Source organism: Stenotrophomonas sp. C-A (assembly GCF_054030835.1).
This window is the reverse complement of the sequence record NZ_CM132916.1, coordinates 3603500-3716065: the sequence shown is the minus strand read 5'-3', so window position 1 is coordinate 3716065 and position 112566 is coordinate 3603500. Positions and strand designations below refer to the sequence as shown.

Sequence of the window (112566 nt, the reverse complement as noted above, 5' to 3'; positions counted from 1 at the left end):
AGATCTACAAGACCAAGGATGCCGAAGGCTGCTACCGCGGTGGCCCGGCGTACTACATCGAAAAGGCCATGGGCCTGAAGTGGTACGCGCTGGCCTTCGCCATCGCCACGATCATCGCCGCCGGCTTCCTGATGCCGGGCGTGCAGGCCAATGCCATCGCCGACAGCATCATCAACGCCTGCCGTGGCACCGCGCTGTGCGGTCCGCTGGATGGCCAGGCCTTCGGCATGGAGTCGGTGCAGGCGCTGAAGCTGGGCATCGGCATCGTGGTGGCGCTGCTGCTGGGCGTGGTGATCTTCGGTGGCGTCAAGCGCATCGCCAACTTCGCCGAAGTGGTGGTGCCGTTCATGGCCGCCGGCTTCATCCTGATGGCCATCGTCATCATGATCATCAACTACGACCGCGTGCCGGAAATGTTCGGCATCATCTTCAAGAGCGCCTTCGGCACCCACGCCGCGTTCGGCGCGATGATGGGCCTGGCAGTGGAGTGGGGCATCAAGCGCGGCATCTACGCCAACGAAGCCGGCCAGGGCTCGGGCCCGCACGCTGCAGCCGCCTCGGAAGTCTCGCACCCGGCCAAGCAGGGCTACGTGCAGGCCTTCGCCATCTACTTCGACACCATGATGGTGTGCACCGCCACCGCGTTCCTGATCCTGGCCAGCGGCACCTACAATGTGTACTCGCCGGTGCCCGGCGCCGCGCCGATCTTCCAGGGCCTGGCCGGCATCCCGGAAGGCGCAGGCTACGCGCAGGCCGGCGTTGAAGCCGTGCTGCCGGGCTGGGGCTCGGCGTTCGTGTCCATCGCCATCTTCTTCTTCGCCTTCACCACCATCATGGCGTACTACTACATGGCCGAGACCAACCTCAGCTATGTGAACCACAACAAGAAGCGCCCGCTGACCGTGCTGCTGCTGCGCCTGGGCATCATCGGCATGGTGGTGTTCGGCGCGTTCCACAATGCCACCCTGGCCTGGGCGCTGGGTGACATCGGCGTGGGCCTGATGGCCTGGCTGAACATCATTGCCATCCTCATCATCCAGAAGCCGGCCATGCTGGCCCTGCGTGATTACGAACGACAGAAGAAGCTCGGCCTCGATCCGATCTTCGACCCCGATGCCCTGGGCATCAAGAACGCCGATTTCTGGCGTCAACGCAAGCTGGAGTTGTCCCGTAGTGAATGATCCCTGGAAGAACGCCCGCCGCCCGTCGTCGCGACCGCCGCGGGCCACCCCGCTGCCACCGCGTGAGGGCGGCACCCCGCCACCGCCGGGGCGTGGCAATGACGAGCTGCGCCTGTATGGCTGGAACGCCGTGCAGGCCCTGTTCGCCAAGCGCCCGCAGGCGCTGCGCAAGCTGTACCTGGTGGACGCGCTGATTCCGCGCATGCAGCCGGTGCTGAAGTGGTGCGTGGCCAACCGCGTGGGCTATCGCGTGGTGGAGGAGGGCGACCTCAACAAGCTGGCCGCTACCACGCACCACGAAGGCCTGGTGGCCGACGTGCTGCGCGCGCCGGTCGTGCCGCTGGCACAGTGGTTGGCCGATCTGGGCGAAGGCCCGGCGCTGGCGTTGTGGCTGGATGGCGTCGGCAACCCGCACAACTTCGGCGCGATCCTGCGCTCGGCCGCGCACTTCGGGGTCAAGGCGCTGCTGCTGCCGGCCGGCAGCACGCTGGCGCTGTCCGGCGCTGCCGCACGCGTGGCCGAAGGCGGTGCGGAATCGGTGCAGCTGGTGCAGCTGCCGGAGACTGCTCAGGCGATGGCGCAGCTGCGTGCGGCCGGCTTCGGGCTGGCCGCGACCCTGGTGGAGGGCGGTGATGACGTGTTTCGCGCGTCCCTGCCGGACAGGCTGGTGTATGTGATGGGCGCCGAAGGCGAAGGCATGGACCGCAACCTGGCAGGGCAGTGCGATCTGCAGGTCTCCATTCCCGGCAGCGGTGCGGTGGAGAGCCTCAACGTGGCCTCGGCCACGGCGGTATTGCTGGCGCAGTGGGCCAGCCGCCGCAGCTGAGTGGCGCCCGGTGGGTGCGAACCTTGGTTCGCACCGCTCCTGCTGCTGCGCTCGCCGGGCATGGCCCGGCGCTACCGCATCATTCGTTCGGCGGCGTGGTCGCCTTGGCTTCGCTGCCGAAGTTGCCATCAGCCTCCGCCGCCAGGTACGCGAACACGGTATACGCGGCCACGTTCTGCGCCAGTGCCTTCGGGTCGATCTTGTCCAGCGTGTCGTCGGCGGTGTGGTGCAGGTGGAAGTAGTCCGAGCCATCCTGCGCCAGCCACGCCCACGCACCGCCCTTGGCGGCCAGCGGGCCGACGTCCGGGCCCGGGCCACCCTTGTCGGCCTGGTACTCGATGCCCAGCGGCTTCATCACTTCGGCAATCTGCCTGGTCGCTTCGCGCGAGCCTTCCGGGTTCGGCGAACCGGTATTGAAGGCGTAGATGCGGCCTGCGCCGAAGTCGCTCTCGGCAGCCAGCTGGTGCAGGGCCACGTCCTTTGCATGTGCTTCGGCGTAGGCCTTGCCGCCGTACAGACCCTGTTCTTCGTTGGCGAACGCGATCACGCGGATGGTGCGCTTCGGTGCCTGCTTCAGCAGGCCGATCAGGTGACCAGCAGCCATGGTGATGCCCACGCCTGCGCCGTCATCGACCGCGCCGGTGCCCAGGTCCCACGAATCCAGGTGACCACCGATCACCACCACTTCCTTCGGCAGGCTGCGGCCGGTGATCTCGCCGATCACGTTGTACGAGGTGGCAGTGCCATCCCAGCCGCAGTCCAGCGCCACCTTCACCGTGGTACTGCCACGGGCCAGCAGGCGGGCCAGCTGGTCGGCATCGGGCACCGACAGCGCCGCCGACGGCACCGGGGTCAGGCCCTCATCGAAACGGGTGATGCCGGTATGTGGCACGCGGTGCGAGTCGGTACCGGCCGAGCGCATCAGGAAGCCCACCGCGCCCTTGCGGATCGCCTCGGACGGGCCCTTGCTGCGGATCGCGCCGCCACGGCCGTAGTCGCGGCCATCGCGGAACGGCAGCATCTGGTAATCGACGAAGGCGATCTTGCCCTTCAGCGAACCGGCCGGTGCGGCCTGCAGCGCGGCCAGGTCGGCGAAGCGCACCACTTCGGCTTCCACGGTGCCGCCCGGGCTGCCGCCCAGTGCGGTGATCTGCAGCGGCTGCGGGTTCTTGCCGGTCACGGCGGCGTGTTCGCTGCGGCGCTCCCACTTCGGGAAGGTCACCGGCTCCTTCCAGACTTTGTCGAAACCGAGGGCCTTGAACTTGGCCTCGGCCCAGGCCACGGCACGGGCGTCAGCCTCGCTGCCGGCAATGCGCGGGCCGATTTCGGTGGTGAGCGATTCGACCACCTTCCAGCCGGTGTCGTCGGCCAGCGCCTGGTCGCGCAGCTGCGCAGCGGTGGCCAGCGACGCCGGGGGCAGGGTGGTGGTGTGCGGCGCCGCGAAGGCCGGGGCGGCCAGCAGGGCGAGGGAGGATGCGATGGCAAGGACGCGGCGACGCATGGACAGCTCCGGGAAGGGACCAAGCCTTGGAGCTTAACAGTCGTTCAGCCCGGCGCATGGGCGGGAGGTCATGGCTGGCGCGAACGCTGTTTTCCGCCATGACGGGCAAAGCGAAAGCCCCGCCGGGGCGGGGCTTTCGCCTGCTTCTGTAGAGCCGAGCCAATGCTCGGCTGCCTTTTGCAGATCAGCCGAGCGTGGGCTCGGCTCTACAGGTGGGAGGGGCGCCCGTAGGCGCCCGATACCTTATTTCTTCAGGCTGTCGCGGATCTCGCGCAGCAGCACCACTTCTTCCGCCGGTGCGGCCGGTGCAGCTTCCTTCTTGCGCGACAGGCGGTTGATCACCTTGATCACCAGGAAGATGGCGAAGGCCACGATCACGAACTGGATCAGCGTATTGATGAAGTCGCCGTAGCCGATCACCACCGCCGGAATCTCCTTGCCGTCCGGCCCGATGCGGGCCGGCGACAGCGTCCACGCCAGCTGCGAGAAATCCACCTTGCCGATCAGCATGCCCAGCGGCGGCATGATGATCTTCTCGACCAGCGCCGTCACGATCTTGCCGAAGGCCGCGCCGATCACCACGCCGACGGCGAGGTCGATGACGTTGCCGCGCATCGCGAATTCCTTGAACTCGGTGAGCATTCCCATTGTTGTTTTTCTCCGGTGGGGGAAGTGGACAGCGCGCAGGGTAGCGCAGGTGATGTCAGCCGGCGATCACGCCGTGGCGCTCGGCCACGTTTTCCAGGCGGGCACTGAAGCGGTCGCCGGGCTTCAGTGCGGCCACCCCGGACGGGGTGCCCATGAACACCAGGTCGCCGGCACGCAGCTGCCACAGCTTGGACAGCTCGTGCAGGATCTCCGGCACCTTCCAGATCATCTGGTCCAGCAGCGCCTGCTGGCGCACCTCGCCGTTGACCTCCAGCGACAGGTTCAGCGCGGCCAGGTCGCCCACTTCCTCGGCGTGGACGATTTCGCTGATCGGCGCGGAAGCATCGAAGCCCTTGGCCGCGTCCCACGGGTGGCCCTTGTCCTTGGCGGCGGCCTGCAGGTCGCGGCGGGTCAGGTCCAGGCCCACGGCGTAGCCGTAGACCAGTGCATCGGCATCGGCCACGGCCAGCTCACCGGCAGGGGCATCGCGGCCGATCGCCACCACCAGTTCCACTTCGTGGTGCAGGTTGGCAGTCGCCGGCGGGTAGGGGATGGCATCGTCGTGGCCGACCACGATCGCATCGGCCGGCTTGCTGAAGAACATCGGGCGGCCGCGGTCATCGGCCGCCGGCACCGCTGCGCCCATTTCGCGGGCGTGGTCGGCGAAGTTGCGGCCGACGCAGTAGATGCGGTGCACGGGGAAACTGCCGCCACCGGCTACCGGCACACGCGGCAGGGCTACGGCAGGGATCACATCGGAGACATCGGACATGCGGGCATCCAGGAAGGGCGTGCCCGCAGTCTAGAACGCATGGCGCCCGCCGTCAGCGGGCGCGGATGGCGCAGGTCAGCGCGAGACCGGCAACACCGGCTTGCGCACCACGCGGTACTCGCCCTCGACCACGGTCGGGTCGACCGGACGCGCGGCGCCCGGCTTGCGCGAGGCCAGCAGCTTCCACGCCAGGCCGACCATGATCATCGCCGCACCAACAAACACGCCGATGAACACCATCGCGGCCAGGATCGCCAGGCCAAGCAGGCCCACGGCAACGCGCACTAGCGGGTGGCGCGGCTTGCGCGGCGCGAACAGGGTGCGGAACTGGTTGAAGGCGGATGCGCGATTGAACATGGCGGCTCGATAGGCTGGGATCAGCGAAAACAGAGTATCGGGACGCGCCACTGTCATTGAGTGAAAAACTCGTTAAATATAGCCTGTGCTTATTACGGATCAATGACTTGTGTTCATGTCGCAGCCAGTCACCTGAGTGGGCATGCGACAATGCGGGTTTACTGTCCGAGCCTTCGCCATGACTGCCGCTGCTGCCCTGATCGCCCTTGATGCCATTGCCGATGGCGCGTTTGCCGAGGTCGAAGCGGTGGTCGATGGCGATGCCGAGTCGCTGGTGCTGTACCGCGACGGCGCGCAGGTGCGTGCGTTCCTGAACATCTGCCCGCACGCCGGCCGACGCCTGGACTGGGCCCCGGGCCAGTTCCTGAAGAGCCGCGAAGGCCACCTGGTCTGCGCCGCGCATGGCGCCTCGTTCGCGCTGGACAGCGGCGACTGCATCGCCGGTCCCTGCAAGGGCGACCGCCTGCGCGCAGTGCCGGTGGACGTGCGCGACGGGCAGGTTTACCTGGTTTGATGTATCGGTGTGCGGACCAACGGTCCGCACCCACCAAGCCAACAGTCCGCACCCAACAGATCAACAGGTATCCAGATCCATCCACGCATGGCGTGGATCTACTGCAGATTGCAGCGATCTGTCGAAGGCGGGGTGGGGCCGGTTGCGGGGGCGTGAGCCGCATGGATGCGGCGACCGAGCTTACAGGGACGTACTTGCAGCGTCCCCCGCCACCGGACCCACCCCGCCATCCCACGGAATGCAGGCTGTTGCCGTTGCCGTTGCCGTTGCCGTTGCTACTGCGGGTGCAGGGCGCAGCCCTGCCAACAAACCCAACCCTCAGAACATCAGGTTGATCATCAACACCACCACGCAGGTGTAGATCAGCGACAACGGTCCGCCGACCCGCCACATCTCGCGCGGGGTGTAATTGGCCGGGCCGGTGATCATCGAGATCACCGGGTTGGACGCCGTCATCAGGTTGTTGGACGCCGACAGCGCCACGATCAGCGCGAACGCCGTCGGGTTGCCACCCGCCGCCAGTGCCAGGTTCACCGCAATGGGCACCATCACGATGGTCGCGCCCACATGGCTGATCACCAGCGAGAACGCCGTGGTCAGCAGCGCCAGCGCCACCTCCAGCACCCACACCGGGATGCCGGTCGGCAGCTTGTCGATGGTATGGCCGGCCACCCATGCCGCCGCACCACTGGAATCCATCGCCCAGCCGAGTGGAATCAGCCCGGCCATCATGAACACCGTCTTCCAGTTGATCGAGGCATAGGCCTCGTCCATGCGCAGCACACCGGTCAGCAGCATGCCGGCCACGCCGGTCATCAGCGTCAGCGCCACCGGCAGCTTGCTGGTCAGCGCGATCAGGATGGTCAGCGCGAAGATCGCCATCGCGATCTTGAACTTGTGCGGGCGCTGCTCGCCGGTCGGGTAGTCGGTCACCACCACGAAGTCACGGCTGCGCGCGGCCTGCGCCAGGTCGGTCCAGATGCTGTGGAAGACCAGCATGTCGCCGGCGCGCAGCTGCACGTCGCGCACGTCCTCGCGGATCACCTGCTTGTCGCGGTTGATCGCCAGCAGGCTGATGCCGCGCTCCTTGCGCAGGCGCAGGTCGGCCGCGCTCTTGCCGATCACGTTCGAGGTGGGGGGCACCACCGCTTCGGAAATGCCGGCACGGCTGGGATTGAACAGGTCGCCCAGGTGCTTCAGGCGCGAAGACATGCGCAGGAACTGGTTCTGCGCGAAATCGTGGATCTGCTCGCGCGGGCCCATCGCACCGAGCACGCTGCCGACCCAGATGCGCATTTCCGCCGGCGGCGCCAGGCGGGTGTCGTTGCCGGTTTTCAGGGCCAGCAGCAGCGGGGCATCGTGCAGGTTCTCGGCCTCGCCCAGGGTCATGCCCACCAGCGGGCTTTCCGCGCTGACCACCAGCTCGAACACATCGCCTTCGATGCCGTAGGTCTTGGCGAAGTAGCTCTCGGTGCGTGCGGGCGTGACCCCGTCGTTGACCAGGTTCTCTTCCTCGATCAGCTTGCGGTCGCCGTAGTAGCGGAAATACAGCAGCGAGGCGATCAGCAGGGCCACGCCGATCGGCAGCGGTGCGAACATGCGCAGCGGCTCGATGGTGGCCAGGCCGGAGGGCAGGTTGTTGTTGGCCGAGGCCAGCAGATCGTTCAGCAGGATCAGCGGCGAGTTGCCGACCATGGTCAGCGCGCCGCCCATCACGATCGCCGCCGAGATCGGCAGCAGCAGGCGCTGCAGGGTCAGGCCGGTGCGTGCTGCCAGTCGCGAGGCGACCGGCAGGTACAGCGCCATCACCGACGGGTTCTGCATGAAGGACGAGTTCAGGCCGGCGATGGCCGTGGTCATCATCAGCAAGCGCTGCTCGACGCCATGGCCGCGCCGCAGCAGCCAGGCCGCCAGCCGGTTCAGCGCCCCGGTGCGGTCCAGGCCCGCACCGAGGATGGTGGTGGCGATGATGCTCATCACCGCGTTACCGGAGAAACCGCCGAAGATCTCTTCCGGCGCGATCAGGCCGGTGACACCCAGCACCACCAGCACCACCAGCGCGACCACGTCGGCGCGGATGCGCTCGAACAGGAACATCGCCATCGTGAAGCCGACCAGCCCGAGCACGAGCTTCATGTCGTTGGTCAGCGTCAGCGCGGTATCCATGTGGGGCGCGGCGTCCTCAGGCGATCGTCAGGTGCGGTCGTACAGCAGGTCCCAGACGCCGTGGCCGAGCTTCTGGCCGCGGGTCTCGAAGTGGGTCTGCGGGCGCCAGTCCGGGCGCGGCACGCTGCCACGCGGGCCGGCGCGGTTGACCAGGCCGGCGGTGGCATCGAGCACGTCCCACATCTGCTCGGCGTAGTCTTCCCAGTCGGTGGCGCAGTGCAGGCGGCCACCCGGGCGCAGCTTGCGTACCAGCAGCTCGGCGAACGCCGGCTGCAGCAGGCGGCGCTTGTTGTGGCGCTTCTTGTGCCACGGGTCCGGGAAGTAGATGCGCACTTCATCGAGCGCGCCATCGGCGATCTCGTTCTGCAGCACTTCCACCGCATCGTGGTGGTACAGGCGCACGTGGTCGGCGTTGTCGTCGGCCAGCGCGTTCAGCAGGCGACCCACGCCGGGTGCGTGCACTTCGATGCCGATGTAGTCGCGCGACGGGTCGTGCTGGGCAGCAAAGCGCAGCGCGGCACCGTTGCCGAAGCCGATTTCCAGCACCTTGTGCGCCGGGCGCCCGAAGGTGGCGTCCAGGTCACGCGGCTGGCCGTTGTAATCGATGCCGAAGCGCGGCCAGCGTTCGTCGAACGCGCGCTGCTGGGCGGGGGTGAAGCGGCCCTGGCGCAACACGAAGCTGCGCACCTCGCGGCGGCCTTCGCTTACGGTGAAGGGCTTGGGCGGAGCCTTGGAGCCGGCGCTGTCGAAAGGATTGGTCATCAGCCGATCAGCCCATCCACCGGAGAGGAGGCGCTGGCGTAGCGCTTGCGCGGGATGCGCCCGGCCAGGAAGGCCTCGCGGCCGGCCTCGACCGCCTTGCGCATCGCACTGGCCATCAGCACCGGGCTGCGTGCACCGGCAATGGCGGTGTTCATCAGCACGCCGTCGCAGCCCAGCTCCATCGCGATTGCCGCGTCCGACGCGGTGCCCACGCCGGCGTCGACGATGATCGGCACCTTGGCGTCTTCGATGATCTGCAGCAGGTTGTACTTGTTCTGGATGCCCAGGCCCGAACCGATCGGTGCGGCCAGCGGCATCACCGCAGCGCAGCCGATCTCTTCCAGGCGCTTGGCCAGGATCGGGTCGTCGGAGGTGTAGACCATCACCTCGAAGCCGTCCTTGACCAGCTGTTCGGCGGCCTTGAGGGTCTGCATCACGTCCGGGTACAGGGTCTTCTGGTCGCCCAGCACTTCCAGCTTGGTCAGGTTGTGGCCGTCCAGCAGCTCACGCGCCAGCCGGCAGGTACGCACCGCGTCTTCGGCGGTGTAGCAGCCGGCGGTGTTGGGCAGGATGGTGTAGCGCTCCGGCGGCAGCACGTCGAGCAGGTTGGGCTCGCCCGGGTTCTGCCCGATGTTGGTGCGGCGGATGGCCACGGTGACGATCTGGGCGCCTGCAGCCTCGGTGGCCAGGCGGGTTTCTTCCAGATCCTTGAACTTGCCGGTGCCGGTGAGCAGCCGCGAGCCATAGGTCTTGCCGGCGATCACCAGCGAATCGGGGGAGACATGAACGTTCATGGCGCGATTATCGCCTATCCGCCTGAAGATGGGATCACGCAATGGCGTGCCGGCCGCTGGCCGGCAAACCCGCACAGGTCTCAGCCCCCGCCCAGCGCGTGCACGATCTCCACGATGTCGCCTTCGGCCAGGACGTGCTCGCCATGGCGGCTGCGGCTGACGATCTCGCCGTTGACCTCCACCGCCACCCGGCGCTGCAGCAGCTGCTCGGCCTCGAGCAGGTCGTGGAGGGTCGCCGAGGCGGGCAGGGTGCGGGGTTCGCCGTTGAGCTGGATGTTCATCCCTGCATTGTCGCTGATAGCCCGTCGGGATCGGAACGTTTGCAATTTGAACCGGGCGCCAGCTCCAGCACAGCGGGTTCCGGCGTGATCAGGCGACAATCCATGCGGCGGCGCAGCGTGAGCAAACCGCGGCGCGGTGAAACCATTCACCGTGCGCCGGCGTACGTGCGCCGGATCCTCAACGATATCCCCACAGGAGTTTCTTACATGTTGCTCAGCAAACGCCCGATCCGCTCCCTGATGGCGGCCGCGATCGCGCTGGCCGCGCTTCCGGCCATGGCAGGCGAAAGTCCGTATTCCAAGGCGGTGTTCTTCGGCGACAGCCTCACCGACGCCGGCTATTTCCGCCCGCTGCTGCCTGAGGCCACCCAGGGGCTCTCCGGCCAGTTCACCACCAACCCGGGCTGGGTGTGGTCGCAGCAGGTCGCCAACTACTACGGCCTCAACAAGGACCCCAACGGCAACGGCCAGAACGGCGACAACTACGCTGTCGGCGGTGCCCGCGTGTCGGTCGAAGGCGGTGGTGCCCTCGGCGCGATCCCGTCGCTGAAGTCGCAGGCGGCCCGTTACCTGGCCGCAAACGGCGGCAAGGCTGATCGTAATGCCCTGTACACCGTCTGGGGCGGCGCCAACGACCTGTTCGCCGCGGCCGGTGCTGCCGGCGCGGGCGCGTCGCCGGCCCAGGTGCAGGGCATCATCGGCGCGGCGGCCACCGACCAGATCGCGCTGGTCGGCGCCCTGAAGCAGGCCGGCGCCCAGTACGTGCTGGTGCCGAACCTGCCGGACGTGGGCATCACCCCGCAGTTCCGCGGCCCCAACGCGGCAGCCGCCACCGCCATGTCGGTGGGCTACAACAAGGCGCTGTACGGCGGCCTGAAGCAGGCAGGCATCGAGTTCATTCCGCTCGATACCTTCAGCATCCTGCGTGAAGTGACCGCCAACCCGGGCATGTACGGCTTCACCAACGTCACCGGCACCGCCTGCAAGATCAACCCGGCCAACACCACGGGCAGCATCATCGGCTGCAACCCGACGACCTACGTCAGCCCCGATGCGTACCAGACCTATCTGTTCGCCGATGGCGTGCATCCCACCGTGACCGGTCACCAGCTGCTGGGCCAGTACGCCGTCTCGGTGCTGGAGGCTCCGCGCCTGCAGCAGGTGCTGAGCCACTCGGCACAGACGGTCGGCCGTTCGCGTGCCGACCAGGTCAGCAACCACCTGGGCGCTCGTCCGGCCGATGGCCTGTCGTGGTGGGGTGGCGTGCGCGGTGACATGCAGCGCTATGACCACGCCGACCTGTACGACGGCGTGGCGCCGGCCGGACTGTTCGGTGTCGACTGGGCACGTAACGGCGTGGTGGTCGGCGGCTTCGCCGGCTTCGGCCGCATGAGTGCCGACTTCGGCAACAGCCGTGGCGACTTCACCCAGAAGGACACCACCGCCGGCCTGTTCGCTGCCTGGTATGGCGACCGCGTCTGGGTCAACGGCCAGGTCAGCTACACCTGGTTGTCGTATGACGTGAACCGCAAGGTCCAGCTGGGCCCGGCCACCCGTGAGCATGGTGGTTCGCCGGATGGCAGCAACCTGACCGCTGCACTGAATGCCGGTTACGAGTTCGGCACCGAAGGTGGCTTCCGCCACGGCCCGATCGCTTCGGTGATCTGGCAGAAGGTGAAGATCGACGGCTACACCGAAAGCGCCACCGCCGGCACCATGGCCACTGCGCTGGGTTACGACCGCCAGAACGTCGACTCGACCGTCGGCCGCGTCGGCTGGCAGGCCCGCTTCGATGGCGGTACCGTCAAGCCCTACGTGCAGGTGACCTACGACCACGAGTTCGAGGACACCAAGCAGGCCAGCGCCTGGCTGCAGACCCTGCCGGAACTGGGCAGCTACCGCGTGCCGGGCCTGGACTTCGACAAGAACTACGCCACCGCTGTTCTGGGTGCGCGCATGGACCTGTTCGGCCTGCAGGGCAATGTTGGCCTGAGCACCACGGCCGCGCAGAAGCGCGCCCGTGACGCGACGATCTTCGCCACCGTGGGTGGCAGCTTCTGATGAATGCAACATCCCGGGCACCGCAAGGTGCCTGGGATGCCTGCACGGCAGCGCCGGGCCGTGCCCGGCGGGTGCGGCGGCCACCATTGCGCAACACCGGCCGCTCCGCATAGACTTTCACCCGCAATGCGGGCGTAGCTCAATGGTAGAGCTGTAGCTTCCCAAGCTACTGACGAGGGTTCGATTCCCTTCGCCCGCTCCATGTCTCCCAAAGGTTTGCGGAGATTTGGTTGCTCCGCAATATGCGAGCCGCTCCGCAAATTGATCTTCTGCTTAGGGCTCATCATCCAGCAGGCGCTGTGCCTTTCGGGCGTTTTCGGCATCTGCCGCCTGGAACCAAACCAGCGTGTTGACGTAGCCGGATTTGCTGGCCGATGGCGGAGCGTCAGAAAAGCCATGCACTGCGCATTTCTCTTCTGATGCGGTTCCCCGCACGTCGCCGGCGCGGAAAATCTTCGCAACTGTAGGCCACTGCTCTGCCTCGATCAGTAGCGTGTTGATTCGAGAAAACTCGAGTCTGATAGTTTGGAAACTGTGCATCATCATGCTGCTGATCTCGCGATTGGTTGATGCGACCAATTTCGCTTGATTTGCAGGCAAAATCACCATAATGCTCCCGTAACGCTTTATTCAGCGTACATCGAACGCTCTCCTGTCGAGTCGGGGTTGCTTTCGAGCCTCTCTTCTTTCGCACGTAGATCTCGGTCGTGGTGACCGACGAATGCCCGAGCTGGGCCTGCGCCTCGCGAATGTCCGTTGCCGAATCTGCCTTGTCCGTACCCGCCTTTGCGCGGAGATCGCGGAACTGGAACTCCCCCTTTGCAATACCCGCCGCTTCCCTGGCCTTGTCGAACCGGTAGCGCAACGCTGCCCGGCCGAGGGCCAAGCCGTCATCGTGCACACCGGCGAGCTGGCATTCGCGTCCTGGGCAAAGCCCCTTCGCATTGTAGGCGTGACGACTGCTCCGTTCGGAGCGGCCGAGGGTGCCTATATGCAGGTCCCGGCTGGTAGGCGCTACGCGGTGATCTCGTCTCGTTCGTGTCAGCGGATTGAGCGTGGCGTGGGCTTTCGCCTGACCGGGCCGCAGGGGGATGCGACCGGTGGGGGGAGTTCCGGGCGCTTCTACTATGCCGGCGCTGCCGCCTTAATCCCGCAGTCCGACAATGCGACACAGTTCAGTGCATCCGGCCACTTCGTGTTGATCGACGTGACTGGGCATTGAACGGCCGCGCCACGGCGGATGAACGAAGGCGGCCTAGAAAGGCCGCCCATTTATTCAGATAGTCGCAGGCACTTCAGTCTTCGTTTGTAGGGCGACCAACAGGCTTAGGTCCACCGACGCTGACGCTACCAGTGCGGCCGCCGCTGCCGTAGCTGCCGCCGCCTACGTCGGCGCCGCCACCATTGCCTACGCCCTGACCCGCTCCATAGCCAGCACCTGAGCCGATGCCGCCACCATTTCCACCTGACGTCGGAGGAGTGGTACTGGTCTGGGTTTCATATTTGACTCCTATGTATCCGTCTCCGCCCAGGGTAACTTGATATCCAACACAAGCACTTCCGTTGCACATTGTTATGATGTCTCCGGGGGCAATTGCGAGATTTTCCAAGACAACAAGTCTGTTGAAGCTCGCTATTGCGAGAGTAAGTTCATTTGAAGTCTGAGGGTCGATTCTAGGGTAGCCAAGCATGCAGTTGTTGCAAGGATAGGTTCCGATGCTTCTCGTTCCTTGAACTTGTGCATGCACATAAACCGTTACTGCTAGCAAAAAGACCAGCAGGATTGCTGCTGTATGCCTTATCTTCATTTCCTGCTCCTCTGTGCCAGCGTAGCGGCCACTTGATTGGCCTTCCTTAGATCAGACGGAGACATGGACTGCGCCATGATGTCCAATATTTGGTCGTTTCCACCAATGGGGGTCAGCTGCCCTGCAGCTTTTCTGTAGGCGTAGGCAAGGACTGGGTCCTTCGGCGTAATGATTCCGCGCTCATACGCAGTTCCTAGAGTGAAGAGCCCATCCGGATTGCCGGTGTCAGCAACACTTTTGATGTACCGATATGAGTCTTCATTGAACTGCTTAACTTTTTCGGCCGATACTGTTTGTTCTTGCTGATCACCAACGATGACGTCCTGATAGTTGTAATAGGCTAGCCGCGCGTAGGTGTCGCCCCCTTCCGCCGCCTCCTTGAGCCACCGGGACGTTTCCTTTAGTGCGTCGCCTGGAATGCCCTCACACTGCTTGAGCTTCTCTTCAGTGGAAGCAAGAGAGCGCAATTGCTGATCTGCCAAGAATTGTTCTTGTGTCTTTCCGCTGGCTTTGAGGATGTCTGGAGAGACTTGGCTATCAGAGTAGTCAATGGGCCTCTCTGGTTGCATTGCAACGCGGCATTCGTTGAGTACCAAGAACAGCTGTCGTTTTGCTTCCAGATCTCCAGCTTCTGCTCTATTGCGAAGGGACGGATACAGGTCTTGCACGGGAACATCTGGTAAGCGCTGTGCAGATTGGAGGTCGGCATCGACTGCTGTCGATTTTGGAGTGAGACTTCGAATCTCTGCCGATGTCGCGGGTGCTTCATTCGCCGATGCATCGCTAACTTGCTGAACATCATTATTTTTATTGGAGCATGAGGTGACCATGCCGGCGATGAGTGCGAACTTTGACAGGCGTACGCACTGGTAGATAAAGCTGTACTTTGGGGAGGGATGTGGCATCGGGTTCTCCATACGCGCCAGTGGGTAGATGGGCAAGCATGCCATCCCGACCATCGCAGCACTCAATCAGTTCCCGCAATAGGTAGACATCCAGCTCGCTTGTAGGGAATTATCCACAGTCGCCAAGTCTTGCTTCGCCGCGCGGCACAGAGTCGACTATGACTCGACTCTGCCCGAACGATTCAGGCAGGTCGCTGCCGCGTTCGCAGGATCTGCGACGGTCGGTCGTATCCTTCCGGCCATGCTTCCCTCGCACGGCTACCAAGGCTTCCGCGCAGCACCGCCACCCTCTGGCTAGGTTCAGATGGGAGACGGCTGGGTGCTGTGGTGGAGTGGACGACAGATTGCCCAGGTCACGCCGGCCAAGGACCGTGGGGGGGGGCGTGTGCACCTCGACGCCTGGAAGATGTGGCAGACCAAGGGCGAGCGCGCCGCCAGCATCGCCCAGGGCAAGCGCTACGCCGAACGATGGTGTGCGGCCAGGCTTTACCACGAGTTGCGCCTGCGTGCGACCGTGGTCCGGTTGCTGGCCAGCACGGCGAGCGAGCCGCTAGAACCGCTGCCCGGCTTGCCGCCAACCCGCGAGCAGCAGCAACAGGCCCGGCGCTTGGCCGAGGCTGGGGCGAAGGAGATCGAGCGAATCAAGGAAGCGTTGGAACCGCGCAAGCCGCCGGCAGAGACGAAGCCCCGCCCGAGGGACGCCCGCAAGGCGTGGGTGAGGGCAGGGCTGCAAGAGATAAGCAGGGGTGTTTGATGCCGCCAGTCTGCTCCGCAATCAAAGAAAACCCCGTGTTTCCATCGGGATAAAGTCCTCTATCAAGGAGTCGATTACGGAGCGAAAAGTGAACATAAAGCATTGAATCTATGGCATTCCTACGGAGCTTCCCAAGCTACTGACGTGGGTTCGATTCCCATCGCCCGCTCCATGTCTCCAGGGTATTCACCCCAGGCAGGCGCGGCGCACTCGTTGAACCACACCCAGGTCGAGCGTGTGGCAGCCGCGCCGGACTCTCTTTCCCCAGTGTTGGGCTGTGGCTCCTCCGAACCACAGCCCGAGTGGCTTATGCGCCCGCTTGCGCAGCCGCGTCCTTGGCCGCGGCAGTTACAGAGCTCCCGAAACCGGTATAGGTCGATCCGTTGCAGTGCAGGTATGCGCGGAAGACGACGCCATTCAACTCGGCGTTGTCAAAATAGCAGTGCGTACCGGTCTTGGATGATTTCTTCACAAGCCGCATTGCCATCGCGTTTGAATCGTCGACGCTGGAGCCAAGGCCGGCAACGCTCCAGGATTGGCCCGGGCGAGTGCAGCTGTAGGGATACTTATAGCCATGTGCCGACCCATAGTAGTAGTCGACATTGCACCGCGCCTGCGTCGCCGCCAGGGTGATGGCCAGCTCAAGCAGGTTCTGTCCCGCAGTGGTGGTCGTCATGCCATAGGCGGAAATCGGAGTGGAACTGCACTCTCCTTTGATGCCCACACCCGGTGCCGGGATGCTGACATAGGGATCGCGTGCGAAAACACTGCATACCGGGCCTTCCTCTGCGACGGCCAGGAAGCCATTGGTGTTGGCCGTCGCAGCATCGATATTGCTGCCAACGCCCGCGACCGTACCATTCTTGCCGCAGCGCCGGATCACCACGCCTCCGCCGTTCGGCAGCATGTCCATGCCGGGGTCGCAGATGCCCGGCCCGATCGATGCTGCTGCGGCTCTGGCGTAGTCACTTTCTGCGTTTGCGGCCATCGGGGCCTGGGTGGAAAGCAGTGCAAGCATCAGCGGAAAAGAAATCGCAGCCATTCAAAACCTCGAATCCATGAGTGAGCAGTGACGCTAGCAGAGGCGCCATTCTGGAAAACTGGAATTCGACCAATCCGCCACTGCTGCAGGCCAGTGATTCGATTCAGAATGCCCACGTCTGTGAAAATGTGCGGTAGTTCGCGCTGCGTCTCCGGCTGCGCGGCTGCTGCGGCGGGCTCCTGCAACCTCCGCTGTCTGCCGGGCCCGTCGGGCCGCAGGGTTCAGTTGGTGCTGGGCTTGGGGATGCTAAAAGATCGTTAACCGTTGACCCATCGTCCGCTGCCCGGAGCGCGAATGATCCCCGCACTTTTGCCCCTCAGGCGTTGCTTTGATTTTTCAGGGCGATCCAACCGGAAAGAGTTCTGGTCGTACTCCCTGTCTGCTGCGCTTGTGGTGGCAGCGAGCTACACCTTGATGGACGGCGGATACTGGCTGACGGGCACCGTGCTGCTAGATGGGGAGGCCTTCGAGCCGTTCCGGACGCTGGGGTGGGGCATGACGGTCTGCGCGGTCATCGTCCTCCTTCCGCCGATGCTGGCCCTGGCCGTTCGACGACTGCATGACATCGACGAGTCTGGCTGGTACGTCGTGATCGCCTTCATCCCGTTGGGCGTATTCGTCCTCTTCCCGGTCATGCTGCTGCCGGGCAACGAGGAAGAGAATCGATTCGGCGGCATTTCCGGTCTGCCGGGCGCCTGACTCAGCGCCGGGCGAAGTCCACCAGGTCGGAAGGGTAGTGCGGGCAGGTGCGCAGCGCGTCATCGTCGCCGCCATACAGCACCACCAGCGCTGCTACCTCAAGCGCCCAGTAGCCCCAGGCATTCGGTCCGGTCAGGCGTCGGGTCCGCTTCTGGGCTTTGGGCGACAGCAGGAAGAAGTCGCGGTACTGCACCTGCAGGTAGCCGGCCAGCAGTGAAGGGTCGAACGCTTCACCGTCGCGCAATGGCGCGAACAGCTCGGCGAACGGGCGCGGATGGAATATCGCATCGCTGGCTTCGGCAAGGCCGAGTGCCGGTGCGCTGAGGTAGTCCAGCACGCGGTCGGTTTCGAAGCAGAGCACCTGCTCCACCAGCGCCGGAAGACGATCCTGCGCATCCAGCAGCACGCCCAGTGACAACAGCTGCAGGGCGTATTCGTAGTGCTGCGTTGTACGCGGTTGCAGCGGTGCGGCCAGCGCGATGTCGTGGCCTTGCTGTTGCAGGCTGTCCCGGGCTACCGCCAGCAAACGTGCGTGTTCCAGCCACAGATCTGTCAAGTCGGCATGCATCTGCTGCAATGCCGTGGGGGCGAAGCCGCGGTCGGTGCCTTTCAGCAGCAGGTTGCTGCCGGTCTGGGCAACCGCTTCCCAGCCGTAGGCATGTTCCAGTGCCGCATGCCCCTGCAGCGGTTCCTCCGCAGGTTCACCGCCATTGCGCGCATGACGTGCAAGCAGGGCCATGCCCGCGTTCCAGTCTGCCTGCCAGTCCGGCAGGCGAAACATGCGGCGCGGTACTCCCGGATCCTTGGCCAGTGCTCTCCACCGCGGTAGTACGTCCAGCAGCAGATTCCGGCGCTTCACGGCAGTCATTGGTTCCATCATCAGGAAAGTCTAGCGGCAATGCCGGTTCGAACCCCATTGCCTGGCACCGCGTTGAAGGTTTGAATGGTGCGCAATCGCAGCCACCATGCCCGCATGACCGTTGATCGAATCGCTCTCCGCCGTTTCACCCAGTGGCTGCCGTTCCTGGTCCTGGTCGCCATCTGCGTGGCCTGGTGGTCGCCGCTGGGCGTGGTTGTCGCCCTGGCCGCGTGCCTTGCAGTGGGCGGCGTGCTGCAGCGCTTCGATCTGGTCGGCGATGCCGTAGGCGGCGCACTGCTGCGCTCGCGGGCGACGCTGCCCTTTGCCACCCGGCCGCCCACGCATGATGTCCTGTTGGATTGGGGTGAGCTGGGCATGGGAGGGCCGGCCTACAGCACCCAGATGCTGCGCGATGGCGCCATTGTCGAGGGCGTATCCACCGGAGGCAGCCACGATGCCAGTGGCGAGTGGCAGAGGCTGGCGGGAAGCGCGCTGCGTGTGGCCAGTGGCTACATTGATCGCAGCGAGGCCGTGATCGTCTACGACGAAGCGGACAAGAGCGTGATGCACCTGCTGGCGATTGTTCCCAGCCTGTTCTGGCAGGAGCTGCACGAGCGCCGGCAGCTTGGCGGGGATGCCGAAGCCGCGATGTGGTTGCGGGATCTTCCCTGTCGAACGACCACGCTGCGCCCCTGCCGGGGTCTATGGCTGGAACCGGAGCATCCGGCGCTGGCCGCCGGGCTGCCGCAGGCATTGCGGCATGTCCTGCCGGATGCCCGGGTGCTGCAGGCCATCCCGCTGCTTCCCGACGATCTGCGCCTGACCGCGCATCCGACCCTGTTCGCGCGCATCTGCCCGTATGCACTCTGTCTTGATGGCGGGCCCAGTGACCGTCACGCCTGCGATCTGGAGACGGTGATCACCAGCCCGTCCGGACGATGCGTGGTGGTGGCGGGCAGCGTGCTTGATGGGGATCTGCGTCCCATCGAGGGCGTATGGCTCGTCCACTGGCAGGGGCGTTGGCAGGCCATCGGCCGCCGTGCGATGGGCGGCAGCGGCAAGGCCCGCAGTGGGGCCTGGATCGATGTGATCGAGGCTGGCGATGACGGTACGCTTCGCTGCGACGCCTATGAGGAACACTGGACGTTCGACGCGATCACACGCATCCCCACCCCACACACGGCACTCGCCCTTCCTGTGGAATGGCGGGAAACCGCACTGGCCGTGCGTGTCCGCGATGGGCACTTCTCGTTGCGCCTGCCCCGCGCGGATCAGCGGACGTCAGTCACAGGTTAGACAGCGTCGAATCGAACAAGGAGGTTCCGGCATGCGTTGTGGATGCATGCCGGGAAGGCGCTGGAAAAGCTCAGGAAATGGGCTGCGGTCAGTACCGAGTGCGGATGGCTCATGCGCCTGCCGCCTGCACCCGCTGCGCATACTCCTCGGTAAACAGCCCGGACAACGCCCGGCGCTGCTCTGCATCGATCGCGCGCGAGGCGTTGGCGGTGTAGTCGAAATGCACCATCACGCAGCGCCCGGTGGCCACCAGGGCCTCGAACTGGAACGCCTGCTGCACGATCGACAGCGAGGAGCGGCCGATGTTCTCGATGCGGGTCTCGATGCGCACTTCGTGCCCGGCCTGTATCTGCTGCAGGAAGTCGATCTCGAAGCGACGCAGGATCAGCGTCAGGTCGCGCATGCTGGCCTCGCGGCTGAAATGCCGGAAGATCTCCTGGCGGCCTTCCTCGAACCAGACGGGCAGGGCGGTGTTGGTGACGTGGCCGAGTACATCCACTTCGGAGAAGCGCGGAAGGATCGTCAGCGGCATGAAGTCTCCGGGGCGTAGTGGGTGGAGTCTCCGGCGACGGTGCGGCCATCGCCGGAGACGGTGCGGCGGCTACCGGCCGTCAGTCAGAGTAGAAGCCGTTGCCGAGGGTGCCGGGCAGGCCGGGTTCCGGCCATGGCATCAGTGACGTGCAGGCGTCATACAGCGTGCAGAAGTCCTGCCGCAGTTGCGCAGGCACCCAGCTGCCGTAGGAAACGTCGGTCGAGTCGCCCTGGCAGGCGTAGGAAACATCGATCCAGCGGCTGTTGGCGTGTGAGGCAACGCCCTGGTGCTGTGTCTTGCCTGTGCAGTAGCGCAGGCCCTGGCCGATCAGCGTGTTGTTGGCATCGAAGTAGAGCCGGGAGACTGCATGGGTCGGTGCAGCCTGTACGTCTGCGGCGCCTCCCACCAGGCCAAACAGCAACAACAGCGGAATTCCCATTCGCATCTGTGGTTCTCCTTGGGTTGTGTAAACCGGCCGTGTCCTGTCCTTTAGCCGGCGAAAGGCATCTTCGCACAGCCCTGGCAGGCACGCAGATGCGATGGCCTGCAGGGCATCATCCACCCGCCACACGCCCGCGCTATGCTGCGCGCCTGCCGTCCGATCCTGCCGCGATGAAGCTCGCCATCCTGTCCCGCAACAGCTCCCTGTACTCCACCCGCCGGCTGGTCGAGGCGGCCCGCGCGCGCGGCCACACCGTACGCATCCTCGACCCGCTGCGCTGCTACATGCGCATTGCCGCCGATGGTTTTTCGATGCACTACAAGGGCCGGCCGATGACCGGCGTGGACATGGTCATCCCGCGCATCGGTGCCTCCATTACCCGCTATGGCACCGCCGTGCTGCGCCAGTTCGAGCTGATGGGGGCGCGTACGCCCAACCCCTCCGACGCGATCCTGCGTTCGCGCGACAAGCTGCGTGCGCACCAGCTGCTGGCCGCCAAGGGCATCGACATGCCAGTCACCGTGTTCGGCGACAACCCGGATGACACCGTCGACCTGCTGTCCATGCTCGGCCCGCCGCCACACGTGGTGAAGCTCAACGAAGGCACCCAGGGACGGGGGGTGATCCTCACCGAGAAGGCCAGTGCATCGCGTGGCATCGTCGAGGCCCTGCGGGGCCTGTACGCCAACTTCCTGATGCAGGAGTTCATCGGCGAAGCCAAGGGTGCCGACCTTCGCTGCTTCGTGGTCGGTGACCAGGTGGTGGCGTCGATGCAGCGGCAGGCGCCGGAAGGGGACTTCCGCTCCAACCTGCATGCCGGCGGCACCGCGGTGGCGGCCAAGGCCAGCCGCGCCGAACAGCAGGTGGCGGTGCGCTCGGCCAAGGCGCTGGGCCTGTCGGTCTGTGGCGTGGACCTGATCCGCTCCGCGCGCGGCCCGCTGGTGCTGGAGGTCAACTCCACGCCAGGGCTGGAGGGCATCGAAGCCGCCTGCGGGGTGGATGTGGCCACGCGCATCATCGAGCACGTCGAGAAGCTCAAAAAACCATGATCAATCAATGGCTTGAAATTCTCATGGGCAAATGAGGCCGGCTTTAACATGCCTTTAATCGGCGCCGGCGTAGCCTTCAGCGAACCGCAGCTCTGCCTCTCAGCAGGATCGGTATCGGGATACGACTTCAGACCCAGGCGGGGCACCGCCTGGGTCTTTTTTATGCCTGCCGCAGGTCCCTTGTGGAGGCAACGTGACGGCCGTAGAGTGGCGCCCATCGTTCCTGGATGGATCCGGAGGCTGGCGATGTACCGCATCACGATGATCGCGTTGTTGCTGGGGCTGTCTGGTGCTGTCTCCGCCAAGCCGGAGAAGACCGCCATACAGATGGACGGGCAGGCACCGGTGGCCGAGCAGGTCCGGCGGGTTGAAAAGGCCCTCGATGACGGCGAATACAGCGAGATTTCCGCTGACGACCGTGCCCAGGTGCAGCAGGCACTGGCGCGCATCACCCAGCGCATGGGTGACCACCGCACGCTTCAGGAGCTCCCGCCGCAGGTCCAGGCGGAGGTCTTCAACGACCAGGAGCGGATCAACACGGTTCTTGTCCGCGCCCATGAAGACAGCCGCCAGATCTGCCAGCACACCCGCACCACCGGCAGCAACATGCCTAAAAGCCGCTGCCTGACCGTGGCCGAGCGCCGCCGGATCGAGGAGAAGGGCAAGGCCCTGCTCAACGACCAGCGCACCTTCAACAACTTCAACCCCGCCACCAACCACTAGGCCGTCCGATGCCCCTGCGCATGGCACTTGCTGGCGTGAAGGTGGTGCGAATACAGTCAGCACTCAACTCAAACAAGGATTCGTTTGTCATGAAGTCCCTACTGATGTCGGCGGTCCTGATCTCGGGCCTGACCCTGGCCACCGCCGCGTCTGCATCGAACCAGGCCGGTGAGGTCTTTATCCCCGGCAAGCCGCTGCAGCAGCAGATCGAGCGCATCGAAATCGAACTCAACGATGGCGAGACCTACAGCGAACTGAAGCAGACCGACCGCAGCCGCGTGCGCGAGGCGCTGGTACGCATGCGTACGGCTGTCGAGCAGCACCCTGACCGCGATTCCATGCCTGAACAGGTACGAACCGATGTCTTCAACGACCAGCAGATCGTGAACACGGTTTTGACACAGGCACGTGAAGATAGTCGTCTAATATGCCAACGTGAAAAGGCCACGGGTTCGAACCGGGCCACGACGCAGTGCACTACCGTTGCCGAGCGCGCCCGGCGGAAGGACAAGGCACAGCGTGATATGGGCCAGGCCCAGCGCATCGGCAAATTCGTAAATTAGAGGTGACAGTGAGAATCCTGGTAATCGAAGACAACAGCGACATTGCGGCCAACCTGGGCGACTACCTGGAGGACCGGGGCCACACCGTGGACTTCGCGGCTGACGGGGTTACCGGTCTGCACCTGGCCGTGGTGCACGAGTTCGACGCGATCGTGCTGGATCTCAATCTGCCAGGCATGGACGGCATCGAGGTCTGCCGCAAGTTGCGCAATGAAGCGCGCAAGCAGACCCCGGTGCTGATGCTCACCGCCCGCGACTCGCTGGACAACAAGCTGGCCGGCTTCGATTCCGGCGCGGACGACTACCTGATCAAGCCGTTCGCGCTGCAGGAAGTGGAAGTGCGTCTGAACGCCCTGTCGCGACGCGGCAAGGGCGTGCAGACCCGCGTGCTGGAAACCGGCGATCTGGAATACAACCTGGATACGCTGGAAGTGCGCCGCCAGGGCAAGCTGCTGCAGCTCAACCCGACCGCACTGAAGATCCTGCAGGCGCTGATGGAAGCGGCCCCGGCCGTGGTGACCCGGCAGGAACTGGAAACCCGTGTGTGGGGCGAAGAACTGCCTGATTCGGATTCCCTGCGCGTGCACATCCATGGCCTGCGCGCGGTGGTCGACAAGCCGTTTGAAGTGCCGCTGATCCAGACCCGCCATGGCATCGGATACCGCATCGCCACCCCGGAAGCCTGATTCGGTGGCAACCAAGGGGGAGCGCCGGCGCACGCCTTATCGGCGGCGCCTGCGCAGCCGCATCATCGTTTCGTTCGTGTTGTTGGGCTTCTGCCTGACGACACTGTTCGCGTTCGCCACCAACTGGGCCCGCCTGCGCGTGGAAAACCAGCTGGTGGAAGAGCTGATGAACCGCAACATCGACGAGTATGCGCGCCGCTATTACGAGCACCCCGGGCATAACCCGGACGCGCCGGTGCTGCAGATCAGGGCCTATGCCTATTCCAAGGACAAGTTCGACCGGGTGCGCGAAGAACGCGCGCAGTGGGCGGGCTTCTCCGATGGCATCCACAGCGTCAGTGGCGATGAGCACGGCGAGCCGTACTCCTACAAGCTGGCCGTGCGCAAGACGCCCGACGCCTGGTTCTTCCTTGCCTATGACATGACCGACAGCGTGCGCGGCGGCAAGCAGCTCAACCGCGCGCTGGTGCTGTCGGTGCTGGTGTTCAGCGTGCTGTCGCTGGTGCTGGGCTGGTGGTCGGCCTCGAAGGTGATGAAGCCGGTGTCGGATCTGGCCGCGCGGCTGCGTGCCTATCGTGGCGGCACCAGCGATCCCGAACCGCTCGCGCCACGCTTCCCCGACGACGAAGTGGGGCAGCTGGCCCAGGCGCTGGACGACTATTCCTCGCGGCTGACTGAAGTGGTGCAGCGCGACCGTGAATTCAATGCAGACGTCAGCCATGAGCTGCGCACGCCGCTGGCGGTGATCCGTGGCGCCACCGAGCTGCTGCTGACCCGGCCCGGCCTGGACGAGAAGGTGCTGCAGCGCCTGCAGCGCATCCAGCGTGCCGAACAGCAGTGCAGCGACCTGATCGGCGCGCTGCTGCTGCTGTCGCGCAACGAGCGCGGGCAGGGCACCAGCAACGTCGCCCGCGTGGCCGAGCAGCTGCTGGACGCGCATCGTGCGCAGCTGGGTGGCAAGCCGCTGGAGCTGCTGCTGGAAGGCGAGCGCAACCTGGTGATCGATGCGCCCGAGGCGGCGCTGTCGGTGGCACTGGGCAACCTGATCGGCAATGCCGTGAAGTACTCGCAGGACGGCGAGGTACGCGTGTTCGTCGGCACCAATTCGGTGTCGGTAACCGACAGTGGCCCGGGCCTGAGCGAGGAAGACGCGGCCAAGCTGTTCCAGCGTGGCTACCGCGGCACCCATGCCGGCCATTCGCAGGGCGGCGGCATCGGCCTGTCGATCGTCAGCCGCCTGTGCGATCTGTACGGCTGGCAGGTGAGCGTGCGCCCCGGTGGCCAGCGTGGTGTGATCGCCACCCTGACGTTCTCGCCGAAGCCGTTGTAAGGGCCCGTGCTTTGGTGGGTGCCGACCTTGGTCGGCACGAACCCTGCCGACCTTTGCGCTCTGTGTCGCTTGTGCCACCGAATCCCCCTCCCGCGACGATAGGGCCTCAGGCCCAACACGACACAACCGTGATCGCTGCCGCGCCCCGCGCGTGTCCCAGCGCACGCATTGGCAAGCCCATGCCGCACTTGGGAATTTCCTTACAGATCGCCGCGTGCGGCGATGGCCTGATGACCTGGCCGGGGCAGGTGCCTTGGCCGGGATTGGCGTCCTGAAAAAAACCAACATTCAGCAAACTTCCGGCTGGCGTCGGCCTGTCGTGGAAAATGCACGGCGTGCCTTGTTTCGGCGGGCGGTGCGTGGGGATTCGCCAGAATCCGCTGGAGTCTTTTTGCTGATTGTTGGGTCTCCGGTACGCCAACCCGCACCGTCCGCCACCTTGCATCTGCAGGTGGCCTGCCGACTGCGAGGAGCTCCACCATGTCCACCCGCCCGCTGTTCCCCCAGCTGCACGCCCTGATCGGCGATGCGGCCAACCTGCTGCCTGCCGACGTCGCCGAGCGTGTCGAAGTTCTGCTGGATGACCCCAAGGACCTGCTGCCCGCCCTGCTGGCGCGCATGGATGGCCGCGACGCTGCCGACGGCCAGCCGCTGGACGTGCAGGGGGCCAGCCCGGCGCAGGCAGCCACGATGGCAGGCCTCAGCCGCACGCTTGCCGGTCTGAATACCCTGATCCAGCTGCTGCACGCCGCCGAACTCGCGCGAGAGCAGGGCGGTGTGCACCAGCAACTCAATCCCGATGTGGTCGACGGCCTGCTGCTAGGCGCGCGCGAACTCGCCCGCTACGCCCGCCTGCAGCTGGAGTAGATCCACGCCACGCGTGGATGCAGAGCGTTTTGTAGAGCCGAGCCGATGCTCGGCTTGATGGTCGCAGCCGAGCATCGGCTCGGCTCCACAGCAGATCCCCAGATCCACGCCATGCGTGGATACGCTTCGGTAGTGCCGGCCGCTGGCCGGCAACCCGGCCTCAACCCCCGGCCAACCCCAGATACCGCGCATGCAGCTGTTCCACCTGCACCTGCAGGTCCTCCGGCTGTCCATCATTGACCACCACGTCATCGGCCAGCGCCAACCGCTGCGCGCGGCTGGCCTGGGCAGCAATCATCCGGTCGGCCAGCGCGGCATCAATGCCATCGCGCCGCATCAGCCGGGCGTGCTGCACGGCTTCGGGCGCATCCACCAGCAACACCCGGTCCAGCCATGGGTAGGCCTTCCGCCCACCCACCTCGGTCAGCAGCGGAATCGCGGCAATCGCATAGGGGCTCTCAGCCTGCTCGCACTGCTGCTGCATCAGCAGGCGGATAGCTGGGTGGGTAATGGCTTCCAGCGCCGTCCGCTCGGCCGGGTCGGCGAACACGTGAGCGCGCAGGCGGGCCCGGTCCAGGCTGCCGTCGGCCAGCAGTATGTCGGCGCCGAAGCGCTCGGCAATGCGGGCCAGGGCGGGGCTGCCGGCGGCTACTACGGCGCGTGCGGCCAGATCGGCGTCGGCCACCACGATCCCCAGCGCCTCGAAGCGCCGGGTAACTTCGCTCTTGCCGGAGGCTATGCCCCCGGTCAGGCCAACCACATAGCGGCTCATGGGGACTCCCCTCAGCGCAGCCCGCTCATCACCAGGTACTGCTCCACCAGTGGCGCACCCCACATGAAGTAGAGCCAGCCGGCGATGGCCAGGTACGGCCCGAACGGGATGGGCGTCGCCCGGTCACGACCGCGGCTGTACAGCCAGATCGAGCCGATGATGGCGCCCAGCACCGACGACAACAGGATGATCGGCAGGATGCCCTTCAGCCCGCACCAGGCGCCCAGCGCCGCCAGCAGCTTGAAGTCGCCGTGGCCCATGCCTTCCTTGCCGGTCAGCTGCTTGAACAGCCACCAGACCGTCCACAGCGACAGGTAACCCACCGCCGCACCCACCAGGGCGGGCTTGGCCGGCATGTACAGGTTGTCGATGCTGCCTATCAGCCCCAGCCACATCAGCGGCAGGGTGAGCTGGTCGGGCAGCAGCTGCGTGCGCAGGTCGATACCGGACAAAGCGATCAGGAAGCAGGTCAGCACGATGGCACCGAAGCCCTGCCAGCCGAAGCCGAACTGCCAGACGCAGGCCAGCACCAGTACCGAGGTCAGGGCCTCCACCAGCGGGTACTGCAGCGAGATCGGCGCCTTGCAGTGGCGGCATTTGCCACCCTGGATGATCCAGCTGAACAGCGGGATGTTCTCGTACCAGCTCAGCTTGTGCTTGCAGTGCGGGCAGTGCGACGGCTCCACCACGATCCCCGGTGGCGGGGGCTCATAGAAGTCCGGTTCCTCCAGGACTTCGCGCGCATCGCGCTTCCACTGCCACTCCAGCCGCTTGGGCAGGCGCAGGATGACCACGTTCAGGAAACTGCCCAGCAGCAGTCCCAGGGCGGCCGCGGCGGGGTAGCCGAGGCCGGGGTGCTGGTCGAGAAATGCCATTGATACCTTTAGCCGACGACGGCGCCGAGTTTGAAGATGGGCAGGTACATCGCGATGACCAAGCCACCGACAATGGTACCAATGAACACCATGATCATCGGTTCCAGCAGGCTGCTCAAGGCATCCACGGCATTGTTCACTTCCTGCTCGTAGTATTCAGCCACCTTGAACAGCATGGCGTCCAGGGCGCCCGCCTCTTCGCCGATGCCGGTCATCTGGATGACCATGTGCGGGAACAGGTTCAACTGCTTCATGGCCATGTTGACCGGATAGCCCACCGAGACGTCGTCGCGCATCCGCAGGACGGCTTCGCCATAGACCTTGTTGCCGGTGGCGCCAGCCACGATGCCCAGCGCCTCCACCAGCGGCACGCCGGCCTTGAAGGTCACCGCTGTGGTCCGGGCGAAACGGGCAATCGAGCTGTTATGCATGATCTGGCCGATCACCGGCACCTTCAGCACCAGCCGGTCGACCGTATGCTGCATCTTCTCCGAGCGCCGGTAGGTCATGGCGATGGCCACCACCGATCCGATCATGACGATGGCTATCAGCCACCACCACGACACCATGAACCGGGACAGGTTGACCACCATCTGGGTGAAGGCCGGCAGGTCGGCACCGAAGCTCTTGAAGACTTCCTCGAACTGCGGCACCACCCAGACCAGCAGAATGGTGCTGACCAGGAAGGCCACCACCAGCACCATGGCCGGGTAGAACAGGGCCTTCTTGATCTTGCCCTTCAGTGCTTCGATGTTCTCCTTGTAGGAGGCGATCGTGTCCAGCACCGTTTCCAGCACACCGGCGCTTTCACCGGCGCGCACCAGGTTGCGGTAGAGTTCGTCGAACTGCACCGGATGCCGACTGATCGCTTCATGTAGCGAAGAGCCGCCCTCGATGTCAGCCCGGATCCCATCCACCATCTTCTTCATGCGCGGGTTCTTGTGCCCGCTGCCGATGATCTCCAGCGCCGAGACGATCGGCACGCCGGATTTCATCATCGTGGCCATCTGCCGGCTGAAGAACGCGATGTCCTTAGCGCCCACGGGCTTGCCGGCCGCGCCGAACAGTGGCTTCGGCTTCGGCTTGACCTGGCCGGGATTGATCCCCTGCTTGCGTAGTTCAGCGCGCAGCAGATTGGCGTTCTTCGCCAACTGCTCGCCCTTCATCTTGATACCCCGCTTGTCGGTCCCCTCCCAGACAAACGGCTGCAGCTCCATGGTGCTACGCGCCACGGGCTCTTTCTTGATCGCACTGCGACTGACAGACATGTTGGCTCCCCAAGGCCCGCCATCCCCAGGCGGGCATCCTGACCGGCGATGGTAGCCGGTTCAGGGCCATCCGGGGAGCCTGCGGACGTGACGCCGCGCAGGGTTTTCGACCTGACGAGACGAAAGGTGACGTACCGCGTCACATTGCCGCGTCCATCGCAGATTCGCTTCTGGGGGGTTCCCATCCGCGAAATTGCTGCCATCATTGGCGCGGGGAAATCGGGGAGACGCTGCCATGGGAGATTGGCACGTAACCTGCGTTGATCCACCCGCGGGGAAGGGCAGACTGCTCATCCGGTCATCTGGCCGGCCGGCAGCCGCCCCCGACATCAACTACCACTTATCTTGGGGATGTACCACCATGAAGAACCAGAAGGGCTTCACCCTGATCGAACTGATGATCGTCGTCGCGATCATCGCCATCCTGGCTGCCATTGCGCTGCCGGCATACTCGAACTACACCAAGAAGGCCAAGGTCTCGGAAGTGATCCTTGCGGCTTCTTCGCTGCGTACCGATATCTCGGAGTACGTGGCAAGCAACAACAAGCTGCCGGACAACAAGTGGCAGCCGGACTTCCAGCCGACCAAGTACGTCAAGACCTTGGCATGGGATGGCACCTCGATTATTGCCACCGCTCAGAATATTGGTGACACCAACATCGACACCAAGAACATTACTCTGACTCCGGACGCAACCAATGTGAAGAACGGCGTGATCCCGGAATGGACCTGCGAAGGTTCGATCGACACCAAGTTCCGCCCGGGTTCCTGCCAGGGCAAGCCGGCGAAGGAGTAAAACGTTCTAAACAAGCACGTTGGAGTTGCAAGGACGGGGGGCGAAAGCCCCCCGTTTCTGTTTGGGTGCATCCTTCGGTCACTGCAGAGCTATCGACGCTGATTCTCCGCCGATATCGAGTTGTACCCACAGGGCTTGCATGGTGTAGCCCGATAGTGTCTTGTTCACGGTTGAATTATGCGGCTGGGGAGCTCGCAATGAACCGCATCACCAACGGTCACGGTCCGTGGCTGCTTCTGATCTTTGTTCTTTCTGGGTTCGCCGGGCTGATCTACCAGTCCATCTGGACGCAGTACCTGGGGTTGTTCCTTGGGCATTCCTCGCATGCGCAGTCTCTGGTGCTGATCCTGTTCATGGGCGGCATGGCGTTGGGCGCGTGGCTGGTCAGCCGGCGCAGCGCGTTGCTCCGGCGGCCGTTGATGGCCTATGCCGTCATCGAACTGGTGATCGGTGTGCTCGGCATAGGCTTCGACGGGCTGTTCCAGGGCGTGACTGGTTGGGCATACACCCACCTCATGCCCGGCATGGAAGGGTCGTCCTCCACGGCGCTGCGCTGGGTGCTAGCGACCGCGTTGGTGTTGCCGCAATGCGTCCTGTTAGGGGCGACCTTTCCGCTGATGAGCGCCGGCTACATACGCCTGCAGCCGATGGCACAGGGCGAGGTACTTGCTGGACTGTACTTCTCCAACAGCCTGGGCGCGGCGGCCGGTGCTCTGGCGGCGACCTACCTGCTGCTGCCGGTCGTAGGTCTGCCTGGCACCGTGCTCAGTGCGGGCCTGCTCAACATCGTCGTAGCCATCGTGGTCTATCCCTTGACTCGCGACGCCAGTGCCCCGGCCGTGATTTCCAGTCCGTCGCTCGCGCCGACGTCCGACGGGCCCCGCCGCAGTGCGGTGCCGGTGCTGTTGGTGCTTCTGGTGGCCGCCGGTACAGGTGCATCGTCGTTCGTCTATGAGATCACCTGGGTGCGCATGCTGTCGCTGGCACTGGGCACCACGCTGCATTCCTTCGAACTGATGCTGGCGGCCTTCATCCTCGGTATCGCCTTTGGTGGGCTGTGGCTGCGCCGCCGTGCCGACCGCATGCAATCACCGCTGCGGGTGGCCGGCTGGGTGCAGGTCTGGATGGGGCTGGCCGCGCTGGCCTCGATGTTCGTGTACGCCCAGGCCTTTGACTGGGTGGGCTGGTTGATGCGGGTCATCGTGCGCAGCGCCGACGGATACGTGCTGTACAACCTGGCCAGTGCGGTAATTGCCGGGCTGGTGATGTTCCCGGCCGCGTTCTTCGCTGGCATGACGCTTCCGCTGCTGACGCTAGCGCTGCTGCGCAGCAGCCACGGCGAGCGCTCGATCGGCCAAGCCTATGCCTCCAACACGCTGGGCGCGATAGTGGGTGTGCTGGCGGCCATCCACCTGTTGATGCCCCTGTTGGGCTTGAAGTACGCCTTGCTGGTGGCCGCGCTGGTGGATATCACGCTTGGCTGGGTGCTGCTGCAGCGCGTGCGAGCGCCGCATGAGGGCGGGCTGCGTTCGCCGGCATGGCAGGCTGGTGCCTTGGGCATCGCCGGCATGATCGCGGCGGTGCTGCTGGTGCGGTTCGACCCACTGGTACTCAATTCCTCCGTCTACCGCCATGGCAACGTGCGCTTGGCCGATACCGCGCGAATGCTGTTCTCCCGCGATGGGCAGACCGCCACCGTGGCGGTCTACGAGAATCCGCACGCGGGCGGCCAGATGCGTGCCATTGCCACCAACGGCAAGGTGGACGCGGCCATGTCGGTGTCGATGCAGCAGGCGCCGACCAGCGACGAGTCGACCATGATCCTGCTGGCGGCACTGCCGCTGGCACTGCGCGAGGACTACCAGCGCGTCGGCGTGATCGGCTTCGGTTCCGGGCTCAGCACGCACACGCTGCTGGGCGATGGTCGCGTTGGTCGGGTGGACACGGTGGAGATCGAACCGGCCATGGTCGAGGGCGCACGCCTGTTTGGTAAGCGTGTCGAACGTGCCTTTAAGGACTCGCGTTCGCATGTGGTGATCGACGACGCGAAGTCCTATTTCGCTGCGAGCCCACGCAAGTACGATCTGATCATTTCCGAACCCTCCAACCCGTGGGTAGGCGGCACGGCGGCGCTGTTCAGCGATGAGTTCTATGCGTTCGTGCCGCAGCAGCTCAACGAAGGTGGCGTGTTCGTGCAGTGGCTGCAGATGTATGAGATCACGCCCGAGCTGGTCAGTTCGGTGCTGGCAGGCATGTTGGAGCAGTTCTCCGATGCGCGCGCCTACCTGGCCAACCGCGGCGACCTGATCCTCGTGGCAACGCCGAAGGGCAAGTTGCCGCCGATGAACGACAGCCTGTTCCAGCAACCTGCACTACGTGCAGAGCTTGCGCGCATCGGCGTGCATTCGCTGGCGGACTTGCAGGGCACGCTGTCGATGGACGACGCTGCGCTGAGAGCCTTCGTGCCGTTGTATCCGGCCGCGCGCAATTCCGACTACTTCCCTACGCTGAGGCTGAAGGCACCCGTGGCGCGCTTCCAGCGCGCGTTCACCCGTGACTTCCAGGAAGTGATGGTGGCGCCTTGGGCGGTCGTGGCTCGGGCCGATGACACGCGTGTGGGTGGCGAAGCGCAGGATCGCGCCCAGCCCGCATCGAGCCGCGATGACAAGCGTCCTGCCGCGCGGGCGCTGGCCGCTTTCCTGCAAGGCAATGCCGGACCGTCGCAGGATGTCAGTGCCGCTGACTGGCTGCGTGCCCAAGCGCTGCGTGGGCTTGCAGCTCGCTGCGAGCTGGACAAGGCGCCGCTGGAAAGTACTCAGTTGTTGTTCGCGCTGTTCAGTGATACCTCGCCGTTCCTGGCGGCCGAGCAACGTGCGGCGCTGTGGTCACAGCGAGCGTGGATGGACTGCTCGCCGCAGGATGCGACCGTGTCTGCCAGCCTGGCGCTGGTCGCTGCGGCGGCCACCGACGATCACCACACCGTACTAACGGAAGGACGTCGATTGTTGCAGGGCGAGCATGGTCCGGCTCTGCTGGCCGATGCCGGCTCGGGCTATTATCTGTTCGGTGCAATGCAACATGCCGCACGGTCGCTGGGGGATACCGCAGCGTCGCGGCAGCTGACGGACCAGTACTGGCAGGCGCTTGCGCCTGACGCTCGAAGGAACGGGCCACTGCGCCTGCTGAGCTACCTGGCCTCCACCGGCCCGGTTCCGGCTGCAACCGCTGATTCCCAGCCGTCAGGGCAAAAGTGATACGAGGAAGACCATGAGCGTTGTTTCCCCTCCCAACCTCGTCGGCATCACCGGCCTGGCCCGCCGTCTGGTCCAGGACGGTGCCCTGGATGAGGCCTCTGCCCGCGACGCCATGGCCAAGGCCACGGCGGCCCGTCAGCCGCTGCCGACGTGGTTCGCGCAGAACAAGCTGGTCAGTGCTTCGCAGCTCGCTGCCGCCAATGCGGTCGAGTTCGGCATGCCCCTGTTCGACGTGTCCACCTTCGATGCCAGCCAGAACGCGATGAGCCTGGTCAGCGAAGAGCTGCTGCGCAAACACAGCGTGCTGCCGCTGTTCAAACGCGGCGGCAAGCTGTTCGTGGGCACTAGCAACCCGACCCATGCGCTGGATGAGATCAAGTTCCACACCAATCTGGTGGTGGAGCCGATCCTGGTCGATGAAGACCAGATCCGCCGCACGTTGGAGCAATGGCACGCCAGCCATGACACCATCGGCGACGCGCTGAGCGGCGACGACGATGGCATGGCCAACCTTGACGTTGGCCTGGGTGACGAAGACAACGCGGGCGGCGACTCCGGCATCGACGCCAAGGGTGACGACACCCCGGTGGTGAAGTTCGTCAACAAGGTGCTGGTCGATGCCATCCGCAAGGGCGCATCAGACATCCACTTCGAGCCCTACGAAGACGATTACCGCGTGCGCCTGCGCATCGACGGCCTGCTGAAGATGGTGGCGCGCGCGCCTGTGAAGTTGAACCAGCGCATTGCCGCGCGTTTGAAGGTGATGGCGCAGCTGGACATCGCCGAGAAGCGCGTGCCGCAGGACGGACGCATCAAGCTCAACCTGTCCAAGACCAAGCAGATCGACTTCCGCGTAAGCACGCTGCCGACCCTGTTCGGTGAAAAAGTGGTGCTGCGTATCCTCGATGGCAGCGCGGCCAAGCTGGGCATCGACAAGCTGGGCTACGAACCGGACCAGCAGAAGCTGTTCCACGACGCCATCCACAAGCCGTACGGCATGGTGCTGGTGACCGGCCCGACCGGTTCGGGCAAGACCGTGTCGCTGTATACCGCGCTGGGCATCCTCAACGACGAGACGCGCAACATCTCCACCGCCGAAGACCCGGTGGAAATCCGCTTGCCCGGCGTCAACCAGGTGCAGCAGAACAACAAGCGCGGCATGACCTTCGCCGCGGCACTGCGCTCGTTCCTGCGACAGGATCCGGACATCATCATGGTCGGCGAAATCCGCGACCTGGAGACGGCCGAGATTGCGATCAAGGCGGCGCAGACCGGCCACATGGTGCTGTCCACGCTGCATACCAACGATGCGCCGCAGACCATCGCGCGCCTGATGAACATGGGTATCGCCCCGTACAACATCACCAGCTCGGTGACGCTGGTGATCGCGCAGCGCCTGGCACGCCGGTTGTGCGGCAACTGCAAGCGCCCGGCCAACCTGCCGGATCATGCGCTGCTGGCCGAGGGTTTCACCCAGGCGCAGCTGGACGCGGGCATCCAGTTGTACGAGGCGGTGGGCTGCGATGAGTGCACCGAGGGCTACAAGGGCCGAACCGGCATCTACCAGGTGATGCCGATGACCGATGAGATCGCCACCATCGTGCTGGCCGGTGGCAACGCGCTGCAGATTGCCGAGGCGGCGCAGCAGATCGGGGTGAATGACCTGCGGCAGTCGGCGTTGAAGAAGGCGGCCGCGGGTGTGACCAGCCTGGCCGAGATCAATCGCGTTACCAAGGATTGATGTAGAGCCGAGCCTATGCTCGGCTGATGGCCCGAAGAGCAGCCGAGCGTGGGCTCGGCTCTACAGTAGATCCACGCCATGCGTGGATGATCGGCCACGGATCCCATAATAGTTCCACGCCATGCGTGGATGGCGCGGTCCCGACCACCGCGCAGCCGAGCATGGGCTCAGCTCTACTCCATTCCCAGCTTCTTCAGCTTGTAGCGCAGCGCGCGGAAGGTGATGCCCAGCTGCGCGGCGGTCCGGGTCTTGTTCCAGCGGTTCTCTTCCAGCGCGCGCTGGATGGCGCTGCGTTCCAGCTGCTCGATGTATGAGGGCAGGGCGGCGCTGCCGGGTTGCAGGTCGGCCACGGCTTCGGCGGGCGCGGCACTGCCCGGCGCACGCGGGGCGTGCTGGGGCAGGCGCAGGTCGTCGGCACCGATGCGGTCTTCTTCGGCCAGTGCCAGCGCGCGTTCCAGAATGTTCTCCAGCTCGCGCACATTGCCCGGGAACGCATAGTGGGCCAGCGCCTCCAGCGCCGACGGCGCCAGCAGCGGGGTGGCACGGCCGTGGCTGCGGGCCAGCCGCGCCAGTACGGCGGCGGCCAGTTCCGGCAGGTCCTGGCGGCGCTCGCGCAGCGGCGGCACCTTCAGTTCGATCACGTTGATGCGGTAATACAGGTCGTGGCGGAAGCGCCCGTCCTCGACCAGTTCTGCCAGGTCACGGTGCGTGGCCGAGAGAATGCGCACGTCCACTGGTTCTTCGGTGGGGGCACCCACCGCACGCACCGACTTCTCCTGGATCGCGCGCAGCAGCTTGACCTGCATCTGCAGCGGCAGCTCGGCCACTTCGTCCAGGAACAGGGTGCCGCCGTGCGCCGCCTGGAACAGGCCGGGCTTGTCGGCATGCGCGCCGCTGAAGCTGCCTTTGCGGTGGCCGAAGAACTCGCTCTCCATCAGCTCGCCGGGAATGGCGCCGCAGTTGACCGGCACGAACGGGCCGGCGGCACGCGCGCCCTGGGCGTGGATGGTGCGAGCGACCAGTTCCTTGCCAACCCCGGATTCACCGAGGATGTAGACCGGCGCCTGGCTGCGCGCGACCTTGCCGATGGTGGTGCGCAACACGTCCATGGCCGGCGAAGCGCCCAGCAGGCGTGCAGCCTGTTCGGTGGCGGGGCCGGGCGCAGGGCGTTCGGTGTTGTTGAGTTCCAGCGCGTGCTTGACCAGGCCACGCAGCACCGAGATGTCCACCGGCTTGCTGACGAAGTCGAAGGCGCCGGCTTTCAGCGCTTCCACGGCCAGGTCCATGCTGCCGAACGCAGTGATCATCGCCACCGGCGTGCGCGGGTAGTGCTGGGCGATCTCGCTGACCAGCTCGATGCCGTTGCCATCCGGTAGGCGCATGTCGGTGATGCACAGGTCGTACGGATTGCTGGCCAGCAGCTCGCGTGCTTCGGCCAGGTTGGCGGCGGTACTGATGCGCAGCCCCATGCGGCCGAGGGTCAGTACCAGCAGTTCGCGGATGTCGCGTTCATCGTCGACGACGAGGGCGCTGCGGGTTTCGTTCATGGGCGTGAAAGATAAACGAGGGGGCTGGAAGCGACAAATGTTTGACGCACAGATTTGGAATCAGGTGGGCAACAGCGTGTGCGGGCCGGGCAGCACCAGGCGGAAGCAGGAGCCACCGGCGGGCACCGGGATGTAGTCGAGCCGTGCTTGGTTGGCGCGGCACAACTCGCGGGCGATATACAGGCCCAGCCCGGTGCCGTGCTCGGAGGTGGTGAAGAACGGACGGAACAACTGCGCGGCCACGCTCTCGGGAATGCCGGGGCCGCGGTCCATCACGTCGATCACCGCGCTGCGCTCGTGCTGCGCCACGCGCAGGCGCACGCGCGCCGGCTGCTGGCCGATGCGGCCGTACTTCAGTGCGTTGTGCACCAGCACGGTCAGCACCTGGTAGAGGTGCTTGGTATCGACCTGCGCCATCACCGCCGTGTCGCTGATGATCGGTTCGATGCTGTCGGTTTCCAGCGTCTGGCCCTGCTTGTACTCCAGCACGAAGCGGCGCACGAAGGCGACCAGGTCGACGTTCTCGGGCGTGGCGCGTTCGCGCCGTGCCAGCCCCAGCACGCTCTCGACGATGCCGTTGGTGCGCTGGCATTGCTGGCGGATGATCTGCAGCAGGCGGCGGTCGCTTTCGTTGAAACCGGTGCCTTCTTCCAGCAGCTGCACGGCGTAGTTGATTGCCGCCAGCGGATTGCGGATCTCGTGGGCGAGGCTGGCCGAGAAGCGGCCCATCGCCGACAGGGTGAGCGATTCGGCGCGCCGCGAGACCACGCTGGAAACGTCCAGGAACACCAGGGCCAGCTCGCTGCCGGCCAGCAGGCGGGCGAAGCGTGGTTGCACTTCCGGCTGGTCGGGGTTGAGCTGCAGCGGCAGTTCGTCCTGCGCCCAGCCGTTGCGCCAGCGCTGCAGGCGGCGCGCCAGTTCCGGCGCGGCACTGGCCAGATCCAGGCGTCCTGTCTCACCGATGCCGTCGTTGTCGCCGAGCAGCATCGAGGCCGCTTCATTGGCCAGGGTGATGCGGTTGTCGGCGTCCACCACCAGCACGCCGGTGCGCATGCGGCGGATGATCAGTTCGTTGATCTGGAACAGGTTGGCCACTTCGTCGCCGCGCTGGTTGGCCAGCTGCTGGTTGCGGCGCGCGCGGTTGCCCACCTGGTAGCTGATGAAGGCCAGCGCCAGGTAGCTGGTGGCGAACATGGCCAGCTCGGCCAGCGTGCGGGTGGGGTCGCCGCCTTCGAGCACCTTCCAGAGGTATTCGGTACCGGTGGCCAGGCTGGCAACGATCGCCAGGCCCAAGCCCCAGCTCAATGGCAGCAGGGTGGCGGCAGCGGCGATGTTGAACAGCAGCGACATCGAGATGCCGGCGCTGGCACCGGGCAGGGCATGCGCCAGCAGGGTGGCGGCGATGATGTCCACCAGCACGCTGCTGACCACGATCGGGCGCAGCCAGCGTTCGTTGCGGCCGATCGCCAGGGCCAGCAGCGACAGCAGCAGATAGATGGCCGCGACGGTATCGGCCAGGCGCGGGTGATGGGCCTCGCCGACCATGCCGGACAGGGGGCTGTAGAGCAGGCCGGCGATGACCGCGGCGATCAGCACCCGGTACAGCGCGAAGAAGTACAGCTCACGCCGCGGAATCGATTCGATGCGGTCGATCAATGAAGCACTGGGTGACACGCCGGAACTCCCCTTCTGGCTGCCTGGGTCTGGAATCTGCGGCGGCCCTGCCTGGCATCCCCTGAAGCCGGGCGGGTACGTCGCTTCTCTGTGGCCTGCGGTGGAAGCAGCCGGGCAGGCCCGACACTACACACCTTGGTTGACCAGTATAGGGCCCCCGGCAGGACGCCGCCGGAGCCGCCCGGATCGCGCATTTGGCCCGCCGTGGATACCGGTGGCCAACGGCGGCCCGGGCGCAACTGCCTGAATGACGGTGGAAATCTGGCCGGGTCTGGCGTTTTGTACAGACTTCTTTGCGCCCCGGCGCTCGCTCGGCCACAATAGTGGGCCCGCCGCGGTCCATGCCGGCGCCCCGCCGGGGCCCTGAGGAATTGCGTGCGGTCGTTCCTATTCCCACGGTGACGCATGAATTTCCACGAATACCAGTCAAAACAACTGCTTGCCGAGTACGGCATCCCGGTCCCGGCCGGCAAGGTCGCTGCGACCCCGGACGAAGCGGTTGCCGCTGCCAACTCCCTGGGCCAGGGCCCCTGGATGGTGAAGGCGCAGATCCACGCTGGCGGCCGCGGCAAGGCTGGCGGCGTCAAGTTCTGCAAGACCACCGACGACGTGAAGGCCGCTGCGGCCAAGATGCTCGGCACCAAGATGGCCACCTACCAGACCGCTGGCGTTGAACTGCCGGTCAACCTGGTGCTGGTGACCACCGCCGGCGAGATCGTCAAGGAACTGTACCTGTCGGTGCTGGTCGACCGTGGCACCAAGACCATCACCTACATCGCCTCTTCGGAAGGCGGCGTGGAAATCGAGCAGGTCGCTGCTGAAACCCCGGAGCTGATCCACTCGCTGAACGTCGACTTCGTCGAAGGCGTGCAGGGCTACCACGGCCGTGATTTCGGCTTCAAGCTGGGCCTGACCGCCAAGCAGGCCGGCCAGTTCGCCAGCATCATGGTGAACCTGTACCGCCTGTTCAACGAAAAGGACCTGGCCCTGGTTGAAATCAACCCGCTGGCCATCCTGGACGACGGCAACCTGTACGCGCTGGACGGCAAGTTCGACAGCGACGACAACGCCGCGTTCCGCCAGAAGGCCCTGGTCGCCATGCGCGACAAGACCCAGGAAGATCCGACCGAAGTGATCGCTTCGGAGCTGGACATCAACTACGTCACCATGGACGGCAACATCGGCTGCATGGTGAACGGCGCCGGCCTGGCCATGGCCACCATGGACGTCATCAAGCTCAACGGCGGCGAGCCGGCGAACTTCCTGGACGTGGGCGGCGGTGCCAACAAGCAGCGCGTCATCGAAGCGTTCAAGCTGATCCTGTCCTCGGACAAGGTTGAAGGCATCTTCGTCAACATCTTCGGCGGCATCGTCCGCTGCGACATGATTGCCGAAGGCATCATCGCCGCCGTGAAGGAAGTGGGCGTCAAGGTTCCGGTCGTGGTGCGCCTGGAAGGCACCAACGTGGAAGAAGGCAAGCAGCTGCTGCGTGACAGCGGCATGGCCATCATCCCGGCTGACAACATCAACGATGGCGCCAAGAAGATCGTTGAAGCTGTCAAGAACGCTGCCTGATTCGACACCAAGGAATTCCCATGTCTGTTTTGATTAACAAGAACACCAAGGTGATCGTGCAGGGCTTCACCGGCCAGCAGGGCACCTTCCACGCCACTCAGATGATCGAGTACGGCACCCAGGTTGTTGGCGGCGTGACCCCGGGCAAGGGTGGCACCACCCATATCGACCTGCCGGTCTTCAACACCGTTGCCGACGCCGTGCAGAGCACCGGCGCCAACGCTTCGGTCATCTACGTGCCGCCGCCGTACGCGGCCGACGCGATCCTGGAAGCCGCTGCTGCCGGCATCAAGGTCATCGTCTGCATCACCGAAGGCATCCCGGTGCTGGACATGCTGCGCGTCAAGAACGTGCTGACCCGTTCGCATCCGGACACCGTGCTGATCGGGCCGAACTGCCCGGGCGTCATCACCCCGGGTGAGTGCAAGATCGGCATCATGCCGGGCCACATCCACCAGCCGGGCAAGATCGGCATCGTGTCGCGTTCGGGCACCCTGACCTATGAAGCGGTCAAGCAGACCACCGAAGTCGGCCTGGGCCAGTCCACCTGCATCGGCATCGGTGGTGACCCGATCAACGGCCTGAACTTCGTCGACTGCCTGAAGCTGTTCAATGAAGACCCGCAGACCGAAGGCATCATCATGGTTGGCGAAATCGGCGGTGACGCCGAAGAAGCCGGCGCCGAGTACATCAAGAACCACGTGAAGAAGCCGGTCGTCGGTTTCATCGCCGGTGCGTCGGCTCCGGCCGGCAAGCGCATGGGCCACGCCGGTGCGATCGCCTCGGGCGGCAAGGGCACTGCCGAAGGCAAGTTTGCTGCAATGGAAGCTGCTGGCGTCGTCACTGTGCGTTCGCCGGGCGACCTGGGTGCGGCCATCGCCAAGCTGGTGAAATAAGATCGACTGCCTCTGGCAGCCGATTCTGTAGAGCCGAGCCCACGCTCGGCTTGCTTTGGAAAAGCCGCCCTCGGGCGGCTTTTCTGCGTCTGGCGGCCGCCTGGTCGGCCCATCCACGCACGGCGTGGATCTACTGAGCCAGGGCTGTCCACGCAGTGAGCGCGCCCGGCGCGCGCATGGCACAGCGCTACAATGGCGGCATTGCAACCACAGGCTGGATTCCCAATGGCTTCGATCCGCATCGCGATGGCGCAGTTCGACTTCCCGGTCGGCGATGTCGCCGGCAACACCGAGCGCATCATCGAGATGATCGGCCAGGCGCGCGACGAGTACGGCGCCGAGCTGGTGATGTTCCCCGAGCTGGCGGTGAGCGGTTACCCGCCGGAGGACCTGCTGCTGCGCCCGGGCTTCCTGTACGAGTGCGAGCAGGCGATGACCCGCATCGCTGCCGCCTGCCGTGGCATCACCGCCGTGGTTGGCTGGCCGCAGGCGGCCGGCGCGGTGGTCTACAACGCCGCCAGCGTGCTGCGCGATGGCCTGGTCGAACAGACCTACCGCAAGCGTGAACTGCCCAACTACGCGGTGTTCGACGAGCGCCGCTACTTCGATGTCGATCCGGATGGCGGCAGCTGCGTGTTCGAGGTCAACGGTGTGCCGGTCGGCCTGCTGATCTGCGAGGACCTGTGGTTCGCCGAGCCGTTGGCCGACACCGTGCGCGCCGGCGCGCAGCTGGTGGTGGTGCCGAATGCGTCGCCGTACGAGCGCGGCAAGCATGCCCAGCGCGATGCGGTGCTGGCCGCGCGCACCCGTGAGAGCGGGGCGGCGATCGCCTACCTCAATGTGGTCGGTGGCCAGGACGCGCTGGTGTTCGATGGCGCCTCGGTTGTGGCCGATGGCGACGGTACCGTGCACCCGGCCGCCGCCGCCTTCGTCGACCAGTGGCTGGTGGTGGAGTACGACGGTGAAACCCGCCGCTTCATGCCGCACGTGTGGATGGACGATGGCGACGAGAGCATGGACGCGCTGGCCTGGCGTGCCGTGACCCGTGGCATCCAGGACTACTGCCGCAAGAACGGCTTCAAGAAGGTGTGGCTGGGCCTGTCCGGTGGCATCGATTCGGCACTGGTGCTGGCCATGGCCGTGGACGCGATGGGCGCCGAGAACGTCACCGCCGTGCGGTTGCCGTCGCGCTATACCGCAGGCCTGTCCAATGACCTGGCGGCCGAGCAGTGCCAGGCACTGGGCGTGAAGCTGGAGGCGGTGTCGATCGAGCCGGCGTTCAAGGGCCTGATGGAATCGCTGGCGCCGATGTTCGAGGGCACCACGCCGGACGTGACCGAAGAGAATCTGCAGTCGCGCAGCCGTGGCGTGATCCTGATGGCGCTGGCCAACAAGTTCGGCGGCCTGCTGCTGACCACCGGCAACAAGAGCGAGTACGCGGTCGGTTACGCCACCATCTACGGCGACATGTGCGGTGGCTATGCGCCGTTGAAGGACCTCTACAAGACCGAGGTGTTCGGGCTGTCGAAGTGGCGCAATACCGTGGGCGGTGCACCGGTGATCCCGCCGGCGGTGATCAGCCGCCCGCCGTCGGCCGAGCTGCGCGAGAACCAGTTGGACCAGGATTCGCTGCCGGCCTATGACGTGCTGGATGGCATCCTGTACCGCTACATCGACCAGGAGCAGTCGCGCACGGAGATCGTAGCGGCCGGTTACGACGCGACCGTGGTCGACCGCGTGCTGCGCCTGGTGCGCATCAGCGAGTGGAAGCGGCATCAGGCCGCGCCCGGGCCGAAGGTCTCGCGCCGGGCGTTCGGCCGTGAGCGTCGTTACCCGATCAGCAACGGCTACAAGGGCTGAGGTCCGATCCAGCAGACGACAGGGAGTGCCGGCCGATGGCCGGCAACCCGTTGGCCCTCTCCGGTGGGTGCGGACCCTGGTCCGCACGATGGTCGAAGATCATCCACGCATGGCGTGGATCTACCGGGCTTCGTCGAGCAGCTGTTCGAGGCCGGAGGTTTCCGCAGCTTCGTTGAAGTGGCCGTCCTCAAGCCGTGCACGCACAAATGCCAGGCCATCCGCCGCCGCCGCATCCAGCGTGCCGCGGTGGTCGACCGGGTAGCGGCGGAACGCGACCGGCTCGCCTCGCAGGGCCAGGCCTGCGGCGTACAGCAGCGTGGTCAGATAGGGCACATCGCGGTCCGCGCTGCCATGGCCCAGCATCAGTGGTTGGCTGAAGCCGCGGCGCGGTACGCCGAGATAGTCGTACAACACCGCCCAGATGCCCGGCACGCTGGTCAGCGCTGCAGTGAACATGCTGCCGGTATCCGCACCGTCCAGGGTGGCGGCCAGTTCGCCCAGGCACTGCTCACGTGCCACTGCCACGCGGGCGCGGCCGGTGTCGCTGAGGACGCGGTCGATCTGCGGCGCGACCTGCAGCAGGCCGTCGAGCAGATACGCGTGATACGCGTTGACTGCACCGGGATTGGCGGTGCGGTTTTCGGGCTTCATCACCAGCGCGGTCAGCTCGACGGCGGTGGGCGTACCGGTGGTGAAGCTGCCGCGGTAGTGCAACGCCGGCCCGCCATAGGTAGGGGCGATGTGGCCTGCCGTGAGCGCGGCGGCGCCACCCTGCGAATGGCCGACCGAGACCCAGCGCGGCGACAGCGCTGCGTTGCCCAGGTACTGGCGGCTGGCTTTGACGAGGTCGATGGCGTTGCGCGCGGCAGTGCGCACATGCAGATAGGCATGGTCACCTGGACTGCCGAGGCCCTGGTAGTCCGCGGCGACCACCGCATAGCCCTGAGCCAGGAACTGATCGAGGAAGCGCCCGTCGCGTTCGGGTTGGTAGGGGCCGGACACCGAGGGCGCACAGCGATCCGCAATGCCCTGGGTGCCATGTGCCCAGGACACCACCGGCCAGCCGCCTGCAGGAGCCGCGCCGGCGGGCAGGTAAAGCAGGCCGGTGCCTTCGGCCAGCTGGCCGCGATGATCCGGGGTGCGGTAGTGCAGCTTGTAGGCCTGCGCGGCCTTGGACGGCACCCATGACGCGCGATAGGGGGCAGCAGACAGCAGATCGCCCGGTGCAACCGGTGCGGCGGCCAGGGGGGGCGAGGACAGCGCCAGCAGGGCGGTGGCGAGGAGGCCGGCGAGGGGCCGGAAACGGCGGGGCAGTGGGGTCATGGGGCGCTCCTTGACGGCCGGGATGGCCGTTGCGCCGCAGTGTGGAGGGCCTTGCCCGCGCCGATTGGGACCGGCGTCGCATCCGCCGGGGATTCGTAGAATTCCTAGGTGCCGGCCCCGGTGCGGGTAGGCTGATGAGGAGGGCAGTCCAGCATGGCTCGACGCTACAAAAGAAGAAGGGCCCCTTGCGGGGCCCTCTCTTATTTCTTTTCCAGTCGCGCGTTGCGCTGGCCGGTGCTGGCGGACTTTTCGCCGGCGAACGGGTTCAGCTTGCGGATCATCCACGGGTACTTCGGCCACTTGCCTTCCAGCCACGGGTGGTCCGGCTGGTTCAGCTGCAGGACGCGGCGGGCGTCGTCGGCCAGGGTCTTGTTGCCCAGGTGGGTGTAGGAATCGGCCAGGACGGCGACGGCGTCGTACTGGAACGCGCTCTGCGGGTAGGTTTCCAGCAGGTAGTTGGCGCGGCCGGCGGCCGAGACCCAGGCGCCGCGGCGCATGTAGTACAGGGCGTTGTCGAGCTCGTGCTGGGCGAACACGTCACGCAGCTCCAGCATGCGCTGGCGCGCATCGGCGGCATAGCGGCTGTTCGGGTAGCGGTCCACCACGATGTTGAAGTCCGAATACGCCTGGTGCGGCGTGGACAGATCGCGGCGGCTGGCATCCAGCGACCATACGCGACGCAGGAAAACCGTACTGCGGTTGGAGTTGGCCAGGCCGCGCAGGTAGTACAGGTACGCGATGTTGCGATGGGTCGGGTAGGTACGGATGAAGCGGTCGATGCTGGACACCGCGTCATCGTGCTTGCCGGCCTTGTACTGGGCGTAGGCGGTCTCGATCATCGCCTGCTCGGTGTACGGACCGTACGGATACTGGGCCACCAGGCGGCGGAAGCTGGCTTCGGCGCCGCTCCAGTTGCCACCCTGCATCAGCTTGTGGCTCTTCTCGTACAACTGTTCGACCGGCGTCCCTTCATCGGGGCGATCACCCTTCTTGGCACCACGGTGGCAGCCGGTGGCGGCGATGACCAGCACCAGCAGCAGGGCGGTGAGGCGGACGGGCGCGGAGAGCATGGCGGAGCGTCGGATCATGGGGTCGAGGCGGGACGCGGCTGGAATACGAAGGGTCGATGATAGCCTAGTGTCCTGTCCAGCGACTGAAACCGGCCGCCGGGACCCCAAAATTTCAAAGAATGCCCCCTGCCATGTCTGAACAACCCTCTGAATCGGCCCGCCAGGCCATCGTCCCCGACACCGCTGCCGGCCGCCGTTTCGACGCCGTCGTGGCCGAACTGTTCCCCGAATACTCGCGGTCGCGCCTGACCGAGTGGATCAAGGCCGGTGAGGTCCTGCTGGACGGCGCCCAGGTGCGCCCGCGCGATCCGCTGCGCGGCGGCGAGGTGGTGACCCTCAACGTGGTGCTGGAAACCCAGACCGACGCGCAGCCGGAGGACATTCCGCTGGACGTGCTGTTCGAGGACGAGCACCTGCTGGTGATCAACAAGCCGGTGGGCCTGGTGGTGCACCCGGGCGCCGGCAACCACAGCGGCACCCTGGTCAACGCCCTGCTGTTCCGCGACCCGTCAGTGGCGGTACTGCCGCGCGCGGGCATCGTGCACCGCCTGGACAAGGACACCAGCGGCGTGATGGTGGTGGCCAAGACCCTGGAAGCGCAGACCGCGCTGGTCGAGCAGTTGGCCGCACGCGACGTGCACCGCCAGTACCTGGCCATCGTGATGGGCGCGCTGGTGGCCGGCGGTACCGCTGATGCCCCGATCGACCGCCACCCGCGCGACCGCCTGAAGATGGCCGTGCGCGAGGACGGCAAGGAAGCGATTACCCATTACCGCCTGCGCGAGCGCTTCCGTGCGCATACCGCGCTGGAGTGCCGCCTGGAAACCGGCCGTACCCACCAGATCCGCGTGCACATGGCGCATGTGCGCCATCCGATCATTGGCGACCCGTTGTACGGCGGTGCATTGAAGCTGCCCAAGGGCGCCAGCGACGAGCTGGTGGCCGCGCTGCGCGGCTTCAAGCGCCAGGCCCTGCACGCCGAGACGCTGGAGTTCACGCACCCGATCACCGGTGAGCCGGTGCGCAACACCGCGCCGGTGCCGGACGACATGCTGCACCTGATGAAGGTGCTGCGCGAAGACAGCGAAGCCTTCGCCGCGCGCGAGCGGGACCGCTGGTGATGGCTGCCGCGCTGCCCTTGCTGCAGGCGGACTGGCCGGCGCCTCCGGGCATCCATGCGCTGACCACGCGCCGGCACGGTGCGGGCATTTCGCCGGCGCCGTTCGCGCAGTTCAACCTGGGCAACCGGCACGCGGCCGATGGTGATACCCCCGCCAACGTGGAGCACAACCGCCAGCTGCTGCAGCAGGGGTTGGCGCTGCCGTCGGCCCCGCACTGGCTGCGCCAGGTGCACAGCAGCACCGTGCTGCGCTTCAGCGCGCCGCCGGTGCCCGGCGCCAGCGAACCGGTGGCCGATGCCGCGGTGACCTCGGTGCCGGGCGTGGTGCTGGCGATCCTGACCGCCGACTGCCTGCCGGTGGTGTTCGCCGCCGCCGATGGCAGTGAGGTGGGCGCGGCCCACGCAGGCTGGCGTGGCCTGGCCGACGGCATGCTGGAGGCCACGGTGGCCGCCATGCAGACGCCGCCGGCGCAGCTGCGGGCCTGGCTGGGCCCGGCCGCCGGACCGGCCGACTACGAGATCGGCGAGGAGGTCTACCACGCCTTCGTCGGCCATGATCCGGCCGCCGAAGCGGCGTTCGTGGCGACGCGCTCCGGTCACTGGAAGGTGGACCTGTTCGCGCTGGCCCGCCAGCGCCTGCAGGCGGCGGGCATGGACCCGGCGCAGGTGCATGGCGGCACGGTGTCGACCATGGCCGATCCGGACCTGTATTCGCACCGGCGTGACCGTCGTACCGGGCGTATGGCGACGCTGGCCTGGATCGCGCCCTGACTCCGCCGCTGTTCGCGCGCGTGCTGGGGCCGGCCTTTGCCACCCTGGCCGCGCCGGTGCAGGCGCTGCATGCCGCACCACTGCCGTGCCGCTACGTGGGGCAGGCACGGATCGAGCGGGGACGGCACTGGCTGGTGCCGCTGCTGGCTGCGTTGGCGCGGTTGCCAAAGGACGGAGACGCGCTGCCGACCGAAGTGGCGTTCAGAGCACACGGGCAGGGCGAGCAGTGGGCGCGGCGTTTTGGCCGCGGGCCGATGGTGTCGCGGCTGTGGGCGCATGAGGGATACCTGCGCGAGCAGTTGGGCGCGGTGCGCTTCGAATTTGATCTGCAGGCCCGCGAGGGTGGCATCGACTGGCCGGTGCGGCGGGTCTGGGCGTTCGGGCTGCTGCCGCTGCCGAGGCGCTGGTTTGGTGGCGTGCGTTGCCGCGAAGCCTGGCAGGGTGAGCGTTACACTTTCCTGGTCGATGTGACGCTGCCCTGGGTGGGAGCCCTGATCCGCTATGAAGGCTGGCTCGAACCGCAGTGAGGTTTCCACCGAGACCGGCAGCGCGGTGATCGTATTCGATGGCGTATGCGCGCTGTGCAACCGCTGGGTGCGCTTCCTGCTGCGCTTCGACCGCAGGGGGCGCTATCGCTTTGCGGCGATGCAGGGCGCGCAGGGCAGCGCGATGCTGCGCGCGCATGGGCTGGACCCGCAGGACCCGATGTCGTTCCTGCTGCTGGACGCGCAGGGCGCCTGGACCGATACCGATGCGATCCTGCGCGTGCTGGCGGGGCTGGGCGGCGCCTGGCGTTTGAGCGGCGTGCTGCGGGCAGTGCCGCGCGGCTGGCGTGATGCCGCGTATCGCGCGCTGGCGCGCAACCGTTACCGCTGGTTCGGGCGGCATGACGCCTGTTACCTGCCCGCACCGGAGCAGGCCGCGCGGTTCCTGGATTGAAGAAAAAAGGGGACGGAGGGGATTAAGTCGTTTGTGCACAAACGACTTAATCCCCTCCGTCCCCTTTTTCCCTCAGCCTTCCAGCGCGTCCAGATAGCTGCGGCGCCAGTGGTTGATGTCGTAGGTGCGCAGGTGATCCATCATCGCGTGCCAGCGCTCCTTGCGCCTGCTCAGCGACATCGTCGCTGCCGTGGCGATGGCGTCGGCCACGCCGTCCAGATCATGTGGGTTCACCAGCAGCGCCTGCTTCAGTTCGTCTGCGGCGCCAGCCAGCAGTGACAGCACCAGCACGCCCGGATCTTCCGGGTCCTGCGAGGCCACGTATTCCTTGGCCACCAGGTTCATGCCATCGCGCAGCGGCGTGACCAGGCCGACCGCCGCCGCCCGGTAGAAGCCGGTGAGGGTGGCGTGCGTGAAGTTCTGGTTGACGTAGCGCAGCGGCGTCCAGTCGGGTTCGGCGTGGCCACCGTTGATGTGGCCGGCGATCTGTTCCAGCTGGCTGCGCAGCTGCCGGTACTCGGTGACGTCGCCGCGCGAGACCGGCGCGATCTGCAGGTAGGTCAGCGAGCCGCGCTGGTCGGGGTGGCGCTCAAGATAGCGCTCGAAGCCGAGGAAGCGCTCGGGCAGGCCCTTGGAGTAATCCAGGCGATCCACGCCGATCGCCAGCTGGCGATCACGCAGGCTGTTGCGCAGGTTCTTTACCGCGGCCTTGGTGGCGGCGGTGCCGGCCTGCCGTGCGATCAGCTCGGTGTCGATGCCGATCGGGAAAGCCGCCGCACGGAAGCGGCGCCCGCCCGGCGCTTCCAACTCACCGTTGTCGAGTACGCGACCGCCACCGAACAGGCGCAGGTAAGTCTGGAAGCGATCGGCGTCGCGTTGGGTCTGGAAGCCGACCAGATCGTAGGCGTACAGCGCGGAGAACAGCCGCAGGTGGTCGGGCATCGCCTGCAGCAGGTCGGCCGACGGCATCGGGATATGCAGGAAGAAGCCGATGCGGCAGCCGATTCCACGCTCGCGCAGCAGTGCGCCGAGCGGGATCAGGTGGTAATCGTGGATCCAGACGATGTCGTCCTCGCGCAGCAGTGGCGCCAGCTTGTCAGCGAACAGCGCGTTGACCTTATGGTAGGTCTCGCGCGTGCCACGGTCGTAGTCGACCAGATCAAGACGGAAATGCAGCAGCGGCCACAAGGTGCGGTTGGCAAAGCCGTTGTAGTAGCCGTCCACCTCGCGCTTGCTCAGGTCGAGGGTGACGAATTCGATGTCACCGTCCTTCTGCGTGTGCAGCGTGCCGCTGCCATCACGCACGCTCTTGCCACTCCAGCCGAACCACATGCCGCCGCGTTCCTTCAGCGCGGCCAGCAGGCCCACCGCCAGGCCACCGGCACGGTTCTCGCCCGGCACCGCCACGCGGTTTGAAACCACCACCAGACGGCTCACGATGCCTCCTGCCAGGACCGCGACAGGCGCATCGCGGCGGTGATCAGGCCGACGTGCGAATAGGTCTGCGGGAAATTGCCCCAGGCCTCGCCGCTGTCGAAGGCCAGATCCTCCGACAGCAGGCCCAGGTGGTTGCGCTGCTTCAGCAGCAGCTCGAACATCTCGCGTGCTTCGTCCATGCGCCCGATCGCCGCCAGCGCATCGATGTACCAGAAGGTGCAGATGGTGAAGCTGGTTTCCGGCTCGCCGAAGTCATCCGGCGCGACATAGCGGTACAGCGAATTGCCATGCTTGAGGTCGCGGCCGATGGCGTCGACGGTGGCAATGAAGCGCGCATCCAGCGCGTCGATAAAGCCGATGTCGGCCAGCAGCAGCAGCGAGGCATCCAGCCGGTGGCCACCAAAGGTATCGGTGAAGTGGCCCAGCTCCTCGTTCCAGGATTCGGCCATGATGCGGGCGTGGATGGTGTCGGCGCGCTCGCGCCAGTAGCGTGCGCGGTCATCGCGCTTCAGGCGCACGGCGATCTTGCACAGGCGGTCGCACGCCGCCCAGCACATCGCGCTGGTGTAGGTGTGCACTTCGGTGCGGCCGCGGAACTCCCACAGGCCCGCATCGGGTACGTCGTGCAGGGCGAACGCCTGTTCGCCCAAGGGTTCCAGGCGGGCGAAGGTGTGCGCATCACCCGGGTCCTGCAGGCGCCGGTCGAAGAACAGCTGCGTGGAGGCCAGCACCACGCTGCCGTAGACATCGTGCTGGCGCTGCACCCAGGCCAGATTGCCGCGGCGCACCGGTCCCATGCCGCGGTAGCCGGACAGGCTGGGTACTTCGTCCTCGTCCAGCTTGGCCTCGAAGCCGATGCCATACAGCGGCTGCAGCGTGCCGTCGGTGGTGGCCAGGTTGAAGATGTAGCCGAGGAACTGTTCCATCGTGCGCGTTGCGCCGAGGCGATTCAGTGTGCGCACCACGAACGCGGCATCACGCAGCCAGCAATAACGGTAGTCCCAGTTGCGCACGCTGCCGGGGGCTTCCGGAATGGAGGTGGTCATCGCCGCGATGATCGCGCCGCTGTCTTCGTACTGGCACAGCTTCAGGGTGATCGCACTGCGGATCACCGCATCCTGCCATTCCAGCGGAATGGACAGGTAACGCACCCATTCACGCCAGTAGTCGCGGGTGCGCTGGAAGGCTTCCTGCACATAGCCACTGATCGAGCGGTTGAGCGATTCATCCACGCCCAGGATCAGGTGGATGGGATGGTTGAGTACGAACGGCAGGCCGTCGCGCACGAAGCGCACCGGCACGTCGGTGGTCAGACGCAGCACATGCTCGGGCAGGATCCAGCGCACGTGGTTGCTGCCCCAGGTGGACTCCGGCACGCGCGCGCCCCAGTCGGCCAGCGGGCGTGCGCGTACGGTGATGCGCGGGCTGCCGGCCAGCGGACGCACCTGGCGGATCAGGCTGACCGGGCGGTAGAAACGGTCGTTCTGGCGCCAGCGCGGGGCGAAATCGAGGATTTCCAGTTCGCCACCGTGCGCGTCGCGCAGGACGGTGCGCAGGATCGCTGTGTTGGTCAGGTATTCCTGCTCGCTGCTGGCGAAGTCCTCCAGCTCGATGGCGAAGTCGCCACCGGTCTGCTGGTTGGGACCGAGCAGGGCACAGAAGGTGGGGTCGCCGTCGAAGGTGGGCAGGCAGCTCCAGACAACGCGGGCACGTTTGTCGACCAGGGCGCCGAAGCTGCCGTTGCCGACCACGCCCAGATCAAGATCGGGTTGGGTCATCACGCGGTACATCTCGGTTGCGGCCGTGGGGTGGCCGGGTCAATAGGCATTCTCACGCAGCCAGGCGTGCACGCTGCGTATGTCGGGCAGCGCGAACACCGCCTTGCTGGGTTCCCGCTCGCCCACCAGCACGCTCCAGCCATGCTGGACGTTGGCGGCGTCGAAGCCGAATTCATCGGTGAGGTCATCACCGATGAACACCGGCAGGCGGCCGCGGAACGGCAGGTACTGCATCATCCGGCGCACGGCACGGCCCTTGTCGGTGCCGACGGGCACGAACTCGACCACATGGTCGCCAGGTTGCAAGCGGTAGCTGGCACGACCACGCACGTGGCGGTCGGCGAAGGCGCGGACATCGCTGGCGGCATGCGGTGCGCCGCGCCAGTGCAGGGCCAGCCCGACGCCCTTGTCTTCCACCAGCACGCCGGGATGCCCGTGGGCAAAGCGCATCGCCTGCTGGTGCAGTGCGTGCAGCCATTCGGCGGTGTCGTCGTCGTGTTCGTCGCGCAGCACACGACCATCCTGGCCACGCAGCTCATGGCCGTGCAGGCCGGCGGCAGGCAGTTGCAGGGGAGCGAACAGTTGATCCAGCTGTTCAAGCGGGCGACCACTGACCAGTGCCACGGCACCTTCCAGGCGGTCGCTGATGCGGCCGATGGCTTCACGCACATCTGGCAGCAGCTGCACGGCATCCGGGCGTGCAGCGAATTCGATCAGGGTGCCATCTACATCAAGGAACAACGCGCAGGCATCGTCCAGCAATGGAGGTGGCGGACGCAGGGGGAGCGGTTCAGCCATGACGCCCAGCTTGCCAGCGTGGGCGTGTACGTGGGGTCGAGGGCAGGCTACGGCCTTGCTGCGGTGGGTGCCGACCGTTGGTCGGCACAAAGGGGCAGCCTGCATTGAACCCAGGCAGTGCGGACCAACGGTCCGCACCCACCGAGAGCGATCACTTCCGGTGGGTGCCGGCCGTTGGTCGGCACAAAGGGCAGCCTGCATTGAACCCAGGCAGTGCGGACCAACGGTCCGCACCCACCGAGAGCGATCACTTCCGGTGGGTGCGGACCGTTGGTCCGCACAAAGGGTCAGCCTGCATTGAACCCAGGCAGTGCGGACCAACGGTCCGCACCCACCGAGAGCGATCACTTCCGGTGGGTGCCGACCGTTGGTCGGCACAAAGGGTCAGCCTGCATTGAACCCAGACAGTGCGGACCAACGGTCCGCACCCACCGAGAGCGATCACTTCCGATGGGTGCCAACCGTTGGTTGGCACAAAGGGGCAGCCTGCATTGAACCTAGGCAGTGCGGACCAACGGTCCGCACCCACCCAAGGCAATTACACCCAGAGCAATCAGAAGGTATAGCGGACGCGGCCGTAGTAGTACGCACCGTTGCTGCCGATCGGCGACAGTACGTCGTACGGCAGGTTGCCGAAGTAGTGGATATCGCTGTTGGATCGATCCGGGTAGTTGTCGGTCAGGTTCTGGCCGCCGATGGCCACGCTCCACTGCGGGGTGATGCGGTACTCGACCTCGGCATCCAGCTGCCACTCGGCCTGGTAGGTCTGGCGCGGGATGTAGCCGTCACCGAAGTTGAACACGCGGGTGGCGCTGCCGTAGCGGTTCACGCGGCTGCTCAGCGACCAGTGGTCGTTGCTCCAGGCTGCCGAGAAACTACCGCGCGTGCGCGGCGTGGCGTCGGTGAGCGTGTTGGTCTCTTCGATGCCGAACAGCACGTAGTCCGGGTTCAGTGCCCGCAGCTGCGCGGGCGTGGCCAGCACGTTCTTCAGCGTGGTCTTGGTGTAGGCGTAGGTGCCGGTCAGCAGCAGCTGGCCATCGCCCAGCGACTGGCGCCAGTTGCTCACCAGTTCGGCGCCGCGGGTGCGGGTGTCGGCGGCGTTGACGAAGAAGCTGGCGCTCTGCAGGCCACTGACGCCGTAGTTGGCGGCCACATAGTCGGTCAGTGCGTCGCCAGTGATGCTCTCCGACAGCGCGATGCGGTCGTCGATGTCGATCTGGAAGAAGTCCAGCGACAGGTCGAAGTGCTCACCGATGCGGCTGGTGAAGCCCAGCGAGGTGTTGATCGATTTTTCCGGCTTCAGGTCCTGCGCACCCAGGCCGCGCGCGATCGGATTGTTGACCGACAACAGGCGGCCCTGCACCAGCTGGCCGCCAGCGTTGTAGCCGGTGGAAGTGGATTCGTAGCCGATCTGCGCCAGCGACGGCGCACGGAAGTTGTTGGAGATGGCGCCACGCAACGCGAACGCCGGGGTGAATTCGTAGCGCAGGCCGAGCTTGCCGGTCAGTTCACCGCCGAAATCGTCGTTGTGCTCGTAGCGCGCGGCCAGATCGGTAGAGAACTTCTCGCCGAACTGGCTGGACAGGCTGGCATAGGCGCTGGCGACATCGCGCGACAGGCGCGCCGCATCCTGCGGGGTCAGGCCGCCACCGGCCTGCGAACCGGTCGGGCGGTCGGTGTACGGGCCGGCCGCATAGCTGGCCGGGTCGCCGGGACGGGTCTGGTAGCGCTCATGGCGCGCTTCCACGCCCAGTCCCAGGGTGTGGCTGATGCTCTCGCTCTGGGTGAACACGCGACTCAGATCGAGGTTGCCCACGGTCTGCGCGTATTCGTAGTCAGCGGTCTTGAAACGGGTCGGGCTGGTCGGGCCCAGGGAGGCGTTGAGCGAATCACGCAGGCGGTAGGTGAAGTCGTTCTGCCCGTAATCCAGGCTGCCGTCGTAGCTCCATTCGCCCCACTGCCCACGCACGCCGGCCACGGCCTGCACGTCGCGGTTCTCGCCTTCGGAGATCGGCCGGTAGCCGTTCGGATAGATATCCTTCCAGTTGGCATCGCCATCGGGGTAGCGGAAGTAGTTCGCGCCTTCGGTATCGCGCTGGTTGAAGGTACCGAATGCGTAGAACGTCGAGGTCTGGCCCACCGGGATCTCGGTGTTCAGCCACAGATTGATGTCCTTGCTCTTGCCATCGCCCAGCACGTAGTTGCGCTTGCCCTGCAGCGCCAGGTTGCCCGGGGTCTGGTCCCACGGCGGAATCTGGTCGAAGCCGGCGCGGTTGGTGCCGTTGCGGTGCTTGTATTCCAGGCCGACGCGCAGGAAGCCACCGTCTTCGCCCAGCGAGGTGCCGACCTTGGCGCTGATGTTGCCGGTCTGGCCGTCGGTGAGGGTGCGTCCGATCGGCTTGAGGTCGGTGTGGTTGGCACCGTAGCTGGCCTCGATCTCGCCACCGTCGCCGCCGTTGTCGAGGATTACGTTGATCACACCGGCCACCGCATCCGAGCCGTACAGCGCGCCGGCACCATCACGCAGCACTTCGATGCGCTTGATCGCACTGACCGGAATCGAGTTGAAGTCGACCGGGGTGGTGCCCTTGCCGATCTTGCTGTCGGTGTTGACCAGCGCGGTGTGGTGGCGGCGCTTGCCGTTCACCAGCACCAGCACCTGGTCCGGCGACAGGCCGCGCAGCTGCGCGGCGCGCACGTGGTCGGCGCCGCCGGAGTTGGACTGGCGCGGGAAGTTGAACGATGGCAGCAGCGCCTGCAGCGCGCTGCCCAGCTCACCGTTGACCACGCCGGCCTTGCGGATGTCATCGGCGGTGAGCACGTCTACTGGCGAGGTGGATTCGAGCACGGTGCGGTCGGCGGCACGGGTGCCGGTGACGATCACCGTGTCCAGGTTGGTGGCGTCCTGGGCCAGGGCCGGGAGGGCGGCGGAGGAAAGCGCGAGGGCGATGGCGAGGCCGAGCGGCGACGCGGGCAGGCGGACGGACATGGGGACTCCAGCAACAACGACGGCGGGGAAGGGGGAGATAGTTTCACTTACATCCATCCGGATGAAGCGATATATTATCTTCGCGTGATGACCGGTGCCGATGCAAGCCCCTGCCGGTCCGGCATGAGCTGATGCCCGGTTGGCATCAGCACGCCGGGCCAGTGGCGCTGTACGCTGCCGGCTCGCCTTGTCCCCCTTCCCCGGAGCTGTACCGATGAAACACCTTGGCCTCGTCTTCGCCGTGCTGCTGGCCACCAGCGGCTGTGCCAGCCTCTCTTCGCAGGCGCCCAGTGCCTATGCCACGGCCACTACCGCCGAACTGAAGGGCGATGCCGCACGCCCGTCCGATGGCCACGGCTGGGTACGCAGCGAGCTGTATTTCGGCGTGGGCGAGGAGCAGGGCGCGGGCAACCGTCCGCAGGCGGACACCATCAGCGAGGCGCAGTGGCGCACGTTCCTGGACAAGGAAGTGACCCCGCGCTTCCCGGATGGACTGACCGTATTCGATGCCTATGGCCAGTGGCTGTTCCGCGGCGATGCCTCGCCCAACCGCCTGCGCACCAAGGTGCTGGTGGTGCTGCATGAGGACACCCCGCGGCGTCGCGCCGATATCGAAGCGATCCGCCTGGCGTGGAAGCAGCAGACCCAGCATCAATCGGTGCTGTGGTCGCGGCAGCCGGTCGAGGTATCGTTCTGAGTTGAAGGCACCACCGCGGTGCCGCAGGGACCGATGATGAAACACAGGGAATGCGTGCTGGGCCTGGTGCTGGCGGGATTGCTGGCACCGTCGGCGCAGGCCAGTGGCGACGACGTCGAAACACTGCGGTTCCAGGTGGCCGCGCACGTGCAGGCGCACGCCGATCCCCAGCAGGATGGCAGCATCGCCGTGCAGCTGTCGCCGTCGGGAAAGCGCCAGACGCTGGCGGGCGCGGCCGATGCCGACGGCAATTCGCGCTGGGGTCTGGAGGACGTCGATTTCGATGGCTACCCGGAACTGGTCGCACGCGCCTCGGTGGGCATGGTCAATGAAGCGGTGACGGTGTACCGCTTCGATCCGGCCAGTGCTTCGTATCGCGTGCTGCAGGCCGACACCCACGGCAAGGACAGTTGTGGTGACCTGATGGGGCTGAGCGTGGAGGTTGCCACCCGCACCCTCACCAGCAGTTGCCGCAGCGGGCCGATGTGGTACGCCGACCAGTACCAGTACCGGTTCGCGGGTGCGAAGCTCTACCTGTACCGCGCCGAGAGCGTGTTGATGCTGGGCGATACATTGAACGCCGCGCTGCAGTGGGAACAGACCGACGAGCAGGGCCCGTTGGCGGTCTGGCGCACCTATGACCCCGCCGGTCGTGTGCTGGAGAGCGCCATTGCCGATGGCCTGGGTGCACCACCGGATGGGCCGTTGCGTGGTCAGCAGGCCACCGTGGTACCTGCGCGCCTGTTCCTGTTCGACCGGCCCGGTGCGTCCAGCACCAAGCGTTACCTCGTGCAGGGCGACCGCGTGGAAATGCTGGATGAACAGGACGGCTGGGTGAAGCTGCGCTACCGCAACCCGAAGCACGTCGCGGTGGAAGGCTGGATCAACGTCAACGACTGAAAAAGGGGACGGAGGGAATTAAGTCGTTTGTGGCACACACAACTTAATTCCCTCCGTCCCCTTTTTTTGCGGAGGCATCACTTCTACGGGTCTAGCCTCGGACGTTCCCCCGTTCGAGGATGTATCCGATGAGCAAGCGCGTGGCCGAAATCGTGGTGGACGCCCTGCAGCAGGCCGGTGTCCGCCGTTGCTACGGCATCGTGGGCGATACGCTCAACCATGTGACCGATGCGATGCATGGTAGTGACATTGCCTGGGTGCACGTGCGGCATGAGGAAGTAGCAGCCTTTGCCGCCGGCGCCGATTCGCTGGTCAGCGGCGAACTTACCGCCTGCGCCGGCTCCTGCGGCCCCGGCAGCCTGCATTTCATCAACGGCGTGTTCGAGAGCAACCGCAACCGCGCGCCGATGGTGCTGATCGCCAGCCAGGTGGTGACCAGCGAGCTGGGCATGGAATTCCCGCAGGAAGTGGACTTCAAGGCGGTCTACGCCAGTTGTTCGGTGTTCTGCGAGCAGGTGCACAGCGCCGAACAAGCGCGACGCGTGGTCACCCTGGCCTGCCAGGCCGCGATCAGCCGCCGTGGCGTGGCGGTGGTGATCCTGCCAGCCGACATCAGCCAGGCCGAGGTGAAGCACGATGTGCCGTTCTCGGTGCACTACACGCAGCCGGTGCTGCGCCCTTCCGACGCCGAACTGCAGCGCATCGCCGAGCTGCTGGGGCAGGGCAAGCGCATTGGTGTCTACGCGGGTGCCGGTTGCCAGGGCGCACACGCGCAGCTGCTGGAGCTGGCCCGGCGCCTGCAGGCGCCGGTCGCGCACACCTCGCGCGCCAAGGATTTCGTTGAGCCGGATAACCCGTACAACATGGGCATGACCGGTATCTTCGGCATCGAGTCCGGCTTCCACACGCTGATGGAATGCGACACGCTGCTGCTGCTCGGCGCCGATTTCGCCTGGGGCCAGTTCTACCCCGACAAGGCCACGATCATCCAGGTCGACCGCGATGGCAGCCACCTCGGCCGCCGCCACCCGGTGAACCTGGGTGTGGTGGGCGATATCGCGCCGACGCTGGATGCGCTGCTGCCGATGCTGCCGCCGCGCGAGGACAGCAGTTTCCTGGACGAATGCATCGAGCGTCGCGACAAGGCGCTGAAGAAGCGCGAACAGGAAGAACAGCCGGGTGAAGGCGAGCTGATCCACCCGCAGCACTTGACCGCGTTGCTGTCGAAGCATGCCAGTGACGATGCGCTGTTCACCGCCGACGGCGGCTCGCCGATGGTCTGGGTGCTGCGGCATATCCGGGTGAATGGCCGCCGCCGCACGCTGACCAGCTTGCTGCACGGCACGATGGCCAACGCGATGCCGCAGGCGCTGGGCCTGCAGAAGGCGTTCCCAGGCCGCCAGGTGATATCGCTGTCCGGCGACGGAGGCCTGGCAATGCTGCTGGGCGACCTGCTGACGGCAGTGCAGGAAAACCTGCCGATCAAGGTGGTGGTGTACAACAACAGCTCGCTGAACTTCGTCGAGCTGGAGCAGAAGGTGGAAGGGCTTCTGGACAACTACACCGATCTGAAGAACCCGGATTTCGGCCGCCTTGCCGAAGTGATTGGTTTCCACGGACGCACCGTGACCCGCAGCGAGGATCTGGAGGAAGCGGTGCAGGACTTCCTGTCGCAGCGTGGCCCGGCATTGCTGGACGTGCATACCAGCCGCGCCGAACTGGTGATGCCGCCGCAGATCGAGGCCAAGCAGGTGGCCGGAACGGCGCTGTATGCGGCCAAGGCGGTGTTGAACGGCCGCTTCGACGACGTGAAGCATCTGCTGGTGGACAACTTCCTGAAGAAGTAGGGGGGGGGGGGGGCGATGCAGGGCTGCGCCCTGCACCCGCCGACACCACGGCAACCGCCGAAGCAAGGTCAAAAGCAGGTTTGCCGTGGGTCGGCGGGGTGGGGCCGGTTGCGGGGGACGCTGCAAGTACGTCCATGTAAGCTCGGTCGCCGCATCCATGCGGCTCACGCCCCGTAACCGGACCCACCCCGCCTTCGACAGCTTCCTGCAATCTGCCGGAACGGGATATTGCACTGGTGGATGTCTACCTTGGTCGACACGGTGGATCCACGCCATGCGTGGATGAACGAAAGAATGATCGGAATGATCTTCTGTAGAGCCGAGCCATGCTCGGCTGAGAGGCTTCGCGTACAGCAGCCGAGCATGGGCTCGGCTCTACAAAGAGAGCCTGCCTTTGCTTTTGATCTTTTGATTCTTTTCCGTGGCTGGCACGCGCAGGAAACTGTCAGGGGCCGGGCGGGTAGGCTGCGCAGGGGCGTGAGCCGCATGGATGCGGCGACCGAGCTTACAGGGACGTACTTGCAGCGACCCCTGCGCAGCCTACCCGCCCGGCCCACCCCCTGAGGTCCGCTGTCCGCGACCAACCCAGCCACGAGGGGCCCCGCCGTTGGCTGGAACCCATCATTCCACCGCGGAATTGGCGCCCGGGCCCCGCTGGGCCTACCATCGGCGGTCCCCACCCCCACCACCCCTTCCATGTCCGCTCCCGCTTCCGCCGCACCGCGTCGCTGGTTCGTCTCCGGCGACTTCAACGGCTTCTTCGGCCTGGTCGTCGACAACCTCTCCATCCTCGGCTTCATCGCCATGGCCCTGGTCGGGATCTTCCAGTTCCCCGCCGACGTGGTGTTCGGCCGCATGTTCCCCGGCACGGCCTTCGGCGTGCTGGTCGGCAACCTGCTGTACACCCTGATGGCGCGCCGGCTGGCCGCACGTACCGGCCGCGACGATGTCACCGCCATGCCGCTGGGCCTGGATGCGCCGACCAGCATCGGCATGGCGCTGCTGGTGCTCGGCCCGGCCTTCCTCGCCTTCAAGCAGCAGGGCATGGACCCGCACGCGGCGGGCATCGCCACCTGGCAGCTGGGCATGGCCGCGCTGGTCATCATGGGCGTGCTCAAGTTCGTGCTGTCGTTCTTTGGCGAAGCGGTCACCCGCGCGCTGCCCCGTGCGGCGCTGCTGGGCTCCATTGCCGGCATCGCGCTGGTGCTGATGGGCCTGCTGCCGCTGCTGGAAACGCTACGCTCGCCGCTGGTCGGCTTCACCACGCTGGGCCTGCTGCTGTATGTGCTGATCGCCAAGGGCAAGTTGCCGGTGCGTGGCCCCGGCGTGCTGCTGGCCTTCGTGTTCGGCACCATTCTTTATTACGGCCTCGGCCTGGCCGGGTTGGGCGCGCCGGGCTTCCACGTGCCGGAATGGGTGCCGCCGCAGGTGGTGCTGCCGCTGCCGACGCTGGGCTTCCTCGACGGCCTGCCCACCGCGATGACCTACCTGCCGCTGCTGCTGCCGTTCGGCCTGCTGATGGTGGTCGGTGGCATCAACGTCTCTGAAAGCGCACGCGCGGCCGGCGATGACTACCGCACCCGCGACATCCTGCTGGTGGAAGCGGTGGCGACGCTGGTGGCCGGTGTCTGTGGCGGCGTTGCGCAGACCACGCCGTACATCGGCCAGCCGGCCTACAAGCACATGGGTGCGCGCAGCGGCTACACACTGCTGACCGGCCTGTTCGTCGGCATCGGCGGCATGCTCGGCATCATTTCCGGGCTGGTGCAGTGGCTGCCGCTGGCGGTGCTGGCACCGATCATCGTCTACGTGGCCATCGACATCACCACCCAGGCCTTCCAGGCCACGCCACGTCACCACACCGGTGCGATGGTGTTTGGTTTCCTGCCGTCGGTGGCCTACCTGCTGGCGATCAAGGCGCCGGGCTGGATCGCACCGGACCAGCTGCCGCAGCTGCTGACCAAGCTTGATGGCCATGGCCTCCCGGAACTGGCGGTGATCTTCACCCTTGGCAACGGCTTCATCATCACCTCGATGCTGTGGATTTCCGCCGTGGCAGCGATGGTCGATGGCCGCCTGCGTCGCGCCTGCGGCTTCCTGCTGGTGGCGGCGGTACTGACCCTGTTCGGCCTGACCCACTCGGTGGACCCGCGCGGCGGCATCTATCTGCCGTGGGATCTGGAAGGCCTGGCGCGCATCATCAGCTGGCAGTTCGCGGGCGCCTATGTGGCACTGGCGGTGCTGCTGGGGTTGTTGTCGCTGCAGAAGCAGGCGGTGAAGCCGCTGGGTGACGGCACCGATCATTGACCGGGGACGCTGGGCATGGCCCGGCGCTACCGATCTCTTTCCGCCTCGGGATGTTGTAGAGCCGAGCCTGCGCTCGGCTGCTCTGAGCCGAGCATGGCTCGGCTCTACAACAGGACTTGCAGGCGGCGGTATCAGCGCGCTCCATCCAGCTCGGGGTAGTGGCGGAAGATGCCTTGGGTGTTGAACGCCAGCCGCCGCTCCGAGCGCAGGTAGGCGGCGATGTTCGGCCGCTTCGCCACCCGCTCCTGCAGTGCACGCAGCAGGGGTAGGGTGGGGCCGAGTGCCTGCATGCGGCACGGGAACATGTAGTCCAGCCCGCTCAGCAGCTGGAACAGCGACAGATCCACATAGGAATGCTCGCGCAGCGCATGACGGCCACCGTTGGCGGCCAGCACCTGCTCGAAGTAGCCGAGGAACTTCGGCAACCGTTCGCCGCGCAGCGAGGTCGCACGTGCCTTGGCCTCGGTCTTCTGCTCTTCGTAGTACTTCGATGCAGCGATCGGATGGTGGGTGTCGTGCACCTCGGCGACCAGATCAGCGATGGTCAGCTGCAACTGCAGTGCCTGCATCCGCCGCGAGGCCGCTTGTGGCACCAGGTCCAGCGTCGGGCCGAGAAAATCCAGGATGGCCGCGACCTGCGCGATGACCTGGCGGCCCGCCTTCAGGAACGGCGGCGCGAAGGGCTGCGCACCTTCACTGCTGCCATCGAGAAACGGCTGCATCACTGCATCGCCGTGCACCCGCGCCATGTCGATGTAGTCGGCGCCGGCATCTTCAAGCGCCAGGCGCACGAACTCGCCACGGCCCTGGATGCCGGTCCAGTAATACAGCGCGTACTGCATGGCAGTGCCTCCACAGAACAAGACCCACAGCGTCGCGCGGGGCGTGCAAAGCAGGCGTGAGCGCGGCTCTGCTGCAGGCCCGAACCCGAACGGCAGCGGAACAGGTGGGGAACCCGTTGCAATCGGTGGGGTCACACCTTCTCCATGCGTGTGAAACGAGGTGCTGCATCATGCAGAGTGGAAAGGCGGTATGGCCCTGGGTGCTGGGTGTGGTGGTGATCGGTGGCGCGGGCGGTTGGTTGTTCCGCGATCAGCTGAAGAGCCTGGCAGACGGTGTCTCGGTGCCGGTGCAATCCTCCCCCGCCAGTACCGGCGCACCACCACAACCGCAGGCGGCCGCGGAACCCGCGCCAGCGCCACCGCCGATCAAGCATCCGCTGGATACTGAGGCCGCAGCTGATCCGGCGCTGCCGAAGCTGGCTGACAGCGATACCGCCGCCTGGGGGGCGTTGAGCCAGCTGTTCCAGGGCGAGGGACCGCTGACCTTACTGCTGCGCGATCACCTGATCCAGCGCCTGGTCACCCAGGTCGACAACCTGGACAAGCCCAGTGTGCCGCCCACTGCGCTGGCCGCACGGCCGCTGCCGGGCAGTCTGCAGGTCGAGCCCGCTGAGGGCGGCGAACGCATCGCCGCCAGCAACGCGGCTCGCTATGCGCCCTATGTGCAGGCATTCACCACGCTGGACCCGGCGGCGACGGCGACCGCCTACAAGCGCTTCTATCCGCTGATCCAGCAGGCCTATGCCGACCTTGGCCGGCCGGAGGGCTATTTCAACGACCGCCTGGTCGCGGTGATCGACCACCTGCTGGAGACCCCGGAACCGGCGCGGCCGGTGGCGGTGGTGCGTGATGAACGGGGCCGCTACCGCTTTGTCGATTCCGATCTGCAGTCGCGTTCAGTGGGGCAGAAGGCACTGCTGCGCATGGATGCCACGCAGGAGCGTGCGGTGAAACAGCAACTGCGCGCGATCCGAAGTTCAATCACACGTGGCTGAAGGCTGCAGCGGCAGATGTCATCGCCACCGTGATACGGTCGGCGTCGGGTAGACAGGAGTAACCTCGATGCATCGAATGTGGTTGGGAGTGAGTGCGTTGGTTGCCACGGCAGTGGCTTCGGCTGCCGCCGTGGAGATGCCGGACGGCGAACTGAGCGATCCCTATCGCTACACCCGCAGCGTGCGCCTCGCGGAACTGGGAAGGCTGCAGGCGCTGGGCAAGGCCCAGGGGGCAAAGGGACTGCTTGGCCAGGCGGGCTTCTACCGGGTGCGTGGTGAGCTGGAACGCTCCAGCAAAGCCGCCCAGCAATGCCTGCAGGCCGTGGCCAGTGAACCGGCCGACAGCGTGAAGGGGGTTGAGTACCTGTGCTCGGCCACCCTGGCCGGAAATCTGCTGCTGCAGGGCGATATCGCCGGATGGGCAACGCAGATGCTGCAGGTCCGCACGCTGCTGGAGCGCGATATCCGGCCGTTGTTGAAACGCCAGGTGGGCGACATCCATCTTGCCGGCATCAGTGAGCCGCATTTCGAGCGCTTCACCGCCTGGCCGCGCAATGCGCTGGCAGTGCCGGCGCCAGCCAGCGATGTCAGCGTTCCCCTGCAGATGAACAACGAACTGCCGACGCTCGCCCTGAAGGTCCGTACCGCCACCGGCGAACGCGAGGTGCGCGTGCATCTGGACAGCGGTGCGGCGCATTCGCGCATCGGGCGCACACTGGCGGCCGAACTCGGGCTGGCGCTGACCGAAGGTTTCATGGTGGCCGATGGCAAGCCCGGGCAGTTGTACGCGCTGGCGGCGCCGGCCGATCTCGAGATCGGCGGTCTGCCGGTGCGCGGCGTGTCCTTCGCAGTGCTGGGCCAGGACGACCTGCCACGCATCGGCCTGGACGTGCTGCGCGCGCTGGGCCGGGTGCGCATCAACAAGGATGCGCTGCTGATTCAGGCCACTGCCACCCCGGTGCCGTGCACGCGGCGGATGGCCACGCTGTCGACGCTGTGGGGGGATGCATATGACGTCCGTTATCCGATCCGCGCCGGCAAGCAGAACGTGCTGGTCAAGGTGGATACCGGCTTCAATGGCGCCTTCCAGGCCCGTGGAACGCTGCCGGCAGCGCCGCCCGCGTCTGCGATCCGGCGCAAGAACGTGATCACCACTGCGGGCAGCGAAGACATCCAGTACGTAGAGGCGACCACGCCGGTGATGATCGGCGAGGAAGTGCTGAACCTGCCGGTGGACATCGGCCTGACACCGGGGCCTGACCCCCTGTTCAACCCGGACTGGCGGGTGGGTTTCGCCGCGACCCAGCGCTACAGCCTGTACATGGACGTTGCCGGCACCTATGGCTGCCCGGTTGCCATTGCTGCCGCGCCGCCGCTGCTGCCACCGAAACCGGCTGCAGCGCCGCCTGCCGGCGGCTGATCGCAGCTACAGGGTCCGCAGGAACGCCTCGATGTCCTGCAGGTCCTGGCGGCTGAGCCCGCGCGGCCGCAGCAGTGGATCAGGCGCAGGAAAGGGCGCCGCATCGGCCGGAGGCGAGGCCGGTGCACGCGGGCGCGCGCCGCCGACGTTGTAGAACACCAGTACGCCGGACAGTGTCGGGATCATGCCGTTGTGCATGTACGGTGCAGTAGCGGCAACGCCGCGTAGCGAGGGCGTGCGGAAGCGCCCACTGTCGGCGGGATCGCCGGTCACTTCGTAACGCCCCAGATCCTGCCGCGCGCGCCCATGAAAATGCAGGCCCAGGTTGTGGAAGCCGTTGTCGGTGAGCGCCGCCCCGCTGTGGCAGTTCATGCAACCGGCTTGCGTGCGGAACAGGTGCAGGCCACGCAGCTGGGCATCGTCCAGCGCACGCGCATTGCCACGCAGAAAACGATCAAAGCGGCTGTCGCGAGGAGACAGGCTGCGCTCGAAGGCGGCAATGGCCTGGCCCAGCTGCGCGGCATCGATGCGTGGCTGCGCGAACACCTCGTTGAACGCATGGCGGTAGGACGCATCGCCGCGCAGGCGACGCACGGCGCCCCGCGTGGTGAAGCCCATTTCGATGGGGTCGGCGATGGGATGCAGCGCCTGCGCCTCCAGCGTGGCCGCGCGTCCATCCCAGAACAGCGGTGCCACGTGCGCGCTGGTGGCCACGCTGGGCGCATTGCGGCGGCCGGGCTGGCGATCATGACCGAAGGACAGGCGACGACCGTCGGCCCAGCCCAGGTCCGGATCGTGGCAGCTGGCACAGGCCAGTTGTCGCGATTTCGAAAGAACCGGATCGAAGAACAGCCGCCGTCCCAGTGCCACCTTGGCTGGCGTGGAAGAATTGTCCGGTGGATCTAGGGGCGACGGCAGTGGGGCCAGTTCCTTCCACGCCACGCCGGGTTCGACCTCCGGCGCGGGCCAGCGCGTACTGGGGCTGCTGTAGAGCGCACGCAGGCAGGCGCCATCCCAGCGTTCCGCCTTGCCCGGAGCAGGCGCGCAGACTGGCTGGGAAGGACGTGGCTGTGCAGCGCTGGCCAGTACTGCGCTGACCAGCACTGCAATCCAGCCAAGCCTGCGGCGGCGCGCGGGCCTCAGAAGCGATATCCCACTTCGAGCCAGAACGAGCGTCCCATTTCGTAGTACGGCGTGCGGCTGACGCTGCTGGATACGCCATTCACCGCGCGCCGATCCAGCACGTTGAACACATCCACGTTGGCGAACACCGTGCCCATTGTCGACAAGGGCTGCTCCCAGCCAATGCGCATGTCCCAGATCAACGAAGGGGCAAACCGCCGTCTTTCCCAGACCGCAACACTCTGGCCGTCATGGACATCCTTCAGTCCGGTGTCCCGTATCGCGCGATAGCCGGCCCGGTAGCGCAGCGTATTGCCCCAGGTCAGCCGAGCTGCCGGGATATGCGTGGTCGTGGCCAGTCGCGCGGTCCATGGGCGAGTGAAGTTGTCTGCCGGACGATCGCGGTAGCGGATGTAGCTGCCGTCGTAACGGATGATCGGATTCTCGTAGTACGCGGTGCTGAAGTCGTCCTCGTAGTCGGGCGCAGAAGAGCGGCTTTCGGTCCAGTCCAGCGCCAGCAGGCCCGTGGTGCTGGTTGCTCCGAACTGCAGGCGGCGCAGGGGGCGCACGGTGAGGCTGATGATCTGCGTCTCGCTGCGGCCGTCGTTGCTCCAGGTTTCGTAGTGGGTGGCCAGTGAAGGGTCATCCGCGCGTTCGTCCTGTACCCGGCTGCTGGAACGCACGACCTGGTCACGCCCCTTGCGGCTGACGACCTTGCCGAGGAACTCCCAGCCCTTCCATTGCTGCTTGACGCCCAGCGTCAGCTCATCGTCGTAGGCGATTCTCAGGCGATCGAAATGCAGGCCGTTGGCGGTCTGCGTGCCTGCGGTCCACTCGCTGTCGAGGGTGGGGCGGCGCTGGTTCCTGTATTGCAGCCGATCAAGGCCATCGCGCAGCCGCCACGTGGCCGCGTTGCGGCCGTAATAACGGTTGGCACCCGCGATCAGCTGGGTGTCGCCGGCGGCGTCGAGATCCAGTGACATCGCCAGGCGCGGTGCGACCGTGGTGTGCCGCATGTAGCTGTCATGGTCGATGCGCAGGCCGGGGCGCAACGACAGGCGCCCCGCGCGGATGTTGTCTTCGGCGTAGGCGCTCCAGCTGTCGATCTGGAAGTCTAGCCGGCCGCGCGTGTAATAGGTGCGGTTGGTGAAGAACTGTCCGGGCCAGTTGCTGGTGTTGGTGCGGCCGGTGCGGGTCAGGCCCATCCAGCAGGTCTGAGTGTCGGTGATGCCGGCCTTGTTGGTACAGCTGGTGGTGCGCGCCGGCGAGACATAGATGTAGGTGTCGTCCAGGCGCTCGTAGTCGACATCCTGGTGCTGGTACTGGACGCCTGCCGCGAAACGATGCTCCATGCCCAGCCAGCGCTGCGGTGCCAGTATCAGATCGGCACGGTACTGGAGCGTCTTCTGTGCCTGGTCAATATCGCCGAATTCACCTTCCAGCGAGCTGCCAGCGGTTCCCCAGTCCTTGCCCTCGGCCCAGTGCCAGCTCATGTAGTCCGCAGACTGTGGATGGCGGGACTGCTCGGTAGAACTCCAGCCCACCTGCTGGGTCAGATTGCCCCATTGCGGCGACCACGTCGCCTTGAGCATCGCCTGGCGGCCACCGCCAATGATGTCGATGCCGGCACCGGGGACGTTGGAGCGGAAGTAGTGGGATTCCTCCGGCGCACGGGTAAAGCTTGCCTCGATGTCGAGGGTGTCGCTCGCTTCCCAGACCGCCTTGACGAACAGATTGTCGATGCTGCGCCGCTGGATCTGTTTCTCCGGATGCGCGTCGTCGACCAGGTGCGACTGCAGGTTGTAGGTGGGAATGGTCGAGCGCTTGCGGGTGAAACTGGCCAGGACGCCGATGCGGTCGGTCAGATAGCCTTCCAGATCAGCGCGCGTGGTTGTCTTCTTGAATTCCGGCTGCCCGTCGTTCGCGCCGGACGCCTTCTGGTAGCTGTCTGCGACGGTGGAGTCCAGGTGGTAGCGTGTCCACGAAGATCGCGAGGACTGGGTGGACAGGCGGCCGCTGAAGGCGCGCGATGGTCGTCGGGTGCTGGCTTCGACCACGCCGCCGTTGAATCCACCATAGGCGGCCGAAACGTTGCTGTCATGCACGGTGATGCCTTCCAGCAGGCTGCTGTCCAGTGCCAGCGCCTGCGAGCCGCCTGGAACGGAGAACAGCCGGTATACCTCCGGATCCGCACCCGGGTCGATGTCGTTGTTGAAATTCATGCCATCGACGATGAACGCGTTCTGATAGAACTTCGCACCATTGATGCTGATTTCCGCAGGACGGATTTCGCCGGGGCTGAAGCTGCCCTGGTCGGCATTGTCGAACTGCACGGCGGGATGGATGCGCAGCAGCCGGGTGATGTCACCGTTGCCGGCGGCCTGCGCCGCGACGTAGCTGCGGTCCAGTTGCAGGCTGCCTCCGAAGGTCGAACCGGTGTCCTGCCCCGGCACGTGCAGGGTACTGGTGCGTCGTGCGCCTGCCGACACCTGCGCACGCTGCAAGGTGTAGCTGCCATCGGCGCGCCGCACCGCGCGCAGCCCGCTGCCGTGCAGCAGTGCGTCGAACCCTGCGTCCACGTCCAGCCCTATGGTAATCGATGGAGCCTGGCGGCCACGGGTCAGCGCGGGGTCGAAGGACAGGGCCACGCCATGCTCGGCGGCGAACGCGCCCAGTGCACTGCCCAGCGAGACGGTGCTGCGCTGGACGTGCAGGGATTCATCGGGCGGTGATTGAGCCAGCGCGGGTGTGGCGGCGAGCGCGGAGGCGAGGAGGCTCAGTCGAAGCCGGGGCAGGTTCACGGTCATGGGGAGGAAAGTGAGGGGTTCATACCCTCTGCCACGCGACGCTCGGAAAAGTGTCAGCCGCGATGTCCCGCAGCCGACACGTGGATCCATAGCCCCTGCTCGATCCGCAGCTCATGGGTGGCGGCAAGCATCGACAGGCTGCGTTGTAGGTCGTCCAGCGGGAATGCGCCGGACACCGGCAGGCCGGCGACGCGCGGATCCACGCGCAGCCAGCGGTGCTGATAGCGCCCCAGCTCCTGCAAAACCTGCTGCAGCGGCATTGCATCGGCGACCAGCATGCCCCGGACCCACGCGTCAGCGCCGGGTAACGCAGGTACGGGCAGTGGCAGCCGGGTCAGGTTCCAGCACAGCTGCTGCCCGGCGTCGACCTCGCGCTGTTGACCCGGTATGGAGATCCGCACCGCGCCGTGCTGGACCACCAGCAGGGCATCGTCCCCGAACAGGCGCACGCAGAAACGGGTGCCAAGTGCCTGCAGCGTGCCGTAGGGGGTCGTAACCCGGAACGGCCTCGCCGGGCGTTGTGGATCAGCGGCTGTCTCCACCAGCATCTGCCCATGCCGCAGCCGCAGAAGGCGCGCATGCGTATCGAATGCGACGTCGACCGCAGTGCCGGTATCCAGCTGCAGTACGCTGCCATCGTCCAGCACCCGCTGTGATCGTTCGCCCACGGCGGTACGGACGCTGGCATCCCACGCCGCGTCGTCCCACAACCGCCATGCCAGCCAACCACCGAGTGGAGCCACCAGCAGTGCGGCAACGCTGCGCAGCACGGCGCGCCGGCCGGCAGACGCAGGCCGCTGCAACGTGCGTTGGGCCAGCGGCGCAGGCACATGGGAGGTCAATGCCAGCAAGCGTTCCGCACGCTGCCACGCGCGGGCATGCTCGGGGTCGGCATCGTGCCAGCGCTGCCACCGCGCGCGCTGCGTTGCGTTGCCGTCTTCGTGCAGGCGCATCAGCCAGTCGGCTGCCTGTTCCAGTACACGGGGCGGAAGTGCCGGTTCGGCGGTGGTCTCAGCCGGCATGCGCAAGGCAGCCCAGCAATGCCCGTTTCATGTGCCGCTTCACCGTGGACAGCGACAGCCCCAGCTGTTCGCTGATGGCTTCATAGCGGAGCCCATCGAACTGCGCCAGCAGGAACACCCGGCGCGCCATTGCGGGTAACCCGTCCAGCATCGCATCGATCTGTTGCAGGGCCTCACGTACCAGGGCCTGTTCTTCCAGCGAGGGCAACACCGGCTCTGGGAACTGCGCCAGGTATTCCAGGTAGGCGCGCTCCAGCGCCTGGCGGCGGAACCAGTTGGCGGCCAGCCCACGCGCCACGGTGGTCAGGAACGCACGCGGCTCACGCAGCGCAGCGAGATCGCGTCCCTGCAGCAGCCGCGCGAAGGTGTCCTGGGTGAGATCGTCGGCCACATCGCGATTGCCCACGCGCCCGCTCAGCCAGCCGTGCAGCCAGACGCGATGATCGCGGTACAGCATGCCCAGTTGTTCGTGGTGGAGGCCCATGAAAGGGGATGTGCGGCCTTGATCGAAATGAGAATGATTCGCAAGTATCGCATCCGCGATGTCCGGATTCCAGTGCCAGGCGCGCAGTGGCTTGCGCAGGATCAACGCGGCGGCAACATGCGTTCCGGCATGCTGGCCCCAGGCTGACTGGCCTCGGGGTGCAGTCGCAGTCACCCTTGAAACGGGGTGGGGCAACCGCATCTTTCCAGCATCGCCGGCGCGGGCCGGCTCTGATGACCGATGAGGATTCGCAATGCGGATGGACAAGCTCACCTCGCGTTTCCAGCAGGCGCTGGCAGACGCACAGTCGCTGGCCGTGGGCCGCGACAACAGCATCATCGAACCGGTTCACCTGTTCAGCGCGCTGCTGGACCAGCAGGGTGGCAGCACGCGCCCGTTGCTGGCCCAGGCCGGGGTGAACGTGCCGGTGCTGCGCGAGCGCCTGACCGAGGCGCTGGATGCGCTACCCAAGGTGTCCGGCCAGGCCGGCAACGTTTCGATGGGCAATGACCTCGGCCGCCTGCTCAATCACACTGACAAGCTGGCCCAGCAGAACGGCGATGCCTTCATTGCCAGCGAGTGGTTCGTGCTGGCCGCGCTGGAAGACAACGGCACGCTGGGCATGGCGCTGCGCGCCGCCGGTGCCGACAAGACCCGCCTGCAGGCTGCCATCGACAAGCTTCGCGGCGGCGAGAACGTGCAGTCGGAAAATGCCGAGGAACAGCGGCAGGCGCTGGAGAAGTACACCATCGACCTGACCGCGCGTGCCGAGAGCGGCAAGCTTGATCCGGTGATCGGCCGTGACGAGGAGATCCGTCGCACCATCCAGGTGCTGCAGCGCCGGACCAAGAACAATCCGGTGCTGATCGGCGAACCCGGCGTGGGCAAGACCGCGATCGTGGAAGGCCTGGCCCAGCGCATCATCAACGACGAAGTGCCCGAGGGCCTGCGCGGCAAGCGCGTGCTGTCGCTGGACATGGGCGCGCTGATTGCCGGCGCCAAGTTCCGTGGTGAATTCGAGGAGCGCCTGAAGGGCGTGCTCAACGACCTGGCCAAGAGCGAAGGGCAGATCATCCTGTTCATCGATGAGCTGCACACCATGGTCGGCGCCGGCAAGGCCGACGGTGCGATGGATGCCGGCAACATGCTCAAGCCTGCACTGGCACGCGGCGAGCTGCACTGCGTGGGTGCCACTACGCTGGATGAGTACCGCAAGTACATCGAAAAGGACGCCGCGCTGGAGCGCCGCTTCCAGAAGGTGTTCGTGGGCGAACCGTCGGTGGAGGACACCATCGCCATCCTGCGCGGGCTGAAGGAAAAGTACGCGGTGCACCACGGCGTGGAAATCACCGACCCGGCCATCGTCGCGGCGGCCACGTTGTCCAACCGCTACATCACTGACCGCCAGCTGCCGGACAAGGCCATCGATCTGATGGACGAGGCCGCCTCGCGCCTGCGCATGGAGATCGACTCCAAGCCGGAGGAACTGGACCGCCTGGAACGCCGGGTGATCCAGCTGAAGATCCAGCGCGAGATGCTGAAGAAGGAAAAGGACGAGGCCTCGCGGCAGCGCCTGGCCGATCTGGAGAACGACATCGATGCGCTGGAGCGCGAGTTCTCCGACCTCAATGAAATCTGGAAGTCGGAGAAGGCGGCGCTGCAGGGTGCAACCAAGATCAAGGAGCAGGTCGAGCAGGCCAAGCTGGAGCTGGAATCCGCGCAGCGCCGCCAGGATTTCGCGCGCATGAGCGAGATCCAGTACGGCCTGCTGCCGCAGCTGGAGAAGCAGTTGGCCGCCGCCCAGGAAGCCGAGCACAAGGACTTCAAGCTGGTGCAGGACCGGGTCACCGACGAGGAGATCGCCGAGGTCGTCTCGCGCTGGACCGGCATTCCGGTCAACAAGATGCTCGAAGGCGAGCGCGACAAGCTGCTGCGCATGGAAGAAGTGCTGCATAACCGCGTGGTCGGCCAGGAGGAAGCGATCAAGGTCGTCTCCGATGCCGTGCGCCGTTCGCGTGCGGGCTTGTCCGATCCGAATCGTCCGGCCGGCTCGTTCCTGTTCCTCGGCCCAACCGGTGTCGGCAAGACCGAGCTATGCAAGTCGCTGGCCGAGTTCCTGTTCGACAGCGCCGACGCGATGATCCGCATCGACATGAGCGAGTTCATGGAGAAGCACAGCGTCGCCCGCCTGATCGGTGCGCCCCCGGGCTACGTTGGCTACGAGGAAGGCGGCTACCTGACCGAGGCCGTGCGTCGCCGCCCGTATTCGCTGATCCTGCTGGACGAAGTGGAAAAGGCGCATCCGGATGTGTTCAACATCCTGCTGCAGGTGCTGGACGATGGCCGCCTGACCGATGGCCAGGGCCGCACCGTGGACTTCCGCAACACCGTCATCGTGATGACCTCGAACCTGGGCTCGCACCAGATCCAGGACATGAGCACCGACGACAGCCCGGAGGCCTACACGCAGATGAAGGCGGCGGTGATGGGCGTGGTGCAGGCGCACTTCCGCCCGGAATTCATCAACCGCCTGGACGACATCGTGGTGTTCCACCCCCTGGACAAGCAGCAGATCAAGCAGATCGCGCGCATCCAGATGCGTGGCCTGGAAAAGCGCCTGGCTGAGCGTGGCTTGAAGCTGCTGGTGTCCGATGCAGCGTTCGACCTGCTCGGCAACGTCGGTTTCGATCCGGTGTATGGCGCGCGTCCGTTGAAGCGGGCAATCCAGGCACAGCTGGAAAATCCGCTGGCGCAGAAGATCCTCTCCGGTGCCTTCGTCAACGGCGACACCATCGAAGTCGGCAACGACGGCGGCCATCTGGTGTTCGCCAAGGCCTGAATCGCCACGGGGCGCTGCCTGACCGCAGCGCTCCGTTTCCTGCGAAGTACGCCGGGCCATGCCCGGCGCTCACTCAGAAGCGGTGCGTATAGCCGCTCATCAAGCCGAACTGGTTCGCCTTCTGCACGATCGGGCTGTCGGCGGCATCGCCAAGCAGGCGCGTGCCTTCGGCCGAGATGTACCAGTTGCCGTTGCGGCCCACGCGGTGGCTCCACTTCAGGCCGAGACCGGCGCTGACCAGGCCGGCCTTCGGCTTGTGCTCGGCAAAGCCGGTGCGCGCGGCCTGTTCCGGACTGACGCCGTACCAGGTCTGCATGTAACCGCGGTTGCCGTAGTCGGTGGAGACGCTGCCGCTGACCACGCCACCGGCCAGGTCGAACAGCGGCAGGGTCAGGTTCAAGTGCACCTGCTGGGTGGCCAGGCCGTTCTCGGCCTTGTCCTCATCCTTGCGGGTGAACTGCCAGGAACCGCTCAGCACGGCTTCGCCCAGCGTATAACCAGCCGAGACGCCGACCAGGGGACGGGCATCGATATCGCCCATGCCGCGCAGGAAGTCCGAACCACCGAGCAGGGAGTCCTTTTCCTTGCGGATGCCGCTGGCGCCGACGTAGGCACTCACGCGCGTGTGCTCGCCGATGGACGTGCCCCAGCCGATGCCACTGGTGCCCAGAAACCAGCCCCCCGGCGAGGTGACATCGAAGGACAGCGAAGGCGTCGCACGATACTCCTCGCTGCCGCTGTAGCGAGGCGTCACGCCACCGCCAGCGGCGAGCTCGAAGGTCCAGTGGTCATCCTTGGCGTGGGCGATCGGGGCCGCGAACAGCGGCGACAGGGCCAGGCAGAGCAGGGCGGGGGAACGGCGAAGCTGGGACATGGAAACTCTCGACAATGGGAGGAAAGCAGCACGCGCATCCGGCGTGTGCTGCAGGGTTGCCAGCGTGGCGATATGCCGGCGACCGATCCGTCCGCAGTTGTGCGGGAGTTGTAATCAACTGTAATGGCGCCCGTGGGCGTTCAGCTGGCAGCCAGCGGCCAGTGCATTTCCAGGCGCGCGCCGCCCAGCGTGGCGCGGCTGATGCGCAGCTCGCCACCGTGGCGGGCGGCGATGCGGCTGACAATGGCCAGGCCTAGTCCGAAGCCGCCGGTGTCGCGGCTGCGGCTGTCGTCCAGGCGGGTGAATGGACGCATCACCTTCTCGCGATCGGCTTCGGCGATGCCGGGGCCGTCGTCATCCACACGCAGGCAGGCGCGGCCGCCGACGCCGACCAGCGAGACTTCCACCTGCGAATGCGTGTGGCGCAGCGCATTGCCGACCAGATTGCTCAGTGCCAGTTGCAGCAGGCGCGGCTCGGCATCCACCCGTGGCAACGCACTGGGTTGCACGCGCAGGACCACGCCGCCGCGTTCGGCATCACGGCGTGCATCGGCCAGGCAGGCCTGCAGCCAGTCGTTGGCTTCGATGCGCTGTAGCGGTTCGCCTTCGCTGGGATGTTCCAGGCGCTCATAGGCCAGTAGTTCGCTGACCAGCCGGTTGAGTTCGGCCAGGTCGCCGTGCAGGCCCTGTGCCAGCCGTTCGCGGCGCTCGCGGTCATCGCTGTCCTGCATCAGGTCCAGGCCGAAGGCCACGCGCGCGATCGGTGTGCGCAGCTCATGCGAGATCGCATGGGTCAGGTCGCGCTGGCGCTGCACCAGTTCGGCTACGCGCGCCGCCATGCGGTTGGAATGGTCGACGATGACCCGGATCTGCGAGCGTGGTGAAACCTGTGCGCGTGCCTGCAGATCACCGGCGCCGATGCGGTCGGCGTGCAGGCGCAACGCTTCGAGGTCGCGCCAGAGCAGGCGCACCCAGGCATACAGGCTGGCGCCCACCAGCAACAGGATGCTGAGATAGACGGCGATGGTCATGTACGTCGTCATCTGCACCGCGCCAGGCAGGCGCAGGTGCATCCAACGGCCGTCGAGGCCCTCGATCGGCAGCAGGACCTGCTGGTACTGATCGCGCATGATGAAGCCATCGGCCTGCACGGCTGCCTGTTCCTGCGGGTCGAGCGCGGGGGGACTGTCGAGCAGGGTGAGGGCAATGCCGTAGTGGGGCTGCCACTGCTGCAGGCGCTCACGCTGCTGCCCGGCGTCCAGCCCGGTCAGGCCAGTGCGCAGGGCGTACACCTGTCCGCGCACCTGCTGGACGAAGACGCGATCCTGCATGGGCGTGTAGATGCCGTCCAAGATGCGGTTGAAGAAGAACACCGACACCAGGAAGCAGGCACCAGTGACAAACCACAGCCACAGGAACAGCCGCTTCATGCGGTCCAGGCCGACGGATTGAACTGGTAGCCACGGCCCCACACGGTCTTGATCCGTCGCGGTTCGCGCGCGTCATCGCCCAGCTTGCGGCGCAGCTTGCCGATGCTGACATCGACACTGCGGTCCAGGCCGTCGAAGCCGATGCCGCGCACCGCCTGCAGGATCTGGTCGCGCGACAGGATCTGCCCCGGCTGGCTGGCCAGCAGCCACAGGATCTCGAATTCGGTGGTGCCCATGTCTACCGGCTGGCCATGCAGATGCACCTCGCGCTGCATGCGGTCGATCAGCAGTTCGCCGTGCATCAGGCGGCAGGGCGTGCCGGTGTTGCTGCCGCCATGGCGGCGCCGCAGCAGGGCACGCAGGCGGGCCAGCAGCAGGCGCGGTTCGATCGGCTTGTGCACGTAATCGTCGGCGCCGGATTCCAGGCCCAGTACCTGCTCGATGTCGTCCTCGCACGCGGTCAGCATCAGGATCGGCACATCGGAGAAGCTGCGGATCTGCCTGCACACGTCGATGCCGCCGAGGCCGGGCAGCATCAGGTCCAGCACCACCAGTTCCGGCGCGTGCTGGCGGCAGGCCGCGCCGGCCAGGTCGCCACGGGCGACGTGCTGCACGGCAAAGCCATGCTCGTGCAGGTAGTCGCTGACCAGTTCGGCCAGGCGGCGATCGTCTTCCACCAGCAGGACCGGTGTCGGCGTGCCGTTGGCGGTGGGTGTCCAAGGGGATGGCTGCATGCGCGTAGGGCCTCCGTGCCCGGACAGGAGCGCCCGGCGGCGAAGCCTAGCAACGGCCCATGACGGCTGCCTGAATCGCGGCCAACCTGATAACCGGCGGTACTGGCGTCATCGCCAGCGGCTCTCAGTGCCACGCCGTGCCTGGCCTATCGTGGCGGTTTCCCCGGATGGAGCCTGGCGCAATGAGCGACCCGCAGTGGCAACTGGAAACCCTGGCCGTGCACGGCGGCTACCGTCCCGACCCGACCACCCGCGCGGTGGCGGTGCCGATCTACCAGACGGTGGCGTATGCCTTCGATGACACCCAGCACGGCGCCGACCTGTTCGACCTGAAGGTGCCCGGCAACATCTACACCCGCATCATGAACCCCACTACCGACGTGCTGGAGCAGCGCCTGGCCGCGCTGGAAGGTGGCATCGGCGCGCTGGCACTGGCCTCGGGGCAGGCCGCGATCACCTACGCAATCCAGACCATCGCCGAGGCCGGTGACAACATCGTCGCCTCCAGCGCGCTGTATGGCGGCAGCCTCAACCTGCTGGCCCACACGCTGCCGCAGTACGGCATCCAGGCGCGCTTCGCCGACCCGGCCGATCCAGCGGCGTTTGCCGACCTGATCGACGAACGCACCAAGGCGGTGTTCGTCGAATCGATCGGCAATCCGCGCGGTAATGTCACCGACATCGCCGCCATCGCCGAAGTCGCTCACGCGGCTGGCGTGCCGCTGATCGTCGACAACACCGTAGCCACCCCGTTCCTGCTGCGCCCGTTCGAGCACGGCGCCGACATCGTGGTGCATTCGCTGACCAAGTACCTGGGCGGCCACGGCACCAGCCTCGGCGGCGCGATCATCGATTCCGGCCGCTTCGACTGGGCCGCGCAGCCGAAGCGCTTCGCCCGCCTCAACCAACCCGATCCGAGCTACCACGGCGTGGTCTATACCGAAGCCCTGGGACCGGCTGCCTACATCGGCCGCGCGCGCGTGGTGCCACTGCGCAATACCGGCGCGGCGCTGTCACCGTTCAACGCGTTCCTCATCCTGCAGGGCATCGAGACGCTGGCACTGCGCATGGAGCGCATCAACGCCAACGCACTGGCCGTCGCGCAGTTCCTGAAGGCGCACGCCAAGGTCGCCTGGGTACGCTATGCCGGGTTGGCCGACGACCCCGAGCATGCCGCCGCGCAGCGCTACCTCGGTGGCCACGGCTCGGGCGTACTGACCTTCGGCCTGCCCGGCGGCCGTGAAGCCGGCGCGCGCTTCCTTGATGCGCTGAAGCTGTTCACCCGCCTGGTCAACCTGGGCGATGCGAAGTCACTGGCCACCCATCCGGCCTCGACCACCCATCGCCAGCTGGATGCCGCCGAACTGGCCAAGGCCGGCGTCAGCGAGGACACCGTGCGGCTGTCGATCGGCATCGAGCACATCGGCGACCTGCGTGCCGACCTGGAACAGGCCCTGGCCGGCGCCTGATAGCCACGCGCTTGGTCGTCATCGCTACAGGCGATCACCACCGGCACCGCGATGCGCTACGGTGGAACTGCCTCTCCAAGGCATGGCAACGTGGCGATCCAGATCCCCGGTCGATGCGGGTCGACCGGGGATTTTTTTGTGCAGCGGTGTCGACCAAGGTCGACACCCACCAACAGCAGCGGCGAACTGTCGAAGGCGGGGTGGGTCCGGTTGCAGGGGCGTGAGCGCCATGGGCCCGAGGCATGCCTCGGGCGGGTTGGGCAGGACGCCCAACTCCGGTCTTGCCGTGTGCGCAGGACAGCGCACACGAGCAAGGCGCGACCGAGCCTCCATGGACGGATTCACGGCGTCCCCTGCAACCGGACCCACCCCGCCATCCCACGGATAGTCAGCTTTTGCCTTTGCCTTTGCTGTTGCCTTGGCAGGTGCAGGGCTGCAAGCCCTGCCGCACCCACACTCCTCACACCACCGGAATGCTGTGCTGCCCAAGATTCCGGTACGGCGGCGTGGACATGATCATCTCCGCCAGCGAGTACGCCAGCTCACGTTCGGCCATCACCGTGCCATCGGCACCGTGTTCCAGCAGATGCTTCACTTCCGCATCGCTGTGCGCGCGCGCCAGCAGGGTCAGGTCCGGGTTGATCGCCCGCAGCTTGGCCAGTGCCTCACCGGCTTCCAGCGGCTGTGGAATTGCCAGCACCGCAATCTTCGCGCGCTCCGGATGGGCCTCGGCCAGCACCCGGTCGGCAGCGGCGCTGCCGCGGATCGCCGCCAGGCCCTTGGCGTGCGCCTGCTCGACGTGTTCCTTGTTGTCATCGATCACCAGCACCGGCACGCCACGGTCGCGCAGCACCTGGGCCAGTTCGCTGCCCACGCGGCCATAACCAATCACGATGGCGTGGTCATGCAGGTCACGCGAGGGACCGGTGGCCTCTTCGGGCTCGGCGGCCTGGGGCGACTGTTCCTGCTTGGCCTGCCAACGGTCGAGCAGGCCGAACACCAGCGGGTTGAGCATGATCGACACCAGCGCACCGGCCAGTACCAGCGACTGGCCTTCCTTGGGCAGGATCTGCAGTGCCACGCCGAGGCCGGCGATGATGAAGGCGAACTCACCGATCTGCGCCAGGCTGGCCGAGATGGTCAACGCGGTGCTGGTCGGATGCCCGAACGCGCGCACGATGAAGAACGCAGCGGCCGACTTGCCGAACATGATGATCAGCACCGTGGCCAGCACCTGCCACGGGTGCTGGACGAGGATGTTGGGGTCGAACAGCATGCCGACCGAAACAAAGAACAGCACCGCGAACGCATCGCGCAGTGGCAGCGAATCGTGCGCGGCCTTGTGGCTCAGCTCCGATTCGTTGAGCAGCATGCCGGCGAAGAACGCGCCCAGCGCGAACGAGACACCGAACAGCATCGCCGAACCGAACGCGACGCCCAGCGCGATCGCCAGCACCGACAGGGTGAACAACTCGCGCGAACCGGTACCTGCGATGCGTTCCAGGATCCACGGAATGACCCGGCGGCCGACCACCAGCATCACCGCCACGAACAGGCCCAGCTGCACGAAGGTCCAGCCGATGTCGGCCAGCACGCTGCCCAGCGAATGCGATTCCTTGGCCGCGTCGGGACCGAACACACCGGCCATCACCGGCATCATCACCAGTGCCAGCACACAGGCCAGGTCTTCCACGATCAGCCAGCCGACCGCGATCTTGCCGCGCATGGTCTCCAGCAGGCGGCGTTCTTCCATCGCCCGCAGCAGCACCACGGTACTGGCGGTGGCCAGCGAGAAACCGAAGATGACGCCATGCAGGGCAGGCCAGCCCATCAGCGAGGCCACGCCCCAGCCGAGCAGGGTGGCCACCGCGATCTGGCCGATGGCACCGGGGATGGCGATGGCCTTGACCGCCATCAGGTCCTTCAGCGAGAAGTGCAGGCCGACGCCGAACATCAGCAGCATCACGCCCAGCTCGGCCAGCTGGTTGGCCAGCGCCTGGTCGGCGACGAAGCCGGGGGTGAACGGGCCTACACAGATGCCAGCAACCAGGTAACCGACCAGAGGGGACAAGCGGAGCTTGTTGGCCAGCGCGCCGAAGATGAAGGCGAGCCCCAGGCCAACGGCAACGATGTTGATCAGGTCGGTGTCATGGTGCATCGGCACTCGCAGGAAATCGGGGGGATGCCCCGATTTTCACCTAATGCGCCAGATGCGGCAAACCTTAAATGCAAATGGGGTCAGATCCCTTTTCCTGCAGGAAAAGGGATCTACCCCACCCGCGCCACGGAATGCCGGCCAGCGGCCGGCACTACCGCTTACCAGGTGTACTTGATGCGCCCATACACATACGCGCCGTTGAAGCCGAACGGCGAGTAGTTGCTGTACGGCAGCATGCCGAAGGTGGAGTTCTGCAGGTCTTCGGTGCGGTCCGGGTACTTGTCCAGCAGGTTGTCGGCACCCACGGTGAGGGTCCAGTTGCTGCTCGGCTTGTAGCTGGCCGAAGCATCCACCACCCAGGCGTCGCCGTAGGTCTGGTCGCGCAGCGCGGTGGCCGAGTTGCGCACGGTGAACTTGCCGTAGCGGGTCGCCGCCAGGCCCAGTTCCCAGTGGTCCGAACGCCAGGTGCCGCTCAGGATCGCCTTGTCGCGCGGGTAGCTGTCCTCGATGCGGCCGATCTCATCGCGGCCGATCAGCGACTGGGTCAGGCCCAGCGTGCCGAACACCGCCGGGGTGCCGCCGACGCGGCGCACTTCGGTGTCGTTGTAGCTGTAGGCGGCGGTCAGCTCCAGGCTGCTGGCGCTGAACGGCACGGTGTAGCTGGAGACGAAGTCGACGCCGCGGGTGCGCGTATCCAGGCCGTTGGTGAAGTACGAGAACGCGGTCACCTGCGGCAGGCCGAGGGTGCCCAGCAGCGCGCTGGTGGCGGCGTTGGTGGTGATGCTGGACGACAGCGCGATGCGGTCATCAATGTCGATCTGGTACGCATCGACGGTGATGTACAGGCGGTCCACCGGCTGCAGCACCAGGCCCAGGCTGTAGGAGGTGGAGGTCTCGGCCTTCAGCGGCGAGGCGCCCAGCGCCTGCGCGGCCGGGCTGGTGGTCGGGAAGGTGCCACGCTCGACGAACACGCCATTGAGGAACTGGCTGGTCACCGCCTGGTAGCCCTGCTGCGCCAGCGACGGTGCACGGAACCCGCTGGAGGCGGTTGCCCGCAGCGCGACCTTGTCGGTGAACGCGTAGCGCGCCGACAGCTTGCCGGAGAAGCGGTCGCCGAAGTCCGAGTAATCCTCGTAGCGCCCGGTGATGCCGGCCGAGAACTTCTCGGTCAGGTCCGCTTCCAGGCCGGCGTAGACCGCGTAGTTGTGGCGATCGGCATGCACTTCATTGGTCGGGGTGAAGCCACCGAAGCCCTGCGCGCCGCTGCCGGTGTACGAGTTCAGTTCGCCTGGCTTCTGGTCCCACTTCTCCTTGCGGTACTCACCACCGAAGGACAGCGTGACCGGGTAGGCCAGGCCCCAGTCCAGCGACTTGGTCAGGTCGGCGTTGAAGATGTCCTGCTGGTACTTCAGCGTGCCGTCGTAGAACGAGCGCGGGCTGGTCGCGCCGAGGCTGTAGTTGATGCTGTTGCGGGTGTGGAAGTCCAGGGTGTTCTCGCCGTGGTTCAGGCTCAGGTCCCAGGTCCAGCCGTTGTCGGTGTTGCCCTTGACCCCGGCCACCAGCGAGCGGTCCTTGGAGTACTGGTTGATCTCCGGCACGAAGCCGTCCGGGTAGGTCTGCGCCAGCAGCGCGCTCTGCCCGTTGTGGTTGCGCGAACGGTAGAACGCGAACGAGGTGATGTCGCGGTTGCTCAGCAGCGCGCTGGCGTAGCCGGTCACGTGGTCGCTGAAGTCGAAGCTGGCGTTGGCCGATGCCGCGGTCGCATCCACGCGCGGGTCGCCGACGATGAAGGTCTTCTGGCCGATGCTCGGGAAGTTGCCGGTGTTCGGTGTGGTGCCGCGGTACGGGCCGGCGCGGTTGCTTTCGTCCTGCTGGCTGATCTGGCCGGCCACGTGCACGCGGCCACGGCCGTTGCCGAACTCGACGCCGGTATCGCCGGAGAGCTGGTACTTGTTGCCGTCACCGGCCGAGTACTGGCCGTAGTCCACCGCCAGGCTGCCGCCACTGCCGCTGCCCTTGAGCACGATGTTGATGACGCCGGCGATGGCGTCCGAGCCGTATTGCGCCGACGCACCGTCGCGCAGCACTTCCACGCGCTCGATGGCGGCGATCGGGATTGCATTGATGTCCACCGCCGACGAGCCACGGCCGATGCTGCCGTTGACGTTGATCATCGCCGAGGTGTGGCGGCGCTTGCCGTTGACCAGCACCAGCACCTGGTCGGGTGACAGGCCGCGCAGCTGCGCCGGGCGCACGCCGCTGGTGCCATCGGTCAGGGCCGGGCGCGGGAAGTTCAGCGAGGGCAGGGCGCGCGACAGCGCGGTGGCCAGCTCGCTGGTGCCGGTGGACTGCAGGGCTTCGGGGGTGATGATGTCGATCGGCGACTGCGATTCGGCGACGGTGCGGTCGGCCACGCGGGTGCCGGTGACGATCACCGTATCCAGGGTGTTGGCGGCGGTGCCGGCCTGCTGGGCAGCGGCAACGAACGGAGAGCCACCGAGTGCGACAGCGACGGCGGCGGCGATCAGGCTGGTCTTGCGGGTCATCGGGATGGGGCTCCGGTTGGCGGGGGCGGCACCGGAATCGACATCACGGGGGTGAGCGGACGGCGGTTGTTGCGGTGCGCAAATCAGGAATTAACGGGAAATTAAGCGCCTGTCAAATGCCGGTCATCGGAAAAAACGTTGCAGCAGCAACCATTTAGCCCGAATTGGCACTGGCGGGGGAGGGAGCCCGGGACGCGCGCGGCGAGGACGTGGGAGAGAGGAACGCCGGCCGCCGCGCATCCCGGGGCGCGTCAAGTATTCGTTAACGCTAGAATTGCGTCGCAGGAACAGTGCTCACCAGCACATTCCATCTTGTTATATGGACGCCTCCCCCGATGATTTCCCTTCGTAATTTCGCCTTGCGCCGCGGCGAGCGGCTGCTGTTGTCCAATGTCGACCTGACGCTGCACGCCGGTTATCGGGTGGGTGTGGTCGGCCGCAACGGTGCTGGCAAGTCCAGCCTGTTCGCGGCGGTGAAGGGCGAGCTGGAGGCGGACAAGGGCGACGTCGACCTGCCCGGCAAGGTGCGCATCGCCAGCGTTGCCCAGGAGACCCCGTCGCTGCCCGACCCGGCGCTGAGCTTCGTGCTCGGCGGCGACATCGAGGTGGCCGCGGTGCTGGCCGCCGAGGCCGAGGCCACCGCCCGTGAAGACTGGGAAGCGGTGGCCGAAGCCCACACGAAGATGGCCGAGCTCAATGCCTACGATGCCGAAGCGCGCGCCGGCAAGCTGCTGCACGGCCTCGGCTTCCCGGCCGAGACCCACCACCGCGCGGTGTCCTCGTTCTCCGGTGGCTGGCGCGTGCGCCTGAACCTGGCACGCGCGCTGATGATGCCCAGTGACCTGCTGCTGCTGGACGAACCGACCAACCACCTGGATCTGGACGCGGTGTATTGGCTGGAGCAGTGGCTGCTGAAGTACCCGGGCACCCTGCTGCTGATCTCGCATGACCGCGAGTTCCTCGACAACGTGGCCACCCACACCCTGCACCTGCACGGTGGCGGCGCCAAGCTCTACCCGGGCGGCTACACCGACTTCGAGCGCCAGCGCGCCGAACAGCTGCGCCAGCAGCAGATCGCGCACGAGAAGGAACAGGCCGAGCGCGCCCACCTGCAGAGCTTCATCGACCGCTTCAAGGCGCAGGCCAGCAAGGCCGCGCAGGCGCAGAGCCGCATGAAGCGCCTGGCCAAGCTGGCCGGTACCGAAGCGGTGCGTGCCGAGCGCGAGTTCCGCATCGAATTCGCGCCGCCGGCCAAGCTGCCGTTCTCGCTGATCCGCCTGAACCACGTCGAGGCCGGCTACGGCAAGGACGCGGTGATCCTGCACAACGTCGGCTTCGGCCTGGAAGCGGGCCAGCGCATCGGCCTGCTCGGCCCGAACGGCGCCGGCAAGACCACGCTGGTGAAGACCCTGGTGGGCGAACTGGCACCGATCGTCGGCGAGCGCATGGCGCATCCGGATCTGAAGATCGGCTACTTCGCCCAGCACACGGTGGAGTCGCTGCACGAAGGCCAGTCGCCGATGGAACACTTCCGCGAAATCGCCCCGGATGCGCCGAACCAGTCGTTCCGCGATTTCCTTGGCAAGTGGAATTTCCCGGGCGACCGCGCGTTCGAGCCGGTCGATGGTTTCTCCGGTGGCGAGCGTGCGCGCCTGGCGCTGGCGCTGATCGCCTGGCAGCAGCCGAACGTGCTGCTGCTGGACGAACCGACCAACCACCTTGACCTGGAAATGCGCGAAGCGCTGGCCGAAGCACTGGCCACCTTCGAAGGCGCGATCGTGATGGTCTCGCACGACCGCCACCTGATCGGCCTGGTCTGCGATACCTATTGGCGCGTGGCTGATGGCGTGGTCGAGCCGTTCGACGGCGATCTGGATGCCTACGCCGCGTGGCTGCGTACCCGCCCGCAGGCACAGGGCACCAAGGCCCGCATGGAGCAGGTGGAAGAGCCGGTGGTGGTCAAGACCGCGCCGGTGGCGCAGGTGGTGCAGAAAAAGCCGGTGAACCCGCACAAGCTGGCCGCCGCCGAGGCCAAGGTGGCCGAGCTGGAAGGCGCAGTGGCCGAGCTGGACCGCCAGCTGGCCGACCCGGCCAACTACGTCGATGCCACCCGCATGGCGGTGATCGGCCGCGACCGCGAAACCGCCGCCGCGCAGCTTGAAAAGGCCGAAGCGGCCTGGATGGAACTGCTGGAGTCCTGACCGGCAACCGAAAAAGGGGACGGAGGGGATTAAGTCGTTTGTGGCACAAACGACTTAATCCCCTCCGTCCCCTTTTTCATCCCTGCGCCTGCAGCCATTCGCGGAATCGCTTCGCCGGTTCACGCTCGGCGCGCGAGCGCAATCGCGTCAGCCAGTAGCGCCCCAGCTCCAGCGTAGTGCTGAACGGCTGCAGCAGGCGGCCCTCGGCAAGTTCCTGCTCGAACATGCGCAGCGGCAGCAGCGCCACGCCGGCGCCGCCGACCGCGGCCATCGCCACCGTCAACGACGAATCAAACACCGGCCCGCGGGCTTCCACGCCACTCACTCCTGCCGCCTTCAACCAGCGCGGCCATTCGTCGCTGCGGTAGGAGCGCAGCAGCGACAGCGTGCCCAGGTCGCGCGGCTGTTTCAGCCGCCGCGCCAGTGCCGGCGCGCACAGCGGTGCGAAGGGCGCATCGAGGATCGCCGTACAGGCTTGACCCTGCCAGTCGCCATCACCAAACCGGATGGCCAGGTCCAGGCCTTCGCCGGCCAGGTCGATACGGTTGTTGTGGGTCTGCAGGCGCAGCTCGATGTCCGGATGCGCGGCCTCGAACGCGGCCAGCCGTGGCAGCAGCCAGCCGGTGGCGAAGGTGCCGACCACGCCCAGCGTCAGCACTTCACGGGCCGGCCCGCCGGTATAGCGCGCAATGCTGGCGGAGATGCGCTCGAACGATTCGTTGAGCACCGGATACAGCGCCGCGCCTTCGTCGGTGAGCGCCACGCCGCGAGGCAGTCGGTGGAACAGGCGGATGCCGAGCCGGTCCTCCAGCCCACGGATCTGGTGGCTCAGCGCGGCCTGGCTGACACACAGCTCCAGTGCGGCACGGGTGAAGTTCTGGTGGCGGGCGGCGGCCTCGAAGGCGCGCAGCGCGTTCAGCGGCAGGGTGGGGTGCAGCATCGTCGAGTCGTGAGCCTGGATGATGGCTGATCCTAACGCCTGGGCAGGGAAGGCCGCTAATCGCAGGAATTGATGCAATAGACATCAATAAATCTAATGGCTGGTGCTGAATTTTCGCGCTGGTCGTCCTGGCCGTGGGTTCCAATAATCGAACGGTCCCCAGGAGAACCCTCGCATGCTCGCCCGTCGCCGATTCCTGCAGTTCAGTGGTGCCGCTGTTGCTTCCTCGCTTGCCCTGCCGCTGCTGGCACGTGCTGCGGGCAAGACCACCGCGAACGCACCCACCGATGCCGCCATCACCGCCGCCAGTGATTTCGCCGCGCTGGAAAAGGCCTGCGCCGGACGCCTCGGCGTGACCCTGCTGGACACCGCCAGCGGTCGCCGCGTCGGCCATCGCCAGGACGAGCGCTTCCCGATGTGCAGCACCTTCAAGAGCATGCTGGCCGCGACCATGCTCAGCCAGGCCGAGCGCGCACCCGCGCTGCTCGATCGGCGCGTACCGGTGCGCGAGGCCGACCTGCTCTCGCACGCACCGGTCACCCGCCGTCATGCCGGCAAGGACATGACCGTGCGCGACCTGTGCCGGGCCACGATCATCACCAGCGACAACACCGCCGCCAACCTGTTGTTCGGCGTGGTCGGTGGCCCGCCGGCGGTGACCGCGTTCCTGCGCGCCAGCGGTGATGCGGTCAGCCGCAGCGACCGGCTGGAGCCGGAAATGAACAGCTTCGCCGAAGGCGACCCGCGCGACACCACCACACCGGCGGCGATGGCTGGTTCGCTGCAGCGTGTGGTGCTGGGGAAAGTGCTGCAGCCGGCATCGCGGCAGCAGCTGGCCGACTGGCTGATCGACAACGAGACCGGCGACGCCTGCCTGCGCGCGGGCCTCGGCAAGCGCTGGCGCGTTGGCGACAAGACCGGCAGCAATGGCGAGGACGCGCGCAACGACATCGCCGTGTTGTGGCCGCGCGCGGGCGGCGCACCGTGGGTGCTGACCGCCTATCTGCAGGCCGGTGCGATCAGCAATGAGCAGCGCGCCCTGGTGCTGGCCCAGGTGGGCCGGATCGCCGATCGACTGATTGGATGAGGTAACCGGGGTCATTCAAACGTGGCTTGCCGGATCGGTTCGGCGCGCGCATCCTGCGCGCGTTCGAACCCCACGGAAGACCCCGATGAGCCATGAGTTGATCTACCTGCTGCTGATCTTCGCGCTGCTGGTGATCCCGCGCGCGCTGCAGCGCTTCAGCCTGCCCGCACCGCTGACCTGCCTGCTGTTCGGCATCATCGGCATGCTCTGGCTGGGCGACCAGGCCCACGATGCGGTGATCGGCCTGCTGGCCACGCTGGGGATTTCCTCGCTGTTCCTGTTCGCCGGCCTGGAAGTGGACCTGCAGGCGCTGCGCCGTGGCATGTGGCCGCTGCTGGCGCATCTGGTGATCCGTACCGGCACGCTGTTCGGCGTAGGCTGGCTGGCCTGGCGCTACGCGGGATTGCCCTGGCAGGCTGCCGGCCTGCTGGCCCTGGCGCTGCTGACGCCCTCTACCGGTTTCATCATGGATTCGCTGTCGCGGCTGGGCCTGAGCGAGGACGAGCGGTTCTGGGTGACCAGCAAGGCCATCGCCGGCGAACTGCTGGCGCTGGCGGCGTTGTTCATCGTGCTGCAGGCAGGTGATCCGGGGCATATGGCGCTGCCCAGCCTGGCCCTGCTGGCGATGATGGTCGGCCTGCCGCTGCTGTTCATCGGCCTGGGCCGTTGGGTGGCGCCGCACGCGCCGGGCTCGGAATTTTCGCTGCTGGTGATGGTGGGCATGGTCGCGGCCTACATCACCTACCTGCTGGGCGTGTACTACCTGGTCGGCGCGTTCATCGCCGGCCTGGTCGCGCGCCTGCTGCACCAGCGGATGCCGCTGCTGGCCTCGCACGAGAACCTGCACGCGCTGCGCCTGTTCGCCTCGTTCTTCGTGCCGTTCTACTTCTTCAACGCCGGCACCAAGGTGCCCGCCGAAGCGCTCAGCTTCGAGGCGCTGGGGCTGGGTATCGTGATCACCCTGGTGGTGCTGCCGCTGCGCATCGGCGTGGTCTGGCTGCAGCGCCGGGTGATGTTCGGCGAGAGCTTCCGCAGCAGCCTGCGGGTCTCGCTGGCGTTGGCTCCGACCCTCATCTTCACCCTGGTGCTGGCGGCGATCATGCGCGAGCGCTTCCAGATTCCGGCGGTGCTGTTCGGTGCGCTGCTGCTCTACGCGGCGCTGACCACGCTGCTGCCGTCGCTGGTGTTCCGTACCCCGTTCGATGTCGATCCGGTCGAGCAGGAACCTGCGGGTGAAGGCGAAGCCGCGCCGGTGGCAGCCACAGAAACACTGCCGGCGGCATCTGCCCTCGATCGCTGAGCGGATGCTGCGCGTGCGGTTTGCGCACTTCGGCCATGGCCGTTAGGGTTGGGGTATGAAACTGCCTGCCGCCGTCACCGCTTCCGTCCTCCTGCTCAGCCTTGCTGCCTGTACGCAGCGCTCCGACACGGTCGCCCATGATCTGGCGACCGCACCGGCCGATGCCTTCATGGCCGCCATCGCCGCGCATTGCGGCCAGGCATACGCCGGCAAGGTGGTGGAGGACACGCCGGCACCGACCGGCAAGGATCCGTTCGCCGGGCAGCGCCTGGTGATGCATGTGCGCGGCTGTGCCGACCCGGCACATGAGCTGCGCATCCCGTTCCACGTGGGGGATGACCACTCGCGCACCTGGGTGCTGACCCGCACGCCGAACGGGCTGCGCCTGAAGCACGACCATCGCCACGAAGACGGCAGCCCCGACGCGATCACCCTGTACGGTGGCGACAGCACGCCGCCGGGCACCGCCGAGCGCCAGCAGTTCCCGGCCGATGCCGATTCGGTGGCGATGTTCCGCCGCGCCGACATGCTGGCCTCCACGCACAACACCTGGGCGATGGAAATCGATCCCGACCAGACGTTCGTCTACGAGCTGACCCGCCCGGAGGGCCGCCGCTTCCGCGTGCAGTTCGATCTGAGCAAGCCGGTCGACCTGCCGCCTGCACCGTGGGGTGACGACAAAGCACCCGCGCCGTGATCCCGGGGTCGGATCCCTCCTGCGGAGGGTTCTGACCCCGACCCTGCAGTCACCGCGTGCCGAAACGCGCCCGGCAGCCGTTGCTCACCCACACCTGGCCACGTGAGTAGCCCCAGCTGCGGCCTTCCTGGCAGGCACTGCCGGACAGCTGCTGCTGCAGTACCGGGCGGCCCTGGCGCTCATCCCAGTCGCAGGTCTGCGAGCGATTGTTGTTGCTGCTGCAGGTCACCGTGTAATTGCTGTTTCCGCCGCCCCAGCCACCGCCGCCACCGCCCCAGCCACGGGCTTCGGCGAATTCGGCACGGCAACCGCCACTGACCCAGACCGCGCCATTGCGCACGCCCCAGGTACGCCCTTCGTTGCAGGGGCTGCCAGACAGCTGGCGGACCAGGCGGGCATTGCGCCAGCCGACCGGGCAGCTGCGCTCACGGTTGTTCTGGCTCTCGCAGCGGATGGTCTCGCCGGGTCGGCCGTTGTTGCCGCCCCAGCCACCGCCATTACCGCCGCCCCAGCCACCGCGGGCCTCGACGAACTCCGCGCGGCAGCCGTTGGTGACCCAGATGCTGCCGTTACGGCTGCCCCAGGTTCGTCCTTCATCACAGTCCGAGCCGGACAGCTGGCGCACCAGCTGCGCATTGCGCCAGCCGGTGTTGCAGACCCGTTCGCGGTTGTTCTGGCTTTCACAGCGGACCACGCCGCTCTGCGCATGTGCGGAAGGGGCGGGCAGGGCAAGGGTACCCAGGGCACCCAGGCTGAGGGTTACGGCCAGGCTGGCCAGGGACAGCGGTTTCATGGCGGCATCCCATACGGTGGCAGGTGCCCGACTATAGGGAGGGGGCCGATCAAGCCAGTGTGACTGGCCGGATTTGCCCCGGCCGGGGCCTCGGCCGCAGAATACGAGGCTTTCCGGCCCCCATCCGGTGCCGGCGTTCTCCAGCGGAGCTTCCCCCCATGCGTACCCACTTCTGCGGCCTGGTCGATGAGACCCTGATTGGCCAGACTGTCACCCTCGCCGGCTGGACCGACGTGGCCCGTAACCAGGGCGGCGTCTGCTTCATCGATCTCCGGGATCATGAAGGCATCGTGCAGGTGACCGTGGAAGTCGACAACGCCGACGTGTTTGCCGTGGCCGCGTCGCTGGGCTACGAGGACGTGCTGCAGGTGGAAGGCGTGGTGCGTGCCCGCCACGCCGTGAACGACAAGATGCGCACCGGCAAGGTGGAAGTGATCGCCACTGCCATCACCGTGCTGAACAAGGCCGCGCCGCTGCCGTTCCACGCCCATGAGAACCCGGGCGAAGAAACCCGCCTGAAGTACCGCTACCTGGACCTGCGCCGCCCGGAAATGCAGCGCATGCAGCGCACCCGCATCAAGCTGGTGCAGGCCCTGCGCCGCCACCTGGACGAAAAGGGCTTCCAGGACATCGAAACGCCGATCCTGACCAAGGCCACCCCGGAAGGCGCACGCGACTTCCTGGTGCCGGCGCGCATGCACCCGGGCGAGTTCTACGCCCTGCCGCAGAGCCCGCAGCTGTTCAAGCAGATCCTGATGGTGGCCGGCTTCGACCGCTACTACCAGATCGCGCGCTGCTTCCGCGACGAGGCCCTGCGCGCCGACCGCCAGCTGGAATTCACCCAGCTGGACATGGAATTCGCCTTCGTCCGCGAGCAGGACGTGCAGGACTTCGTCGAGTCGATGATCCGCGCGATCTTCAAGGAAGTGGTCGACGTCGATCTGGCCGCTACCTTCCCGCGCATGACCTGGGCCGAGGCGATGCGTCGCTACGGTTCGGACAAGCCGGACCTGCGCATCGCGCTGGAACTGGTGGACGTGGCTGAACTGGTCAAGGACAGCGAGTTCGCCGTGTTCACCGGCCCGGCCAACGATGCCGAGGGTCGCGTTGCCGCGCTGCGCATCCCGGGCGGTGCATCGCTCAGCCGCAAGCAGATCGACGAGTACGCCGCGCATGCCGCCAAGTACGGCGCCAAGGGCCTGGCTTACATCAAGATCGCCGACAACGGCGAAGTCAGCTCGCCGATCCAGAAGTTCTTCAGCGAAGCCTCCTTCGCCGCGTTGGTCGCGCACGTCGGCGCAGGCAACGGCGACATCGTGTTCTTCGGTGCCGGTGGCTACAACAAGGTCTCCGACTTCATGGGCGCGCTGCGCCTGAAGGCCGGCAAGGACTTCGGCCTGGTCGCCGACGGCTGGGCACCGCTGTGGGTCACCGACTTCCCGATGTTCGAGTGGGACGAGGAAGAACAGCGCTACGTCGCCCTGCATCACCCCTTCACCGCACCGGCCGTGGACGACATCGCCGACCTGCGCGCCAATGCCCGTACCGCCGTCTCGCGCGGCTACGACATGGTGCTCAACGGCAATGAAATCGGCGGTGGTTCGATCCGTATCCACCGTCCGGACATGCAGAGCGCGGTGTTCGAGCTGCTCGGCATCGGCGCCGAAGAAGCCCGCGCCAAGTTCGGCTTCCTGCTCGACGCGCTGAACTACGGCGCGCCGCCGCACGGTGGCATCGCCTTCGGCATCGACCGCATCGCCGCGCTGATGGCCGGCACCGAGTCGATCCGCGACGTCATCCCGTTCCCGAAGACCACCGGTGCACAGGATCTGATGACCGACGCGCCGTCGCCGATCGTCGACGCGCAGCTGGCCGAAGTGCACATCCAGGTTCGCCCCAAGACCAACTGATCAGGAGATCCAGGCAATGACCGAGTTCGCGTTTTCGCTGGAGTGGGAAAAGCTGGGCAATGAAGGCGCCGAGGCCAATCTGGTCACCGAGCGTGCACGCGTGTTCGGGGGTTGGCTGGTTCGTGTGGGTACCAACCCGGCGGCGATGGCCCTGACCTTCGTCGCCGACGGCGAAGGCCGTTGGGACGGTGAAGACTTCGGCGTCGAGGATTACGAGGACGACGAAGAGGAAGAGTACGACGAGGACGAGGAAGGCGAGGAAGAAGAGGACGAGGACGAAGAGGAATACGAGGAAGAGGACGAGGAAGAAGAAGCGGAATCGCCTGAAAAGGCTTGACCCGCCCTTCGCACTGACGTCAACTTCCTGCATGTATTCGATCCGCCGCGCCACTGTGGACGACGCGCCGACCCTGTCGGCGCTGGCTGCCCGCACGTTCACCGAAACCTTTGGCCATCTGTATCCGCCGCAGGACCTGCAGGCCTTCCTCGAGGAGGCCTACACGGTCGAGCGCCAGCGCGTGATCCTGGCCCACCCGGATTACGCGGTGTGGCTGCTGGAGCTGGACGGGGAGGCGGTCGGCCATGCCGCCGCCGGCCCCTGTGGCCTGCCGCATCCCGAGGTGAAACCCGGTGACGGCGAACTCAAGCGCCTGTACCTGATCAAGACCCAGCAGAGCTGTGGCTGGGGCAGCCGCCTGCTGGAAACCGCGCTGGCCTGGCTGGAGCACGAAGGCCCGCGCACGCTGTGGCTGGGCGTGTGGTCGGAGAACTTCGGCGCACAGCGTTTCTACGCCCGCTATGGATTCGAGAAGGCGGGCGAATATCTGTTCCCGGTCGGCGACACCCACGATCTTGAATTCATCCTGCGCCGCACACCGCGCGCAGCCTGACGTTCACCGCCGCTTGCTGCGCGCGCGTGTTCAATCACCGTACGTTCCCGCCCCGCTGACCGCCAGGCTGTTTGCATGACTCCCCCCGTATTGCTGCTGCATGGCATCTGGAATGCCCGTGCCTGGGTCGGGCCGCTGGCCTGGCGCCTGCGCGCACGTGGTTTCCAGGTGCACGCGTTCGGCTATTCCTCGGTATTCGGTGGTCCCGACGTGGCCGTGCCGCAGCTGCTGGAGCGGCTGGCCGATGCCGGCCCGTTGTCGCTGGTCGGCCACAGCCTGGGGGGATTGCTGGCGCTGGAGGCCCTGCGCCGCCAGCCGCAGCTGGATGTGCAGCGCGTGGTCTGCCTGGGCTCGCCGCTGCGCGGCAGTGGCACTGCGCGTTCGCTGTCCGAGCACGGCTGGGGCCTGGCGTTGGGGCGCAGCAGCGACCTGCTGCTGGATGGCCTGCCGGACTGGCAGGGCAGGGCTGAGGTTGGCCTGATCGCCGGTTCGGTGCCGCATGGGCTGGGCAGCCTGCTGGGCGCCATCGACGATGCCTCCGACGGCACCGTGGCCCTGGCCGAGACCCGCCTGCCGGGGCTGGCCGACCATTGCGTGGTACGCACCAGCCACAGCGGCCTGGTGGTGTCGCCCGATGCCGCGCGGCAGACCGCGCATTTCCTGCGCCACGGCCAGTTCGACCACAGCCGCGACGCCGCCGCCGCGTAATTTGGTGGGGGCGACCGGCCTGCCTTGGTGGGTGCGAACCGTTGGTTCGCACGCTCTTCGCCGGGCCATGCCCGGCGGCATCCCTCCGCCCTAGACACGGTTGCCGCCCCCGATCAGGTAGAATCCGCGCCTTGATCCTGAAGCAGCCAGACGGTAGCACCCATGGGTAGAGGCCCCTCCATCGAAGCCCGCAAGAACGCGTCCGACGCGAAGCGTGGCAAGATTTTCACCAAGATCATCCGCGAGATCGGCGTTGCCGCGCGCGGCGGTGGAGGCGACCCCAACAACAACCCGCGCCTGCGCGCGGCCATGGACAAGGGCCTGGCCGTGAACATGTCCAAGGACGTGATCGAGCGCGCCATCAAGAAGGCCACCGGTGAACTGGAAGGCGTCGATTACGAGGAAATCCGCTACGAGGGCTATGCCCCGGGCGGCGTGGCCGTGATCGTCGACTGCCTGACCGACAACCGCGTGCGTACCGTGGCCGATGTCCGCCATGCGTTCAGCAAGTGCGGCGGCAACATGGGCACCGAGGGCTCGGTGGCCTTCATGTTCAAGCGCCTGGGCGTGCTGCATTTCGCCGCCGGTGCCGATGAAGAAGCGATCACCGAGGTCGCCATCGAGGCCGGCGCCGACGACATCGTGGTCTACCCGGAAGACGGCGCGATCGACGTGGTCACCAGCCCTGACGCGTTCAACGCGGTCAAGGACGCGATGGCCGCCGCCGGCCATGTCGCCGACCACGCCGAAATCACCTTCCGCGCGGACAATGACATCAAGGTCGAGGGCGAGGTCGCCCTGCAGGTCAAGAAGCTGCTGGACATGCTTGAAGACCTGGACGACGTGCAGGACGTGTACTCCAACGCCGAACTCGGCGCCGACGCCTACGCCTGAGCCGTCCACGACGGCCTGGGCGCGGGCCGTTGAACGGTCACCGCGGACAGTCATGAGCCCATACGCCTGCCAGCGCTTCCCGTTCTGCCCCGCCAGGAGTGCAGCATGACCCGCATCCTCGGCATCGACCCCGGTTCGCAGCGGACCGGGGTCGGCATCATTGATGTCGACGCCACCGGCAAGGTCAGCCACGTGCATCACCAGCCGCTGGTGCTGCTGGGCGCCGACGACTTCCCGCAGCGCATGAAGCTACTGGTGCTGGGCCTGGCTGACCTGTGCCGCGAGTACCAGCCGCAGGAAGTGGCCATCGAACGCGTGTTCATGGCCCGCAACCCCGATTCGGCACTGAAGCTGGGCCAGGCCCGTGGCGCGGCGATTTCCGCCGTGGTGCTGCGCGACCTGCCGGTGCATGAATATGCCGCCAGCGAGATCAAGCTGGCGGTGGTCGGGCGTGGTGGCGCCGAAAAGCAACAGGTTCAACACATGGTCGGGCTCATGCTCAACCTGAAAACCAAGCTGCAGGCCGACGCGGCCGACGCGTTGGCGGTGGCGATCACCCATGCCCACGTAAGGGCGACGGCCAACCGCCTGGGGCTCAGTGCCCGCCAGGCGTGGGGCCGCAAATGAGGAGCTGCACGCAATGATCGGTCGACTGCGCGGCATCGTCGCCTACAAGGCGCCGCCGTGGCTGGTGGTGGACGTGAACGGAGTGGGCTACGAGCTGGAGGCGCCGATGAGCACCTTCTACGACCTGCCCGAGCTCGGCCGCGAGGTCACCCTGTACACCCATTACTCGCAGAAGGAAGACAGCGTTTCGCTGTACGGCTTCCTGCGCGAGGGCGAGCGGCGCCTGTTCCGCGACGTGCAGAAGGTCAGTGGCATCGGCGCGAAGATCGCGCTGGCCGTGCTGTCCGGCGTCACCGTCGAGGAGTTCGCGCGCATGGTCCAGGCCGGTGACATCACCGCGCTGACCCGCATTCCGGGCATCGGCAAGAAGACCGCCGAGCGCATGGTGCTGGAGCTGCGTGACCGCGCCGCCCAGTTCGGTGCAGGCGGCGCGCTGCCCACTGGCAGTGGCCCGGCCCCGGCCGACCCGCTGTCCGATGCCACCGTGGCCCTGCAGCAGCTGGGCTACAAGCCGGCCGAAGCGGCGCGCATGGCCCGCGATGCCTTCAATGAAGGTGACGAAGTGGCCACCGTGATCCGCAAGGCGCTGCAGTCGGCGCTGCGCTGACCTGCCTTTCTTTCCCCCAACCCACCGCCTGAGCTTCGCCAGGAGTCCCATGTCCAGCAGTCAAACCCCGCACGCAGCCGCCCCAGGCGGCCATGGTCACGCCCCTCCAGCCGGAGGCCTGGCGCTGATCATTGGTGCGATCGGCGTGGTCTTCGGCGATATCGGTACCAGTCCGCTGTACACCCTGAAGGAGGCGTTCTCGCCGCACTACGGGCTCAACAGTGACCATGACACCGTACTGGGCGTGCTGTCGCTGGCGTTCTGGGCGCTGAACATCGTGGTCACGCTGAAGTACGTGACCATCATCATGCGCGCTGACAACGATGGCGAAGGCGGCATCATGGCGCTGATGGCGCTGACCCAGCGCACGCTGCGCAATGGTTCGCGCTCGGCCTACGTGGTGGGCATTCTCGGCATTTTCGGTGCCTCGCTGTTCTTCGGCGATGGCGTGATCACGCCAGCGATATCGGTGCTGGGTGCGGTGGAAGGCCTGGAGGTGGCCGCGCCCGGCCTGCATGCCTTCATCGTGCCGATCACCGTGGTAGTGCTGCTGGCGGTGTTCGCCGCGCAGCGCTTTGGCACCGAGAAGATCGGCAAGGCCTTCGGCCCCATCACGTCGGTCTGGTTCATCTCGCTGGCGGCGATCGGCATCTACAACATCGTCGACGCGCCGGAAGTGCTGAAGGCCTTCAACCCGTGGTGGGCGATCCGCTTCTTCATGGAACACAGCTGGCACGGCATCTTCATCCTCGGCGCGGTGGTGCTGGCGGTGACCGGTGGCGAGGCGCTGTACGCCGACATGGGCCACTTCGGTGCCAAGCCCATCCGCCACGCCTGGTACTTCTTCGTGCTGCCGTGCCTGGTGCTGAACTATCTGGGGCAGGGCGCACTGGTGCTCAACCACCCCGAGGCGCTGAAGAATCCGTTCTTCGAGGCGGTGCCGCCGTGGGCGCTGTATCCGATGATCATCCTGGCCACCATGGCCGCGGTGATCGCCTCGCAGTCGGTCATCACCGGTGCGTTCTCGGTTTCGCGCCAGGCCATGCAGCTGGGCTACATCCCGCGCATGCGCATCAAGCACACCTCGCACGACACCATCGGCCAGATCTACATCCCGGGCATCAACTGGGGCATCGCGGTGATGGTGATCGGCCTGGTGCTGGCCTTCCGCAGCTCGTCCAACCTGGCCGTGGCCTACGGCATCTCGGTGTCGGCCACCATGCTGATCGACACCCTGTTGCTGGCCCTGGTGGCACGCTCGCTGTGGCCGAAGGCCCGCAAGTGGATCCTGCCGCTGTGCGTGGTGTTCTTCATCATCGACCTCGGTTTCGTCATCGCCAACGGCGCCAAGCTGCTGCAGGGCGCCTGGTTCCCGGTGGTGCTGGGCATCTTCCTGTTCACCATGATGCGTACCTGGCGCCGTGGCCGCGAGCTCCTGCGCGATGAGATCCGCAAGGACGGCATCCGCCTGGATACCTTCCTGCCGGGCCTGATGCTGGCACCGCCGGTACGCGTGCCAGGCACTGCGGTATTCCTCACCGCCGACCCGACCGTGGCCCCGCATGCGCTGATGCACAACCTCAAGCACAACAAGGTGCTGCACGAGCGCAACGTGTTCCTGCACGTGGAAACCCTGCCGATTCCGTATGCGATGGAAGGGCAGCGGCTGAAGATCGAATCGGTAGGCGACGAGTTCTATCGCGTCTACGTGCGCTTCGGTTTCATGGAGACGCCGGACGTACCGCTGGCGCTGATGCGCTCGTGCGACCACGGTGGCATCTACTTCGACCCGATGGACACCACCTTCTTCGCCAGCCGCGAGACCATCGTCGCCACCGCCAACCGCGGCATGCCGATCTGGCGCGACAAGCTGTTCGCGCTGATGCACAGGAATGCTGCTCCCGCGACAGGCTTCTTCCGGATTCCGGGCAATCGTTTGGTGGAGCTGGGCGCGCAGGTGGAGATTTAATCTCCACCGTCGATTCATCCAGAGATCCATCCACGCATGGCGTGGATCTACCGTGTCGACCAAGGTCGACACCCACCAAGAGCAGGCAGAGCCGGCCATGCCATTCCGGCAGATTGCGGAGATCTGTCGAAGGCGGGGTGGGTCCGGTTGAGGGGGTGTGAGCGGCATGGATGCCGCGACCAAGCCCCCATGGATGGGTTTACGGCGTCCCCCGCAACCGGACCCACCCCGCCAATCCCCAGGAAGACCGCTTCGGCTGTTGCTCTGGATGTTGACGTTGCCTCTGCGGGTGCCGGGCGCAGCCCGGCCGAAACCCGTACTTTTGCCGCATAATCAGCACATGACCGACGACCGCATCATCGGCGCCGGCGCCACCCGCGAGGATGACGCCGCCGACGCCAGCATCCGCCCCAAGCGCCTTGCCGACTACCTCGGCCAGGTGCCGGTGCGCGAGCAGATGGAAATCTACATCCAGGCGGCCAAGGGGCGTGGCGACGCGCTCGACCACGTGTTGATCTTCGGGCCGCCCGGCCTGGGCAAGACCACCCTCAGTCATGTCATCGCCAACGAACTGGGCGTGGCCCTGCGCGTGACCTCCGGCCCGGTGATCGAGAAGGCCGGCGATCTTGCCGCGCTGCTGACCAACCTGCAGCCGCACGACGTGCTGTTCATCGACGAGATCCATCGCCTGTCGCCGGTGGTCGAGGAAGTGCTGTACCCGGCGATGGAAGACTTCCAGATCGACATCATGATCGGCGAGGGCCCCGCTGCCCGCTCGATCAAGATCGACCTGCCGCCGTTCACCCTGATCGGCGCGACCACCCGTGCAGGCCTGCTGACCGCGCCGCTGCGCGACCGCTTCGGCATCGTCCAGCGCCTGGAGTTCTACAGCGTCGAGGAACTGACCCGTATCGTGCGCCGCTCCGCCAGCATCCTCGGCATCGACTGCACCGCCGATGGGGCAGGGGAGATCGCGCGCCGCGCGCGTGGTACCCCGCGTATCGCCAACCGCCTGCTGCGACGCGTGCGCGACTATGCGCAGGTCAAGGCCGGTGGCCACATCGACGAGCCCGTGGCCCAGGCCGCGATGAAGATGCTCAAGGTCGACCCGGAAGGCTTCGACGAGCTCGACCGGCGCCTGCTCAAGACCATGGTCGACTACTTCGACGGCGGCCCGGTCGGCATCGAATCGCTGGCCGCAGCGCTGTCCGAAGAGCGCGGCACGCTGGAAGACGTGGTCGAGCCCTACCTGATCCAGCAGGGCTTCCTGGTGCGCACCGCGCGCGGCCGCATGGCCACCCACAAGGCCTACCGGCACATGGGCCTGAAGCCGAAGAACCCGCCGCAGGACCTGTTCGCCGAGGTTCCCGATGTCGGTTGAGCCGCGATTCAGTTGGCCGACACGCATTTACTGGGAAGATACCGATGCCGGTGGCGTGGTCTACCACGCCCGGTACGTGGCCTTCATGGAACGGGCCCGGACCGAATGGATGCGCGCGCTGGGCTACGGCCAGGAGCGCATGCGCATCGAGCACGGCATGATCTTCGCGGTGCGCTCGATGCAGATGGATTTCATCAGGCCGGCACGGCTGGATGACACCCTGCAGGTGAGCGCCCGCCTGGTCCAGCTGAAGAAGGCCAGCATGGTCTTCGACCAGCAGATCCTGCGCGACGGCGAGCTGCTGCTGTCGGCGCAGGTCCGCATCGCCGCACTGGAAGCGGCCAGTTTCCGCCCGCGTGGCATGGACGAGGCCGTCCTTGCCGTGCTGCAACCCCACCTCCACCCCGAATCCGAACACTGAGGAACAACGGATGATCGCAACGCTCCTGGCCCTGCAGGCCACGGTCACCGAGGCACTGCCGGCCGACGTCAGCAACGCCGCGACACAGACCCTTGCCCAGGCCACCACCGGCGGCGGCATCAACTACCTCGAACTGATGGCCAAGGCCAGCCTGCCGGTGAAGATCATCGTGCTGCTGCTGCTGGTCGGCTCGTTCGTCAGCTGGGTGATCATTTTCCGCAAGGCCCGCGTGTTCAAGCAGGCCACCCGCGAAGCCGACGAGTTCGAGAACCGCTTCTGGTCCGGCGCCGACCTGGGCAAGCTGTACAGCTCGGCCACCGACCGCAGCCGCAATGTCGGCGGCCTGGAAGCCATCTTCGAAGCCGGTTTCCGCGAATACACCCGCCTGCGCGACAAGCGCCGCCTGGATGGCCGTGCGCAGCTGGAAGGCGCGCAGCGTGCCATGCGCACCACCTACACCCGCGAAGTGGACCAGCTCGAGCGCAACCTGGAACTGCTGGCCAACATCGGCTCGACCGCCCCGTACGTGGGCCTGGTCGGTACCGTGTTCGGCATCATGGTGACCATGCACGACATGATCAGCAGCGGTGCGCAGGCCGGCATCGCCGCCGTCGCGCCAGGCATCTCCGAAGCCCTGTTCGCCACCGCCATCGGCCTGTTCGTGGCGATTCCGGCAGTGTGGGCCTACAACCGCTTCACCACCCGCGTAGAGCGCATGTCGGTGCGGTTCGAGACCTTCGCCGAAGAGTTCAGCTCCATCCTGCAGCGCCAGAGCGCTGGCGACGAGTAAGCGCCTGACCCGGGAGTCCAAGCCATGTCCGCTGCCATCGGTCGCCGCAAGCGCCGCAAGCTGAAATCGGAAATCAACGTCGTTCCCTACATCGACGTCATGCTGGTGCTGCTGATCATTTTCATGGTCACCGCGCCGCTGCTCACGCTGAGCTTCGACGTCGACCTGCCGCAGTCCAACGCCAAGGCGCTGGAGAGCAAGCAGGACCCGGTGATCGTCTCGGTGCGCCAGGACGGCCAGCTCAGCCTGAAGCTGCCCGACGCCAAGGAACCGACCGCCGTGTCGGCCGAGGAACTGGAAGGCCGCCTGGCCGGCATCGCCGCCCAGGACAAGGGCGTGCGCGTGATCGTCGCCGCCGACCGCGCCGTGGCCTATGAAAAGGTCATTGCTGCGATGGATGTGATCAAGCGCGCCAAGGTAGACAAGGTAGGCCTGGCCACCGATGCACGCTGACGCCCTGCCACCTCCACAGCAGCGCGAACCCGGCTGGGGCCTGCCCCTGGCGCTGGCGTTGCTGGTGCACCTGCTGGTCGCGCTGGTCTTCATCGTGGCCTGGTTCTGGTCGCCCGAGCGCAACACCGACGCCGCCGCCGGTGATCCGTCGGTCGAGGCCAGCCTGGCGCTGTCCGCGTCGGAGGCCTCCGCCGCGCGCCAGGCCCTGCGCCAGTCGGAGAAGCTGGAAGACCTGCCGCCGCCGGTGGCCGAGCCGATCCCGGTGCCGGAAGACACCATTCCGCCGCCGCAGCCGATTCCCGAGCCGCGCCCGCAGGACGCCCCCACGCCGCAGCAGCAACAGGCGCAGGAGCGCGTCGCGCAGCCGGACACCAAGGACCAGGAAGCGGTGAGCGCACTGGCCATCTCGCAGGAGAAGGCCAAGCAGGAGCAGGAAGCCAAGCGTCGCCAGGAGCAGATCGACCTGACCGAACGCAAGCGCCAGGAAGAAGCGGAGCAGAAGCTGCGCCTGGCCAAGCAGCAGGAAGCGGACGAGAAGAAGAAGCTGGCCGAGCAGGAGCGCGTGGCCGCTGACAAGGCCGAGGCCGAGAAGCAGAAGAAGATCGCCGAGATCCGTGCCCGCCGCGAGCAGGCCGAGAAGGAAGCCAAGCTGGCCGAGCAGAAGCTGCGCCAGGTGGCCGCCGCGCGCAATGCAGCCGGCAGTGCCGCTGCCGGTTCCAGCGGTGTGTCCCAGTCGGCCGCCGGTGGTGGTGGCAACAGCGACGATCTTTCGGCCAAGTACGCAGCCGCGATCCAGGCCAAGGTGCTGTCGCAGTGGGTGCGCCCGGATACGGTGCCGCTGGGCCAGCGCTGCCAGATCACCATCACCCAGATTCCGGGCGGCACGGTGATGCAGGCCAAGGTCAGCCCGAACTGCCCGTACGACGAGGCCGGCAAGCGTTCGATCGAGGCCGCCGTGCTCAACGCGCAGCCGCTGCCATACCGCGGCTTCGAGTCGGTATTCGCGCGCACGCTCAACTTCACCTTTACCGCCCAGGATCGCTGAGGCGGGCAGGGCAGGGTGGCTCCCGGGCCACCTGCGCCCACGGATGTCGCGCTCGCCTCTGGCAGGTCCGGTTTCGGCCGGGCAGGCTGTGGGCTGCTGTCGAACACCGTCCTACAGGGCGGCGTGACCGGGGCAGGCGAGTGCGATGTTAGCCACGACGTTAACGGTGCGTGAGAGGACGGGCTGGAACTGACCCGGAATTCACGTACCCTTGGTTCATGATTGCGAAGCGGTTCACTTCCGCTTTGTTATCCCTCGTTCCGGTTTCCCCCTATTGAGCGCTCCATGAAAAAGATGCCTCGCTGGCTTGCCGTGTTTGCGGCCCTGTTGCTGCCCTTTGCTGCCGTCGCGCAGCAGAAGGGGCTGGATATCGACATCATCGGCGGCAATGCCTCCGCGCTGCCGATCACCATCGTGCCGATGCCCTACCAGGGTTCGGCGGCTGCACCGCAGACCGACGTCGCTGGCGTGGTCCGTGCCGACCTGGAGCGCTCGGGCCAGTTCCGCACGCTGCCCGAAGCGCAGATCGTCGAGAAGCCCGTGCGTGGCGGCGACATCCAGTTCGCCACCTGGCGCGCGCTGAAGCAGAACTACATCGTGGTCGGCCGCGTGCTCGACGCTGGTGCCGGTGCCTACCGCGTCGAGTACGAACTGTTCGACGTGCCCAAGGGCGAGCGCCTGCTGGGCCTGGCGATGACCGCCCGTGGCAATGCCATGCGTGATGTCGCCCACCAGATGGCCGACGCCATCTACGAGAAGATCACCGGTGTGCGCGGCGCCTTCTGGACCCGCATCGCCTACGTGACCGCCAGCGGCAAGGGCGACGCCATGCGCTATGCGCTGATGGTGGCCGACTCCGATGGCTACAACCCGCAGACCATCGTGCGTTCGGCCGAGCCGCTGCTGTCGCCGTCGTGGAGCCCGGATGGCAGCAAGCTGGCCTACGTCAGCTTCGAGCGTGGCAATTCGGCCATCTACATCCAGAACATCGGCACCGGTGCGCGTGAGCTGGTCACCAGCTTCCGCGGCATCAACAGCGCCCCGGCGTTCTCCCCGGACGGCCGCAAGCTTGCCCTGACCCTGTCGCGTTCGGGCAATCCGGAAATCTACGTGATGGACCTGGGCAGCAAGCAGCTGACCCAGCTGACCAACCACTTCGCCATCGATACCGAGCCGACCTGGGCGCCGGACGGCAGCGCGGTGTACTTCACCTCCGACCGCGGCGGCCGTCCGCAGGTCTACAAGGTCGGTGCGGGCGGCGGCAGCGCCGAGCGCGTGACCTTCCAGGGCAACTACAACGCCAAGCCCTCGGTGTCCTACGATGGCAAGAAGATCGCCGTCGCCCAGGGCTCGGGCAACAGCTACAAGATCGCGATGATGGACAGCTCGCTGGGTTCGCCCCGCTGGAGCACGCTGTCCCCGGGCTCGCTGGATGAATCGCCCAGCTTTGCGCCCAACGCAAGCATGGTGCTGTACGCCGCCCGCGAAGGCGGCCGTGGTGTGTTGTATGCCGTTTCGGCCGATGCGCGGGTTCGCCAGCGCCTGGTCCTGGCCGATGGTGATGTGCGCGAACCGGCATGGTCCCCATACCGTACCCAGCGCTAAAAGAGTGTTAATATTTTCGCTGTCTTGAACCCCTCATCGGCCTAGGAGCCACAAAGGTATCGCCATGAACAAGTCCACCCGTGTTCTGCTTGTTTCCCTGCTGTCTGTGGCCGTCCTGGCCGGTTGCTCGAAGAAGGTGAAGGAAGAGCCGGCAGCCCCGGTTGACACCGGCACCTCGACCACCACCCCGACCGGTCCGTCGACCTCCGGCCTGTACGGCCCGGGCGACCTGGACACCGACGCTTGCCTGCGCCAGCGCGTTGTCTACTTCGACCTGGACAAGGAAGACGTGAAGCCGGAATTCCAGGCCATCATGGCTTGCCACGCCAAGTACCTGCGTGACCGTCCGTCCTCGCGCATCACCCTGCAGGGCCACACCGACGAGCGCGGTTCGCGCGCGTACAACCAGGCCCTGGGTGAGCGTCGTGGCAACGGCGTCAACTCGGCCCTGCAGGCCAACGGTGGCTCGGCTTCGCAGCTGACCGTCGTGTCCTACGGTGAAGAGCGTCCGGTCTGCACCGAGTCGAACGAGTCCTGCTGGTCGCAGAACCGTCGCGTCGAAATCGTCTACACCGCGCAGTAATCCATGCGCATTGGCATCAAACTGATGCTGGTCGTTGCGGCAGCCCTCGTGGCTGCCGCACCGGCGCATGCACAGCGACAGAGCCTGGCCGACCGCGTTGGCGCGATCGAGCAGCAGATGTACAACAACAGTGCCAACCAGGACCTGTTGAACCAGATCAACCAGCTGCGGCAGCAGGTCACCAGCCTGCAGGCCTCGATCGAGCAGTTGCAGCACGACAACGCCCAGCTCAAGCAGTCCGCCCAGGATCAGTACCTGGATCTGGACAGCCGCCTGAACCGGTTGGAAGGGGGCAATGCCGCCCCGGCCCTGCCGCCCGTTCCGGCGAGCGCGCCGAAGGCCGCTCCGGCCCCGGCAAAACCCGCAGCGGCGGCCACTTCCGAGCGGCCGCCTTCCGTCCATGGTGATGCCGGCAGCCTTGCCGCCACCGGCGACGAGCGCACCTCCTACAACGTCGCCTTCGATTCGCTGAAGGCCGGCAAGTACGATGACTCGGCGCAGCTGTTCCTGAGCTTCCTGCAGTTGTATCCGAACGGCGTCTACGCGCCGAACGCGCTGTACTGGCTGGGCGAGAGCTACTACGCCACCCGCAATTTCCCGATGGCCGAGACCCAGTTCCGTGAACTGCTCGCGCGCTATCCGACCCACGACAAGGCCGCTGGCGGCCTGCTCAAGGTCGGCCTCTCGCAGTATGGCGAGGGCAAGGTCGACCAGGCCCAGCAGACGCTGGAGACCGTCGTGGCGCAGTACCCTGGCTCGGACGCCGCGCGCACCGCGCAGGACCGTCTGCAGTCCATCCGTCTCGGCAAGCAGATCCGCTGATCCGCTGACAGGGCGTACAATGGGTGCCCTGTAGAGCCGAGCCCATGCTCGGCTGCTTTCGTTTCCGGACCGGCAAACCCGTCCGGTTGCTGTTGTAGAGCCGAGCCATGCTCGGCTGCTTTCGTTACCGGCCACGGTAGCCCGCCCGCCACGTGTCCCACCAAGAACTTCCCGCCATGACCGCCGTTACCCCGTCCAGCGCCGCCGCCACGCCCAGTGAGATCGTGCAGTCGCCCCTGCCACGCCTGAAGATAACCGAGATCTTCACCTCGCTGCAGGGCGAAGCCGATACCGCCGGCTGGCCGACCGTGTTCGTGCGCCTGACCGGCTGCCCGCTGCGCTGCCAGTACTGCGACACCGCCTATGCCTTCCACGGCGGCACCTGGTGGGACATCGACGACATCGTGGCCGAGGTGCTGGCCCAGGGCGTGCGCCACGTCTGCGTGACCGGCGGCGAGCCGCTGGCGCAGAAGCGTTGCCTGGTGCTGCTGCAGAAGCTCTGCGATGCCGGCATGGACGTTTCGCTGGAGACCTCCGGCGCGCTGGACGTCAGCGCGGTGGACCCGCGCGTATCGCGCGTGGTCGACATCAAGACCCCGGGCTCGGCCGAAGCCGCCCGCAACCGCCTGGAAAACCTGCCGCTGCTGACCGCCCGCGACCAGATCAAGTTCGTCATCTGCAACCGCGAGGACTACGAATGGGCCAAGGCCATGGTCGCCGAGCACGGCCTGGTGAAGCGCTGCACGGTGTTCTTCTCGCCCAGCAAGGGCGAGATCACCGCGCGGCAGCTGGCCGACTGGATCGTTGAAGACCGGCTGCCGGTGCGCTTCCAGATGCAGTTGCATAAAATCCTGTGGAACGACGAGCCGGGCCGATGAGCCTGCGCAGCGTTCCCTGATGTAGCTCCGGCGCGGGACAGCGTGCTGGCTTTCCCCTCCCAACCGGATGTTTTACCCATGAAGAAGGCAGTCGTGCTTCTCTCCGGCGGCATGGATTCAGCCGCCGTCATCGCCATGGCCCAGGAACAGGGCTTCGCCGTGCATGCCCTGAGCGTGCGCTACGGCCAGCGCCACACCTCCGAACTGGATGCCGCCGCCCGCGTGGCCAAGGCCCAGGGCGTGGTCGCGCACAAGACCGTGGACGTGGACCTGCGCAGCATCGGCGGCTCGGCACTGACCGACGACATCGACGTACCCGAGGCCGGTGGCGCCGGCATCCCGGTCACCTACGTGCCGGCGCGCAACACCATCATGCTGTCGCTGGCGCTGGGCTGGGCCGAAGTGCTCGGTGCCAATGACATCTTCTGCGGCGTCAACGCCGTGGACTACTCCGGCTACCCGGACTGCCGCCCCGAGTTCGTGGCTGCATTCCAGGCACTGGCCAACCTGGCCACCAAGTCGGGCGTGGAAGGTGCGGGCATCAAGGTGCACGCGCCGCTGCAGTTCCTCAGCAAGGGCCAGATCGTCAGCGAAGGCGTGCGCCTGGGCGTGGACTTCGGCCTGACCGTGTCCTGCTACAACGCCGACGCCAATGGCGCCGCCTGCGGCCACTGCGACGCCTGCCGCCTGCGCGCGCAGGGCTTCACCGAGGCCGGCGTGCCGGACCCGACGCTGTACGCCTGATCGCTCGGTAGAGCCGGCCGCTGGCCGGCTTCCCTGTGGGTGCGAACCCGATGGACCTGGTGGGTGCCAACCGCTCCCTCGGTGGGTGCGAACCTTGGTTGGCACTGTCCGCCAGACACGGTCCGGCGCTACTGGGGGGCTGACTCTGGTGGGTGCGAACCGTTGGTTCGCACTCCCTGGCCCGCAAGGCATGGCCCGGCGCTACCGCTGCCGCAACCATCCCGACGCGTCAATAAACGCCCGCACCGCCTTCGGATCGGCATAGTCCAACTCGATCATCCGCGCGATCCCCGCCTTCTCATCGGCCTGCTGGCGCATGTAATCCTGCGCGATGCGATACCCGGCGTAGTAACCCACATCACTCACCCCGAATGGATTGCGGGCGCTGTTGTAGAGCCAGTTGTCGAGGTTACCCCCGTCCATCTCTGCAATGAAACGCGTGCGGATGTCCGCCTCATGCGCGGGTCCGTAGCTGTACAGCGGAAGCGCCGGCCGACGCCCACTCAGTCGTTCGGCCACGTACTCGGCAACACCCTCGCGTACCGCGTACTGGGCCAGGCTGCCGGTGGTCTCGCGCTGCTGGGTATGCACGTACTCGTGCAGGTTGTTCTGCGCGTTGTTCGCCCCCGGACGGCTGTCGTAGAAGATCCGTAGCCGGTCGCGCATCTTTTCGGGCAGTTCGCTCACGTCCACGCGCTCATCGCCCAGCGCCATCTCGGCACCGATCAGCACCTTGTCACCCAGCGTGGTGCCGCCGGTGCGCAGCACACCGACTGCGTAGGTGATGGTGGCCGGACGCAAAGCCGGGTAGAGCGCCCGGAATTTGGAAAGATCCCGTTCCAGGGGGGCGCTGGCCTGCTGCGCGTTGGCGGTCAACGGCCGAACCGACGTCCAGAAGCGCGGCCACGCGCGCATGGCCTCGGCGTATTCGCGGGCGGTATAGTTGCGGACCTGCATCAGCGCATGCAGGCCGGGGCTGCCTGGATCGATGTAGCGCTCCTGCACGAGTGCGACCTGGCGGTCAACGTCTGGCTCGGCGCGCACCGCGTCATAGGTGGCCCAGAAGCGGCCGATGTCGTCGGTGACGACCTGGGGCGGGGCGGCCAGTGCCGCGCAGGGCAGCAGCAGGGCGGCAACGAGGCAGAGGGGCAGGCGCATCCGTGGCTCCGGGGAAGGATCACAGATGGGATGCGACGACGGCCCGGAAGGTTTAAGCCGGCGGTCCAGATCGGGTAGTGCCGGCCGCTGGCTGGCAACCTCGACGCACCAGGGTTTCACCCGGCCCGGCAAAGTAGGGTAGAATGCCCACCCCGCCGAAAGGCTGGGGCAGTGCAATGGGCCGTTAGCTCAGTCGGTAGAGCAGAAGACTTTTAATCTTTTGGTCGAAGGTTCGAATCCTTCACGGCCCACCAATTGCATCCAATGACCCAGGTCATTCAGAAGGGCACCGCAATGCGGTGCCTTTTTTGTTGCGCTTCTCCACGGCAACTACTTCGTCCGCGCAGTCTTCGCTTTAGCCGCCGCCGCGTCAGCAGCCTCCTGTGCGGCCGTTGCTGCTGCATTCGCAGAACGTGCCGCCTCCGCTCTTGCCGCCTCGAAATAGGTGAGCCGCTGCAGACTGGTTCTGCGTTCCAGCTCCATTGCTGCGGCGAAGCTCTCCGGATGCTTTGCAGCACAGGCCTCCTGCACCAGTTGCACGGCACGATCAGACAGCCCGGGCTGGATGTTGCCGAGCAGGCAATCGGCATACGGAACGGGCGCGGCCGAGCTGGCGGCCAGCGCGGCGATGAGCAGGGCACTCAACATGCAAACCTCCTTGTAGGTTTCGAAGGGACTGGCAACCAGTCCGTCCCAAGTATGGACCGGATCTGGGTGAAACGGCGGCTACGCCGGCCGGATATCCCGGCACACCAGTTCCGCCAGCCCGCGGCAGGCGAAGAACAACCCATCGATTAGCCCCTCATCCAGATGGCGGTCGGGCGTGGCCATCGACCGGCAGCGTTCGGCGGCGTGCAGCATTTCCGCCACGATCAGCATGCCAACGGCGGCACGCTCCGCGTGTGCCATCGCCTGTTCCCGCCCGGGCGGCAGATCGGTTTCCGGGCAGGGCAGACCGTCGGCGCCGTCGCCATCGCGGATGCGCTTGAGGCATCCCCAGAATGCGCATCCACGCATGGCGTAGATCTACTTTCGCCTGAGAACAATCGCTGCGATGACGGCTGCGATGCCGACCGGGACCAGGACGACCGCCAGAAGAATGATCCAGTGCCAAATGCTGAATCCCCCCATGTCCCAACTCCTTGTAGGAAACGATGAATGTTAGCAAACGCGATTGCAGTCATTTCCCGATACAGTTCAAGCATCGCGCAGCGCCGTAGCATACGTGCAGGCATGCCGAATCGGCCGACGCCTTGGCCTTGGCGTTATGCTCGGCACTTTCCCAGGATGGGCCGCTCCATGCGCTTGATCGTGCTGTCGCTGTTGTTGTCCGCTGTCTCCGCCGCGCCTCTGATGGCCGCCGAAACCGCGCCGCCCGCTGCCGCCTCGCCTCTGGTCATCGGCGAGACCTTCACCATCGAATCGAAGGCGCTGGGCGAGACCCGCCGTATCAATGTCTATCGCCCGCAGCCGTGGGGCCTGGACCCGAAGGCGCCGCTGCCGGTGCTCTACATGCCCGACGGCGGCATCGGCGAGGACTTCCTGCATGTGGCCGGGCTGGTGCAGGTGCTGACCGGCAACGGCAGCATGCGCCCGTTCCTGCTGGTCGGCATCGAGAACACCGAGCGCCGCCGCGACATGACCGGCCCCAGCAACGACCCGCAGGACCAGAAGATCGCGCCACGCATTGGTGGCTCGGCGGCCTACCGCACCTTCCTGCGCGATGAACTGATGCCGCAGGTGCGCCAGCGCTACCCGACTACCGACGAACGCGCGTTGATCGGCGAGTCGCTGGCTGGCCTGTTCGTGGTCGAAACGCTGCTGCAGGAACCGACACTGTTCAACAGCTACATCGCGCTGGACCCCAGCCTGTGGTGGAACCGTGGTGCAATGCTGGCCGGGGCGGCCAAGCAGCTGCCGGCGGTGACGCGTGCGCAGCCGCGAGTATTCCTGGCCAGCAGTGGGCAGCCGGAGCTGGCCGCATCCACTGCACGACTGGCCGAGTTGCTGCAGCAGGCTTCGCCGTCGCCGCTGGTGAAGTACCTGCCGCTGCCCGAGGAAACCCACGCCACGATCTATCATCCGGCCGCGTTGCAGGCGCTGCGCACGCTGTTCCCGGCACCGCCGCCGGCCACGCCCTGACCCGGCGTAGCGCTGCAGGACACGACATGTGAGGATGCGGTAGCGGCGCCACCTGGGTGCGCCGCCCGCAATGGGAGCGTGTGGATGCAGCGTGTGCGTGGATGGAGTGTGGCGGCCTGCCTGGCCGTGAGTGGCTGTGCGATGTCGGTGGCGCCGCCGGCAGCGCAGAGTGACGCGAAGGAAAGCACGGCCACTGCCGTACCGGGCGTGGTGCTGCCGGACACCGAAGCGCTGCGCGTACATGACCCGGTGGGGCGCGATTACCCGATCTGGGTGGCGCTGCCGGCCGACTATGCCGCGCACCCTGAAAAGCGCTATCCAGTGCTGTACGTGACCGATGCGTTGTACAGCTTCCCGCTGGTGCGCAGCGTGCGCAATCTGGTGGGACAGCAGGGCGTCAACATTGAGAATTTCATCCTGGTCGGGCTGCCACCACAGGAAGGCCTGACCTCGAAGCAGAGTCGATCGCGCGATTACACGCCCAGTAATCCGGCGCGTACCGAGGGCTACTACAGTGATGACGTCACCTACGGCGGTGCCGCGCACTATCGCGATTTCCTGGCGGCGCAGGTGCTGCCGATGGTCGATGCACGTTATCGCACCGATCCCGCCCGGCGCATGTTCGCCGGTCATTCCTATGGTGCTCTGTTCGGCGCCTACGTGTTGACGACCCGGCCGGACATGTTCAGCACCTATGTTCTGTCGAGCCCGTCGTTGTGGTTCGACCACCTTCTGCTGCCGCGGATGCAGGATGCCGCTGTGATTCCGGCGCAGCCGACGCGGGTGCTGCTGTCGGTGGGAAGCTATGAGACGGACAAGCCAGGGCCGCGTTACTCAACCGGGAACGACATGCTGCGGCAGACTGCCGACTTCACTGCCCAGCTTGAGCGCAAGGGGCGCGAGCTGAAGGTGGACAACGTGGTGATCGACGGTGAGGACCACCTGACGGTATACCCGCGGGTGATCAGCCGTGCGCTGCTGGAAGTGTTGCCGGGTGAGGGGCCGTATACCGGCGGCTGATGACCCGTTCAATCCACGCCGACGAGAAGTGAAATCAGTAGATCCACGCATGCGTGGATGAATGCCTCACGCGGCCTGTGCATCCGGCCCGGTCAACACGCCCACATCGGCGTGGCGGAAGCACAGGCGGATGGCATCGAGCAGCTCGCTCATGCTGTACGGCTTGGGCAGGAAGTGGATGCCGGCGCGCAGCTGCGTCAGCACGCGATGCTGGTCCATGCCGGAGGTGACCAGGATCGGCAGCTGCGGCAGGTGCTCGCGCACGCGGTTGGCAGTTTCGATGCCACTGATGCCGCCCAGGCAGACGTCGGTGAACAGCAGGTCGAACGGTTCACCGGCGTTGAGCAGGCCCAGTGCGGCCTCGGCGCTGCTGACAGCGGTGACCTGGCAGGCCTGGCTTTCCAGGGCGAGACGGCTCAGTTCCTGGGTTTCCTCGGCGTCCTCGATCAGCAGGACGCGCGGTTCCACAAAGCGCTTGGACAGCAACATGACGCGGCAACTCCGGACAACAGGGGGAGCGAAAGGCGCGCAAGTATGCGCAAGCCGGTAGTGATCCCGGCGTGCACGGCAAGCTAAGTGGGCGTTACAACACGCGTCTGGCGCCGGCGACGCACGTGCCAGGCCAGGATCGCGACCGCGAGCAGGGCGGTGCCGATGCGCAGGCCGGTGGCCTGCCAGCCCAGTGCAACGGCGTCATCAAGGCTGAACACGTTCCAGGCCAGGTTCATCGATACGTGCAGGACCAGGCCGCACCACAAGGTGTCACCGTCGAGGTGGTCGAGCCAGGCGAAGATGAAGCCGCCCAGGGCGATCACCGCGCCGACGAACAGCGCGAGGCCGCCACCGTCGAAGCCGCCGAAGCCCAGCCAGTGCACCATGCCGAACAACAGCGCCTGCGGCAGTGCGAGCCATGGCCAAGGGCCGCGCACGATCTTCACCAGCAGTACGAAGCCCAGGCCGCGGAAGAGCACTTCCTCGGCCAGCGGGAACAGCACCGCCAGCATGGTGGCATCCAGTGCGGTCAGTGCCTTGTTCGGCGTACCGAGCAGCGCCAGGCCCAGCCAGCAGGGCAGGCTGGCCAGCAGTACCCAGAACGGGCCGCCCCAGCCGTTGCCGCGCAGTCCCAGGCTGGCCATCAGGCCCATCCCGCGTGGCCGCAGCAGCGCGGCCAGCAGGAGTGCCACGAGCACGGCCAGCGCGTTGTCGAGCAGGCTGCCGCCGTAAGCAATGGGCAAGGCGGGAATCGGCGTGCCTGCGGCGGCTGCGATGTCGCGCAGATTCAGGCCAACGCCGGCGCCGAACAGCACCAGCAGCAGGCGCGCGGCGCTGGGCAGGCGGGACAGGACGGTCATGCACGCACTCCCTGCGGAACCAGCATGCAGTGTGGAAGGGGCCGGGCACGCTGGCACGCGCCGGAAGTCCCTGTGCCATCGGTCATGTGTTGCCGCACAGTCATCACAGCGCAGGTACAGTCGCTACCAGACCGACAGGAGCAATGCCAATGCTGTGCCCCGTGTGCAAGACCCAGACCCTGCAGATGGCCGAACGCCATGGCATCGAGATCGACTATTGCCCTGGTTGCCGTGGTGTCTGGCTGGATCGTGGCGAGCTGGACAAGATCATCGAGCGCGCGGGTGCGGGTAGTGCGGTACCGCCGCCCGCCCCGGCGCAGTCGCAGCCGGCCGCCGCGCCGCCGCCGGTGATGCATCGCGACACCCGTCATCTGGGCCAGCGCTACGAGGACAACCGGGGCCAGCAGTACAGCCACGGCTACAAGAAAAAGAAGAAGGACAGCTTCCTGTCGGAGTTGTTCGATTTCTAGTTTGTAGCGTCGAGCCATGCTCGACTGGATGTTGCAGGCCATAGTCGAGCATGGCTCGACGCTACATGGAGCGCGTGATCACGGCCGCCGCAGGATGAGCTCGCGGTCATGCGTGTCGCCGACGATGAAGTCGTACTCGCCGACCTTGCTGCACCCATAGCGCGCGTAGAAGCGCTGCGCGCCGAAGTTTTCTTCCCATACGCCCACCCACAGGGTGCGGCGCTGCGGCTGGTCCAGCCAGGCCATGAACGCGTCCATCATGCGTGCACCATGGCCGCCGTTCTGGTGTGCAGCCAGAATGTAGAACCGCTTCAGTTCGATGTCGCCCTCGCATGCATCCGTGTGCGGCAGGGTGTTGGCACCGGCGGCCAGATAGCCGACCACGGCGTCACCGTCCATCAGCAGCCAGATGGCACTGCGTGGGTCGGACAGTTCGATGCGCTGCGGTTCGCTGCTGTAGTGATCCTGCAGGAAATCGTGCAGGTCCTGCGGCGGATATGAGTCGCCCCAGGTCTCGGTATAGGTGGCGATGGCGATCGCCGAAAGCGTGTCGACGTCGGCGAGGGTGGCGCGGCGGATCTGCAACGACATGGCGGTGCCTGCATTGGAACGTGGCGCAGTGTAGCCGGCCCCGGCGGCTGCCGGGGCTGGCCACTGCTCACGTAACGCTGCTCAGAACCACATGCGCACGCCAGCGACCCAACGCGTGTCGCGCGCGTGGTCACCGGCATAGTCAGAGGTGTCGCCGAAACTGCGTTCGTGGCTGATGCCGATGTACGGCGCGAAGCGGCGGCTGAACTCATAGCGCAGTCGCAGCCCGGCTTCGACATTGTTCAGGCCACGGCCGATGCCGTACTCCGGTTCATCCTTGGCTGCCACTGTGGCTTCCAGCAGCGGCTGCAGGATCAAACGGTTGGTCAGCAGCACGTCGTACTCGACTTCGGCCTTGGCCAGCACCTGGCCGCCGGAGCCCATGTACAGCGTGGCCGAGCTCTCGAACTTGTAGGGCGCCAGGCCCTGGATGCCGATGGCCGCCCACGTGCGGGAGTCGGCCGGTCGGAAGTCCTGGCGCACACCGACCAGCACGTCCCACCACGGCGACACGCTGCGGCCATACAGTGCTTCAAGCGACGATGATTCGGTGCGGCCACGGCTGCGTTCGCCATCGGTGCGCAGCCACAGGCGGTTGATGTTGCCGCCGATCCAGCCCGTGGCCTCCCAAGCCTGGCCGTTGCTGCTCTTGCCATCCCAATGCTCGAGGCGGTCGATCAGCAGCAGGCTGTTGATCTCCGGCGCATGCTCCATCGCACCGTGGGCGATGGGCGGGAATGCAGCGGCACGGTCGGCATCGGTAGGCACCGGGATCGGTTCGAGGGGTTCGGTCGGTGCGGGCGTGCCGTGACCCATCGCCGAATGGTCCATCTTCGAGTGGTCCATCGTGGAGTGGTCCATCGTGGAGTGGTCCATCGTGGAGTGGTCCATCGTGGAGTGGTCCATGCCGGCGTGATCCGCCGCACTCATGTCCATCTTCAAATGATCCATCTTCGAATGATCGACCGGTTCGGCCGGCGTCTTCGCGGCCTTCGCAGGCGCGTTCATCGCGCCCATGTCATGGCCCGCGTGCGACTGCGCGAACACCGGCAATGCGGCGGCCAGGCCCAGGGCCAGCAGGCTGGGGGAAAGCAGTGAGCGGCTCATTCTTCGATCCTCACTTCGCGCATCATGCCCGCTTCCATGTGGTACAGCAGATGGCAGTGGTAGGCCCAGCGGCCGAGCGCATCGGCGCGCACGCGATAGCTGCGGCGCGTGCCCGGCGGCATGTCGATGGTGTGCTTGCGCAGCTGGAATTCGCCCTGTGCGTTTTCCAGATCGCTCCACACGCCGTGCAGGTGGATCGGGTGCTGCATCATGGTGTCGTTGACCAGCACGATGCGCATGCGCTCCCCGTAGTTCAGCCGCAGCGGCTCGGCGCTGGCGAACGGGATGCCGTCGAACGACCAGGAGAATTTCTCCATGTGGCCGGTCAGGTGCAGCTCGATCTCGCGGCTCGGCTCGCGGCCATCAGGATCCTCGAACAGGCTGCGCATCGCGCCGTAGGTCAGCACCTGGCGGCCGTTGTCGCGCAGGCCGATGCCGGGGTCGTCCAGCTTCGGTTCGGTGGCCGAACTCTGCATGTCCACCAGCGGGTTGTTGCGTTCGCTGGCCGGATGCTTCGGTGCCTTGCTGGCGGTATCGCCGCCGTGGGCGCCGTGGCCCATGCTGGCGCCGCAGCCGCCTTCCATGCCCTTCATCGCGGCCATGTCGTGGCCACCGTGGCCACCACTGCCCATGTCGTGCCCCATGTCGCTCATCGTCAGCAACGGGCGTGGGTCGCGCGCGGGAATCGGTGCCTGCAGGCCATGGCGAACCGCCAGCGTGCCGGCGGCGTACCCGGTGCGGCCCATGTCCTGGCAGAAGATCGTGAAGGCGTCCTGGCCGGTGGGTTCGACCAGCACGTCGTAGGTTTCGGCGGGAGCAATGCGGAATTCGTCGATGCTGACCGGGTGGATGTACTGGCCGTCGGCGGCGACCACGGTCATCTTCAGGCCGGGGATGCGCACGTCGAAATAGGTCATCGACCCGCCATTGATGAAGCGCAGCAGCACCTTTTCGCCGCTGCGGAACAGCCCGGTCCAGTTGCCGGCC

General features: G+C 66.3%; 102 protein-coding genes, 2 tRNA genes and 1 pseudogene (2 of these 105 only partly in view). 58 read left to right on the top strand and 47 right to left on the bottom strand.

Annotation, left to right across the window (positions count from 1 at the left end; all coding sequences use genetic code 11):
• Together ACW5IY_RS17365 and ACW5IY_RS17360 are read left to right on the top strand one after the other, a co-directional pair.
• Positions 1–1181, top strand: the 3' portion of a protein-coding gene (locus ACW5IY_RS17365; RefSeq protein ID WP_049433702.1) for an alanine/glycine:cation symporter family protein. It extends 337 nt beyond the left edge of the window; the window shows 1181 of its 1518 coding nt (coding positions 338–1518); its start codon lies off the left edge, out of view; its stop codon occupies positions 1179–1181.
• Entirely contained in the window at positions 1174–2007 is an 834-nt protein-coding gene (locus ACW5IY_RS17360) for a TrmH family RNA methyltransferase (protein ID WP_049433703.1), read from the top strand. Before ACW5IY_RS17365 ends, ACW5IY_RS17360 begins: the two co-directional genes overlap by 8 nt.
• A 79-nt stretch (positions 2008–2086) precedes the next feature.
• On the opposite strand, the gene ACW5IY_RS17355 is transcribed toward ACW5IY_RS17360, so the two are convergent.
• The 4 genes from ACW5IY_RS17355 to ACW5IY_RS17340 all read right to left on the bottom strand — a co-directional run bounded on the left by ACW5IY_RS17355 (position 2087) and on the right by ACW5IY_RS17340 (position 5285).
• Positions 2087–3508, bottom strand: a complete 1422-nt coding sequence (locus tag ACW5IY_RS17355; protein WP_049433704.1) for a M28 family peptidase — start codon at positions 3506–3508, stop codon at positions 2087–2089.
• 243 nt (positions 3509–3751) lie between these two features.
• Positions 3752–4156: a large-conductance mechanosensitive channel protein MscL gene (mscL, locus tag ACW5IY_RS17350; RefSeq protein WP_010481458.1), complete on the bottom strand. Its 405-nt coding sequence runs from the start codon at positions 4154–4156 to the stop codon at positions 3752–3754.
• A 55-nt stretch (positions 4157–4211) separates the two neighbouring features.
• Positions 4212–4928 carry a fumarylacetoacetate hydrolase family protein gene (locus ACW5IY_RS17345; protein ID WP_049437331.1) on the bottom strand — a complete coding sequence of 239 codons (717 nt, stop codon included), beginning with the start codon at positions 4926–4928 and terminating at the stop codon, positions 4212–4214.
• A gap of 75 nt (positions 4929–5003) precedes the next feature.
• A complete protein-coding gene (locus tag ACW5IY_RS17340) occupies positions 5004–5285 on the bottom strand; it encodes a hypothetical protein (protein WP_010481462.1) in 282 nt (93 codons plus the stop codon).
• 178 nt (positions 5286–5463) lie between these two features.
• On the opposite strand from ACW5IY_RS17340, the gene ACW5IY_RS17335 reads away from it, so the two are divergent.
• Positions 5464–5799, top strand: coding sequence for a Rieske (2Fe-2S) protein (locus tag ACW5IY_RS17335; RefSeq protein ID WP_049437330.1), 336 nt, complete (start codon positions 5464–5466; stop codon positions 5797–5799).
• Between the two features lie 318 nt (positions 5800–6117).
• Here the strand turns inward: ACW5IY_RS17335 and ACW5IY_RS17330 are convergent, their stop codons facing one another.
• The 4 genes from ACW5IY_RS17330 to thiS form a co-directional block, all read right to left on the bottom strand.
• Positions 6118–7965 carry an SLC13 family permease gene (locus ACW5IY_RS17330; RefSeq protein WP_049413367.1) on the bottom strand — a complete coding sequence of 616 codons (1848 nt, stop codon included), beginning with the start codon at positions 7963–7965 and terminating at the stop codon, positions 6118–6120.
• A gap of 27 nt (positions 7966–7992) precedes the next feature.
• A complete protein-coding gene (gene trmB / locus ACW5IY_RS17325; protein WP_010481468.1) occupies positions 7993–8727 on the bottom strand; it encodes a tRNA (guanosine(46)-N7)-methyltransferase TrmB in 735 nt (244 codons plus the stop codon).
• The gene (locus ACW5IY_RS17320; RefSeq protein ID WP_049437329.1) at positions 8727–9521 is read right to left on the bottom strand and encodes a thiazole synthase; all 795 of its coding nucleotides are present in this window, start codon (positions 9519–9521) and stop codon (positions 8727–8729) included. The genes trmB and ACW5IY_RS17320 overlap by 1 nt, the downstream gene beginning before the upstream one ends.
• An 80-nt stretch (positions 9522–9601) precedes the next feature.
• A complete protein-coding gene (gene thiS, locus ACW5IY_RS17315) occupies positions 9602–9802 on the bottom strand; it encodes a sulfur carrier protein ThiS (protein WP_010481472.1) in 201 nt (66 codons plus the stop codon).
• A 207-nt stretch (positions 9803–10009) separates the two neighbouring features.
• On the opposite strand from thiS, the gene ACW5IY_RS17310 reads away from it, so the two are divergent.
• Complete coding sequence (locus tag ACW5IY_RS17310; RefSeq protein WP_049437326.1) at positions 10010–11863, top strand: autotransporter domain-containing esterase; 1854 nt, start codon at positions 10010–10012, stop codon at positions 11861–11863.
• A gap of 128 nt (positions 11864–11991) precedes the next feature.
• Positions 11992–12065 (top strand) — tRNA-Gly (locus tag ACW5IY_RS17305).
• Positions 12066–12136: 71 nt separating this feature from the next.
• Here ACW5IY_RS17305 and ACW5IY_RS17300 read toward each other — a convergent pair.
• From ACW5IY_RS17300 to ACW5IY_RS17285, 4 genes and pseudogenes are all read right to left on the bottom strand, one after another.
• Positions 12137–12469: a hypothetical protein gene (locus ACW5IY_RS17300; RefSeq protein WP_162531804.1), complete on the bottom strand. Its 333-nt coding sequence runs from the start codon at positions 12467–12469 to the stop codon at positions 12137–12139.
• Positions 12470–12518: 49 nt separating this feature from the next.
• Positions 12519–12752 (bottom strand): annotated as a pseudogene (locus ACW5IY_RS17295) (tyrosine-type recombinase/integrase); the annotation flags it as partial.
• Positions 12753–13158: 406 nt separating this feature from the next.
• The gene (locus tag ACW5IY_RS17290; protein WP_146205533.1) at positions 13159–13671 is read right to left on the bottom strand and encodes a hypothetical protein; all 513 of its coding nucleotides are present in this window, start codon (positions 13669–13671) and stop codon (positions 13159–13161) included.
• Complete coding sequence (locus ACW5IY_RS17285) at positions 13668–14576, bottom strand: SEL1-like repeat protein (protein WP_146205534.1); 909 nt, start codon at positions 14574–14576, stop codon at positions 13668–13670. The genes ACW5IY_RS17290 and ACW5IY_RS17285 overlap by 4 nt, the downstream gene beginning before the upstream one ends.
• Positions 14577–14880: 304 nt before the next feature.
• On the opposite strand from ACW5IY_RS17285, the gene ACW5IY_RS17280 reads away from it, so the two are divergent.
• Entirely contained in the window at positions 14881–15330 is a 450-nt protein-coding gene (locus tag ACW5IY_RS17280; protein WP_239682925.1) for a hypothetical protein, read from the top strand.
• 307 nt (positions 15331–15637) lie between these two features.
• On the opposite strand, the gene ACW5IY_RS17275 is transcribed toward ACW5IY_RS17280, so the two are convergent.
• Positions 15638–16372, bottom strand: a complete 735-nt coding sequence (locus ACW5IY_RS17275) for a hypothetical protein (protein WP_049437318.1) — start codon at positions 16370–16372, stop codon at positions 15638–15640.
• 294 nt (positions 16373–16666) lie between these two features.
• On the opposite strand from ACW5IY_RS17275, the gene ACW5IY_RS17270 reads away from it, so the two are divergent.
• Positions 16667–17071, top strand: coding sequence for a DUF805 domain-containing protein (locus ACW5IY_RS17270; protein WP_043402812.1), 405 nt, complete (start codon positions 16667–16669; stop codon positions 17069–17071).
• 1 nt (position 17072) lies between these two features.
• Here ACW5IY_RS17270 and ACW5IY_RS17265 read toward each other — a convergent pair whose 3' ends face one another.
• A complete protein-coding gene (locus ACW5IY_RS17265; RefSeq protein WP_049437314.1) occupies positions 17073–17939 on the bottom strand; it encodes a PoNe immunity protein domain-containing protein in 867 nt (288 codons plus the stop codon).
• 105 nt (positions 17940–18044) lie between these two features.
• Between ACW5IY_RS17265 and ACW5IY_RS17260 the strand changes: the two genes are divergently transcribed.
• The gene (locus ACW5IY_RS17260) at positions 18045–19226 is read left to right on the top strand and encodes a hypothetical protein (protein WP_239682927.1); all 1182 of its coding nucleotides are present in this window, start codon (positions 18045–18047) and stop codon (positions 19224–19226) included.
• Between the two features lie 109 nt (positions 19227–19335).
• Here the strand turns inward: ACW5IY_RS17260 and ACW5IY_RS17255 are convergent, their stop codons facing one another.
• Both ACW5IY_RS17255 and ACW5IY_RS17250 read right to left on the bottom strand, forming a co-directional pair.
• Positions 19336–19758, bottom strand: coding sequence for an acyl-CoA thioesterase (locus ACW5IY_RS17255; protein ID WP_049437310.1), 423 nt, complete (start codon positions 19756–19758; stop codon positions 19336–19338).
• Between the two features lie 79 nt (positions 19759–19837).
• On the bottom strand, positions 19838–20203 hold the full coding sequence (locus tag ACW5IY_RS17250) for a hypothetical protein (RefSeq protein ID WP_239682928.1): 366 nt from the start codon (positions 20201–20203) through the stop codon (positions 19838–19840).
• Positions 20204–20370: 167 nt separating this feature from the next.
• Between ACW5IY_RS17250 and rimK the strand changes: the two genes are divergently transcribed.
• From rimK to ACW5IY_RS17220, 6 genes are all read left to right on the top strand, one after another.
• Positions 20371–21249 carry a 30S ribosomal protein S6--L-glutamate ligase gene (gene rimK, locus ACW5IY_RS17245; RefSeq protein WP_005410807.1) on the top strand — a complete coding sequence of 293 codons (879 nt, stop codon included), beginning with the start codon at positions 20371–20373 and terminating at the stop codon, positions 21247–21249.
• Between the two features lie 246 nt (positions 21250–21495).
• On the top strand, positions 21496–21972 hold the full coding sequence (locus ACW5IY_RS17240; RefSeq protein ID WP_010481495.1) for a hypothetical protein: 477 nt from the start codon (positions 21496–21498) through the stop codon (positions 21970–21972).
• Positions 21973–22061: 89 nt separating this feature from the next.
• Complete coding sequence (locus tag ACW5IY_RS17235) at positions 22062–22535, top strand: hypothetical protein (RefSeq protein ID WP_049437306.1); 474 nt, start codon at positions 22062–22064, stop codon at positions 22533–22535.
• An 8-nt stretch (positions 22536–22543) separates the two neighbouring features.
• Positions 22544–23221 (top strand): response regulator transcription factor, encoded by a 678-nt coding sequence (locus ACW5IY_RS17230; protein WP_005410804.1) that lies wholly within the window; start codon positions 22544–22546, stop codon positions 23219–23221.
• Positions 23184–24551: a sensor histidine kinase gene (locus ACW5IY_RS17225; RefSeq protein WP_032952284.1), complete on the top strand. Its 1368-nt coding sequence runs from the start codon at positions 23184–23186 to the stop codon at positions 24549–24551. Before ACW5IY_RS17230 ends, ACW5IY_RS17225 begins: the two co-directional genes overlap by 38 nt.
• A gap of 480 nt (positions 24552–25031) precedes the next feature.
• Positions 25032–25418: a hypothetical protein gene (locus tag ACW5IY_RS17220; RefSeq protein ID WP_049437299.1), complete on the top strand. Its 387-nt coding sequence runs from the start codon at positions 25032–25034 to the stop codon at positions 25416–25418.
• 160 nt (positions 25419–25578) lie between these two features.
• On the opposite strand, the gene coaE is transcribed toward ACW5IY_RS17220, so the two are convergent.
• From coaE to ACW5IY_RS17205, 3 genes are read right to left on the bottom strand one after another with little or no spacing between them, the layout of a single operon-like run.
• Positions 25579–26190 carry a dephospho-CoA kinase gene (gene coaE / locus ACW5IY_RS17215; protein WP_049437298.1) on the bottom strand — a complete coding sequence of 204 codons (612 nt, stop codon included), beginning with the start codon at positions 26188–26190 and terminating at the stop codon, positions 25579–25581.
• A gap of 11 nt (positions 26191–26201) precedes the next feature.
• Positions 26202–27065, bottom strand: coding sequence for a prepilin peptidase (locus tag ACW5IY_RS17210; RefSeq protein WP_032128827.1), 864 nt, complete (start codon positions 27063–27065; stop codon positions 26202–26204).
• 8 nt (positions 27066–27073) lie between these two features.
• On the bottom strand, positions 27074–28333 hold the full coding sequence (locus ACW5IY_RS17205; RefSeq protein ID WP_049437296.1) for a type II secretion system F family protein: 1260 nt from the start codon (positions 28331–28333) through the stop codon (positions 27074–27076).
• A gap of 361 nt (positions 28334–28694) precedes the next feature.
• Here ACW5IY_RS17205 and ACW5IY_RS17200 point away from each other — a divergent pair, with 361 nt between their 5' ends.
• The 3 genes from ACW5IY_RS17200 (at position 28695) to pilB (ending at position 34124) form a co-directional block, all read left to right on the top strand.
• A complete protein-coding gene (locus tag ACW5IY_RS17200) occupies positions 28695–29129 on the top strand; it encodes a pilin (RefSeq protein ID WP_049437293.1) in 435 nt (144 codons plus the stop codon).
• A 197-nt stretch (positions 29130–29326) separates the two neighbouring features.
• The gene (locus ACW5IY_RS17195) at positions 29327–32383 is read left to right on the top strand and encodes a fused MFS/spermidine synthase (RefSeq protein WP_053091875.1); all 3057 of its coding nucleotides are present in this window, start codon (positions 29327–29329) and stop codon (positions 32381–32383) included.
• Positions 32384–32396: 13 nt separating this feature from the next.
• Complete coding sequence (pilB, locus tag ACW5IY_RS17190) at positions 32397–34124, top strand: type IV-A pilus assembly ATPase PilB (RefSeq protein ID WP_049437291.1); 1728 nt, start codon at positions 32397–32399, stop codon at positions 34122–34124.
• Between the two features lie 173 nt (positions 34125–34297).
• Here pilB and ACW5IY_RS17185 read toward each other — a convergent pair whose 3' ends face one another.
• Both ACW5IY_RS17185 and ACW5IY_RS17180 read right to left on the bottom strand, forming a co-directional pair.
• Positions 34298–35671: a sigma-54-dependent transcriptional regulator gene (locus ACW5IY_RS17185; RefSeq protein WP_049437289.1), complete on the bottom strand. Its 1374-nt coding sequence runs from the start codon at positions 35669–35671 to the stop codon at positions 34298–34300.
• 60 nt (positions 35672–35731) lie between these two features.
• Positions 35732–37345, bottom strand: coding sequence for a sensor histidine kinase (locus ACW5IY_RS17180; protein WP_457326802.1), 1614 nt, complete (start codon positions 37343–37345; stop codon positions 35732–35734).
• A gap of 405 nt (positions 37346–37750) precedes the next feature.
• Here ACW5IY_RS17180 and sucC point away from each other — a divergent pair, with 405 nt between their 5' ends.
• From sucC to ACW5IY_RS17165, 3 genes are all read left to right on the top strand, one after another.
• The gene (gene sucC, locus ACW5IY_RS17175) at positions 37751–38920 is read left to right on the top strand and encodes an ADP-forming succinate--CoA ligase subunit beta (protein ID WP_004154430.1); all 1170 of its coding nucleotides are present in this window, start codon (positions 37751–37753) and stop codon (positions 38918–38920) included.
• Between the two features lie 20 nt (positions 38921–38940).
• Positions 38941–39816 carry a succinate--CoA ligase subunit alpha gene (gene sucD, locus ACW5IY_RS17170; protein ID WP_005410793.1) on the top strand — a complete coding sequence of 292 codons (876 nt, stop codon included), beginning with the start codon at positions 38941–38943 and terminating at the stop codon, positions 39814–39816.
• A gap of 225 nt (positions 39817–40041) precedes the next feature.
• Positions 40042–41676: an NAD+ synthase gene (locus tag ACW5IY_RS17165; protein ID WP_049437286.1), complete on the top strand. Its 1635-nt coding sequence runs from the start codon at positions 40042–40044 to the stop codon at positions 41674–41676.
• Between the two features lie 120 nt (positions 41677–41796).
• On the opposite strand, the gene ACW5IY_RS17160 is transcribed toward ACW5IY_RS17165, so the two are convergent.
• Both ACW5IY_RS17160 and ACW5IY_RS17155 read right to left on the bottom strand, forming a co-directional pair.
• The gene (locus tag ACW5IY_RS17160) at positions 41797–42999 is read right to left on the bottom strand and encodes a lipase family protein (RefSeq protein ID WP_049437284.1); all 1203 of its coding nucleotides are present in this window, start codon (positions 42997–42999) and stop codon (positions 41797–41799) included.
• A gap of 200 nt (positions 43000–43199) precedes the next feature.
• Entirely contained in the window at positions 43200–44087 is an 888-nt protein-coding gene (locus ACW5IY_RS17155; RefSeq protein WP_029379759.1) for an outer membrane protein assembly factor BamD, read from the bottom strand.
• Between the two features lie 113 nt (positions 44088–44200).
• On the opposite strand from ACW5IY_RS17155, the gene rluD reads away from it, so the two are divergent.
• The 4 genes from rluD to ACW5IY_RS17135 are packed head-to-tail and all read left to right on the top strand — an operon-like array spanning position 44201 to position 46899.
• Positions 44201–45190, top strand: a complete 990-nt coding sequence (rluD, locus tag ACW5IY_RS17150; RefSeq protein WP_010481528.1) for a 23S rRNA pseudouridine(1911/1915/1917) synthase RluD — start codon at positions 44201–44203, stop codon at positions 45188–45190.
• Positions 45190–45960: a peptidoglycan editing factor PgeF gene (gene pgeF, locus ACW5IY_RS17145; RefSeq protein WP_049437282.1), complete on the top strand. Its 771-nt coding sequence runs from the start codon at positions 45190–45192 to the stop codon at positions 45958–45960. Before rluD ends, pgeF begins: the two co-directional genes overlap by 1 nt.
• Before the next feature lie 20 nt (positions 45961–45980).
• The gene (locus ACW5IY_RS17140; protein WP_049437281.1) at positions 45981–46487 is read left to right on the top strand and encodes a DUF4166 domain-containing protein; all 507 of its coding nucleotides are present in this window, start codon (positions 45981–45983) and stop codon (positions 46485–46487) included.
• The gene (locus ACW5IY_RS17135; protein ID WP_049437280.1) at positions 46462–46899 is read left to right on the top strand and encodes a thiol-disulfide oxidoreductase DCC family protein; all 438 of its coding nucleotides are present in this window, start codon (positions 46462–46464) and stop codon (positions 46897–46899) included. Before ACW5IY_RS17140 ends, ACW5IY_RS17135 begins: the two co-directional genes overlap by 26 nt.
• 72 nt (positions 46900–46971) lie before the next feature.
• On the opposite strand, the gene otsA is transcribed toward ACW5IY_RS17135, so the two are convergent.
• The 4 genes from otsA to ACW5IY_RS17115 form a co-directional block, all read right to left on the bottom strand.
• Positions 46972–48336 carry an alpha,alpha-trehalose-phosphate synthase (UDP-forming) gene (gene otsA / locus ACW5IY_RS17130; protein ID WP_010481544.1) on the bottom strand — a complete coding sequence of 455 codons (1365 nt, stop codon included), beginning with the start codon at positions 48334–48336 and terminating at the stop codon, positions 46972–46974.
• Entirely contained in the window at positions 48333–50114 is a 1782-nt protein-coding gene (locus tag ACW5IY_RS17125; RefSeq protein WP_049437333.1) for a glycoside hydrolase family 15 protein, read from the bottom strand. The genes otsA and ACW5IY_RS17125 overlap by 4 nt, the downstream gene beginning before the upstream one ends.
• Positions 50115–50153: 39 nt before the next feature.
• Positions 50154–50912 (bottom strand): trehalose-phosphatase, encoded by a 759-nt coding sequence (otsB, locus tag ACW5IY_RS17120; RefSeq protein WP_049437277.1) that lies wholly within the window; start codon positions 50910–50912, stop codon positions 50154–50156.
• Positions 50913–51465: 553 nt separating this feature from the next.
• Positions 51466–53901 carry a TonB-dependent receptor gene (locus ACW5IY_RS17115; RefSeq protein WP_049433675.1) on the bottom strand — a complete coding sequence of 812 codons (2436 nt, stop codon included), beginning with the start codon at positions 53899–53901 and terminating at the stop codon, positions 51466–51468.
• Between the two features lie 214 nt (positions 53902–54115).
• Here ACW5IY_RS17115 and ACW5IY_RS17110 point away from each other — a divergent pair, with 214 nt between their 5' ends.
• From ACW5IY_RS17110 to ACW5IY_RS17095, 4 genes are all read left to right on the top strand, one after another.
• Positions 54116–54598, top strand: a complete 483-nt coding sequence (locus ACW5IY_RS17110; protein ID WP_049433676.1) for a DUF3574 domain-containing protein — start codon at positions 54116–54118, stop codon at positions 54596–54598.
• Positions 54599–54634: 36 nt separating this feature from the next.
• Positions 54635–55498 (top strand): SH3 domain-containing protein, encoded by an 864-nt coding sequence (locus ACW5IY_RS17105; RefSeq protein WP_049433678.1) that lies wholly within the window; start codon positions 54635–54637, stop codon positions 55496–55498.
• 128 nt (positions 55499–55626) lie between these two features.
• Positions 55627–57345, top strand: coding sequence for a thiamine pyrophosphate-dependent enzyme (locus ACW5IY_RS17100; RefSeq protein ID WP_049433677.1), 1719 nt, complete (start codon positions 55627–55629; stop codon positions 57343–57345).
• A gap of 696 nt (positions 57346–58041) precedes the next feature.
• Positions 58042–59652 carry a SulP family inorganic anion transporter gene (locus ACW5IY_RS17095; protein WP_049434823.1) on the top strand — a complete coding sequence of 537 codons (1611 nt, stop codon included), beginning with the start codon at positions 58042–58044 and terminating at the stop codon, positions 59650–59652.
• 131 nt (positions 59653–59783) lie between these two features.
• On the opposite strand, the gene ACW5IY_RS17090 is transcribed toward ACW5IY_RS17095, so the two are convergent.
• Positions 59784–60494 carry a glutathione S-transferase gene (locus ACW5IY_RS17090; RefSeq protein WP_049434821.1) on the bottom strand — a complete coding sequence of 237 codons (711 nt, stop codon included), beginning with the start codon at positions 60492–60494 and terminating at the stop codon, positions 59784–59786.
• A 170-nt stretch (positions 60495–60664) separates the two neighbouring features.
• Between ACW5IY_RS17090 and ACW5IY_RS17085 the strand changes: the two genes are divergently transcribed.
• Positions 60665–61489 (top strand): DUF3014 domain-containing protein, encoded by an 825-nt coding sequence (locus ACW5IY_RS17085; protein WP_049434819.1) that lies wholly within the window; start codon positions 60665–60667, stop codon positions 61487–61489.
• An 88-nt stretch (positions 61490–61577) separates the two neighbouring features.
• Positions 61578–62909: an aspartyl protease family protein gene (locus ACW5IY_RS17080; RefSeq protein ID WP_457326800.1), complete on the top strand. Its 1332-nt coding sequence runs from the start codon at positions 61578–61580 to the stop codon at positions 62907–62909.
• Positions 62910–62915: 6 nt separating this feature from the next.
• Here the strand turns inward: ACW5IY_RS17080 and ACW5IY_RS17075 are convergent, their stop codons facing one another.
• Genes ACW5IY_RS17075 through ACW5IY_RS17060 form a run of 4 tightly spaced genes read right to left on the bottom strand, consistent with a single transcriptional unit; the run spans position 62916 to position 68344 of the window.
• On the bottom strand, positions 62916–64013 hold the full coding sequence (locus ACW5IY_RS17075) for a cytochrome-c peroxidase (protein WP_049434815.1): 1098 nt from the start codon (positions 64011–64013) through the stop codon (positions 62916–62918).
• Between the two features lie 35 nt (positions 64014–64048).
• A complete protein-coding gene (locus ACW5IY_RS17070; RefSeq protein WP_053091861.1) occupies positions 64049–66838 on the bottom strand; it encodes a TonB-dependent receptor in 2790 nt (929 codons plus the stop codon).
• Positions 66839–66891: 53 nt separating this feature from the next.
• A complete protein-coding gene (locus ACW5IY_RS17065) occupies positions 66892–67860 on the bottom strand; it encodes a FecR domain-containing protein (protein ID WP_049434814.1) in 969 nt (322 codons plus the stop codon).
• A complete protein-coding gene (locus ACW5IY_RS17060) occupies positions 67850–68344 on the bottom strand; it encodes a sigma-70 family RNA polymerase sigma factor (RefSeq protein WP_049434812.1) in 495 nt (164 codons plus the stop codon). The genes ACW5IY_RS17065 and ACW5IY_RS17060 overlap by 11 nt, the downstream gene beginning before the upstream one ends.
• Before the next feature lie 253 nt (positions 68345–68597).
• Here ACW5IY_RS17060 and clpB point away from each other — a divergent pair, with 253 nt between their 5' ends.
• A complete protein-coding gene (gene clpB, locus ACW5IY_RS17055; protein ID WP_049434810.1) occupies positions 68598–71183 on the top strand; it encodes an ATP-dependent chaperone ClpB in 2586 nt (861 codons plus the stop codon).
• 73 nt (positions 71184–71256) lie between these two features.
• On the opposite strand, the gene ACW5IY_RS17050 is transcribed toward clpB, so the two are convergent.
• The 3 genes from ACW5IY_RS17050 to ACW5IY_RS17040 form a co-directional block, all read right to left on the bottom strand.
• Entirely contained in the window at positions 71257–72057 is an 801-nt protein-coding gene (locus ACW5IY_RS17050) for a MipA/OmpV family protein (RefSeq protein ID WP_049434809.1), read from the bottom strand.
• Between the two features lie 140 nt (positions 72058–72197).
• On the bottom strand, positions 72198–73487 hold the full coding sequence (locus tag ACW5IY_RS17045) for an ATP-binding protein (RefSeq protein WP_049434807.1): 1290 nt from the start codon (positions 73485–73487) through the stop codon (positions 72198–72200).
• Complete coding sequence (locus ACW5IY_RS17040; RefSeq protein WP_049434805.1) at positions 73484–74221, bottom strand: winged helix-turn-helix domain-containing protein; 738 nt, start codon at positions 74219–74221, stop codon at positions 73484–73486. The genes ACW5IY_RS17045 and ACW5IY_RS17040 overlap by 4 nt, the downstream gene beginning before the upstream one ends.
• 182 nt (positions 74222–74403) lie before the next feature.
• Between ACW5IY_RS17040 and ACW5IY_RS17035 the strand changes: the two genes are divergently transcribed.
• Entirely contained in the window at positions 74404–75690 is a 1287-nt protein-coding gene (locus ACW5IY_RS17035) for an O-acetylhomoserine aminocarboxypropyltransferase/cysteine synthase family protein (protein ID WP_049434804.1), read from the top strand.
• Between the two features lie 460 nt (positions 75691–76150).
• Here ACW5IY_RS17035 and ybaL read toward each other — a convergent pair whose 3' ends face one another.
• Both ybaL and ACW5IY_RS17025 read right to left on the bottom strand, forming a co-directional pair.
• Positions 76151–77848 (bottom strand): YbaL family putative K(+) efflux transporter, encoded by a 1698-nt coding sequence (gene ybaL, locus ACW5IY_RS17030; protein WP_049434802.1) that lies wholly within the window; start codon positions 77846–77848, stop codon positions 76151–76153.
• Between the two features lie 158 nt (positions 77849–78006).
• Entirely contained in the window at positions 78007–80394 is a 2388-nt protein-coding gene (locus ACW5IY_RS17025) for a TonB-dependent receptor plug domain-containing protein (protein WP_049434800.1), read from the bottom strand.
• Between the two features lie 335 nt (positions 80395–80729).
• On the opposite strand from ACW5IY_RS17025, the gene ACW5IY_RS17020 reads away from it, so the two are divergent.
• Positions 80730–82595, top strand: a complete 1866-nt coding sequence (locus ACW5IY_RS17020; protein ID WP_049434799.1) for an ABC-F family ATP-binding cassette domain-containing protein — start codon at positions 80730–80732, stop codon at positions 82593–82595.
• 76 nt (positions 82596–82671) lie between these two features.
• Here ACW5IY_RS17020 and ampR read toward each other — a convergent pair whose 3' ends face one another.
• Positions 82672–83535 (bottom strand): LysR family transcriptional regulator AmpR, encoded by an 864-nt coding sequence (gene ampR, locus ACW5IY_RS17015; protein ID WP_049435684.1) that lies wholly within the window; start codon positions 83533–83535, stop codon positions 82672–82674.
• A 175-nt stretch (positions 83536–83710) separates the two neighbouring features.
• Here ampR and blaL2 point away from each other — a divergent pair, with 175 nt between their 5' ends.
• The 3 genes from blaL2 to ACW5IY_RS17000 all read left to right on the top strand — a co-directional run bounded on the left by blaL2 (position 83711) and on the right by ACW5IY_RS17000 (position 86619).
• A complete protein-coding gene (blaL2, locus tag ACW5IY_RS17010; RefSeq protein ID WP_049435683.1) occupies positions 83711–84622 on the top strand; it encodes a L2 family extended-spectrum class A beta-lactamase in 912 nt (303 codons plus the stop codon).
• A gap of 85 nt (positions 84623–84707) precedes the next feature.
• Positions 84708–85922, top strand: coding sequence for a cation:proton antiporter (locus ACW5IY_RS17005; RefSeq protein ID WP_049435682.1), 1215 nt, complete (start codon positions 84708–84710; stop codon positions 85920–85922).
• Between the two features lie 55 nt (positions 85923–85977).
• Positions 85978–86619: a hypothetical protein gene (locus ACW5IY_RS17000; protein ID WP_049435681.1), complete on the top strand. Its 642-nt coding sequence runs from the start codon at positions 85978–85980 to the stop codon at positions 86617–86619.
• Positions 86620–86668: 49 nt separating this feature from the next.
• Here the strand turns inward: ACW5IY_RS17000 and ACW5IY_RS16995 are convergent, their stop codons facing one another.
• Complete coding sequence (locus tag ACW5IY_RS16995; protein WP_010481580.1) at positions 86669–87412, bottom strand: DUF3011 domain-containing protein; 744 nt, start codon at positions 87410–87412, stop codon at positions 86669–86671.
• A 158-nt stretch (positions 87413–87570) separates the two neighbouring features.
• Between ACW5IY_RS16995 and aspS the strand changes: the two genes are divergently transcribed.
• From aspS to queC, 18 genes are all read left to right on the top strand, one after another.
• A complete protein-coding gene (gene aspS, locus ACW5IY_RS16990; protein ID WP_049435679.1) occupies positions 87571–89322 on the top strand; it encodes an aspartate--tRNA ligase in 1752 nt (583 codons plus the stop codon).
• 16 nt (positions 89323–89338) lie between these two features.
• On the top strand, positions 89339–89659 hold the full coding sequence (locus ACW5IY_RS16985) for a hypothetical protein (protein WP_019337538.1): 321 nt from the start codon (positions 89339–89341) through the stop codon (positions 89657–89659).
• Between the two features lie 31 nt (positions 89660–89690).
• Entirely contained in the window at positions 89691–90212 is a 522-nt protein-coding gene (locus ACW5IY_RS16980) for a GNAT family N-acetyltransferase (RefSeq protein ID WP_049435678.1), read from the top strand.
• Between the two features lie 75 nt (positions 90213–90287).
• Positions 90288–90920: an esterase/lipase family protein gene (locus tag ACW5IY_RS16975; protein WP_032128532.1), complete on the top strand. Its 633-nt coding sequence runs from the start codon at positions 90288–90290 to the stop codon at positions 90918–90920.
• A gap of 162 nt (positions 90921–91082) precedes the next feature.
• Complete coding sequence (locus tag ACW5IY_RS16970) at positions 91083–91814, top strand: YebC/PmpR family DNA-binding transcriptional regulator (protein ID WP_049435676.1); 732 nt, start codon at positions 91083–91085, stop codon at positions 91812–91814.
• Positions 91815–91919: 105 nt separating this feature from the next.
• Positions 91920–92441, top strand: coding sequence for a crossover junction endodeoxyribonuclease RuvC (ruvC, locus tag ACW5IY_RS16965; protein ID WP_010481590.1), 522 nt, complete (start codon positions 91920–91922; stop codon positions 92439–92441).
• Positions 92442–92454: 13 nt separating this feature from the next.
• Positions 92455–93048: a Holliday junction branch migration protein RuvA gene (gene ruvA / locus ACW5IY_RS16960; RefSeq protein WP_005410756.1), complete on the top strand. Its 594-nt coding sequence runs from the start codon at positions 92455–92457 to the stop codon at positions 93046–93048.
• Positions 93049–93097: 49 nt separating this feature from the next.
• A complete protein-coding gene (locus ACW5IY_RS16955; RefSeq protein ID WP_049435675.1) occupies positions 93098–95017 on the top strand; it encodes a potassium transporter Kup in 1920 nt (639 codons plus the stop codon).
• A 340-nt stretch (positions 95018–95357) separates the two neighbouring features.
• On the top strand, positions 95358–96398 hold the full coding sequence (gene ruvB / locus ACW5IY_RS16950) for a Holliday junction branch migration DNA helicase RuvB (RefSeq protein ID WP_005410754.1): 1041 nt from the start codon (positions 95358–95360) through the stop codon (positions 96396–96398).
• On the top strand, positions 96388–96819 hold the full coding sequence (ybgC, locus tag ACW5IY_RS16945) for a tol-pal system-associated acyl-CoA thioesterase (RefSeq protein ID WP_049435673.1): 432 nt from the start codon (positions 96388–96390) through the stop codon (positions 96817–96819). Before ruvB ends, ybgC begins: the two co-directional genes overlap by 11 nt.
• A 10-nt stretch (positions 96820–96829) precedes the next feature.
• Entirely contained in the window at positions 96830–97609 is a 780-nt protein-coding gene (gene tolQ, locus ACW5IY_RS16940) for a protein TolQ (protein ID WP_006438802.1), read from the top strand.
• Between the two features lie 24 nt (positions 97610–97633).
• On the top strand, positions 97634–98062 hold the full coding sequence (gene tolR, locus ACW5IY_RS16935) for a protein TolR (RefSeq protein ID WP_005410751.1): 429 nt from the start codon (positions 97634–97636) through the stop codon (positions 98060–98062).
• Positions 98052–99107 carry a cell envelope integrity protein TolA gene (gene tolA / locus ACW5IY_RS16930; RefSeq protein WP_049486738.1) on the top strand — a complete coding sequence of 352 codons (1056 nt, stop codon included), beginning with the start codon at positions 98052–98054 and terminating at the stop codon, positions 99105–99107. Before tolR ends, tolA begins: the two co-directional genes overlap by 11 nt.
• Positions 99108–99392: 285 nt before the next feature.
• Positions 99393–100712, top strand: coding sequence for a Tol-Pal system beta propeller repeat protein TolB (tolB, locus tag ACW5IY_RS16925; RefSeq protein WP_032128528.1), 1320 nt, complete (start codon positions 99393–99395; stop codon positions 100710–100712).
• Between the two features lie 64 nt (positions 100713–100776).
• Positions 100777–101295: a peptidoglycan-associated lipoprotein Pal gene (pal, locus tag ACW5IY_RS16920; RefSeq protein WP_005410748.1), complete on the top strand. Its 519-nt coding sequence runs from the start codon at positions 100777–100779 to the stop codon at positions 101293–101295.
• A gap of 3 nt (positions 101296–101298) precedes the next feature.
• The gene (ybgF, locus tag ACW5IY_RS16915; RefSeq protein ID WP_049435672.1) at positions 101299–102117 is read left to right on the top strand and encodes a tol-pal system protein YbgF; all 819 of its coding nucleotides are present in this window, start codon (positions 101299–101301) and stop codon (positions 102115–102117) included.
• A 176-nt stretch (positions 102118–102293) separates the two neighbouring features.
• Positions 102294–102995, top strand: a complete 702-nt coding sequence (gene queE, locus ACW5IY_RS16910; protein ID WP_049435671.1) for a 7-carboxy-7-deazaguanine synthase QueE — start codon at positions 102294–102296, stop codon at positions 102993–102995.
• A gap of 78 nt (positions 102996–103073) precedes the next feature.
• Positions 103074–103739: a 7-cyano-7-deazaguanine synthase QueC gene (gene queC, locus ACW5IY_RS16905; RefSeq protein WP_043400548.1), complete on the top strand. Its 666-nt coding sequence runs from the start codon at positions 103074–103076 to the stop codon at positions 103737–103739.
• A gap of 201 nt (positions 103740–103940) precedes the next feature.
• On the opposite strand, the gene ACW5IY_RS16900 is transcribed toward queC, so the two are convergent.
• Positions 103941–104897 carry a DUF2268 domain-containing putative Zn-dependent protease gene (locus ACW5IY_RS16900; RefSeq protein WP_049435670.1) on the bottom strand — a complete coding sequence of 319 codons (957 nt, stop codon included), beginning with the start codon at positions 104895–104897 and terminating at the stop codon, positions 103941–103943.
• 178 nt (positions 104898–105075) lie between these two features.
• Here ACW5IY_RS16900 and ACW5IY_RS16895 point away from each other — a divergent pair.
• A tRNA-Lys gene (locus ACW5IY_RS16895) sits at positions 105076–105151 on the top strand.
• 76 nt (positions 105152–105227) lie between these two features.
• On the opposite strand, the gene ACW5IY_RS16890 is transcribed toward ACW5IY_RS16895, so the two are convergent.
• Positions 105228–105545: a hypothetical protein gene (locus tag ACW5IY_RS16890; protein WP_010481695.1), complete on the bottom strand. Its 318-nt coding sequence runs from the start codon at positions 105543–105545 to the stop codon at positions 105228–105230.
• Between the two features lie 78 nt (positions 105546–105623).
• Positions 105624–105914 (bottom strand): hypothetical protein, encoded by a 291-nt coding sequence (locus ACW5IY_RS16885; RefSeq protein ID WP_239682887.1) that lies wholly within the window; start codon positions 105912–105914, stop codon positions 105624–105626.
• 282 nt (positions 105915–106196) lie between these two features.
• Between ACW5IY_RS16885 and ACW5IY_RS16880 the strand changes: the two genes are divergently transcribed.
• A complete protein-coding gene (locus tag ACW5IY_RS16880; RefSeq protein WP_049435669.1) occupies positions 106197–107039 on the top strand; it encodes an alpha/beta hydrolase in 843 nt (280 codons plus the stop codon).
• 84 nt (positions 107040–107123) lie between these two features.
• Positions 107124–108059 carry an alpha/beta hydrolase gene (locus ACW5IY_RS16875; RefSeq protein WP_049435668.1) on the top strand — a complete coding sequence of 312 codons (936 nt, stop codon included), beginning with the start codon at positions 107124–107126 and terminating at the stop codon, positions 108057–108059.
• Positions 108060–108125: 66 nt separating this feature from the next.
• Here the strand turns inward: ACW5IY_RS16875 and ACW5IY_RS16870 are convergent, their stop codons facing one another.
• Both ACW5IY_RS16870 and ACW5IY_RS16865 read right to left on the bottom strand, forming a co-directional pair.
• A complete protein-coding gene (locus ACW5IY_RS16870; protein ID WP_049435667.1) occupies positions 108126–108548 on the bottom strand; it encodes a response regulator in 423 nt (140 codons plus the stop codon).
• 83 nt (positions 108549–108631) lie between these two features.
• On the bottom strand, positions 108632–109411 hold the full coding sequence (locus ACW5IY_RS16865) for a CPBP family glutamic-type intramembrane protease (RefSeq protein WP_049435666.1): 780 nt from the start codon (positions 109409–109411) through the stop codon (positions 108632–108634).
• A 149-nt stretch (positions 109412–109560) separates the two neighbouring features.
• Here ACW5IY_RS16865 and ACW5IY_RS16860 point away from each other — a divergent pair, with 149 nt between their 5' ends.
• Positions 109561–109881, top strand: a complete 321-nt coding sequence (locus ACW5IY_RS16860) for a TFIIB-type zinc ribbon-containing protein (RefSeq protein ID WP_010481706.1) — start codon at positions 109561–109563, stop codon at positions 109879–109881.
• Positions 109882–109959: 78 nt separating this feature from the next.
• On the opposite strand, the gene ACW5IY_RS16855 is transcribed toward ACW5IY_RS16860, so the two are convergent.
• The 3 genes from ACW5IY_RS16855 to ACW5IY_RS16845 form a co-directional block, all read right to left on the bottom strand.
• Positions 109960–110472: a GNAT family N-acetyltransferase gene (locus tag ACW5IY_RS16855; RefSeq protein WP_010481707.1), complete on the bottom strand. Its 513-nt coding sequence runs from the start codon at positions 110470–110472 to the stop codon at positions 109960–109962.
• Between the two features lie 81 nt (positions 110473–110553).
• On the bottom strand, positions 110554–111579 hold the full coding sequence (locus ACW5IY_RS16850; RefSeq protein WP_049486736.1) for a copper resistance protein B: 1026 nt from the start codon (positions 111577–111579) through the stop codon (positions 110554–110556).
• A protein-coding gene (locus ACW5IY_RS16845; RefSeq protein ID WP_049435663.1) for a copper resistance system multicopper oxidase crosses the window boundary here: on the bottom strand, positions 111576–112566 show its 3' portion. It continues 818 nt past the right edge of the window; the window shows 991 of its 1809 coding nt (coding positions 819–1809); its start codon lies off the right edge, out of view — the gene reads right to left on this strand; it ends in the stop codon at positions 111576–111578. Before ACW5IY_RS16845 ends, ACW5IY_RS16850 begins: the two co-directional genes overlap by 4 nt.

Excerpts from the sequence above, each read along its gene's own strand:
- ACW5IY_RS17205 (WP_049437296.1), bottom strand. The coding sequence starts at position 28,333 with ATGTCTGTCAGTCGCAGTGCGATCAAGAAAGAGCCCGTGGCGCGTAGC.
- ACW5IY_RS16970 (WP_049435676.1), top strand. The coding sequence starts at position 91,083 with ATGGGTAGAGGCCCCTCCATCGAAGCCCGCAAGAACGCGTCCGACGCG.
- ruvC (WP_010481590.1), top strand. The coding sequence starts at position 91,920 with ATGACCCGCATCCTCGGCATCGACCCCGGTTCGCAGCGGACCGGGGTC.
- ACW5IY_RS17085 (WP_049434819.1), top strand. The coding sequence starts at position 60,665 with ATGCAGAGTGGAAAGGCGGTATGGCCCTGGGTGCTGGGTGTGGTGGTG.
- rluD (WP_010481528.1), top strand. The coding sequence starts at position 44,201 with ATGTCTGAACAACCCTCTGAATCGGCCCGCCAGGCCATCGTCCCCGAC.
- pal (WP_005410748.1), top strand. The coding sequence starts at position 100,777 with ATGAACAAGTCCACCCGTGTTCTGCTTGTTTCCCTGCTGTCTGTGGCC.
- ACW5IY_RS16870 (WP_049435667.1), bottom strand. The coding sequence starts at position 108,548 with ATGTTGCTGTCCAAGCGCTTTGTGGAACCGCGCGTCCTGCTGATCGAG.
- ACW5IY_RS16995 (WP_010481580.1), bottom strand. The coding sequence starts at position 87,412 with ATGAAACCGCTGTCCCTGGCCAGCCTGGCCGTAACCCTCAGCCTGGGT.
- ACW5IY_RS17335 (WP_049437330.1), top strand. The coding sequence starts at position 5,464 with ATGACTGCCGCTGCTGCCCTGATCGCCCTTGATGCCATTGCCGATGGC.
- ACW5IY_RS17105 (WP_049433678.1), top strand. The coding sequence starts at position 54,635 with ATGAAACACAGGGAATGCGTGCTGGGCCTGGTGCTGGCGGGATTGCTG.
- ACW5IY_RS17110 (WP_049433676.1), top strand. The coding sequence starts at position 54,116 with ATGAAACACCTTGGCCTCGTCTTCGCCGTGCTGCTGGCCACCAGCGGC.
- ACW5IY_RS17355 (WP_049433704.1), bottom strand. The coding sequence starts at position 3,508 with ATGCGTCGCCGCGTCCTTGCCATCGCATCCTCCCTCGCCCTGCTGGCC.
- ACW5IY_RS17100 (WP_049433677.1), top strand. The coding sequence starts at position 55,627 with ATGAGCAAGCGCGTGGCCGAAATCGTGGTGGACGCCCTGCAGCAGGCC.
- ACW5IY_RS17040 (WP_049434805.1), bottom strand. The coding sequence starts at position 74,221 with ATGCAGCCATCCCCTTGGACACCCACCGCCAACGGCACGCCGACACCG.
- ACW5IY_RS17225 (WP_032952284.1), top strand. The coding sequence starts at position 23,184 with ATGGCATCGGATACCGCATCGCCACCCCGGAAGCCTGATTCGGTGGCA.
- ACW5IY_RS17090 (WP_049434821.1), bottom strand. The coding sequence starts at position 60,494 with ATGCAGTACGCGCTGTATTACTGGACCGGCATCCAGGGCCGTGGCGAG.
- ACW5IY_RS17275 (WP_049437318.1), bottom strand. The coding sequence starts at position 16,372 with ATGGCTGCGATTTCTTTTCCGCTGATGCTTGCACTGCTTTCCACCCAG.
- ACW5IY_RS17255 (WP_049437310.1), bottom strand. The coding sequence starts at position 19,758 with ATGCCGCTGACGATCCTTCCGCGCTTCTCCGAAGTGGATGTACTCGGC.
- sucD (WP_005410793.1), top strand. The coding sequence starts at position 38,941 with ATGTCTGTTTTGATTAACAAGAACACCAAGGTGATCGTGCAGGGCTTC.
- ACW5IY_RS17020 (WP_049434799.1), top strand. The coding sequence starts at position 80,730 with ATGATTTCCCTTCGTAATTTCGCCTTGCGCCGCGGCGAGCGGCTGCTG.
- tolR (WP_005410751.1), top strand. The coding sequence starts at position 97,634 with ATGTCCGCTGCCATCGGTCGCCGCAAGCGCCGCAAGCTGAAATCGGAA.
- ACW5IY_RS16885 (WP_239682887.1), bottom strand. The coding sequence starts at position 105,914 with ATGCGTGGATGCGCATTCTGGGGATGCCTCAAGCGCATCCGCGATGGC.
- ACW5IY_RS16860 (WP_010481706.1), top strand. The coding sequence starts at position 109,561 with ATGCTGTGCCCCGTGTGCAAGACCCAGACCCTGCAGATGGCCGAACGC.
- ACW5IY_RS16985 (WP_019337538.1), top strand. The coding sequence starts at position 89,339 with ATGACCGAGTTCGCGTTTTCGCTGGAGTGGGAAAAGCTGGGCAATGAA.
- ACW5IY_RS16900 (WP_049435670.1), bottom strand. The coding sequence starts at position 104,897 with ATGCGCCTGCCCCTCTGCCTCGTTGCCGCCCTGCTGCTGCCCTGCGCG.
- ACW5IY_RS17135 (WP_049437280.1), top strand. The coding sequence starts at position 46,462 with ATGAAGGCTGGCTCGAACCGCAGTGAGGTTTCCACCGAGACCGGCAGC.
- ACW5IY_RS17260 (WP_239682927.1), top strand. The coding sequence starts at position 18,045 with ATGACCGTTGATCGAATCGCTCTCCGCCGTTTCACCCAGTGGCTGCCG.
- ACW5IY_RS16865 (WP_049435666.1), bottom strand. The coding sequence starts at position 109,411 with ATGACCGTCCTGTCCCGCCTGCCCAGCGCCGCGCGCCTGCTGCTGGTG.
- ampR (WP_049435684.1), bottom strand. The coding sequence starts at position 83,535 with ATGCTGCACCCCACCCTGCCGCTGAACGCGCTGCGCGCCTTCGAGGCC.
- ACW5IY_RS17240 (WP_010481495.1), top strand. The coding sequence starts at position 21,496 with ATGTACCGCATCACGATGATCGCGTTGTTGCTGGGGCTGTCTGGTGCT.
- ACW5IY_RS17185 (WP_049437289.1), bottom strand. The coding sequence starts at position 35,671 with ATGAACGAAACCCGCAGCGCCCTCGTCGTCGACGATGAACGCGACATC.
- aspS (WP_049435679.1), top strand. The coding sequence starts at position 87,571 with ATGCGTACCCACTTCTGCGGCCTGGTCGATGAGACCCTGATTGGCCAG.
- coaE (WP_049437298.1), bottom strand. The coding sequence starts at position 26,190 with ATGAGCCGCTATGTGGTTGGCCTGACCGGGGGCATAGCCTCCGGCAAG.
- ACW5IY_RS17065 (WP_049434814.1), bottom strand. The coding sequence starts at position 67,860 with ATGCCGGCTGAGACCACCGCCGAACCGGCACTTCCGCCCCGTGTACTG.
- ACW5IY_RS17290 (WP_146205533.1), bottom strand. The coding sequence starts at position 13,671 with ATGAAGATAAGGCATACAGCAGCAATCCTGCTGGTCTTTTTGCTAGCA.
- trmB (WP_010481468.1), bottom strand. The coding sequence starts at position 8,727 with ATGACCAATCCTTTCGACAGCGCCGGCTCCAAGGCTCCGCCCAAGCCC.
- ACW5IY_RS17265 (WP_049437314.1), bottom strand. The coding sequence starts at position 17,939 with ATGACTGCCGTGAAGCGCCGGAATCTGCTGCTGGACGTACTACCGCGG.
- clpB (WP_049434810.1), top strand. The coding sequence starts at position 68,598 with ATGCGGATGGACAAGCTCACCTCGCGTTTCCAGCAGGCGCTGGCAGAC.
- ACW5IY_RS17200 (WP_049437293.1), top strand. The coding sequence starts at position 28,695 with ATGAAGAACCAGAAGGGCTTCACCCTGATCGAACTGATGATCGTCGTC.
- ACW5IY_RS17045 (WP_049434807.1), bottom strand. The coding sequence starts at position 73,487 with ATGAAGCGGCTGTTCCTGTGGCTGTGGTTTGTCACTGGTGCCTGCTTC.
- queC (WP_043400548.1), top strand. The coding sequence starts at position 103,074 with ATGAAGAAGGCAGTCGTGCTTCTCTCCGGCGGCATGGATTCAGCCGCC.
- ACW5IY_RS17125 (WP_049437333.1), bottom strand. The coding sequence starts at position 50,114 with ATGACCCAACCCGATCTTGATCTGGGCGTGGTCGGCAACGGCAGCTTC.
- queE (WP_049435671.1), top strand. The coding sequence starts at position 102,294 with ATGACCGCCGTTACCCCGTCCAGCGCCGCCGCCACGCCCAGTGAGATC.
- ACW5IY_RS17235 (WP_049437306.1), top strand. The coding sequence starts at position 22,062 with ATGAAGTCCCTACTGATGTCGGCGGTCCTGATCTCGGGCCTGACCCTG.
- ACW5IY_RS17280 (WP_239682925.1), top strand. The coding sequence starts at position 14,881 with ATGGGAGACGGCTGGGTGCTGTGGTGGAGTGGACGACAGATTGCCCAG.
- ACW5IY_RS17195 (WP_053091875.1), top strand. The coding sequence starts at position 29,327 with ATGAACCGCATCACCAACGGTCACGGTCCGTGGCTGCTTCTGATCTTT.
- ybaL (WP_049434802.1), bottom strand. The coding sequence starts at position 77,848 with ATGCACCATGACACCGACCTGATCAACATCGTTGCCGTTGGCCTGGGG.
- ruvA (WP_005410756.1), top strand. The coding sequence starts at position 92,455 with ATGATCGGTCGACTGCGCGGCATCGTCGCCTACAAGGCGCCGCCGTGG.
- mscL (WP_010481458.1), bottom strand. The coding sequence starts at position 4,156 with ATGGGAATGCTCACCGAGTTCAAGGAATTCGCGATGCGCGGCAACGTC.
- ACW5IY_RS17320 (WP_049437329.1), bottom strand. The coding sequence starts at position 9,521 with ATGAACGTTCATGTCTCCCCCGATTCGCTGGTGATCGCCGGCAAGACC.
- ACW5IY_RS17345 (WP_049437331.1), bottom strand. The coding sequence starts at position 4,928 with ATGTCCGATGTCTCCGATGTGATCCCTGCCGTAGCCCTGCCGCGTGTG.
- ACW5IY_RS17050 (WP_049434809.1), bottom strand. The coding sequence starts at position 72,057 with ATGTCCCAGCTTCGCCGTTCCCCCGCCCTGCTCTGCCTGGCCCTGTCG.
- ybgF (WP_049435672.1), top strand. The coding sequence starts at position 101,299 with ATGCGCATTGGCATCAAACTGATGCTGGTCGTTGCGGCAGCCCTCGTG.
- ACW5IY_RS16980 (WP_049435678.1), top strand. The coding sequence starts at position 89,691 with ATGTATTCGATCCGCCGCGCCACTGTGGACGACGCGCCGACCCTGTCG.
- ACW5IY_RS16890 (WP_010481695.1), bottom strand. The coding sequence starts at position 105,545 with ATGTTGAGTGCCCTGCTCATCGCCGCGCTGGCCGCCAGCTCGGCCGCG.
- sucC (WP_004154430.1), top strand. The coding sequence starts at position 37,751 with ATGAATTTCCACGAATACCAGTCAAAACAACTGCTTGCCGAGTACGGC.
- ACW5IY_RS16880 (WP_049435669.1), top strand. The coding sequence starts at position 106,197 with ATGCGCTTGATCGTGCTGTCGCTGTTGTTGTCCGCTGTCTCCGCCGCG.
- ACW5IY_RS17115 (WP_049433675.1), bottom strand. The coding sequence starts at position 53,901 with ATGTCCGTCCGCCTGCCCGCGTCGCCGCTCGGCCTCGCCATCGCCCTC.
- ACW5IY_RS16850 (WP_049486736.1), bottom strand. The coding sequence starts at position 111,579 with ATGAGCCGCTCACTGCTTTCCCCCAGCCTGCTGGCCCTGGGCCTGGCC.
- ACW5IY_RS17025 (WP_049434800.1), bottom strand. The coding sequence starts at position 80,394 with ATGACCCGCAAGACCAGCCTGATCGCCGCCGCCGTCGCTGTCGCACTC.
- ruvB (WP_005410754.1), top strand. The coding sequence starts at position 95,358 with ATGACCGACGACCGCATCATCGGCGCCGGCGCCACCCGCGAGGATGAC.
- pilB (WP_049437291.1), top strand. The coding sequence starts at position 32,397 with ATGAGCGTTGTTTCCCCTCCCAACCTCGTCGGCATCACCGGCCTGGCC.
- ACW5IY_RS17250 (WP_239682928.1), bottom strand. The coding sequence starts at position 20,203 with ATGCGAATGGGAATTCCGCTGTTGTTGCTGTTTGGCCTGGTGGGAGGC.
- tolB (WP_032128528.1), top strand. The coding sequence starts at position 99,393 with ATGAAAAAGATGCCTCGCTGGCTTGCCGTGTTTGCGGCCCTGTTGCTG.
- pgeF (WP_049437282.1), top strand. The coding sequence starts at position 45,190 with ATGGCTGCCGCGCTGCCCTTGCTGCAGGCGGACTGGCCGGCGCCTCCG.
- ACW5IY_RS17270 (WP_043402812.1), top strand. The coding sequence starts at position 16,667 with ATGATCCCCGCACTTTTGCCCCTCAGGCGTTGCTTTGATTTTTCAGGG.
- ACW5IY_RS17340 (WP_010481462.1), bottom strand. The coding sequence starts at position 5,285 with ATGTTCAATCGCGCATCCGCCTTCAACCAGTTCCGCACCCTGTTCGCG.
- ACW5IY_RS17060 (WP_049434812.1), bottom strand. The coding sequence starts at position 68,344 with ATGGGCCTCCACCACGAACAACTGGGCATGCTGTACCGCGATCATCGC.
- ACW5IY_RS17000 (WP_049435681.1), top strand. The coding sequence starts at position 85,978 with ATGAAACTGCCTGCCGCCGTCACCGCTTCCGTCCTCCTGCTCAGCCTT.
- blaL2 (WP_049435683.1), top strand. The coding sequence starts at position 83,711 with ATGCTCGCCCGTCGCCGATTCCTGCAGTTCAGTGGTGCCGCTGTTGCT.
- ACW5IY_RS17210 (WP_032128827.1), bottom strand. The coding sequence starts at position 27,065 with ATGGCATTTCTCGACCAGCACCCCGGCCTCGGCTACCCCGCCGCGGCC.
- tolQ (WP_006438802.1), top strand. The coding sequence starts at position 96,830 with ATGATCGCAACGCTCCTGGCCCTGCAGGCCACGGTCACCGAGGCACTG.
- ACW5IY_RS16855 (WP_010481707.1), bottom strand. The coding sequence starts at position 110,472 with ATGTCGTTGCAGATCCGCCGCGCCACCCTCGCCGACGTCGACACGCTT.
- tolA (WP_049486738.1), top strand. The coding sequence starts at position 98,052 with ATGCACGCTGACGCCCTGCCACCTCCACAGCAGCGCGAACCCGGCTGG.
- ACW5IY_RS17160 (WP_049437284.1), bottom strand. The coding sequence starts at position 42,999 with ATGACCCCACTGCCCCGCCGTTTCCGGCCCCTCGCCGGCCTCCTCGCC.
- ACW5IY_RS17165 (WP_049437286.1), top strand. The coding sequence starts at position 40,042 with ATGGCTTCGATCCGCATCGCGATGGCGCAGTTCGACTTCCCGGTCGGC.
- ACW5IY_RS17285 (WP_146205534.1), bottom strand. The coding sequence starts at position 14,576 with ATGCCACATCCCTCCCCAAAGTACAGCTTTATCTACCAGTGCGTACGC.
- ACW5IY_RS17095 (WP_049434823.1), top strand. The coding sequence starts at position 58,042 with ATGTCCGCTCCCGCTTCCGCCGCACCGCGTCGCTGGTTCGTCTCCGGC.
- ACW5IY_RS17070 (WP_053091861.1), bottom strand. The coding sequence starts at position 66,838 with ATGACCGTGAACCTGCCCCGGCTTCGACTGAGCCTCCTCGCCTCCGCG.
- ACW5IY_RS17155 (WP_029379759.1), bottom strand. The coding sequence starts at position 44,087 with ATGATCCGACGCTCCGCCATGCTCTCCGCGCCCGTCCGCCTCACCGCC.
- ybgC (WP_049435673.1), top strand. The coding sequence starts at position 96,388 with ATGTCGGTTGAGCCGCGATTCAGTTGGCCGACACGCATTTACTGGGAA.
- ACW5IY_RS17005 (WP_049435682.1), top strand. The coding sequence starts at position 84,708 with ATGAGCCATGAGTTGATCTACCTGCTGCTGATCTTCGCGCTGCTGGTG.
- ACW5IY_RS16955 (WP_049435675.1), top strand. The coding sequence starts at position 93,098 with ATGTCCAGCAGTCAAACCCCGCACGCAGCCGCCCCAGGCGGCCATGGT.
- ACW5IY_RS17035 (WP_049434804.1), top strand. The coding sequence starts at position 74,404 with ATGAGCGACCCGCAGTGGCAACTGGAAACCCTGGCCGTGCACGGCGGC.
- ACW5IY_RS17220 (WP_049437299.1), top strand. The coding sequence starts at position 25,032 with ATGTCCACCCGCCCGCTGTTCCCCCAGCTGCACGCCCTGATCGGCGAT.
- rimK (WP_005410807.1), top strand. The coding sequence starts at position 20,371 with ATGAAGCTCGCCATCCTGTCCCGCAACAGCTCCCTGTACTCCACCCGC.
- ACW5IY_RS16975 (WP_032128532.1), top strand. The coding sequence starts at position 90,288 with ATGACTCCCCCCGTATTGCTGCTGCATGGCATCTGGAATGCCCGTGCC.
- ACW5IY_RS17310 (WP_049437326.1), top strand. The coding sequence starts at position 10,010 with ATGTTGCTCAGCAAACGCCCGATCCGCTCCCTGATGGCGGCCGCGATC.
- thiS (WP_010481472.1), bottom strand. The coding sequence starts at position 9,802 with ATGAACATCCAGCTCAACGGCGAACCCCGCACCCTGCCCGCCTCGGCG.
- ACW5IY_RS16875 (WP_049435668.1), top strand. The coding sequence starts at position 107,124 with ATGCAGCGTGTGCGTGGATGGAGTGTGGCGGCCTGCCTGGCCGTGAGT.
- ACW5IY_RS17330 (WP_049413367.1), bottom strand. The coding sequence starts at position 7,965 with ATGGATACCGCGCTGACGCTGACCAACGACATGAAGCTCGTGCTCGGG.
- otsB (WP_049437277.1), bottom strand. The coding sequence starts at position 50,912 with ATGGCTGAACCGCTCCCCCTGCGTCCGCCACCTCCATTGCTGGACGAT.